Below are 94,974 nucleotides of genomic sequence, written 5' to 3' on the forward strand. Positions count from 1 at the left end.
CTCGCGAATGCGGCGTGTCAGTCAACGCAAATATTGACTGATCCACCGCATTCGCGAGCAAGCCCGCTCCCACATGGGTTGTGTGGTGTTCTTTAATCAGGCGACCTGTTTGGCCTGTTCACGCTCGGCGACCAGCTGGCGGGTCAGTGGGATCAGTTGCTTGCCGTAGTCGATCGCATCATTGAGCGGGTCGAACCCGCGTATCAGGAAGGTGGTGATGCCCAAGTCGTAGTAGTCCAGCAACGCCTCCGCGACTTGTTCGGCGGTGCCGACCAATGATGTGGAGTTGCCCTGCGCCCCGAGCAACCCGGCAATCCCGGTCCACAGGCGCTTGTCCAACCGCGAGCCCTGCGCTGCCGCTGCCAGCAAGCGGCGCGAGCCTTCGTTGGGTGGTTCGCGGCGCACAAAACCCTGCTTTTCGGCCAGTGCCGTCGCCTGTTGCAAGATGGTCTCGGCACGCGCCCAGGCCAATTCCTCGGTTTGCGCAAGGATCGGCCGCAACGACAAGCTGAAGCGAATCGTGCGCCCATGCTTGGCCGCCTCTGCACGCACCTGGGTCACCACTTCGCGCACCTGCTCGTAGGTTTCACCCCACAGCGCATACACGTCGGCATGCTTGCCGGCCACCGCAATCGCGGCCGCTGAAGAACCGCCGAAGTACAGCGGGATATGCGGCTGCTGCGGCGATTTCACCGTCGAGTGCGCGCCTACGACCTGGTAGTAGGTGCCGCTGAAGTCGAAGGGTTGCTCGCTGGTCCATTCCTGGCGCACCACGCTCAGGTATTCGTCGGTACGTGCGTAGCGCTCGTCCTTGCCGATATGGCTGCCATCGGCGCGCAGTTCACGGTCATCGCCGCCGGTGATGATATGCACGGCCGTGCGCCCGCCGTTGAACACGTCCAGGGTCGCGAACTGGCGTGCGGCCAAGGTCGGCTGGGCAAAACCTGGGCGATGGGCGATCAGGAACTGCAGTTTTTGGGTCACGCTGGCGGCATGCGCGGCGATCAGCGTGCTGTCCGGGCTGTTGGAATGAAACGCCACTAGCGCGCGGTCGAAACCTGCTTCTTCGTGGGCGCGGGCCACGGTTTCGACGTAGTCCGGTTGCAGGGTAGGGCCGCTACGCGGGTGAATCTCGGAAGCGTGATGGCCGCCGATATAACCGATAAATTCGATGCTCATGGTCTGTCCTTGTCGATTGCGCGATTAACACCTCCTCCGGGCGTGGGGTCGGTCACTCGGGTCAAAAGTAAGGGCAGTGGCGGGGTCTGTAAAATGCCTGTTGGTTCTAACCTAATTATTAAAAATTTGAATTATTGTTTGCTAAGGTTATTAGCATAATGCATTCATCTAAAACGGCTACACGCTCAACCGAATCTCGGCACACAAGCCGCCCTCGACCCGATTACTCAAGGTCAGCGAGCCGCCGATCGCCACCGCCAGTTGCTGGGCAATCGCCAACCCCAGCCCGGTACCGCCGGTGCCGCGATTGCGTGAGCTTTCCACGCGGTAGAACGGCTGCATGACCTGCGCCAGTTCGTCTTCGGCAATCCCCGGGCCTGGGTCCAACACCTTGATCGACAGTTCGCCCTTGGCTGTCGAACTGACTTCCAGCTCGGCGCTGCCGGCGAATTTAAGGGCGTTGTCCACCAGGTTCACCAACACGCGGCGCAGCGCGTGGGGGCGGGTGTCGAGGATCATCGCGCTTTTGCCGTGCAGGCTGACGTGCTTTTGCATGTCCTGATAGTCAAACACCAGGCTGTCGAGAAAGGCGTCCAGGTCAATGCGGTGGCTGGCTTCGGTGGCGCCGTGAACGCTGCGCGCATACGCCACGCCCTCACGTACCAGGTGCTCCATTTCGCTGAGGTCGTTCCACAGTTTGTCGCGGTCGGCACTGTCATCCATAAACTCGGCGCGCAGTTTCATGCGGGTGATCGGCGTTTGCAGGTCATGGGAAATCGCGGCGAGGATCTGCATGCGTTCCTTGAGGTATTCGGCAATGCGCTGTTGCATGGCATTGAACGCCGCGGCGGCATGCGCGACTTCACTCGGGCCGCTTTCGTCCAGGGGCGTGGGGTGGGCGTTCGGGTCGAGGGTTTCGACTGCACGCGCCAGGCGCGTCAGCGGGCGCACGGCCAGACGCACTGCGACCCAGGTGCAGCCAAGCAGCAGCGCCAGTTGCAGCACCAGCACCACCGGCAACCAATAGGCCACGGGCAGGGCGGCGGGGCGTACATCGAGGGTGATCGGGTTGCCATCGGCCAGGGTCAGGTGTACCTGGAAGTGTTTCTGGATGCCGGGGATTTCGCGGAAGGTCAGGGCGTAATGCTCGCCCAGCGCGTCCGCAATCGAGGTGGCCGCCATGGGCACGTCGTTGCTGCTCATCGGTTCACCGGCCTCGCCTGCGTTGAGCAAGTACCGATAATTCTGCCGGTCGAGACGCGCCAGCCAATCGGCGCGCTCGTTGGCGGGCAGGCGGTCGAGGATGGCCACCGAGGTGGACACATCGTTTTCCAGGTTGCCGAGCATCACCGTGCGCGCACTGATATAGCGCTCGTAGAATTGCGCACTGAACGACAACCCATGGGCACACACCAGGCTGATCAGAAAAATCAGCGACAGCTGGGACGCCAGTGTGCGCGGCCAACCGAACCGCCATGGCTTCATTGCTCGGCCCCGAGGATTTGCACCGCCAGTGAAAACACATAACCCTCACTGCGCACGGTCTTGATATAGGCCGGTTCGCGGGCATCATCCAGCAGGCGTTGGCGCAAGCGGCTCACCAGCAGGTCGATGGAGCGATCGTACAGGTCGGCGTCACGCCCCTGGGTCAGGTTCAGCAATTGGTCGCGGTTGAGCACGCGCTGCGGGTGGTCGAGAAACACCCGCAACAGGCGGTATTCGGCGCCGCTGAGGGCCACCAGGGTGTCGTCCTCGTCGAGCAGGTGGCGGGCGGTGGTGTCCAGGCGCCAGCGACCAAAGCGAATCAGCCGCCCGGTTTCACTCACCACAAGGTTTGGCGGCAGCATGCGGGTGCGCCGCAGTACGGCAGTGATGCGTGCAAGCAATTCACGCGCGGCGAACGGCTTGACCAGGTAATCATCGGCGCCCATTTCCAGGCCGATGATGCGGTCGGTTTCGTCGTTACGCGCCGTGAGCATCAGCACCGGCGTGGTTTTGTGCTTGCCCACCCGCAGTTCGCGGCACAGCTGCAAGCCGTCATCGCCGGGCATCATGATATCCAGCACGATCAGGTCCACGGGCGTGGTGTCGAGGAAGCTGCGCATCTGGCGGCCATCGGCAACCACGGTGGTGCGCATGCCGTTTTTCTTCAGGTAATTGCCCACCAGTTCGCGGATTTCCCGGTCGTCATCGACGATCAGGATGTGATCGACATGATCCATGCTGCCTTCCTCGTTAAATGCTCTTGGGCCGCAGTCTAGCCATCGCCGCAGGCTTTGCCTTGTGCCCTTTGTATTGCAGTGTATCTGGCGCTAACGAGATACACAGCGAAGCAAAAATCAGTGGCGCACGGCCTTGAGCAACAGCGCCTCGAACACCCGCTGGGCACGCGGTTCGTCCGTGTGGGCGACATTAAAGCGCATCGAATTAAGGTGTGCCGGGTCGTAGCCGAACAGCGCGCCCGGCGCCAACACCAGGCTGCGTTTCAGCGCGTCCTGGGCCAGCAGTTCACCGTTTACGCCCTTGGGCAGGCGCGCCCAGATAAACATCCCGCCTTCATAAGCCATCGGCAACTCGCAGCCGCAGCGCTTGAGCCATTGCTCGACGCGCCCGCCAGACTCCATCAACCGCTGCACCATACGCTTGCGGTGCTTGGCGTAGCTGCCTTCGCTGAGCATGCGGTAGACGATCTGTTCGAACAGCTCCGAGGTCACGCCGCCGCTCATCAGCTTCATATTGGTGAGGTTGGCGGCCAATTGCGGCGCGGCCACCACGTAGCTGACGCGGGTATTGGCGCTGAGGATCTTGGAAAACCCGGAAAGGTAGGTGACCTGATCCAGCCCGGCGAGGGCGGCCAGGCGCGGCGGCGGGTTGGGGTGCAGGTCGCCGTAGAGGTCGTCCTCGACGATATGGCAATGGTACTGCTGGGTCAGTTGTAGCAGGCGAAACGCCTGGCCGGGGCTGAAGGAATGGCCGGTGGGGTTATGCAGCACGCTGGTGGTCAGGTACAGGCTGGGGCGGTGCTCGGCCAGCAGTTGTTCGAGCGCGGCAAAATCAAAGCCGTCGGGGCGCCGCTCGATGGTCACCACTTTGACCCCGTGCAGGGCCAGGTTGGCGTGGAAGTTGAAGTAGCACGGCGCGTCCAGCAGCACCGTGTCGCCAGGGCGGGCGAGCAGGCGCATAAGCATGTCCAGGCCCTGCACGGTGTTGGGCGTGGTGATGATCTGTTCCACCGGCACCGACAGGCCTTCGCCGTGCAGCTTCTGTTGCAGGGCCTGGCGCAACGGCAGCAGCCCGGCCGGCGTGCCCAGGCCGGCGATGCGCAGTGACGGCGCGCGTACCACGCTGCGCATCGTTTGGCGGATGGCCTCGCCGTTCAACCAGTCCTCCGGCAAGTGCCCGCCACCGGGGCGCAGCTCGCCGCTGGCGGTGACCAGCGGTCGGCGCAGCACGCTGAGCAGGTCCTGGGGCAGCAGGTCGACCCAGGTTGCGGCGGCCGGGCGTGCGGTTTCCATCGCCACAAAATAACCGCGGCCTTGGCTGGAGGTCAGCAGATGGCGCCCGCGCAGGCGGTCCAGCGCTTCGTTGAGGGTGAATTTGCTGACCCCCAGGGTCTGGGTCAGTTCGCGCACCGACGGCAACTTGCTGCCGGGTGCCCATTCACCGCCTTCAATGGCCTGGCTGAAGGCGTCGACGATCTGCTGCACCTTAGGCGTGCCGTCCACAAACGCGATGGCGGATACAAACATAAACCTTCCTTGTCTTTGCCGGTGCTTTTACCGGTGAAGTTAGGCCGGATTAGGCATCACTTTACCTGCCTTGTGCAATGACGCTGCCCTAGACTGCGCGCCATCTCGCCGGAAGCTGGCGACGTTTCTTACACGCGAGCAATGGATTTCGCATTCTCATGAAGACTTATATGTGCGCACCCTGCGGTTTTATGTACGTAGAAGAATTGGGTATTCCGGAGGACGGAATCCCGGCAGGCACCCCTTGGGAAGAGGTGCCGGAAGACTGGACATGCCCTGACTGCGGCGTGACCAAGGCCGACTTTATGGCCATTGAACTCTAATCTCCATCAACGAAAGGAATCGCTCCATGGAAAGCAAACTGATCAACCCCACCGTGCCGTTCTGCACCGGCGTGGCGCACCAGAAATACCTCGGCGCCGAAAAAGGCCTGCAAACCGCTATCGAAGGCGACTGCACCCACTGGTACATCGACGGCAGCCTGTTCGGCGAGATGGTCGACGACTGGACCGATGCGCGCATTGAAGCCCTGCAGGCGCAAATCGCCGCCACCGGCGTAAAGCCGATCTTCCACGGCAACTTCAAGGCGCCGCTGGGCAGTGATGTCGAGGCGTTCCGCATGGCGGCGGTGGACTACGTGAAAAAAGAGATTGATATCGCCAGCCGCCTCGGCGCGCCGTTGATCATTCACGGCGGCTGCATCGTCGAGCCGAAAATGGTGCTGATGGCCAAGAAGGTTGCGCTGGAGCACTACCTCAAGTCAGTGCAGGAACTGGCGAGGTACGCCGAGGCCAAGGGCACGGATATCTACCTGGAGAACCTGTCCAACTACGTCAACTACCGGCCGTTCCACTACATCTTCACCCACGAAGCTGAATACGCCTTTGTGTTCGAGCGCCTGCAGGCCCATGGCAACGTGTACTTCTTCCTGGATGCGGGCCACGCCAACATCGAGAACGGCCTGCCGGCCGAAGTGGTGCGCAAGTATCACCACTTGATCAAAGGCATCTCCTTCAGCAACAACAATGGCGTGCAGGATCAGCACTTCGGCATTCATGACGGCAACTGTGATTACGCCGATGTGGTGCAGGCCATCGTTGAAACCAACTGGAAGGGCCTGGTGGCGTTCGAAACCCGCAACCAGACCGCCAAGGCTGCCCTGGCCGACCTGGCGCTGATGTACCGCGAATCCCTGACCACTGAAATTGCCGTCGCCTGACAGGCCCAGGGGCGCGTGCTTTAAGCGCGCCCCGTTGTCGTTTTTATCAATCCAAGGTTCCGGCCCCATGACAAGTGCGTTAACGCTGTCTTCGTTTCTCTACTTCCTGCTGTTTTGCGCCACCATGACCTTCAGCCCCGGCCCCATGACCCTGTTGCTGTTGAGCCTGGGGTTGAAGGACGGCTTGCGCAGTTCGATCCCGGCGCAGATCGGCGCCAGTGTGTCCTACCTGATTTCCATCCTGATCTTTGCCGTAGGCTTTTCGGAATTGATCAAGGGCAACCTCGCCATTACCCAGACCATCCAGTTTGTCGGCGTGGCCTATATTCTGTACCTGGCCTACAAGCAGTGGACCAGCAGCGGTGTGTCGATCAACCAGGGCGGCGCCGTGGAAGGCTCGCGCAGCCTGTTCGGCAAGGGTCTGCTCACCGGGTTTTCCAACCCCAAGACCATCATCATGTTCAGCGCCGTGTTCCCGCAGTTTGCCGGTGCAGGCGAACACAGCTCGGCGGCGGATATCGCCATTCTCGGGCTGACGTTTCTGACCCTGCAGTTTGCCAGCGGCTGCCTGTACTGTTATTTCGGCCAGCGCATCAAGCACGTGCTGGAAAACCCCAAGCGCCGTGTGCTGTTGCAACGGATCACGGCGGTGCTGCTATTGGGCGTTGCATTGATGCTGGCGCGCGGGTTTTCGCACTGAAGTATTAGCTGGTAAGCAGTAGTGGCGCTTTGACGTTGCCCTGATAGACTCCAGGCACTCATCCAGGATTGCACCCCACCATGCCAGCCGTCGGAGGAAATGGACTTCCGCTCGCTTCGCGCCTGTTCAAATCGCGGCTCTTGGGGCTGACGCTGGGTTTTGTCTGCGTGGTATTTGGCATGTACCCCTTGCACCCGTCGCTGTGGGTGTGGGCCTGGATGCTGATTAACGCCTTTGCCTGGCCGCACCTGGCCTACCAGTGGTCGCGCCGCGCGAGCAACTCACTGCGCAGCGAACGGCGTAATTTACTCTTCGATTCGTTCTGCGGCGGCTTCTGGGTCGGTGCCATGCACTTCAACCCGTTGCCCAGCGTGACCACGCTGTCGATGATGACCATGAACAACGTCGCCATCGGCGGGCCGCGCTTTATGCTCGCCGGCTGGGTGGCGCAAGGGCTGGGCATCGGCGCCGCGCTGTTGGTGTTCGCGCCGGCGTTTATCGCGGTGACCAGCGCGGCGCAGCTGTACGCGTGCCTGCCGATCCTGATGCTCTATCCCCTGGCGCTGGGCTGGATCTGCTACCGCCAGGCCGTGACCCTGGCCCGCCATAAACGCGAGTTGCTGGCTTTGAGCCGCACCGATAGCCTGTCCGGCCTGCTCAATCACGGTGCCTGGAAGGACCATCTGGAAATCGAGTTCCAGCGTTGCCGCCGTGAACAGGTGGGCGCGGCCATTGCGCTGATCGACATCGACCATTTCAAGACCATCAACGACACTTACGGGCATGTCACCGGCGACATCGTGCTGCGCCAACTCAGCAAGGTGTTGCGCCAGAACCTGCGCGCGTCCGACCTGGCCGGGCGTTATGGCGGCGACGAGTTCTGCGTGATTTTGCCGGGCATGCCGCTCAATCGAGCCACCGAAGTGATGGACGCTTTGCGTGACCGCTTCAGTGCATTGGCCTATGCGCAAGACCCGACCCTGCGTGCCAGCTTGAGCATTGGCCTGGCGCCGTACCAGCCGGCGCACGCCGATTCCACCAGTTGGCTCAACGACGCCGACCAGGCGCTGTATGAAGCCAAAAGCAGTGGCCGCAACCGCGTCAGCTCGGTGCAAGGCAGTTGGTTGCGCTCGGTTTAGTGGGGTAGGGTAGCGCTGCACCTCCCCACAACAACAAGGATCGGTCCATGCTTTTCACCTTCTCCCGTACCCTTCTGGCCGCCACCCTGGCCCTGACCTTCGCCGTGCCGGCCTACAGCGCCGAACCCCACAAGCAAATCCAGGCGGATGCCGAACAGTACAAGGCCGAGGCCCTGAAACTGCTCGAGCGCCTGGTGAATATCGACTCGGGCTCCGGCTACGAGCCGGGCCTGACCCAAGTGCGCGATATCGCCGTGGATGAACTCAAACAGCTCGGTTTCAGCATTGAACTGGTGCCGGACAAAGCGGCCAACAACAGCCATGTGATCGCCACCCTCAAGGGCACCGGCAAAGCCAAGATCCTGCTGATGGCGCACATGGACACCGTATTCAAGGAAGGCTCGGCCGCCGAGCGCCCGTTTCATATCAAGGATGGCCGCGCCTACGGCCCCGGCGTGATGGATGACAAGGGCGGCATCGTCGCCGGCATCTACGCGCTCAAAGTCCTGAAAAACCAGGGTTTCAAGGACTACGCGCAAATCACCTTCCTGCTCGACGCCAGCGAAGAAACCGGCTCTGACGCCGCCTCCGAGCTGATCCGCAAAACCGCCAAGGCCAACGACGTAACCTTGAACCTGGAACCCGGCCGCCCAGCCGACGGCCTGGTGGTATGGCGCAAAGGCAGCGCCACTGCGGTGGTCGAAGTCAAAGGCAAAGCCGCCCACGCCGGCGTTGCCCCCGAACTGGGCCGCAACGCCGCCATGGAAGCTGCGCACCAGATCCTGCAGTTGGGCAAACTCGGCGATGAAGAGAAGAAAACCACCATCAACTTCACCGTGATCAAGGCCGGCGACCGCACCAACGTCATCCCCGACCAAGCCACCGCCAAAGCCGACGTGCGCGCGGCACTGCCGGAAGAATTTGATCGGATCGAAAAAGACCTGGCGCGGGTGTCTGCCAACAAGCTGATCCCGGACACCGAAGTGAAGACCAGCCTGCTGCGCGGCCTGCCGCCGATGCCACAGACGCCGGAGTCGGACAAATTGGTCGCGATTGCCCAAAGCATCTACGGCGAACTGGGCCGCAAACTGACTATTGAAGGCAGCGGCGGGGCCGCAGATGCGAGCTTGTCGGCCGGGGTCGGGACGCCAACGTTGGATGGGTTTGGGATTGTCGGCGGGAATATCCATACGCCGGAGGAATATGCCGAGGTGGAGAGTGTGGCGCCACGGGTTTATTTGTTGAGTCGGATGATTATGGAGTTGTCGAAGCGGTGAGAGGTTCGCAGGGCTCACTCAATAGGTGGGCCTTCCTGTTCGCAAACTTATTATTTGGGTGAGCAGGCTTGTTGTTGTGAGCAGGCTTGTTGTGGCGAGCAGGCTTGCCCTGCGTTGGGCTGCGCAGCAGCCCCAAAACAGACGACACTGGTTTACGCGGGTATCTCGTTTTTTGCTCCTATTGGGGCTGCTTCGCAGCCCAACGCAGGGCAAGCCTGCTCGCCACAGTGGTGGGGGTGTTTCAGTGGTGTAGGTGGTGTTTTCACCATGTTGATGGGTCTTCAAGGCTGGCTTTTTGGAGGTCGTCTTTCCACCACGCATTCGTCATCCTGTAGATGTCCTCGAAGAAACCTCTTGGATCCTCCATATCGCTCCATCCCCAAGGTAGAGAACAGTAAAAACCAGGAGCCTGGCTCAAAGCTTGCGAAAAATCATAAGTTTCGTCTTCAAGTGCATCGCCTAAAGTGTCGACCAGGAGTTTTCGATGCCGATAATTCAAGTCTGTACTTTTGTCTATAATGTACTTTTTGATGAGTTTTTCTCTGTCGCGTTTATGATTGATGTTGTAGGTTGAAAATATTTCACCTAGCGTTTCTTCACGATCATAGATATCGAAGGGTGAAAGGAAGTGTCGAAATTTTGGCTGGTAGGGCTTGTTTAGAAAAGGGTGTTTTAGCATTGGTCGTCACTCACGGGAAATAGGGTATAGAGTTTTTTGGTTTCACGGTCGAATTTTGCAACGATGGTATTCATGTCATCATCATATACTGGGTTGGTCAGATCCTCTGGGTTAGGAATGTAGCCTTCTCCACAGCCTTGCAGTTCTATGCGGACGATGGGGTTTCCGTAGTAATCCTCTTCAGTGAAAGGCTCCAGTTTGCGGGCTGTTCTTGTGGTGACCTCATTCAGCGCTGCAAGTTGCATTTTGTGGCTTTTGAATTTAGTACTTAGTTGCATAGGTTGGTTTTGCCTTTGGGTTGGGTTTAGTGGGTGCCGTCTTGTATCGGTTTAGCTGAGAGCGCTTCGCTCATGTAGCTTTTTAGGCGTTCGAGCAGCACCATCATGAAGGCTCTTTTGTCAAATATTTCATCTTCGAAGTAGGTATCGAATAAGTAAAAAACAGATTCGAAATTTTCGTCGGTAGAGAGGAAGTGCTCAAGGGTATCGATAAACCATTGTTGCTCGTCTTCTCTGTAGGAGAAAAATTCTGATTTGGTCAATGCATCGAAAAGCTCTGCAAGCTCTTTTGGGTTGTTGATGTTTTTGGAAACTATAATTTCTTCTCTGTCTAGATCTTTAGTGTTTTCTATACAATAAGTGAACAATAGGCCTCGAAGGATTTCCAAGTCTGGTTTTTTGTTCATTTGTCAAACTCCGTATAAGCAGTGATGGGTTTTCCATCTGTGTTTAGATGTACGATTGCTTTGGTTTGTTTTCCATATTCCAGTCCCTCTCTTTTATATCCTTCTCCGATTGTTTTGCCCATGTTCATTGCTTTAGGCGCTCGGGACCGGCCGTTAAGTTTGAAGATTAAAATCGCTCGATCAATAGCGTTCAATTGATCTCTATGGCTCAGGAAGCGTGTGGCGGCGCTTGGAGGCCGAGGTTGTCCTGCGTTCCTCCCTCTATCGAACGTTTCAATTTCCCCAGTGGTAGGGTTTCTAGCTGTAATCACTCGCTCAAGTTGAGATTCGAGTAACGTTTGAGCACCGTGTTTTTCCAAGAAGTGCGCCCCTGGGATTGACCTTTCCAGCTCTGATAAGCGCCGGTGAGCGTTGGCCTCTCCAAGCTCATTAATGCGTGCTTGTCGCTGTGCGCGTGCCAGTTGCGGTAAAGCGGGTTCGCCGTGCTCAACCCCTGCTATCGGATTTTGAGCAGAATTGTTTGGCTTGCATCCATCCGTTCCGGGACAGGTATTCAAGCCTAGCGGATCCACCCATCCAGTAGGATTAGGCACATACCGGTAAGCATTAATCCCACCCGCCAGCTTCACCGGGTCCGGCGTCAGGTAACGACCAATATCTGGATTGTAGTAGCGATGGCGGTTGTAGTGCAGCCCGCTTTCGGCATCAAAATATTGGCCTTGGAAGCGCAAAGGGTTGTCGACTTTTCTGACGTCCAGGCGGGCGATTTCACCGTAGGCGCGGTAGTGTGCGGACCAGACGATTTCGCCTTCGGGGTTTGTCAGTTCCTGTGGCGTGCCTAGGTGGTCGAGTTGGTAGTGGAAGGGCTTTGTTTCTTGTGGGCCAAAACCTTCCAGCAGTGCCAACGGGCGAAAACTGTCTGGCTCGTAGATATAGCTGCGGTGCCGATCGGCATGGTGTTCAGCTACCAGCTTGTCTCCCTGCCAGAAAAACTCCGTGGTTTTTCCATCCACCGTCTTGCTGATCCGCCGACCAAACGGGTCATAGCGATAGCTGGCTGTTTGCCCGTTCGGTTGTGTGATCCCAATCAACCGATGCTGGCAGTCGTAGCGGTATTCCGTAACGAGCTGATGACCCTTGCCACGCCGTTGGCGGATCAAATTGCCGAAGGCGTCGTAGTCGTAATGATGATCGCCCTGGATCATCAACCGATTCCCCGCCACGATGTCCGGGCCGGGGCGGTCTTGCATGAGCAGGTTGCCGGCCGGGTCGTGGCCGAAGCGTTCTTTTACGTCTTGCGAATGATCGGCGCGGGTCAGGCGGGCGAGGGGGTCGTAGTGGTAGTGGTGTTCGCCTTTGCGGGTGTCGAGCAGGCGGGTGAGGGTGCCGCTTTTGTCGTAGTCGTATTGGCGTTGGTAAAGGGTGTGTTGCTGTTGGCTGACGGCGTGGGCGTGCAGGCGGTTTTGGTCGTCGTAGTGGTAGTGGCTGAGGAGCTGGCCTTGTTGGCGTTGGTGTTCGCGGCCGGTTTTGAACAGGTGCGAGGTGAGGGTTTCACCGTTCAGTTCGACGGTGGAAAGGTGGCCGCCTTTGTCGTGGTTGAACACCAGCCGGTTATTGTCGGGTAGGCGTAGATGGTGCAATTGCCCGCAGGCGTCGTAGCCGTAGCGCAGGGTGCCCCAGCCCTGGTGTTCGGCGGTGAGGCGGTTTTGTGGGTCGTACTCGTAGGCCAGCGCCCAATGGCCGTCGTCGACGCTGAGGAGATTGCCTTGGCGGTCGTAGGCATAGTCGACAATATTGCCGTCCGGCAGGGTTTTTCTTACGAGGCGCCCGGCGTGGTCTCGCGCGTAGTGGGTTACGAGCTGACTGCCGTCGTCGCCGTGTTCGGTTTTTTCCGTCAGGTTGCCGTTGAGGTCATACACGTAAGCCGTGCGCTGGCCGTCAAAGCCGATTTCCTGCTGGATCAGGCCGTTGGGATGGTAATCGAGCCGGTAGGTTTCGCCTGCCTCGTTTTCGATCGAGGTCAGCAGCAGGCGCGCATTGTCGTAGCGGTATTTAACCTGGCTGCCATTGGCGTTGATACGGCGGCTGATCAGGTGCAGGCCGTCGGCGTATTCGTAGCGAGTGACGTGGCCGAGTTCGTCGTGTTCGGCGGTGATTTTTCCGTAGGCGTTGTAGCTGTATTCGCGCGTTGCGCCGCCTGGCTGGGTTAGTTTTCGCAGGCGCCCGGCAGCGTCCCATTGGTACTGCGTGAGCTTGCCGAGTTCATCTTCACGGGTGATCTGACGACCTAGATCGTCATAGCGATAACGCTTGCTACCCCCATTGGGCAGCAGCTCTTCAAGCAACTGCCCCCGCTCATTCCATACCAGCCGATGGCAACTGTTATCGGGAAACCAAACCCCCGTCAGCTGCCCATATTTGTTGTAGCTGTAGTCCGTAATATTGCCGTCAGGATCGGTCTTGCGAATGACGTCGCCCTGATCGTTACGCTCATACTTCCAAACAGCCTCACCACGGCGTACCACGCGCACGAAACCGTTGTCATGCTCGTAGGACGTCGGCTCATCGTCCCCCGGAAACAGCGCCACCAAGCGTCCGGCTTCGTCGTACTGATACCCCGTCACCGCCCCAAGCGGGTCCTGCTCGACCGTCAGCCGGCCCTTGTCGTCATAGGATTTGAAGTGTTCAGCACCGTCAGGATCAATCCGTTGCACCAGTCGCGCACGGTCATCGTGGACATACACTTCCCGGCTGCCATCAGCGTTATGCACCGTGACACGGCCGTCATCGCCCCAGGCATACCGCGTATCCATCTGCGAAAAGCTGGCCCAATGCCGAACACACCGCGAAGCCTTACCAGCCCCATCCCACTCCCAAAAGAAGCTCGCGCCACCGGCCAGCTGCCGCTCAAGAATGACGTGCTGCTCGTCGTACCGATAAACCTCGCTTTCACCTACAGCATTGGTCGCAGAAACCAGTCGGCCAAGTTCGTCATAGGCGTAGGAAACAACTTTCTGCTCGGTGACCCATTCAAACGGCTCATGCCCCTTGGCCCGATGAACCTGATAGTCCACCGCCACAATGCGGCCCAGCTCATAACGCAAAAACAGCGAGCGCCCCACACCGTTATCCAGCCGCTCAACCCGCCCCAAACGATCGTGAAAAACCCGCAGCCGATTGTCATACGCATCGCTGATGGCGCTCAGCACACCGTCTTGAAAGTGGTAGAAACGCGACCCCTGAGCCAGCACCAGTTCATCGGGCAAGTCGCCCAAATAGATCGCCGCTTCAGCCAAGCTATTGGTAATCGCCGGTCGAGCAGCGGTAGGCACAGGAAACTCAGTACGGCGGTTCTCATGATCCGTCCACACCACCGAATCACCCGAAACCACCAACCGCTGCGCCAGCGAATGGCTCCAGCCAAACCCCAACCCGCCATCCACTTCCACCGCACTGGTGCGATACAACCGTGTCCACTCAAACGGCAAAATCCCGTCCAGCGTGCCATCAGTGAGGGTCAGCAATTCCTCGCCGGTGACCATCGAAACGGGGCAACCATTGGTAACGGTTTTGTCCGCCGCAGCTGCCGCATCGCCATTGGGGTTCTTGCCCGAAGCCGGCACATCATCCACAGGTTCCTGGCGCACCAACGCGGTCTGTTGCGTCTTGCCGCGCACCGCCGGCACCGGGTTGGCAACCAATTGATCCCCAGCCTTCAGCGGCGCTACCGGCACGGTCTTGATCGGTGTCGGGGCACTGCCCAGCAACACCGGCTTGGCGGCTTCGACATGCTCATCCAGGCGAGATTTACCAAATTGCCCGGCCAGTTGCTCCAACCACCGGCGCGCACGCTGGGACTTGATGCCGCCCAGCACTTGGGCGCTCATGCGTATCGCAATCCCCATGCCGCCCGTGGCCAGGGCCAGCAACAGGTTGATCAAGACGTCGGCGCTGATCTCGCCCAGCAACTCGTTCATGTACGCAGGCGGCAACAACCGCATCCAACTGACCATGGCCGACAGGTAGATAAACAACAGCGGCTCGTCGCTAAGCACCAGCAAACCTTTCGCAAGCATCTCGGCGCTGACGTTCAACAGCTGTTCAAACTCGGCCTGGGACAGATAACTCAACAGCTTTTCAGCGTTGTCCAGCGGGTGCGCAAGCCACTCAAACAGCTGCTTGAGGCTGTCCCACAGTGAGTACAGCGCCTCGCCAAACCCCTTGGCATAAGCCTGGTCCAGCACAAGATAGCGTTTGAGGAAATTGGCCTCGGAGTAGTCCTGCCACAACGCTGCAAACGTGCCGCTCCACTCGCTGCGCAGCCAGCCTTCCAGCGGCGCGATCACCGACTGATACGAGGCATACAGCGCTTTGAAGTGTTCGCTGGAAACGTTGGGGTAAAAATTGACACGGTATTGCTGGTCGCGATCACACTCGGTGATTTCGAGAATGCCGCTGGGGCCGATAGTCTTGTGGATCGGCTCGCCCAATGGGCCACCGTTGGGATCGACGCGTTGCAGCACCACCGGCGTATTGCCGATGGGCACAAAACGCGCGCTTTGAAACATGTGCACCAGGGTCAACGTGCCGTTGGCCTGGCAGGTGGCGACAGTAGTGCTGGGAATGATCGATCGGTCGATCGGCGCGACCAGCGCCACTTCATTGCCGACCTTGAACACCTGCTCGACATCCAGCGCCGAAAAGCTCAAGAAGCTCTGCGCCCAGGTGTCGTATGAATTCAGGCAACGTCGGAAATCGCCAAGCACGGACTCGACGTCGCGCGTTTTCGAATCCATGGCCGCCAGCACCAACAGGCCAATAGTCTGGCCGGTGGCGGCGATCAAAAGACAACCTTGTAAGTCGGAAAAACCATCTGCAATCCCTCGCACTGTGTGATCAGGCGAAGGACTTTGCAGAGATTTTCAGGACAACTCTGTAGAGCTTATCCGGTGGTTACGTGGGAAGTTTCAACGGCCTTCGTGCGCTCCCGCCCAAGCACCAGGCTGCACAGCGCCGGCAGGAACAACAGCGTCAACACGGTGCCCACCAGCACCCCGCCAATCAGCACGTAGGCCAGGGACGACCAGAACACCGACAGCGTCAACGGAATAAACGCCAGCGCCGCTGCCAATGCGGTCAGGATCACCGGTCGCGCCCGGCGCACGGTGGCTTCGATAATCGCCTCGCGCACCGCCATGCCGTGGTCCTGGTTCTGGCGGATCTGGTCGGTAAAGATCAGCGTGTTGCGCATCAGAATGCCGCCGATACCGATCAGGCCCAGAATTGCGTTAAAGCCGAACGGCTGGTTGAACAGCAGCAAGGTCGGCACCGCGCCAATCAAGCCCAGCGGCGCCGTGGCAAAGACCATGAACATCACGCCGAACGAGCGCACCTGGAACATGATCACCGTGAGGGTCAGCAAAATCATGATCGGGAACAGTGCCGCCAGCGCCACGTTGGCCTTGGCGCTTTCTTCCACCGGGCCGCCGATCTCGATCTGGTAACCGGCGGGCAGCTTGGCGATCAAGGGTTGCAGGTCTTTGTACACGGCCATTTCCACGTCGGGCGGTTGCACGCCGTCGATGATGTCGGCGCGCACTTCCACGGTGCTTGCACGGTTGCGACGTTTGAGGATCGGCTCTTCCATCACCGCCTGGAAGTGCCCGACCTGGGCCAGCGGCACCGAGGTGCCGGCGCTGTTGGTGAGGGTCATGTTGTTAAGGTTGCCGAGGTTTTCGCGCTGGTTGCCCTGGGCGCGCGCGACCACCGAGACGGTGCGGTTGCCTTCGCGCACTTCGGTGATCGGGTTGCCGCTGAGCAAGGCGTTGAGCTGGGATTTGACCTCGTTGGGCGTGAAGCCCAACAGGCGCAGGCGGTCCTGGTCCAGCACCAGCCGATAGCCGCTGGTGCGCTCGCCCCAGTCGAGGAAAGCGTCCTTGGTCAGCGTGTTGGCCGCCACGACGCGGCGCACGTCTTCGGACACGCCGCGCAGCACATCCACATTCGGCCCGGACACGCGAAACACCACTGGGAACGGCACCGGCGGGCCAAACAGCAATTGCGTGACGCGCACCCGCGCGGCCGGGAATTCACCGGCGGCAATGCGTTCACGCATACGCACTTTCAGCGCGTCACGGGCATGGGAGTCCGGGGTTTGCACAATCAGTTTGGCAAATGCCGGGTCGGGCAGTTCGGGGTTCAGCGACAGGAAAAAGCGTGGCGCACCGCCGCCCACATAGGTGTCGACCAGGCTGGTTTGCGGCTCTTGCAGCAAGGCTTTTTCCAGCTGCGCCGCCACCGCTTCGGTGCTTTTGAAGGCGCTGCCAGGCGGCATGTACACCTCAAGGATCAGCTCGGAACGGTCGGAGTTGGGGAAAAACTGCTTCTTCACCACGCCCATGCCCAGCACGCACAGCACAAAGGCACCAACCACCAGGCCGGTAACCAGCCAACGTTGGCGCACGCAGGCTTCGACCAGGCTGCGCAGTTTCTGGTAATAACGGCCGGCGTAAATCGCGTCATGCCCGCCCGGCACCGGTTTGATCTGCGGCAGCAACTTCACGCCCAGGTACGGCGTAAACACCACGGCCACCAGCCAGGATGAAATCAGCGCAAAGCCGACGATCCAAAAGATATTCCCGGCATATTCGCCGGCGCCTGAGCGCGCAAAACCCACCGGCAGAAAGCCGATGATGGTCACCAAGGTGCCGGTGAGCATCGGCGCCGCAGTGGAGCTCCAGGCAAACGTGGCGGCGTGAATCCGGTCAAACCCTTCTTCGAGTTTTACCACCATCATCTCGATGGCGATGATCGCGTCGTCCACCAGCAAACCCAGGGAAATAATCAATGCGCCCAAGGTAATGCGGTCAAATTCACGCCCGGTGAGCAACATGATCACAAACACTACGGATAAGGTCAGCGGCACTGCGGCGGCCACTACCAGCCCGACGCGAAAGCCCAGGGCCAACAGGCTGATGACCATCACCACGGCCAAGGCGACGAAGAATTTGAGCATGAATTCATTCACCGCCAGGCTGATGTTTTTCGCCTGGTCGGAGACCTTGGCGAAGTTCACCCCCAGCGGCAGGTCCGCCTGGATTCTGGCTTCCTGGGCCTTGAGGCTTTTGTCCAGTTCCAGGCCGTTCCAGTGTTTCTCCATGATCACGCCAAGCATCAGCGCCGGGTCGCCCTGATGGCGGATGCGGTAGCTGGGCGGATCTTCATAACCACGGCTCACGCTGGCCACATCGGCAATGCGCAACACGCGGCCGTTGACTTCCAGCGGTACGTTTTCGATCAGCGCCAGGCTGTCGAAGGCGCCGTCGATGCGAATATAGGCACGCGCGCCTGCGGTTTCGACAAAGCCCGACGGCGCCACGGCGTTCTGTGCGGCGAGGGCGGCGAAGATCTGGTCTGGCTTGATGCCCAGCGTGGCCAGGCGCTCATAGGAGAACTCGACGAAGATTCGCTGCGCCTGCTCGCCGAGGATATTGACTTTCTTCACGCCTGGCAGGTTAAGCAGGCCCTGGCGCAAGCCTTCGGCCATCTGCACTTGCTGGCGATGTGGCAGATGCTCGGCTTCCAGCGCATACAGGGCGAAATACACATCGGAATATTCATCATTGAAGAACGGCCCGATCACGCCTTTGGGCAGTTTCGCCGCTTCGTCGCTGAGCTTTTTGCGGGTCTGGTAGAACAGGTCCTGGATTTCGCTGGGGCGCGTGGACTCCTTGTAGGTCATGCGCATCGACACAAAACCGGGCTGGGCGATGGTCTCGACGCGGTCGTAGTAGTCCAGTTCCTGCAGGCGTTTTTCCAGGCGGTCGGCGACCTGTTCCTGCATCTCCTGGGCGGTGGCGCCGGGCCAGGCGGCGGTGATGGTCATGACTTTGACGGTAAACGACGGGTCTTCGGCGCGCCCCAGCTTGCCGAACGAGAAGATCCCGGCGGCGAGGATCGCGATGATCAGAAACAGCGTGACGGCGCGGTGCTTTACCGCCAGTTCGGAGAGGTTGATGCCGCGCATGCTCAGTGGTCCTGTTTACGGTTGAGGGCCAGTACTTGGGCCGGCAGCAGGCGCACCGCGTCGCCGTTGTGCAGCAGGTGCGCGCCGAGGGCGACGACGATTTGGCCGGGGGTTACGCCGCTGTCGAGCAGGGCGTCTTCCTGGCCAAGACTGGCGACCGTCACCGGGGCGAAGCTGATCGTGTCGTCCGCGCCAATCACCCACACGCCGGTACCTTGCCCCGCATCCTGCAACGCGCCGATGGGCACGCGGGTTTGCTGGGCCTGGCCGTTGCCTTGCAGGCGCACGGTGATGGTCGAGCCAAGGGCGAAACGGTCGACGGCGCCATGCAGCACGTAGCGTGCGCGGTAGGTGCGGGTGGTAGGGTCGGCACTCGCCGACAGCTCGCGCAGGGTGGCCGTCACGGCTTGGTCCGGCGCACCGAACGGGAAGGCCAGGGCTTTTTGCGCGGCCTGGTCGCGCTGGTTTTCCGGCAGGTTGACGATGGCTTCGCGGGCGCCGTCATGGGCCAGGCGCGCCACGATCTGGCCTTCGGCGACCACCTGGCCGCGATCCACGCGCACATCGGTGATGATGCCGTCGCCATCGGCCTTGAGCACCGAGTAGGTGCGACGGTTTTCGATCTGGCTGGCATCCGATTGCGCCGACGCCAACTCGGCTTCGGCCACGCGCAGGTTGGTCGCCGACTGGTCGAAGATCTGCCGCGACACAGCGCCGGTACTGGCCAGGCGCTGGTAGCGGTTCTCGTCATCACGGCGCTGGCGCAATTGCGCCTGGGCGGCGTTGACGCGGTTTTTGGCCGAACGCAGGGCCAGTTCGAAGTCGCCGATGTCCAGCACCAATAAGGTGTCACCACGGGCGACGTGCTGGCCGGGGTCTACCTTGCGCTCAATGACTTTGCCGCTGACCCGAAAGCCCAAATCGCTTTCGGTGCGCGCCGCGACCACGCCGGTGTAGGCGCTTTGCTGGGTGCCGGCGGCTTCTACCTTGGCGGCCAGGACGGGACGCGGCAGCGGCACTTCGGCGGCGGTGTCGGCCTTGCTGTTGCAGCCGCCGAGGACGATCAATAAAGCCAGGGGCGCGAGAAGGCGCAGGGGAAGAGGGTGCATGAGGGGCTCCAGGGGTGGCCAATGGATAAAAAATTATGGACATAATTTTTTGCTCATATTATGGTCGAAATATAAATTAATCCAGCCCCCGGATATCCCCAATGTCGAACGCCCCGGCCCCCTCGCGAAGCCTGTTGTTTTTACTGGTGGCGCTCACCGCACTCGGTGAAGTCTCGACCCAATTGCTCATCCCCGGCCTGGGCGCCATCGAGCAGGCGCTGGCCGCGCCAGTCGGTTCGGCGTTGATGGCGTTGTCGGCATTTGTCGCCGCCTTTGGCCTTGGGCAGTTGCTGTTCGGGCCGCTGTCGGACCGCATCGGTCGCCGCCCCGTGCTGCTGGGCGGGTTGGGGCTGTATGTGCTGGCAACCCTTTCGATGCTGTTGGTCAGCGATATTCAGCAATTTATCGCTGCCCGCGTGCTGCAAGGCCTGGGCGCCTGCGCCGCGTTGGTGTTGGCGCGCACGGTGGTGCGTGATGTGTGGAAGGCCGAAGCCGGGCCGGCGCTGGCGTTGACCATGATCGGCATGCTTTACGCCATTGTCGTGGCGCCGATGATCGGTGGCCTGCTGATCAAGCTGCTGGGCTGGCAGGCGCCGATCGTGCTGGCGCTGGTGATCGGCAGCGTGGTGCTGATGTTGGCGCTGCTGTTCTTTCGCGAGAGCAATCACTTTCTGGACCCCAAGGCCGGGCATTGGCGCACCCTCGGCGGGCAATACCTGGATCTGCTCAAGGGCCGCCAGTATCGAGCGTACGCGGTGGCCTTGGCTTGCACCTATGGCGCGATGTTCGCGGTGATCGCGGGTTCATCGGCGGTGTTTATCAACTTGCTGGGGTTCAGCAGCCTTGAGTACGGGCTTAATTTTGGCCTGATCGTGTCGATGTTGATCGTGGGTTCTACCTACACTCGGCGCAATATCCTGCGCATGGGGCCGCAGCGGATTGTGTCGATGGGCGTGACGCTGGTCGCCGTCGGTGGGATTTTGGCGGTGGTGATTTACGAGCTGTTCGGCCTGTCGGCGCTGGGCCTGGACATTCCGGTGGCATTGGTCACCCTGGGTGGCGGCCTGGTGTTGCCGGGCTCGGTGACGGGCGGGGTGATGCCCAACGCGCATCGTGCGGGGCTGGCGGCGGGGTTGATGGGCTTTTCGCAGATGTTTGGCGCGACGTGCAGTGGGCTGTTGTTGAGCCATCTGCGCGATGGCAGTGCCACGCCGATGATCATGATCCAGGCGAGCTTTGCGGTTTCGGCGTTTGTGGCGTTCCAGCTGCTGCGCCAGCGCCAGGCGGTGCTGGCAGCGGCGTAGGTGATCGTTCCCACGCTCCGCGTGGGAATGCCGCCCCGGACGCTCCGCGTCCCGCTCTGGCAGTCGCGACGCAGAGCGTCACTGGATGCATTCCCGCGCAGAGCGTGGGAACGATCAGCGGTCAGGCCATGTCGCTCAGCGCGAATTCCTCGCCGAGAAAATCAATCAACGTGCGCACCGACGGCAATAGCCCACGGCGCGAAGGGAAAATCGCATGCACGATCCCGGTCCTCGGTGACCACCCGGGGATCAAGTTGACCAGGCGCCCGGCGGCAATATCCTCGCGCACCACCACACTTGGCAGGTGCGCAATCCCCACCCCGGCGCACACCGCGTGGCGCAACGCCAACAGGTCATCGGTGATCATCCGCGGGAAATGCCGGATCACCGCGCTGGCACCGTTCTCGCCAAACAATTCCCACTGATATTCGCGCTGCGCCGAACCCCAATACACGCTCGGCAAACCGTTCAAATCCGCCGGCAATGGCGGGCTGGACAGGCGCGCCACCAACGCCGGGCTGCCCACCAGGCACTGCGTGCTGTTGCCGAGTACCTTCATCACCAGATCGGTGTCTTCCAAGGGCGGAAAGCGAATGCGCAGGGCGATGTCGAAGCCTTCGTGAATCACGTCCACACGCCGGTTGGTGCTCTCCAGATGCAACTCCACCAGCGGGTATTTGAGCATATAGCGGGTCAGCATCGGCCCGACCCAGGAGTTGAGCAGAGCGGTGGGGCAGCTCAAACGCACAATGCCCTGGGGCTCGGAACGGTTGCGCTCGATCACTTCGGCTGCGGCTTCGGCCTCCACCCGCATGGCCAGGCAGCGCTGGTAATAGACCTGGCCGATTTCGGTGAGCGAGCAATGCCGGCTGGTGCGGTTGATCAGGCGTACACCCAGGCGCTCTTCAAGCTGGCTGATACGCCGGCTCAGCTTCGACTTGGGCATGTCCAGCGCGCGGCCCGCGGCGGCAAAACCACGGTGCTCGACCACTTGGGTGAAGTAATAGAGGGTGTTGAGGTCTTCCACTATCGTTCTCCAAATAGAACGCTAAGGGTTATTTTTGCCGTCTAGCGCGGTAAAGGTAGCGGATTTAAGCTGTGTTCATGCACTGCTTTCACGCCTTTGGAGAAACGCCATGAAAAACATCATCGGTATCTACACCAGCCCACGCAGCCATTGGGTAGGCGACGGCTTTCCGGTTCGCACGCTGTTTTCCTACGACACCATGGGCAAACACATCAGCCCGTTCCTGTTGCTGGACCACGCCGGGCCGGCCGATTTCACCCCGACTCAAGCCCGTCGTGGCGTCGGCCAGCACCCGCATCGCGGCTTTGAAACCGTGACCATCGTCTACAAGGGCGAAGTCGAGCACCGCGATTCCACCGGCGCTGGCGGCACCATCGGCCCAGGCGATGTGCAATGGATGACGGCGGCCAAAGGCATCCTGCATGAGGAGTTCCACTCCGAAGCGTTTGCCCAAAAAGGCGGTGCGCTGGAAATGGTGCAGTTGTGGGTCAACCTGCCGGCCAAGGACAAAATGACCGACGCCGGCTACCAGACCATCCTCGACGGCGATATCCCGGCGCTGCCCCTGGCCGATAACGCCGGCACCCTGCGCCTGATTGCCGGGGAGTTTGCCGGTAAACAAGGCCCGGCCCGCACCTTCACGCCGATCGACGTGTGGGATGTGCGCCTCAACGCCGGCAAGGCCGTGACCCTCGACCTGCACGCCGGGCGCAACACCGCGCTGGTGGTGCTCAAGGGCACGGTACAGGTCAATGGCCAGGAACTGGTGCGCGAAGGGCAGCTTGCATTGTTCGAACGCGACGGTGATCAACTCGCCCTGGAGTCCAACAACGACGCGATGTTCCTGCTGCTCAGCGGTGAACCCATCGACGAACCCATCGTCGGCCACGGCCCGTTCGTGATGAACACCGAGCAAGAGATCCACCAGGCTTTTGCCGACTTCCAGTCCGGCCAGTTCGGCCAGATGCATCACTGATTCATCCCGGACTATCGCAACCTGTTGACCAGCTATAACGCGCTGACTGGCGCCAAGTAAGCGCGAGACCCAAGGGTTGCCACATACCCCCTGTGTGAGCGGGCTCTGTGCGGGAGCAGGCAAGCCAGCTCCCACACAAAACCAGCTCCCACATTAAGCCCACACACATTTTGTACTGCGCTATACCCGCTATCTTCAATTCATGCGATCTTCTCGCCACACACCCTGGAGTCGCCTGGATGCCCTCATTTATCGCTGATCACCCGATGCTGTGCGCCGTGGCGCTGATCTTTATCGACATCGCCGTGTGGCGGCTTATTTCCGTCAACCTCGCCAACTGGAAACTGGCGGCGCGCCTGGCCATCTTTGCGGTGTTCAGCGCCGTATTGTTCAACGACGGCATGAACCCCATGCAGCTTGCGCCCTATGGCGACAACACCGCGCTGCACCTGGCCGCCACGGCCTTGCAGATCGGCTGGTGGCTGTTTGCCGCGCGGACCCTCACGGTGTTGCTCGGCACGGTGATGATGAATCGCGTCGGGCACGGCGGGCGCTTGTTGCAAGACCTGCTGGGCGCGGTGATTTTTTTGATCGCGATCATCGCCGCCATGGCCTATGTGCTCGACCTGCCGGTCAAGGGCGTGCTCGCCACCTCCGGCGCGGTGGCAATCATCGTCGGCCTGGCGTTGCAAAGCACCTTGAGCGACGTGTTTTCCGGGATCGTGCTCAACACCACCAAGCCGTATCAGGTGGATGACTGGATCTCCATTGACGGCACCGAAGGCCGCGTCACCGACATCGACTGGCGCGCCACGCGCCTGCAAACCTCCCAGGGCAGCATGGCGGTAATCCCTAATTCCCTGGCAGCCAAGGCCAAGATCATCAACTTCTCACGCCCGGCGGACATGTTTGGCCTGGCGGTCAGCCTGCAAGTCAGCCCGCATGCGCGCCCGCAAACCGTGATCGAAGCGCTGGAGCGCGCGATGCAAGGCTGCCGGCCACTACTGGCCAAACCCGCGCCCAGCGTGGCATTCAAGGCTTCAGCCAGTGGCGGCGTGGAATACGAGATCAGCGGGTTCGTGCCCGCCATGGGCCAAAAGCGTGAAGTGCGTAACCAGCTTTACGACCTGGCATTCCGTCACCTGCAAGCGGCGGGCGTGGGTGTGCTGTCGGCCACCGAAAGCAGCGCGCCACCGCTGATGTCGCCTGCACGGGCATTGCTGGAACGGTCTTCGATTTTCTCCACGCTGCGCCAGGAAGAAAAAGACACCTTCAGCCAAAACATGACCCTGCACACCTACCGCGCCGGCGAGATGATCCTGCCGGCGGGGGAGGTCAGCGACCATTTGTTTATCGTCGAATCCGGCGTGGTCTCGGTGATGTTGATCAAGGATGGCCACAAGTTCGAAGCCGGGCGCATGGGGCCGGGCGAGGTGATTGGCGAGTCGGGGATTTTGTCCGATCAAGCGGCACTGGCGGACTTCACCGCCAAGACCTACTGCACGCTGTACCGCATCGAGAATGAATACCTAAAACCCTGCCTGGACGCGCGCCACGACATCAGCGAAGCGATGAAGGCGCTGCTGGATTTCCGCGTGCACGCCGCACAGGCCCTGATCCAGGACGCACCGGTAGTGCCGGTCAAGAAAGGCTTTTTGCAATGGCTGCGCAATCGCGGGTTGTGAGGCCGTAGCGCCATATCTTCTGGATGTAACGCGATCTAAATGTGGGAGCGGGCTTGCTCGCGAATACGGTGGGTCAGTCACCTATGCATCGACTGACACTACGCTTTCGCGAGCAAGCCCGCTCCCACATTAAGGCCGAGTTGTTTCAGTTGGCGAGTGCGCACCAGGCTCGGCGTGCACTGCTGGTTGCTCAATGGCTCAAATACACCGGGCTGTCGGTGGACAGCGAGGCTTTTACCGCGTGGGTCATGTCGGTAATCAACGCTTCTTCGCGGTCTTCGCTCAGTGCCTTGAGGGTAATGGCCACCACTTCCTGCGGTGTGCTTTTCGGCGCCTGCACATCCGCCACCATGTCCGTGTCGATATAGGCCGGGTGTACGCCGATCACTAACGTGTTCTGCTCGCGCAATTCACCGCGCAGACCGTTGGTAAGGCCCCACTGCGCCGACTTGGAAGTGCTGTAGCCGCCGGCGCCGGGCGGGCTCAGCCAGCTCAGTACCGAAAGGATATTGATCAACGCGCCGCCACCTTGTTTGGCCAGGATCGGCGCAAAAGCGCGGCTCAGGCGCAAGGTGCCGAAGGTGTTCACCTCAAAATGCTGCTGCAGGTTCTCGATGCTGTCTTCGGCCAGCAACGAGCCGTACTTGAGCCAGCCCGCGTTGTTGATCAACACACTCACATCGCCACACTGCTCGGCGGCGCGCTGCACGCTGGCCGGGTCGGTAATGTCCAGGGCAATCGGCGTGCTGCCGGGGATATCCACACTGGCCGGGTCGCGTGCACCGGCATACACCTTGGCCGCACCGGCTGCCAGCAGCGCGGTGACAAACGCTTTGCCCAGGCCACGATTGGCACCGGTAACCAACACCACTTTTCCACGAATATCCATGATGAACTCCAGGCGACGAATTAGGTTTAATAATGAAACCGTTTTTATCTTGGGCTTATTGGTCCTATAATGCAACCTAATATTTCAACATACCCGGAGGCCCGACGATGAAACGCAAATGCCTGGAAGGCGACTGTTGCCCGGTGGCCCGTGCGCTCGACGTGGTGGGGGATTGGTGGACGCTGTTGATCATCCGCGATGCCTACGCCGGGGTGACGCGCTTCGGTGACTTCCAAAAACACCTGGGCGTGGCAAAAAACATCCTTGCCACGCGCCTCAAGGAGATGGTCGAGCAAGGCCTGTTGCAAACCAGTGAAGTGGGCGCGCGCAGTGAATATCAACTCACCGACAAAGGCCGTGCGCTGATGCCGGTACTGGTGACCCTGGCGCAATGGGGCGAAACCTTCACGCAGCCGGCTGATGGCAGCACCCACTTGCTGGATGCGCGTTTGCTCAAGCCGCTGCGCAAGGTTGAGATCGTGTCCGAGGACGGCCGGGTGCTGGGCCTGGAAGACATCATCACGCAGATGCCAGCGGCATAACGACTGGGCCATTGTGGCGAGCAGGCTGTTGTGACAACCAGGCTTGTTGTGACAAACAGGCTTGATGTGGCGAGCAGGCTTGCCCTGCGTTGGGCTGCGAAGCAGCCCCGGCTCTTTCTGCCTGACTCACCGCGCCGCCTGGATTGGGGCGGCTTCGCCACCCAGCGCAGGGCAAGCCTGCTCGCCACAAAGGGAACATGGCGACCTGAAACGCTCTCGGGCAAAGCCTCCAAGGCGTCAGGGGCATTTTCTTCAATACCGCTCACGTTCAGCCCTTTACCGTGAAGCCATCGTCACTCGGCATCACCAAAAGGAACTGCAATGAGCTTGATCCTCTCCATGGCCGCCTTCGCTTTGGCCACGTCCATCACCCCCCGGCCCGGTCAATGTGGTGGCGCTCAGCTCCGGCGCGCGTTTCGGCTTTGCCGCCAGCCAGAAACACGTCTTCGGCGCCGCCGTCGGTTTTACCTTGCTGCTGGTGCTGATCGGCCTGGGCCTGCATGAAGTGCTGGTGCGCTGGCCGATCCTCACCCAGTTGATTCAGTGGGGCGGGGTCGCCTTTCTGCTCTACATGGCCTGGAAACTCGCGGTTGACGATGGCCGACTCGACGCCGAAGGCACCGCCTCCGCGCCGTCGATGCTCTACGGCGCGATCATGCAATGGCTCAACCCCAAGGCCTGGCTGGCCTGCGTGGCGGGCATGGGCTTGTTTGTGGCCGATGGCGATGCGCGCCAAGTGTGGTTATTTGCGGCGCTGTATTTGGTGATCTGCTACCTGTCGGTGGCGTGCTGGGCCTACGCCGGAACCTTTTTGCGGCGCTACCTGAGCAACCCCCAAGGCGTGCGCCTGTTCAACCGCTCAATGGCCGCGTTGCTGGTGGCCAGTGTGGGTTATTTGCTGATGGCTTGAGCAAGTCGCGGTACTGCCCCGGCGTGGCAGCGAAATGCAGTTTGAAGGTGCGCTGAAAATGCGCCTGGTCGGCAAAGCCTGCGGCCAGGGCCACATCGGCGATCAGTTTGCCATTGCGCAATTGCGTGCGGGCGAACTGAATGCGCCGGTTGACCAGAAACGCATGGGGCGTGAGCCCGTAATACTGCTTGAACGCACGAATCAGATACGACGGCGACAGCTCGGCCGCCAGGCAAATATCCTCCAGCTTCAACGCCTCGGTGCAATGCGCACGGATGTACTCGGCGGCGCGCTCCAGCTTGTGGTTGACCTCGCGCAGCGGCGTCAGCGACGGGTTCAGGCGCTGCTGCACCTCGGTGAAATAACTCACCAGCGCACTCTGTTTTTGCAGCAGTTCGGCCTGCTCATCCAGCAGAATTGCGTACAGCTCGATCAGGCCGTTATACAACAGCAGGTCGCGGGTATGCGGGGTATTGAACGGCCGATAACCCTGCTCGGTGCTGAAACCCAGCTGGTATTGCAGGTCCGTCAGCCACGGTGTGTCGAGGTAAATCATGTGATACGACCAATGCTGGTCTTGGATCGGGTTGCAGGCATGCACATCGCCGGGGTTCATCAACACCACCGTGCCGGCGCTGATCTCGAAGGTCTGCGCGCCATAGTGGTAATAACTGCGCCCGCGGGTGATGGCGCCGATGGAAAAATGTTCATGGGCGTGCCGGGTGTAAGTGACCTTGCGCCCGTCGGCGATGGTGCGCGCCTCGATGAACGGCAAGCGCTCATCACGCCAGAAGCGTGGCGCGTGTGCGGGGTGAGAGGGTGTGTTCAGCGACATGGCGGTGGCTCCATCCCTTGAGACGAGTTGCGATCATTGCACAGAGCGCCGGGGTCGTCAGCTTCAAAGCTGTTTGGACAAAAACACCCGGCTGCTGCCTTCGGGCTGGCAGGGTATTTCACCAAACCGCACCCACCCCTGTTTCTCGTAAAAACCCGGTGCCTGGAAGCTGATGGTGTACAGCACCGCATTCCGGCAACCCCGGCGCCGTGCTTCTTCTTCGAAGGCCTGCAGCAATTGGCTGCCCAGGCCCGAGCCGCGCAGCGATTCGGGCAAGTGAAACAGGTCGAGGAAGGCCATGCCCAGGGTGGTTTTGCCCGTGATGCCACCCAGGATCTGCTGGGTGTCCGGGTCTTTGAGCAACACCATCAACGGCCGACGGTCATTGCCGCCGGTAACGGCCTCATTGAACGCGGCAAGGCCATCGCCCAGCAGGTGCTCGGCGTCGGGGTTGGGTTGGTCGCTGATTTCAATCATGCTCATGCGTTCTCGCTCCTCAAAGCCGCTGGCGCACCATGTGCAGCAACCGTTCACCCACCTGATCAAAGCCCTTGTTTTGCGCCACCACCTGCGCGCCCTCCATCAGCAGTGACAGCTCCTGCGCCAACGCCTGCGGCGCTTGAGCGCCCAACTGTGAACACAACGCGGCCACCCGCGCAAACTGGCGCTGCTTGTGCGCCTCGATCAACTGGCGTGCCGGGTGATCCGGCTCGGGTATTTCGGCCAGGCTGTTGGTAAACGGGCAGCCGCGATAACCCGCGCGTTGCAGGTCATCCACGATAAACCCGGTAAAGCCCAGCAACTGCTCGCGGGGCGCGTCGGGGTATTGCTGCGCCAGGCTGTCGAGCGCTTCGCTGTAGCTTTCGGTCAGGCGTTGCAGCCATTCCAGCACCAGCGCGTCTTTGTTTTCGAAGTGCCGGTATACGGTCATCTTGGTCGAGGCGGCCAGCGCGGCAATCGCATCCACGCTCACACGGGTGATGCCCTGTTGCGCAAACAGGCTTTGCGCGGCCTCGACAATCCGCTCCCGGGGCGGCAGTTGAGGGGCTTGTTGCACACGCATGCAGAATCTCCGCTTGACAGCGATACCCATGAGTATCGCATGATACTAATCGGTATCGTGCGATACCGAAGAGTATCCATCATACCCGTTTGGAGCCACCCATGTACCTGTCCGAATACGCTGCCCAGGACGCCACCGGTCTGGCGCGCCTGATCCACGCCAAAGCTGTCAGCGCCGATGAGGTCCGCCGCGCCGCACTGCACGCCATGGCCGCCCTCAACCCGCAGATTAATGCCCTGGTGGACACCTGGGACGACGAACCGCCCGCAGCACCCGGTGCCTTTCACGGCGTGCCGATGTTGCTAAAGGACGTGGGCATCAGCGCCGCCGGGCGCCGCAATGAACTGGGCAGCGCCCTGGCCCTGGGCTGCACCGCCGAGGCGGACTCCGAACTGATGACACGCTTTCGCCGCGCCGGCCTGCTGCCGCTGGGCCGCACCACCACGCCGGAATTCGCCACCAGCACCACCACCGAAAGCCGCCTGTGCGGCCCCACGCGCAACCCCTGGCACCTGCAACGCAGCGCCGGCGGCTCCAGCGGTGGCTCGGCCGCCGCCGTGGCGGCAGGGTTGGTGCCGGTGGCCCATGCCACCGACGGCGGCGGCTCGATCCGCGTACCGGCGTCACTCTGCGGCCTGTTCGGCCTCAAACCCAGCCGCGGCCGCGTGCCCATGGGGCCGGACGTCGATGAAGTATGGAGCGGCCTCGCCGTACACGGCGTGCTCACCCGCTCGGTACGCGACAGCGCGGCCCTGCTGGACGCCATCCACGGCGCCGCGCCGGGCGACCCGTTCCAGATTGCGCCACCGCAGCACAGCTTCGCGGCGCTGTCCCAACATGAACCCAAAGCCCTGCGCATCGCCCTGCAAACCCGCCCACTCAATGGCCAGGCGCTGCACCCGGCGGTGCAACAGACGCTGCTGAACACGGCGCGACAGTTGCAAGCACTCGGCCATCACGTCGAAGAAATTCAGCCGGATATCGGTTTGAGCTGGGAAGCCTTCGTCGAACTCAACGCGCGCTTCTGGTCCACCAATACCGCCGCCTGGATCGATGCCATCGCCGCCGCCACCGGGCGCGAAGCCAGCGCCCAGTACCTGGAGCCCGCGACCTTAAGCCTGTATGCATTGGGTAAATCGCTGCACGCCACCGACCTGCTCGGCGCCCTGTGGGAACGTAACCTCGTTGCTCGACGCATGGGGCAGCTGTTCCAACGCTACGACGTACTGCTGTCACCCACACTGCCTGGGCTGGCGCCCGAAATCGGCGACTACAACCAAGGCCAGGAACAGCTCGACGGCCGAAGCTGGATGCAACGGGTGTTCGCCCATTCGCCCTTCACCGCGCTGGCCAACGTGACCGGCAGCCCGGCGATGTCCGTGCCCTTGGCCATGTACGATGGGATGCCGATCGGTATGCAGTTTATGGGTGCGTTTGGTTGTGAAGGGTTGTTGCTGGCGTTGGGGGCGCAATTGGAGCAGGCGGCCCCGTGGGCGGCCCGACGACCGCAGGTGTGGGCCGGGTTCGTCTAGCGCTTGGAGCACCCTCCACGGGACCTCACACCATCAATGACTCACACTCGCTGCCAGCCGCCCATGTTGTCGGCCTTGATTTCGAAATCGATGGCTTCGCGGTAAGCGTCGCCAAGATCAGCGTACAAACCCTTGCCGCGTGCTTGGGTAGGCTGCCAGGTTTGTGTCTGTGGATCGAACACTTCGGCATCGTCACCGGCGGTGTCATCCCGCTTGTTGCGCAAGGGGGTGTCGTTATCAATTCGGTGTTCGAGGCTGGCCCAGAGTTTGGTATTCGAATTGACCAGCGGGAAAACCGCCTGGTTTGCCGTCTTGCCCCTTGGGGACATGATTGTAGGGGAGGCCTGGGGCTCGCGATCCAGGGGAGCACTGTGAGCTGCCTCATGCATGTGTTGGATGTGCGAAGGGGGAGTGTAGGGCGTACGGGTGATTGGAAACATGGACGTACCTCGGCGATCTTTAAGAGAAAGTATCGCCAGAACCTGATCCGGCGATTCCCTTCGAAAACTACAGAGCCCTGCCGAGGCATTCAATAAGGTGATTTTTTGCAGATGTAACTGCTCAACACTGCTGGTGACTGCGCTCATGTAACGATGGGTGCGGTCTATCGGCCGTGGCTCAAAACCGCGTATGACGTTTCAACTTGGCCGTCAGAAAAGGCAATAGAGGCCCGCTTCTTACCTGTTGAAACACAGTTGCCCGTTCAACGATGGCTGGCGGGCCTAAATCCCGTTACATAAACGCGAAGGCCTAAAGGCCCATCACCATCTCATGCCACGCCATCCCGCCGTGCTCCGACGGCGACGGCTGCACATAGCCGTAACCCATGCGCGTGTACAACGGCACATGCTGCTCCTTGCACATCAAATGAAGCGTCTGCTTGCCCATCACGCGCATGCGCTGCACAAACTCAGTCATCAGCAATGTGGAATATCCTTGGCCCTGATGCGCCGGGTCTACCACCACCGACATGATCACCACATTCGGCGCCTCGGCCGCATGGCCCACCAACTCCTTGAACGCCTCATCCGACATCACCACCTGATGGGCGCAGCCACAATTGATAAACCCCACCACCGCGCCATCCGCCTCCAAAATCAAAAAGCCCTCGGGGTACTGCGCAATACGCGTAGCGATCTTCTCCAGCGTCGCGGCTTCGTCGCCTTCGTAGGCGCTGGTTTCGATTTCAAAGCAACGCGCGGCGTCGGCGGGCAGGGCGTTGCGGAAGGAGAGGGCGGGCATGGGCGTTTCCTGGGGCATTGAGCGAAAGGCCACATCATAAAGAAACATCCAGTGCCTGACACAGATTGTGATGATGGCAAGCACGCTCACTGTGGCGAGCGGGCTTGCGCTAATGCCAGTCAGTTAAGACATAGCCGGTAATTGTGGCGAGGGAGCTTGCTCCCGTTGGACTGCGTAGCAGTCCCATGCTTTTAAAGCAAAAAGCAGGGGCCGCTTCGCGCCCCAGCGGGAGCAAGCTCCCTCGCCACAGATGCCGGGTTTTCCAACAGCCATTTCCGCCAATAAAAGAGGGGAGTGTGAATCGAACATCACGCCTATCACCGCGTACCTTAGTCGAGAATACAAGCGCCTGTTTGGCGAGCCGCCTAGAAAAAACGTTGTGACCATCAAGACCGCCAGGCAGTAGCCGCCCCAAAAACCAGAAAGCCCGCCAAAGCGGGTTTCCTCACGGCTCACATCACGTCAACTCACAGCAGGCACATCAAAACCGCGCCGCTCCATCACCGTAAACACATCCGACACATCCTGGATCATGATCCGCGCGGTATTGGCGACGGTATTCACATCATGCTCGGCGTAATCGGACACATTGGAACAGGCCATCAGGTGCAGTTAGGCGAGGGCTGCGTTGAGACGCTCGCTGGCGCAGGCGTGGAGCTCGCTGAGCGGGGCGTCGGCAGGGCCTCCGCGTTTACACTAAGCCATGCAGATTGTTAGAACGAAGTTTTACATTAATCGACTGGAGGCGCTCCATAGGCTGTCCGCCCAACTGTTGATTACCCGCCAGATGCTGGGCCTGACGAAGAATTTCCGTTTGGAATCGAGTGACCTTCGATGCGTCCAGGTACTGCGCCTTGACATCTTTACGAGCCTTCAAACGTACGACCAACCCTGGGGGTAGGGCTGTGCCCTTGGCTGCGCATCCCAGGCAGAGTGTAGCGAGATCATCCAGGCTGCGGACTTCCAGCTCTTTGAGCTTTCCGCCATTGGGGCCACCTTGAAGTGGGTGCGCTTGGCTTTGGTAAGAGAAGTGGCTCGTTTTTCTGGTGAACGTGTTGTTAATCGAATGAGACGACAGGTGATTGATTTTTTCAAAACCAAAAACCATCGGGACCACATTACCTTGGTTCAAAAGGCTTAAAAAAGGTGCTTTGCCGTTTTCCAGATCCCGTTGCAAGGTATTGACTGTGTCCTGATAAAAACGACGCAGCGAATCGCCTTTCAGTACTTTTTGCTGTTCTCCCTGCTGTAGAACTACGGACGTCGGGAGGAATTTTCCGAGTGCGTACAAATCTCCGGGTGTTTTGTGATTGCCTTTCATGATGTGGCTATCGTGTAGCATTTGTTGAAGCCAGGTAACTGCTTCTTGCGCCGTTATATGGTCCAGATTGGCAACATTGATTTTACCGGGCTGCATCTCTGGTTTAAGCACCTGACCGCTGTCCAGGTTTTTAAGTATTACTTGGGTTAGACCGTGTTGCAGTGCTCGCGAAAATGCGTTGCTGGGCTTCATTCCCGCGCCTTTTGCGTAAATACGCGGTTTGGAGCGAAGCCCCTTGCGCGTAGTTCTGTCACCATCGCTTTCCTGAGTTCGGTCTGAAAAAAACACCTGTCCTTCCAGCGATTGACTGCCACCCTTTTTGTCATTGGCCCCGCCCATTAGGCCGCCCGACACTAATACCTCCAACCCCCAGGGTGTGCCGTGAAACGCTTCAGGTTTCATATGGCCTCGCGGCGCGGTGTTGTTCAGCGACTCAAGCAGGGCCATACGAATACTTGAACGGCTGCGCGAATCGATATTTCGCATACTGTCCAGGATGTCGAGAGGCGAGCGGTCCTGGGTGTCCAATTGGTTGGCCAGCAGCCCCTGTTGGCGCAGCTGTTTGATCTGGGAAGTATCACCCCGTTTAACGGCATCATGAAAAGGTTCGGCAGCAGGTTGACTGCTAACGTGGGCAGGTTGTGTATACCGACTAGAGATCATAAATAGAGCCCCTACGTGAATGACAGAAACATTCTGTAATGAGTGGCAATATCAAGTTTTCGGTTCCTTTTTTTGATCTGAGTGGGATGACCTCAAGCGGTTTATATCGTCGTGCTATTGGCGTGTCGATTCTCAAAAGGCTGGCACGCAAGCCTTTGTCAATGCAGGCAACCAAGGTCAGTCATGTCTGCTGCCTGGAGATTAGTAACGGACCCACTCTATGGATAGCGGTAGCAGACCCGACGCGAACATCTGCTTGCGTTGCAAACAGCATTGGCCTTCCAGATCTTCGCGACTATTACCCACTATCGTGCAGCGATGTATCGCGTGGACGAGCTGGCAGTTGATTCCGCCAGCACCTTTGCTCAGGGGCCTCAGGTTTTCCAGTGGTTCAATTTGTTCAGGTTATACAGGGCCCGTATTTTGGGCTGCGGCGCAAAACTTGCGACAAGGTGCAACGCAGTCGGCAGTGGGTTTTGTGCCGCAGTCAGTTGCGGGTTTACGGCGTGGAGGTTTTTCATCGCCATGATGTGAAAGTCGAATGCGTCTTGACGGTGCAGTTCAGGAACATGGTCGATCCCGTGCCGGTTCAGGCTCACCAACGTACTCGCCATGTGCTGCGCGCCCTCGCGGGAGAGGCGGGTGGTGTCTGCTCTGCCGACGGTGTCGCGCAGTTGGTAGGGCACCGACTGAGTAATCGAGGAACCCGGGAAGTCCGCGAGCACAGGCAGTTTCTGGCTGATGGCCTGCGCTAGGCGCATTTTATCGTTTGGATTTTCCACGGCCTTTAACAGCACGATGGCTTTTTTGAACACTTCTTTGATGACCAGCGGTTGATTGTTCCGCAGCTTTAGCTGGCTTAACTGAAGGTTCATGTTCCACAGCAAATTGTGCATCATTTTTGCGCTGTCGTCGGGATGAAGCCCGCCCTCGAGCAGCGCCATGGCGCGCAGTGTGTACTTGAAATCAGAGTTGTGGAGCTCGTTCCCCAGGTTTTTGATCAAGGTGTCGAACTGTCGATGATCCTGGCGTGCAACCGGCAGCAGGTCTTGCGTGTTACGCGAGACTTTAGAGAAGGTCGCCTGGGCACTGAGAGGCAAGTGCTTGACCACCTCAAGCTGCATCTCAGTGGGCATTTCATTCCAACGACTCGTCTGTGAGGCTCCCGCTTGCAGGCTGCGTTCAAGCTGGCTTTGCGTCAAGGCCGAGGCGCGGGGAGTGGAGCGGGGGGCATCGGGGCGGGGTGGCCGCAATGACTCGGCTGAGTGAACGGGTGGGTCCTGGCGTTTGGATTTGGATTTGGATTTGGCTTTTGGTTGGCTCGGATCGGCGTTTGTACTGTTGACACTTTTACCCATGATGCGCTGCAACATCTCATCTATCCCCACCAGGTCAGTACGAATGTACGGGCAGTGAGTGGGTGTACAGAGGTTCTGGTTCCCATGCCGACGAGCGCTAGCGACTTGCCTGATATGGGAAAAGGGGACGTGGGAAAAGGGGATGCATTTATTTAGACACATCAAGTCTGGTAGGCAGTAGCCGCCCCAAAAGTCAGAAAACCCGCAAAGGCGGGTTTCCTCACAGCTCACATCACATCAACTCACAGCAGGCAAATCAAACCCGCGCCGCTCCATCACCGTAAACACATCCGAAACATCCTGGATCATGATCCGCGCGGTATTGGCGACGGTATTAACGTCATGCTCGGCGTAGTCGGACACATTGGAACAGGCCATCAGGTGCAGGTAGGCGAGGGCAGCGTTGAGACGCTCGCTGGCGCAGGCGTGCAGCTCGCTGAGCGGGGCGTCGCTGTCGATGAGCAGAACAGGGTATTCGGTTGCGGTTTGGGACATGGGGGTGAAGCGGCGGGGCGGGTGTTGAGTAGTCATGGTGTAAATCCTCAAGAAAAAAGATTTACCACCGGCTCTGCTGCGAAACAGATTGGGTGGCAGCTGTGCGCGGGTTCGCAGACCGGACGATTTACACCAAAACCCGGCAGACCCGAAGGTCTCCCACGCACAACCGCCATAAAACATTCGGCAGCCGGGAGCCGGCTGGGGTATGTCTGACGGTGCTGGTGTGAATCGTTTTAGGGCTGCGAAACCCTGTCGCTGGCCAAGGCCGGCGACGGGGCGAACTATAAGGGGGGTTTAGCCAGGGCGCAACTGAGAGGATGTATCAACCTCAGTCATTAATTTCCCCCCCCTAGGTCCGGAAGATTTGGTTAGTTTCACAGGCCTGCTCAGTTATTTGCAGCGGGAGCTTCTGTAGGTCTGCGTGCATAGCTGGCAGAAATCTGCCGGCAGGCGACTGGCGTAACTGGGTGAAAATAGCTGAGAGCCGTCCAGCGTGAACGGCAGCAAACGGCCAGAAGCAGGCACTCAAAAAGCGCTCTGAACGATCAGGCTCTAATGTCATGAAATCATTCAGCTGTCGTACCATAGACACATCGACAGAGCGGAGGTTGATATGGGAAATGGTCAGGGCAAACGAGTCGTTGTCATTGGTGCAGGCATCGTGGGCGCGTCATTGGCGTATCACTTGGCGGGTAAAGGCGCGAATGTCACCGTGGTCGAGGCTGAAGGCATAGCTTCGGGAGTGACGGGCAGTTCATTTGCTTGGATTAATACCTCGCACCCCGACCCTGACCCGATTGCGCAACTGCGCGGTTCTGCAATCAAGGAGTACCGCCGACTCGAAACGCAACTGCCTGGCCTGAAGATAAGATGGACAGGTGCCTTGTCATACAGCGTGACGCCGAGTGGAGCGCTGCCGATCCCAGGTAACGATGCTTCGGCAAAATTGGTGTCTCGATCCCAGATTCTCGACCTTGAACCAAATCTCAAGACCCCTCCTCAGTCGGCTTTATATGCGACTGAAGAGGGGGCGCTGGATGCAGTGACAGTTACACATGCATTAATCGCAGGTGCCGAGGCATATGGGGCGCAAATGCTCACTCAGACGCGAGTGCTCGGTTTTGTAACCCAGAATCGAAAGGTGATCGGAGTCGAAACAACAAAAGGCATCATCGACGCCGACATCGTCGTATTGGCAGCCGGGACAGGCATCACGAAGCTGACAGAGATGCTTGAAGTGTCCCTGCCAATAGAGGCCTCGCCTGCCATTTTCATCCGTTACAAGTCACAACCCAACCTCGTGCACACCCTAATCTCCAGCCCTGAAATGGAAGTGAGGCAAAGTTCAGATGGTGCGTTGCTGGCGGCAGAAGATTACCTGGACGACACCATGGACAATCAGCCAGCAGCGATAGCGCTTCGAACTGCCAAGACAATCCAGAACGAACTCCATGGTGTTGTTTCCATAGAACCGGAATGGGCTTGTGTCGGACTAAGGCCCATGCCTGTCGATGGCATCCCCGTGATCGGTTATCTACCAAAAGTGGGCGGCGTCTATGTGTGTGCAATGCACCCTGGAATTACTTTGGCGGCGGTAGTGGGACGCCTTGTCAGCGAGGAAATCAACGATGACAAGGCGTCCAGTGCCCTTTACCCGTGCCGCCCCGATCGATTCTTCCAAGCGTAGGAGATCCTTTTGTGAGACAGCAGACCTGCCGCGATCTGACGCATACCGACCTCTCCCACTCCGCCAGCGCTTAGACCTCCTGCTCAGCAAGGGCATCACGCTCAGCGAAGATCCTCGCCATTTCAGCGGCGTTCCGGGTTCCCCAACTGCATAGCGGAAGAATCGCCTCTGACAAACTGCTACCCAGCAGGGTCAGCGTATAGTCCACGCGCGGCGGTACTTCTCGGTAGTCATTGCGGGCCAACACGCGGTCACATTCAAGATCCTTCAGCTGCTGAATCAGCACTTTGTCGCTGACGCCTGGGATCAAGCGTTTCAACTCGCCATAGCGTTTCGAACCATCGCGCAGAAAAAAAAGTATCAGTGGTTTCCACTTGCCCGAAATGACGCGCAGTGTGGCGTTGAGCCCGCAACCGGTACCGCAAACTTCATCAGATGTGGTCATAACCTGCCTACTTACCAAAAGGTGCATACTTGTCCTTAGGTTATCAGGGATGCATCCTTGTTCTCAAGCAAGCAGTTTTGCTTGCATCTACCCGCAATCGAGGATGCACAACATGACCAGACTCAATGGCAAGACCGCCGTTATCACCGGCGGCGCTACCGGCATCGGCCGCGCGGCGGCGAAGCGTTTTATCGAGGAAGGCGCTTTCGTCTTCATCTTCGGCCGCCGGCAGCAGGCCCTGGACGCTGCAGTGGCAGAGTTGGGGCCCAATGCCCGAGCGGTAAAAGGATCGGTTTCCAATGAGGCGGATCTCGGCCGGCTCTACGCAGCGGTTAAAGCCGAACGCGGAACCCTCGACATCGTCTTCGCCAATGCCGGCGCTGGCAGCCCACTGCCGCTTGGCAAGATCACCACCGAGCACATTGACGAAGCCTTTGATACCAACGTCAAGGGGACCATCTTCACGGTTCAGCAGGCACTGCCGCTGATGGGCCCAGGTAGTTCGATCATTCTCACCGGTTCGAGCGCCGGCACCACCGGTGCCCCGGGATTCACCGCCTACAGCGCAAGCAAGGCAGCCGTGCGCAATCTTGCCCGGACCTGGGCTGAGGATCTGAAGGGCACGGGCATCCGCGTCAATGTGCTCTCCCCTGGCGCAACGGCGACCGAACTGGCCAAGCAAGCGTTGGGCGAAGAAGGTCAGAAAGCCTACGGTGCAATGACTCCGCTCCAGCGCATGGCCGAGCCGGCGGAAATTGGAGCCGTGGCTGCGTTTCTCGCGTCGTCGGACAGCAGCTTCATGACCGCCAGCGAAGTCGCCGTCGACGGCGGCCTGGCGCAACTTTAAACCGCTGCGCGCGACCTCCTTTCCATCATTCGTCGGGTGCGGTAAATCCGAAAGGGAATAGTATGAGCTACGCAATTATCGGCTTCGGCAAAATCGGCCATGCCCTGGCAAAGGCGTTTGCCCGCAAAGGCATCGACGTAGCCGTGGCAGCCACTCGCAGTCCTGAAAACCTTGCAGCCGATGCGGCTGCTATCGGGCCAACGATCATTCCAAAAACGCTGGCCGACGCCGTCAGCGCGGACATCATCTTTCTTGCTGTGCGTTTTGAGTCCCACCTGGATGTCGCGAAGGCGCTGCCAACCTGGAAGGGAAAGACCGTCATCGATGTTACCAATGCGTATGGCGTATCGCCTGAAGAGCTGGGTGGTGAGCCATCGTCCAAGGCCGTCACTCAGGCGTATACGGGCGCAAGATTGGTCAAGGGGTTCAACCATTTGGGCTCAAATGTCCTTGAACAGGATCCGACCGTGCAGGGTGGCCGAAGAGTCGTCTTTTTAGCCAGCGACGATGACGCTGCCGCAGAGGAAATCGGTTCGCTTGCAGAAACCCTCGGCTTCGCACCGATCAAACTGGGAGGGCTTTCGGAAGGTGGATTGCTTGTGCAAGCGCGGGGCAATAGCTGGGGCCCATTGATCTTCAAGGATCTGGTCAAGCCAAACTGAGCAATGGATTAGATCCTGCCAGCGACGAATACAATCACCAGCGGTTGACAAGTGATATGAGCGTCGCCATTGACTGCTGCCGTCCAGTTACCTTTCCTTCGCTAACAAGCGTTTCGTCGATTTTGTCCGAACGAGGGCCATTTTTGAGCGGATGACAGCCAGAGGCCAGCGAGCGGAGTGACGCTTTGGGTTGAAAGACGTCACTCCCGAGCGGCTGTTTTTGGCCGATTGCCAGCTGTAACGAAGGGAAGCAAACGGCTATCAGCGACATTACCGTTTTTTGCCCTACGCCCACTACACGCTGCCAACCCCGTCGGCGTTGAGCCCATTTTTAGCTTGCTGAAACGTTTCATCAAGTTTATAAAAATGGCACAACTCCAAGAAAGGCTTCCGCCATGACCCCGCTCAAACTCTTTGTTGCCCTCAGCGCTCTGTCCGCTGCCTCCCACGCCATGGCCTGGGATTACGTTCTGCTCGACACCGACAAAGCCGCCCAGAGCTGGCAGATCACCAGCCAGCAACTCGGAATAAAAACCGACAAGCCCTTCAGCGTTACCCTGCGCACCTTGCACGGCGGTCGGCAGGAGGGCGTCAGCATCGTCGACATCGATAACGGCACGATGAAACTCTCGGTAGTGCCGACTCGCGGCATGAACGTCTTGCAGGCCTCGGTCGGCAGTGCGCGCATGGGCTGGGATTCTCCGGTCAAGGAAGTGGTCAATCCGTCCTTCATCGAACTCAATGGCCGCGGCGGTCTGGGCTGGTTGGAAGGTTTTAATGAACTGGTCGCCCGCTGCGGCTACGAATGGGTCGGCCACCCCGGCGTCGACAACGGCGAACTGCTGACCCTGCACGGTCGGGCCGCCAACATCCCTGCGAACAAAGTCACCCTGCATATCGATGAAAAACCACCGTACGCCATCACCCTGCGCGGCGAATTGAAAGAGCAGGCGTTCAAGAAAGTCGACTTCTCGGTCGCGACCGAACTGGTCACCGAACCCGGCAGCGTGGTGTTCGCCCTCAACGACACCCTGACCAACAACGGCGACTATCCGAAGGAATACCAGGCGCTGTATCACAGCAACTTCAGCACCCCGTTCCTGGAGCAGGGCGCTCGTTTCGCCGCGCCGGTGAAACAGGTGTCGCCGTTCAACGACAAGGCCAAGGGCGATCTGCCCGACTGGCAAACCTACCGCGCACCGACCAAGGACTACGACGAAACGGTTTACAACGTGGTGCCGTATGCCGATGCCAAGGGCGATACGTTGACCGTGTTGCATAACAAGGCCGGCAGCCTGGGCGTAGCGGTCGGCTTCAATACCCAGACACTGCCGGTGTTTTCCCTGTGGAAAAACACCGACACCCAAGGCCAGGGCTATGTCACGGGGTTGGAGCCAGGGACAAGTTTTTCCTACAACCGCCGTTACCAGCGGCCACTGAACCTGGTACCGACAATTGGGCCCAAGGAACACAAGCAGTTCCGCATCAGCTACAGCTTGTTAGCGGATAAGGCCGCGGTGGATAAGGCCTTGAAGCAGGTGAGCGAGATTCAGGATGGGCGGCAGACTGAAGTGCGGCAGACGCCGTTGGTTGATCTGACCAAGGAGTGATGCCGGCTGGGGCATTGTCGGTCGAAGTGTTCGCGCCCGATTCCGTCGGCTTGTTCAAGGTCCGCCAGCGAGCGCGTGACCTTGGGCAGTCGATGGGCTGCTTGCCATGATTCGCGCACTTCCCGCTCTAGGCCGATTCTGCTCAATTACGCTTCCCATCCACATCACTGGAACTAAACCCCTACGCACTTTAGATTATTGCGTAACCGTAAAACGAAACACCTGTTCCTGCAGGCCCTCTTTGATCAAAACAGCCAATTGTTGCGCCGCCGCAGTAGGCTCGCCGCCACCGCTGTGTAGCACATAACCAAGGCTTGGTAAGACGGGTAAACCAGAAACAACACTGAGATGGCTCGGCAACCCAATACGGGTACGCAGCGTCACGCCCAACCCCGCAGCGACGGCCGCCCAGATACCCGCGACGCTGGGGCTGGTGAGGGCGATGCGCCAGGGTATTTGCGCGGCGTCCAGCGCCTGGGTGGCGGCGCTGCGGAGTACGCAAGGTGCGTCGAACATTATCAAGGGCAGCGGTGAGTCATCAGCGGCGGTCAGCAATGGCGTATCGCGCGGCCCGATCCAGTGCATCGGTGTTTCGCCCAGGCGCGTGGCGTAGGGCGACATAGGCCCGGTGTCCCAGGTCAGGGCCAGGTCCAGGGCTTCACTTTCGACCAGGGTCAGCAGTTCGGCATTACGGGCGATCCTGACTTCGAGGCTCACCCTCGGGTAAGTCTGTACGAAGCGTCGCAGGATATCGCTCAGGAAATGTTCGCCAAAGTCCTCTTGAAGCCCCAGGCGCAGGGTCCCGGCGGTCTGGCTTTGATGCACGCTGTGGAAAATGCTGTCGTTCAACTCCAGTAACCGGCGGGCATGGCTCAGCAGTGATTCGCCTGTGGGGGTCAAGACCAGCCCGCGACCGGATTTAGCCAGTACCGGCGTGCCTATCTGCTCCTCAAGTTTCTTTAACTGAGCACTCACGGCAGACGTCGACCGACCGAGACGATCCGCGGCTTTGGCAAAACTGTTGAACTCCACACCCGTGACGAAGGTGCGCAATACATCAAGATCGAAGGTTGGGCGGCGCATTCAATAGTCCACTAATTCTGGATGGTCGATGCCATTAAATCTGATATTCGGAAGGGTTGCGACTTGATAATTTTCATCCTTCAAATCGGGACGTCAGAGGGAAAACCATCATGAATACGGCCATGGCCACTGGGCGCGAACTCCAAGGCAACTATCCGCAGAAGTTTGCCGAGTTGACCGACAAGGTATTGTTTGGCGACATGTGGACGCGTACGCAACTCAAGCCTCGTGAACGCAGTTTGGTGACGGTGGCTGCGCTGGTGGCGATGTACCGTCTTGAGCAACTGCCGTTTCATTTGCAACGTGCGCTGGATAACGGCGTGAGTGCCGACGAACTGGCCGAAGTCATCACCCATCTGGCGTTTTATTCAGGTTGGCCGACGGCCGCTTCGGCGCTGAATGTGCTGAGCGAACTACAGTTTTGCCTTTCAAAACGCCCGGAGTAAGCGCTGATGCCGTTTGCACGAATTTCACTGCACCGAGGCAAGTCGGCCGAGTATTTACAGGCGTTGTCTCAGGGGTTGCACGACGCCCTGGTCGAGAGCTTCGAAGTACCGAAGACAGATCGCTTCCAGGTCATTCACCAGCATGAGGTCGGCGAGTTGATATTCGATCCCCACTACCTGGGTGGGCCGCGTAGCCATGACTTTGTGCTGATCGCGATTACTGCCGGCCGTGCTCGAAGTGTTACGACGAAACAGCATTTTTACCGTGATCTGGTCGAGAAACTGGGGCGGGCGACGGGGCTGAACGCGGAGGACGTGATGGTGGTGATCACCACCACGGCCGGTGATGAATGGTCGTTTGGAGGAGGGCGGGGCAACTAGGTTTTAAGTAAAACGGGGTCATACCCTGAGGGTGCCCCTTGCTCTGTTTTCTATGCGCTGCAGTTGATGCCTGACGGTTTGACATCTACGACTCACGCAGTCTGTCCTTGTTCGAGTGGTGTGTGTTCGCAACTATCACCGTAGACCATAGACGGCCATGCTTCATTTTTTGTAGCCATATCACCTAGCTAGCTGTTAAGTAATAGCCATTCGGCTCTACTTTTATTTCGCCATATTACTTCCTGTGTGCGGGAACTTTCATCCCTGACGCGCCACAAAAAACGTTGCAAGACAGGGGTGGATAATTTTACTCGCAACAATACTCTTCATCTCTGTCAATACCATTACTCATATTTTCTATTAGAAAGAAGAGCCCTGTTCATGAACGTTTCGACAACCAACCGATACACCCCTGAAAAATCTTCGTACTACAAAAAATCTCCAGCGCTTGTTGTAACGAATGTAAAAGAAAAACTATTTGACCCTATCAACGCATTCAACGCACCTCAAAGACGGTTTGGTGAGATTTACGACAGCAGTTCCCATGCGGCCGTTATAAAAATGATAATGATAAAGTTCGGCCAGAACCCCACTGACATGTTCAAGACCGTCACCCGTACAGGAGAGTTTCATGACGTCACATTGAGAGACGGCACTCAGATACAGATCTCCGATAATGAATTGAAACAAACAGCTGCAGCCTCACGCTTTATTGGCAATGATGACTCAGTTATACGCAACGCTAATTTTGCGTTGTGTGTTTTTGTCAAGCACAAACAAATGTCCAGCTCTAAAAACGGTAACCACCAAGGGTTTGAACGTGTGCTATCAAATTCCTTACAAGGGGAGACGTCGTTTAATGTACTAAAAGGTCTGGGCATGGCTGGGTTAATCCGCCAGATTCCCTCCGAGGCGCTTCAGCAAAACGGCGGCATAGGGGTGATGACAACCGATAATTTTGGCGCCTGCCTGGTAAAGGATGACGCAGGACACGATTATGGTCGCAGACGACCGATTGATCGTCCTTACATTTACGTGTTAGACGAGAATAAGGCGTCGGCCGTTAGCAAGCCCACAAAAATATCCAGCGTGCCTGTTAGCACAACTAGCCCAGTAGCAGTCCCCGTGCTCGATCAGACTTCAGAGTTGTCGAACAAAAGAAATGGCGAAAAACCTTCTGATATCGTGAGGGGATTTGACGCCGAAGAACGGCCGTATGAAACCCGAATTGGATTTAATCGAATAGCTAACGTCATAAAAGTGTTAATGCTAAATTTCGGCCAAAGCCCGACTGACGTATTTGAAAAGGTCACACCAGCCGGGGACGGGTATGACGTGACGATGAGAGACGGCTATCAGTTGCATGTGTCGAAAGACGAATTGAAACGCACGGCTAAGGTCTCAACATTTTCCGGAACAGATGACGGAGCGGTCAAAGACGCTAACTTCATGTTGGCAGCATACGTAAAACGCAAACAACATGCCGGCATACGCGGTTATACCTTTAAGGATTTTAATAGCGCTTTAAACGATACCCAGGTTGGCGATGCGTCCGACGTTATATTTGATCGACTGGGTATGTCCGCATATATGATATCTGCCTATCCTGATAAGGTAGGAAAGAAGGGCGCTATCGCGCTCGGCGGCAAGTCTGACGGTTACGAACTTGTAATTGACTCCGTTATGTACAAGCATGGCAAACAAAAGCCTTACGTCGGAGAGGGTGGCTATATGATTGTCATGCCCACGCCGGATACATCTCCCATTGAGCCTAACAAAAAAATCTCGAACCTTTCGAGTATGCCCGTGGGCAAAAAACCTCGCGATATCTGGAGTGGGTTGTCTCAAGGCAGTGAAAACAATTGTGTGACTGTCTCATCGATCAAGGCGGCCATGCTGAAGTTCGGCCAACATCCGCAGGGCATTTTTAAACGCATTACCGAGACATCTGAAGGTTACACCGTGACCATGCGTGATTCATTCACGCTGCGCTTGACTCACGATGAGTTGAAAAAAGCGCGTTCAAGTGCTGATTTCTACGGCGATGATCAAGGCATGTTAAATGACGCCATTTTTTTGTATGCCGCGAGCGCTAAGCGAGAGCAAATGCTCGGGCAAACGGACAAGAGCTTTGAGTCAGCCATGGACCACCTCAATAGTGGTGCTATGCCCGACGAAGCGTTTATGCGCCTTGGTTTGGGTGGCCGCATTCGCGGAAGCAGTGCTGAGGAATTGGCCAATGGTGCGCTGGGCATTCTTGGAAATTTCCAACATAGTGTAGTTGTAACTGATGGATTCCTTGATAATCGTGGGCAAAAGATCAAGTTGTCAGGGTCGGAATGGATGCACGGCAGCTCGGCAGTAAAGCTAGTCTAGCGCTGGTTTGACTCTGCAACAAAATACCGGGGTATCTAGTCCTTAAATAGGTGCAAACCTATTTCAGTACTGGACATGGCTATCATCATTCTTATTCCGGAGTATTTCAGTGGTGGCATTGGGTAAAGGTTGAGGACGTTGAAAAAATCCCACGTGTTCTCAAGTTCTGGATGGTCATGCCGCCACTCGTCGCGGTTGTATCAAGCATAGGTATGGCTATCAGCGGGTTCTTTATAGAAAACTAAACTGCCCCGCCTTCCTAAAACTGGGAACCTCATCTCAGGCTCTCTATACTGGCCCCCCAGGATGGTAGTTCGAGCGCAGACTATGCCCGTCACACCCAATCAAAACTCCACTATCATCTTGGTCCAGGCTCAAGAAAGTGACTTGGATGATCTGGTAGCCATTCGGATTGAGGCCATGCGCGAAAGCCTGGAGCGTGTTGGGCGATTTGATCCAGTGCGCGCGCGCGAGCGGTTTGTTAGCGGTTTTGAAGCTCGCACCACTCGCTACATCGAGGCATCTGGCGAGCGGGTTGGTTTTTTAGTGGTCAAGCATCATCACAATGAACTCTTGCTCGACCATTTGTATGTGAGGCCGCGCGCGCAAGGATCAGGTGTAGGGGCTGCGGTGCTCACTCAAATTTTCAAAGAGGCGGATGCCGCGGCGCTCCCCATTAAAGTGGGGGCTCTCAAAGGCAGTGCTTCGAACCGCTTTTACATCCGCCATGGTTTCCGATTCATCGAAAGCAGTGAATTCGACAATTATTATGTTCGTCGGAGTGTTCCGGCGATTGGCCCAGCTGGCTAGCTGGACGCCTGATTGACGGTTAACACTCCTCTCGCCCTCGACCGCCAAGCAAACCCCACCACCATCAACAACCCCAACCCCGCCATCCCAGCCCCCGCCAACGAAATCGCCGTAATTCTAAGGGTCAGGTCACCAATAATTGAATGTGGTCTGATCCTGAGGAGTACACCGTCCCTTTTCCTGATTTCATCCGACCACTCTCTGCCATTAGTTCCTCAATGACTATGCCGGTGAAGCCCCTGGAGCGTCCAGTGCGTAGGCATGTACTTAGAGTGAAGTAGTCCGTTTCTGAAACGTTAAAACCACCCCTCTACACGTCTTACCTCCGCTGTGGCGCCTTCTTATAGTCGTGCGCCTCAGTCACTTGGAGGTGCACGCATGCAGGGACCCTACGCATTTATCAATGAATATCCCCAACCTTATCCATTGCTTAAACTAAGCCTGGCGCTTGATCCGTATACATACACCAAGTTCGACACCCTCAACCAGCACATCCGCAACACGGTGGTGTTGCCGGGGCAATTGGTGATCATCGGCGATAGCCGAACCGCCGCTTGCACCGCTGAAGAGGCACAGCTGATGCGCTCGGCACAAAATATAAAGCTCGCCCTGTTGGCGCACTCCTCAACCGACCAGTTCCTGATCAAAAATTATGATCAGGTGCAGGCTATCTTGAGCTATTCGTCCCTTGGCATCGGCAGTGCCAGCAGTGCATGGAGCAAGCATTTGGCGCAAGTCGAGAAGACCCTTATGGAAATCGAGAGTTTGCATAAGCAGTACTTGAGCAAAGGCACCACTGGGGCGAGGGAGGAGTTTTTGGTTAAGCGAAGGGCGCTGTTTTCCAGGTTGGACAGCCAAATCTCGGGCATGGCGCGCTTTGGTACGGGGTTGAGAAACGAAGGTTCGATTAAAAAGATGTTGGGCATTTCCAGTAAAAGCTATTGGCACCATGGAGACATTCGTGGGTATGAGGAAAGGGTCAAGCGTTTAGCCAAGGCCTCGCAAATATTGAAGAAGGGGACTTACATTGGCATAGCGCTGGATGTTGGGGCGACGGCGCTGGAGATAACGGAGGCGTGTTCCACAGGGCGTGAGCAAGAGTGTACGCAGGCAAAGTATGTTGAAGGGGGTAAATTGGTAGCCGGCGTTACGGGCGCAGCAGTTGGCGGGAGCATTGGGGCTGGTATTGGTATCAGCGCCTGTGTAGTTGTTTTTGGCATACCTACAGCGGGTGCTGGAGCCTTGGCATGTGCAATCGTAGGCGGTGCAGCAGGTGGGTTGGCTACAGGGGCGCTCGGAAGCGGGCTGGCGGAAAGTGCAGGCAAGTTTATCTACAAGACTGTGAGTAATTAAATGGCTTGGCTATATCTGGGCACGTGCTCCCTCATCCTCATGGTACTCAGCATTCCGCTCACTTTTTACGTGATGTTCAAAAAACTCGATGCCGCAGAGCACTACGTGCAACACAGCGACTATGTAGTCGGGTACAGGCATATTTTCCGTAATGCTCATTTTGAGGGGCGGCACGTGCGTGTAGTCGCCATGGCTATCATCATTCTTATCCCTAAAGTGTTTCAGTGGCGGCATTTGGTACAGGTTGGGGACGTTGAAAAAATCCCACGACGTCTCAAGTTCTGGATGGTCATGCCGCCACTCGTAGCGGTTGTTTCCATCATAGGAATGGCTATCAGTTGGTTCCTTATAGAACACTGAACAGGAAAATCGGGGTCAGACCCTGAGGAATCCCTGAGGGTCTGCTCCCGTTTTATGCGCAACCAGTCCAATGATCGCTACGGTTCCAGCCAGTCAGGATGAAGCTGCGGAAAACGCTCTTGCAGCCACTCAATAAACACTTGAACCTGTGGCGCCAGATGCGTCCGGCTGGGGTACAGCAACGACACGGGGCGAGGGGCTGGCCGATAGGACTTTAGAATTTCGACTAAACCGCGATTGTCCAAATGCTCTGCCACGGTGATCCCCGGCGCCTGGATTATTCCGAAACCCGACACGCCGCACTGAACGTACGCATTCGACTCGGTGACGGTGATGCCGGCGTTACTGACAAAGGCTCGATCCTGACCCTTTACTGAGAAATGCCACGGTAATGGCCTGTTGCTCTGACCGGACAAGAAGCTGACGCTTCGATGAGAGGCCAGATCCTCGAGTGTCTTTGGTTCACCGTGCTCGCGCAGATACTCAGGTGCAGCACAGGTAACCATGGTCGCCATCGCGATAGGGCGAGCGATCAACGTTGAATCCGGTAGATCGCCGATACGCAACGCACAGTCAATGCCTTCACCGACCAAGTCGACAGCCCGGTCCGTCACGCCAAGAATCATGTTGATACCAGGGTAGGCGCCAGTGAATTCTTTAAGGCTTTTGATGAATTCCAATTGCGCGAAAGCGGTCGGGATATCGACACGAAGTCGGCCTGCAAGCGTTGCACCGGATCGGTCGAACATCGACGTCGCAGCAGAAATACCCGCCAGAATTTCCTGTACCCGCTCATAAAACCGCTCACCCTCGGCGGTGAGTGCCACCTTTCTGGTGGTGCGCTGGAACAGACGCACACCTAATGAAGCCTCCAACTCCTGGATATACCGAGTGACCTGAGGTCGCCCGATGTCCAGCGATTCGGCGGCTTTGGTAAAGCTGCCAAGTTCGGCAAGCCTGGCGAACAGTCGCATCGATTGAAGTAATTCCATGACGCTTTCCTATGAAGCCCGGCTGAATAACCAAGTTGAGCAGGATTGTTGCCCAAGGATAGAACAATCATGTCTTTTTCTACGCATTTATTGCTTACGCTCAAAGGCAAAAAATGCACGCAAGGCCGAGCCGATCCTGGTGTGTGGCCATTGACGTGTATTGGGAGATTCGCAATGAAAGCTTGGTTATTGAAAGATTTCGGACTCGACAACCTGCAATTGGGAGAGGTAGCGACCCCGCACCCCAAGGCTGGCGAGTTACTGGTCAAGGTCGGTGCCGTCTCGCTCAACTTTCGCGACAAGGCTATCGTCGACGGCATCTATGAGCCCCATAGCGTACCCAAACCACTGATACCGGTGAGCGATGCCTCCGGCACCGTGGTAGCGGTCGGTGATGACGTCACACGTTTTAAGGTCGGTGATCGCGTCAACTCGCACCTTTATTCGCGCTGGCTGGATGGCGAGCCAGGGCCGAACGAACCCGATTACTGCGTCGGCTCGCCGTTGCCCGGCGGTTTAGCCGAATACATGATCATCCATGAAGACAGCGCCGTCGGCGCACCTGACAACATGAGCGACGAAGAGGCGGCAACGCTTCCGATTGCTGCGCTCACGGCCTGGTATTCGCTGGTGGACTTTGGACACATCCAGCCGGGCCAGACTGTGTTGGTTCAGGGTACTGGAGGTGTGTCCATATTTGCCGTGCAGATCGCGACTGCGCTCGGCGCGAAGGTCATTGCGACGTCGAGCAGCGACCAGAATTTACACGCCGTGAAGGCGCTGGGGGCCGTGGCGGGTATCAACTACAAAACGACCCCGAACTGGGCGGACGAAGTGCTGAAACTGACCGAAGGCAAGGGCGTGGATCTGCTGCTCGATGTAGCCGGCGGCAACGGCATCAATCAATCGGTTGCAGCGACCAAGGCATCGGGGCGTATTGCGCAGATCGGCTTTCTGACAGGGCAAACCGTTGAACTCAATCTGATGCCGCTCATTTTCCGTCAGACGACTATACGCGGCATCGCCGTGGCGCCACGCTCATCATTCGACCGGATGAACGCTTTCCTCGACGAACACAAGATCCATCCCGTAATCGATCAGGTATACCCGTTCGAGAAAGCGCGGGAAGCTTATGAGCATCTCGCGAGGGGAGCATTTGGAAAGGTTGTGATCAAAATCGCTTAATGACGTTAAGGCGCCGATATGGCGCCTTTTTCGCCTATCGCAGCAGAAGCATTCCCAAATTGGCTGACTACTTCCAATGATGGCCAATAGAATTCATCGCCGCCTGTCGGCGTGTTTTGCGTTGGCGCGTGTTTTCTCGTTGCGAAGGCTGTGTTTATAAACAGTTTTTCTGTGTGTTGGCTTGTGTCCTCTAACGCGTCGTAGATACAGGAGGGCGATCATTGACTAGTCAGAAGACTTTCATTCAAATAAGCTTGTTCTGGCTCTTGTTTTTGTTCTCAGTTTGAAAAAGGAAATCGATATGCCAGAAGAAAATATTTCCGTAAATCGAGGCGCATCCATGAATCTGTCTATTTCGGAACATGGTGCAGGTCGTTACAAATAATAATCGAGTGCTCTAGCCGGAATAAAAAAGGACTTTGCAAATGATCGATAGTAGAACTGAACCCAACCTGATGAAAGTGAACGATCCCAATAGCAATCCAAGGCTGCCTTTCAAGACCTTTAACCATATCGGGAGTTTTCTTTTAATTCTATTGAGTGTTTTTGCAACTGCTGCAGCTGCTGGTAGCCAGGGTGCACCGACTGAAAAAGAATATTCCGATGCAATAGCATCCTATGCAGCCTTGATTGGATTTGAACCTATGCATGGGAATGTTAAAGATAGCCTTCAATTTATTAAATATGTTGAGGATGGAAAAGTCACGAAAGAATACTTTGTTTCTTTTGGTGCCAATGGATGCATTGAGTCCATGAAATTGCAAAATACATATGCTGGAGAGGCTTCTGTAAACTTAAAAAAAATAAAAAACAAAATGACCTCGTTTCACGGGAAGGCTGAAGATGAATATTATGATCTTGATGCTGATTGCAAGATAGTGAAAAATATAAAAACCAATGAAGAGTATATCTATGAAAGTAATTTGATATCCGAGGTGAGGAAAAATGGAGAGATTGTAAAAAGCTTTAAATTTAACTCTAAAAATGAGCTCATTGAGGTCACTCAATATGCACCCTATGAATATGTGCAGAAATTAGAGTATCTAAAAAATAAAAATACCACAACGGGGATTGTAACCTCTGTTCACATGGGTGGCAGTTCAGCAAATGAAGATGCGTCATGCTTTGACTTTGACGCAAATAGAAATCCATCGTATTGTGACGTTACTCGTAATATAAGTTCTGAAAATAAAATTATAAAATACATGTACGAAAACAACTATTATTAATCTTTCAGCTTTTATCTCGCTGGGAAATCGGGGTCAGAAATCGGGGTCAAACCCTGAGGACTCCCAAGGGTCTGACCCCGATGCTGCTCTAGCTGGACAGGATGCTCCTCGGCGTCCGTTTTGGCACACTCTGGAGCGCTGGCTGTCGCGCCTAATTGATGGCTAACAGTCCCTTAACCCTCGACCGCCAAGCAAACCCCACCACCATTAACAACCCCAACCCCGCCATCCCAGCCCCCGCCAGCGAAATCGCCGGATAACCCCACCCGGCATTAATCACCACACCGCCCAACGCCGCCCCAATCGCATTGCCAAAATTAAACGCCCCGATATTCACCGCCGACGCCAGGTTAGGCGCGTCCTTGGCCGCCTCCATCACGCGCATCTGCAATGGCGGCACCAGGGCAAAACTGGCCACGCCCCATATCAAAATGGCCACCGCCGCCGGCAACGGCCAGCGCATCAGCACGGTGAACGCCAGCAACACCACAATCAGCACGCTCAGTGACACGATCAAGGTGCGGTCTATCGAGCGATCCGCAGCCTTGCCGCCCCACAGGTTGCCGAGTGTCAGGCCCACGCCGAACAGCACGAGCATGGCGGTGATGTAGGCGGTGGAGGCGTGGGTTTCGCTGCTGAGAATCGGCGCGATGTAGGTGAAGACGGTGAACATGGCGCCCGAGCCGATGACGGTGAGGGCCAGTGCGCCGAGCACCGGGCCGCGGCCCAGTACGCGGATTTCGGCCATGACGCTGACGTGTGGCGACGCCTTGAGATTGGGCAGGGCGAACCACAGCGCGGCCATGGCGACAACGCCGAGGCCGGTGATGCCCCAGAACGCGGTGCGCCAGCCGAACAGTTCGCCGAACCAGGCGGCCAGCGGCACGCCGCCGATGGTCGCGAGGGTGAGGCCCATAAACATGGCGGCCACCGCGCCAGCGCGTTTCTCCGGGGCTACCACGCTGGCGGCGACCACGGAGCCCACGCCAAAGAATGCGCCGTGGTTCAGCGAGGTGACGACTCTGGCGATCATCAGGCTGTAATAGTCGGTCGCGAGGGCGGACATCAGGTTGCCCAGGGTGAAAATCGCCATCAGCCCGATCAGCAGGTAGCGCCTGAGGATCTTGCCGGTGGTAAGGGTCATCAGTGGCGCGCCGAGCAGCACGCCCATGGCGTAAGCACTGACCAACAGGCCGGCGGCAGGAATCGAGACGCCGAGGTCGGCGGCGATGCCCGGCAACATGCCCATGGGGGCGAATTCGGTGACGCCGATGCCAAAGGCACCCATGGCGAGTGCAACAAGGGGTGGATTGATACGCATGGAAGGCTCCTTATCTATGCCGTCAATGCTACGATCCAGCCTTTGAAGGCGGTAGATGGCGTTTTTGGCAATCACCTTTGCGTAAGAGGCACAAATGGACTTCAACGGCAGGTCAGGTGAGATGTTGGTATTCGCCAGCGTGGCGCAGGAGGGCAGCCTGTCGGCGGCCGCGCGTGTGTTGGGGCTTACGCCGTCGGCGGTCAGCCGGATCATCGCGCGCGCCGAACAACGCCTTGGCACTCGGCTGCTGTTGCGCACCACCCGCGCGATCACCTTTACCGCCGAGGGCGAGGCGTTCCTGCGCGGCGCGCGACGTATCCTGGCCGATATGGACGAGGTGGAAGAGGCGATTGCCGACCAGGGCGTGCCGAAGGGCCGGTTGCGGGTCAGCGCCGCCCTGGGCCATGGGCGCATGACGATCGTGCCCTTGGTGGCCGCCTTCAGTGCGCGCTACCCGAACATCGTGGTCGACCTTACCCTAGGCGACGAGGTGGTCGACATTCTCGGCGGCCAGGCCGACGTGGCGATACGCTTTGGCCATCTGCCCGACAGCCCGCTGACCGCGCGCAGGCTCGGCGACACCGGCCAGGTGGTGGTGGCCTCGCCCGAGTACCTGCAGCGCCACGGCACCCCGCAGCAACCCGAAGACCTGCTGCGGCACAATTGCCTGCGCTTCAACTTTCGGCGTGCCGAACCCAATTGGCCGTTCAGGCGCGATGGCCAGGCGTTTTCCCTCAAGGTTGGCGGCAACATCGAATGCAGCAGTGGTGAAGCGCTGGCGCAGCTTGCACGTGTGGGGGCCGGTATTGCGCGTATCGGCGAGTTCACCGTCAGCGAAGATCTGCGGCGCGGCGAGCTGATACCGCTGCTGCAAGCCTGGAACCCCGGCGACGTTGAGCCGATTCACGCGGTGTTCGTCGGCGGCGCGGCGATGCCGGCGCGGGTGCGCTTGTTTGTGGACTTTTTGCTCGAGCATCATCAGCTGTAAGCGTCGGTTTGCGGGCACCGTGAGGCGCGCCAATGTGAACCTTTTTCGTGCGCATAATCTATTGCTGCGGCGGCTTATAACTGCTTGTATCCTTGCCCGCGAAACAGGGCGAATGGCTGCCGCCGGTGCCCAGGTCCACTGTCCGCTGTTATGGAAAACCGTGCTTGCCAAAGGTAGCAATGTGAAGCGTGATACCCACCTGGTTGTGCTTTTGCTGGTCGTTATCGGTTGCTCCCTGGGGTCATTGACGGTCTGGAAGGTGTTTGCCTCTCGAGATCGCGCCCTGCAGGAGGTGGACGTCCATGGCCTGAACCTTACCCAGGCGCTGTCGACTTATTCCGAAGGCATCGTGCGCCAAAGTGCGTTGCTGTTGCTCGGGCTTGTCGAGCGTCTGGAAACCGAAGGCAGCGGGCCTGCGCACATTCAGCGGCTGAGTACATTGATCAACCGCCAGCAGCCGCTGATGCCACAGCTCAGTGGTGTCACGATCTACGATCAACAGGGGCACTGGTTGATGTCCTCCAACCGGCCGATTCCTGCGGGCGCCAACAGCTCTGATCGCGCCTATTTCATTCATCACCGTGACGATCCTTCCCGCGAGATCTTTATCGGCCCGCCGATTGTCAGCCGGTCGAATCAGGAATGGGTAATGACCATCAGCCGGCGTTTCAATGATTCGCAGGGTACTTTTGCCGGTGTTGTGGCGGTGACCTTAGGCATCGAAAACTTCCTGCGCTTGTTTGGCAAGATCGATGTCGGGCAGGACGGCGCAATCGGCTTGTCGCATACCGACGGTACGTTGCTGGCGCGTTATCCGTTTCGCGAGCAGGACATGGGGCGCAACTTTTCCGCGTCGCCCATCTATGCCAAATACCTGGTTGATCAGTCGGTCGGCACCGCGTCGTTTACCTCTAGCCTGGACGGCGTGGAGCGGCTGTACGCGTTCCGCCAGAGTGACCGGCTGCCGCTGATCACCACGGTGGCACTCGGCAAACGCGAAGCCCTGGCCGCATGGCGCACCGAGGCGCTGCTGTCGGCGGTGGTGGTGGCGGGGCTGCTGGGGCTTACCGGTCTTATCGGCGGGTTTTTGATCCTGGATATCCGTCGGCGCACCGAGGCGGAAGATCAGTTGCGTGAAACCCAGCAGCAGTTGCTCACCTCCAACGGGCAGCTTGAGTTGCTGGCGATGAAGGATGCCCTCACGGGTTTGGCCAACCGCCGCTGCTTTGATGAGAGCCTCGCCAGGGAGGCGCTGCGCGCCGACCGTGAGGGCACGACGTTGGCTTTACTGATGATCGATATCGACTACTTCAAGCGCTTTAACGACGCCTACGGGCATGTGGCGGGGGACGCCTGCCTGCAGACGGTTAGCAGGATTTTCGAGGCGTGCGTAAGGCGGCCGTCAGACCTGGTGGCGCGCTATGGCGGTGAGGAAATGGGCATCATCATGCCGGGCACCGACAGTGACGGCGCCGCTGTGGTGGCCCTGCTGATTCTCGACCTTTTGAAGCAAGAAAACATCCTGCACAGCACCAGCCCGTTCGGGCGGCTGACGGCGAGCATCGGCATTGCGACGGCCACCGGGGTTCAGTTGCAAGACTTGCAAGGGTTGGTTGAGGTGGCGGATCAGGCGTTGTATCGCGCCAAGGCGGCGGGGCGGAACCAGTGTGCGATGGGACGCGGGTGATGGAGGGGGCACACCCCACCCCCTGCGCGACTTTACGTTACCAGTTATGTAGGCGTTAAAAGGCGATCAACGATCACCTGTCTGTTAACGGAAAAATACCTCGGGTTTTCCTGTGATTATGGCCGTCACAATCGCTTTCCCACACGCTGTTCAGGATTACACCTACAGTCATGCGATGCACGTCGTGAGCTCAGCTCGCCCGGGTTTCAAGCGGTTACATCTACCCAAAAGTTCCTGATTGAATGGCTTTATCCGCGCGCTGTAATCTGGAAAACGACCTGTCTGGATCCTATTCAGTGACGGGTTTTCTCTAGCTACCAAAGAGGTGTGTTGATGTCTTCAATCAATGGTTTCAGCTCATTCATAAACTTGCCTCAGTTTGATGCAAGCAGAGCCGACAATGACAAGCTAAAGAAGGGCGCAGGCGAGCTGGACCCTGGCTTTAGCGCAGGTTTCGGAAGGGGCGGCGTAGGCAACGAGATCGGCTTTACCGGCGAATACAAAAAAACCGGGCATGGCGCCGAGCGGGACCCTGGCTTCAAGGCAGGTTTCGGCAAGGGCGGCGTTGGCGATGAGATCGGCTTAACCGGCGAGCACAAAAAAACCGGGCATGGCGCAGACGAGCTGGACCCTGGCTTTAACGCAGGTTTTTCACGCCAACGCAGCTGGGCGTAAGCGTAACATTGCCCTCATCCGAGGGGAGGGCTGATTCGCCCTTTTGGGGTGCCAATACCGCCGTACTAGCGACGGTATTGGCACACCGTCAGAATGTGGCCTTTGGCTTAAGCAGAGGAGCAATCGAGGGGAGGTTTCAAACTCCACTCACCAGCTTCCCCCCATCCATCCGGCGCTTATACGCACTGTCCCGACTCGCCAGCCAGTAATACAACGGCGACGTCACCAGCAGCCCCACCACCCAGGACAAATCCGCCCCGTTGATGTGCTCGGAAATCGGCCCCACATACAGCGGCGTGTTCATGAACGGAATCTGCACTGCAATCCCGACCGCATAGGCCAGCAGCGCCTGTGGGTTGTACTTGCCGTAGATGCCGCCATCCACGCGGAAGATCGAGGCAATGTCGTACTTGCCTTTGTGAATCGCGTAGAAGTCGATCAGGTTGATCGCCGTCCACGGCACCAGCACCACCAGCAGCACCAGCACCATGTCGACGAAGTGGCCGATAAAGTCTTTGGAGGCGAACACGGCGGCGATGGCGCAGGCGGCCAGCACCAGCGTGGAGATCACCGCACGGCTTTTGGCGGTGGGGATCCAGCGGTAGGCGAAGGTCTGGATCAGGGTGATGATCGACAGCACGGCGCCGTAGAGGTTGAGGGCGTTGTGGCTGATCACGCTGAGCAGGAACAGCACCAGCATCAGCGGGCCGATGGCGCCGGTGGCGAGTTTTACTGCGTCCATGGTGTCCATGCCCACCGGGGTGGCAAGCACGGCGACGGCGCCGAAGATAAAGGCCAGGCTGGAGCCGAGGGCGGAGCCCAGGTAGGTGGTCCAGAAGGTCGACGCCACGGGTACGTCAGCCGGCAGGTAGCGCGAGTAGTCCGACACGTAAGGCGCAAAGGCGATCTGCCAGAGGGCGGCGAGTGAAACTGTTGCCAGCCAGCCAGAGATATTGAAGCTGCCACGGGTCAGAAAATCAGTGGTCTGCACGTGGGTGAAGATGTAGCCGAAGCCCAGCACGATACCGGCGCCGAGCACCCAGGTGCCGATGCGGTTGAGCACGTGGATAAAGCGGTAACCGATGATGCCGATGATGCCGGAACCAATCGCGCCGATCACGATGCCCACGGGCACCGGCACGCTGTCGACCACGCCGTGCAGGGATTTACCCGCCAGCACGATGTTGGAGGCGAAAAAGCCGATGTACATGACGCCGGCGATCACCACCACCAGCAAGGCGCCGAGGGAGCCGAACTGCGCGCGGCTCTGGATCATTTGCGGGATGCCCATTTGCGGGCCTTGGGCCGAGTGCAGCGCCATCAGCACGCCGCCGACCAAATGGCCAACCAGGATGGCGACGATGCCCCATACCAGGTTCAAGTGGAACAATTGCACACCCAGCGCGCCGGTGACGATCGGCAACGGCGCGATGTTGCCGCCGAACCACAGGGTGAACAGGTCTCTTACCTTTCCATGGCGGTCTTCGGGGGGCACGTATCCGATCGTGTGTTTTTCGATAAGCGGGGCGGAGGATGTTGCAGTGGTGACCATGACGAGCTCCAAGGCAAGGTGAGTACGTTGACGTACTTCGCTGTGCGCAGCCAAGGCGGCGCTTTGTTGTTGGAGTGATCATCTGCAATGGGCGCAGGGAGGTAAATTAGTAAGTTTGTTGCTATAGACCTTAAAAAATATAGCTTATCGGATTTTTTGCTCCGGTATGTTGCATGGTCTTGAATCAGTGTGAAAAAGCCGATTTTTACGCACTTGTTTGGGGCGAAGTCCCACGTTTCCGGAGGTCCCGATGGCTGCCTATAACCTGCGCCAGCTCAGATATTTTGTCACCACGGCCGAGTGCGGCAGTGTCGCCGAGGCGTCACGCAAGCTGTATATCGCCCAGCCGTCGGTTTCCACGGCGATCAAACAGCTCGAAGACAGCTTTGGCGTGCAGCTGTTCATCCGCCATCACGCCCAGGGCGTTTCGCTGACGCCCAGCGGCGCAAGGTTTTATCGCAAGGCGCTGGAGTTGCTGCGGGTGGCGCATGAGTTCGAACAAAACGCCCTGGCCGACAACGACGTGGTGGCGGGGCAGATCGATATCGGTTGCTTTGAGACGGTGGCACCGTTGTACTTGCCGCGCTTGATCGCGGGGTTCAAGGCGCTGTGGCCGGGCGTGGAGATCCGCATTCGCGACGGTGAGCAGCAAGAACTGGTGCAGGCGCTGACGGCCGGCAGTATCGATGTGGCGATGCTGTTTGAGCACGACCTGGGCGGCACCATCGAAACCACCCCATTGATGCCGCCGCAGCAGCCGTATGCGCTGTTGCCGGCCGATCACCGCTTTGCGCAACAAGCCAAGGTGTCGCTGGCGGACCTGGTGCTGGAACCGATGATTTTGCTGGATGTGCTGCCGAGCCGAACGTACTTCGTGAGTATCTTTGAAGAGCGCGGGTTAACGCCGAATATCGTGTTCAGCTCGCCGTCCATCGAAATGGTGCGCGGCATGGTAGGGCGCGGGTTTGGCTTTTCGATTCTGGTGACCAAGCCGTTTACCGAGTACACCTACGATGGGCAGAAGGTGGTGTGTGTGCCGCTGGCAGAAACGGTCACCGGCTCGGGACTATCCGCCGTCTGGCTGCGACGGGCGCCGTTGACCAAGCCGGTGCAGTTGTTTGTGGATTACTGCCGCGAAGAGCTCGCAAGACTCCTTGGCTGAATACCTTCTGATAAACACTGAAAATCACCTGTGGGAGCTGGCTTGCCTGCGATAGCGGTGGGTCCGCTGCAAATGTGCCACCTGATACACCGCCATCGCGGACAAGCCCGCTCCCACAGGTTGTGCGGTGGTTGGATTGGAACACAGGTCAAAAAATGTGGGAGCGGGCTTGCTCGCGAATGCGGTGGTCCAGCCAGCATCCATGTGTCTGACAGACCGCTTTCGCGAGCAAGCCCGCTCCCACAGTTGATCTGTGGTGTTGGGTAGGGAGATGGTTCAGGCGCGGATTGAGTCGAGCATGCGCTCCAGCATGGCATCACACCCGGCCAACTGTTCGAGGCTCACAAACTCATCCGGCTTATGCCCCTGGTCCATACTCCCAGGCCCACACACCACCGTGGGTATGCCCACCGCATCAAACAACCCACCTTCAGTGCCAAACGCCACGGTACCGAAATCCCGCGAGCCACTGAATGCGGCAATCAACTCCGCCGCCTGGCTGCGTTCATCGGTCACCAACCCCGGATACGCCGACAACTCGGTAAACCGAATCGCGCTCTGTTTACTCACCGCCTGCATGCGCGGCAGCAGCTGTTGCATGGCATAGGCTTGCAGCTCCTCAGCCACTTCACCGGGGTCCATCGACGGCAATGCGCGCACCTCAAAATCAAAGCGGCAGTCGGCCGGCACAATATTCAACGCCTTGCCGCCTGTAATCACGCCGGTTTGTATCGTGCTGAACGGCGGATCAAACCGCGGGTCCTGCTGCTCGCGCAGGCGCTGGCCAATCCGCCCCAGCTCGCCAATCAATTCGGCGGCATGCTCAATCGCATTCACCCCATAGGGCGCATACGCCGAATGGCAGGCCTCGCCGTGCACATCACAGCGCATCGCCAGTTTGCCCTTGTGGCCAAGCACCGGTTTCAGCTCGGTCGGCTCACCGATAATGCACAGCATCGGTTTGACCGGCCGTTGCTCCAGCACTGCGAGCAGCGAGCGCACACCCAGGCAGCCGACTTCTTCGTCGTAAGACAGGGCGATATGCACCGGGATACGCAAGTTGGCTTTTACCAGCGCAGGCACCAACGCCAGCACACAGGCGATATAACCTTTCATGTCCGCCGTGCCGCGGCCAAACAGCTTACCGTCGCGTTCGGTCAATTCAAACGGCGGCACCGTCCACGGCTGGCCGTCCACCGGCACCACGTCGGTGTGCCCCGACAGCACAATGCCCGGCAGTTGCACCGGGCCGATGCTGGCGAACAGGTTGGCCTTGCTGCGTTCCTCGTTGTAGACCAGCTCGCAAGCCACGCCGAAGCCTGCAAGGTAATCGCGCACGAATTCGATCAGCAGCAAGTTGGACTCGCGGCTGGTGGTATCAAACCCCACCAGCGTTTGCAGCAGTTCGCGGCTGCGGCTCATCGCTCGGCTGCAGCTCATCGCTCGTCTCCGGCCACGCCGTAGCCCGGTGAGCGGTCGGGGGCGAGGGCGCGGTCAATGTAGTCCTGCACTTGCGGGCGGTAGGCGTCCCAAAGCTTTTGCAGCTCGGCAATGGGCTGGTCATCGGCCCAGTCCACGCGCAGGTTGATGATCGGCCAGGTCAGCTCGCCCACCACCACCAGCGCGGCGGAATGCACCGGTCCGGCTTCGCCACCGGCTTCGATGGCGGCGTGCATCGCCGCCAGCAAGCGATCGGCGAGCTGGCCTTCGCCGTGTTCGAAGGCGTGCACCATCGCCTCGATCACCGCGCGGTCGGCGAGCATATTGCCCGCCGCCACACACTGTTCGCCCGACACAGCATGGTGGGTGCCAAGGGTTTCGCTGCCGCTGAAATGCACACTGCGGCCCAGGTGATCAATCGCCGTCAGTTGCCGGTATTGGCTGTAGCCGTTGCTGGTCAGGGCTTTGTCGACGGCGGCGGCAGGGTCGAGGCCTTGTTCCAGCAGGTCGAGCACGTCGGGGCCGAGGGCCGGCAACGTGATGTTCTGGGTCGACACCGCGCCCACACCGGGCCGCAGCCATGGGCAGCGGGCGCCTACGGCGATGCTTGAGGAGCTGATGGCGATGCCGAGCTGGCCGGTGTCCGCGCAACGGGCGACGATTGAAAAGGTCATGGGCAGCTCCTTATTCGGGGATCACGGCGATCACGTCAATTTCCATCAGCCACTGTGGCTGGCCCAGGGCCGAGACCACCAGCCCGGTGGAGATCGGGAACACGCCTTTGAGCCACTTGCCGACTTCCTGGTACACCGGCTCACGGTAGCGCGGGTCGATCAGGTAAGTGGTGGTTTTTACAATATGGCTCAGGTCGGAGCCGGCCTCTTCGAGCAGCTGCTTGACGTTTTTCATCGCTTGCTCAGCCTGGGCGCGCGGGTCGCCAAGGCCAATCAGGTTGCCGTCGAAGTCGGTGCCCACCTGGCCGCGCACATACACGGTATTGCCGGCACGCACGGCCTGGCACAGGTCGTTGTCCAGGCTCTGGTTAGGGTAGGTTTCCTTGGTGTTGAACATGCGGATGCGAGTGTGAGTAGGCATCAAAAAAACTCCGAAAAAAGTGCTCAGGCAATGACAGGCGATTTTTGCGCAACCGGTGCAGGTTCGCGGTATTCAAGGTATTGACGCTGGATGGCAATGTGATCGGCCACGTATTTGGCGTCATGCCAAACGCCCCAGATAAACGACGAACCCCGGCGCGACTGCCACGGCAAACCGAGGAAGTAGATGCCCGACTCGCTGGCCACACCGCGCTGATGCTGCGGCTTGCCGGCGGCATCAAACGCATCGACTTTCAGCCAGCTGTAATCCACGGCAAAACCGGTGGCCCAGATGATCGAAGTGATACCGGCCTTGGCCAGGTCCAGTTCCAGGATCGGATTTTTGATGCACTCGGCATCCGCGAACACGCGGCGCGCTTCGGGCTCCAGCGGCAGGTCGAGGCCATTGCGCTCGATGTAGGCGTCTGCGGCATCCAGCAGGGCCAGGTAGTTCTCGTCGCCGCGTGCCAGGTTTTCAACCAGGTTGGCTTGGAAGCGCGCGACGCTGCCGTCGAAGGCTTGGGTGAGGCCGACCAGGGTCATGCCTTGCTGGGCCAGCTCACGAAAATCGATGGTCTTGCCGCCGTGGGCGCCACTCACGGCAATGGTCACGTGCTCGCGACCGGGTTTCATTGCGGCCTGGTCCCACTCGCCCAACACGCCCAGCCACCAGCAGAAATCGCGGTTGCGATAGGCACGCGGCGGGCGGTCGTGGGCACCGACCGACAGGTACACCTGGCGCCCGGAACGCTGCAGCTCATCGGCAATTTGCACGCCGGATGAGCCGGCGCCGACCACCAGCACGGCGCCGGTGGGCAGTTGTGCGGGGTTGCGGTAGTCGGCGGAGTGGATCTGATGCAGCGCACTGTCTTCAGGCGCGATGGCCGGGATCACCGGCTTCTGGAACGGCCCGGTGGCGGCGACCACGCGGTTGGCTTCGATCACGCCTTCGCTGGTGTGCACGGTAAAGCCTGGGCGGCCGACGTTACGCACCACAGAGGTCACCTCCACGCCGGTGCGGATTGGCGCGTTGAACTTGCGCGCATAGGCTTCGAAGTAATCGGCCACGCGCTCTTTTGGCGCAAAACCATCGGCGGCTACATCATTAAATTCCAGGCCAGGAAAGCGGTCATGCCAGGCCGGGCCGTTGGCGACCAGCGAATCCCAGCGCCCGGTGCGCCAGCGCTCGGCGATACGGCTGCGCTCCAGCACCAGGTGCGGCACGCCTTGCTTGCTCAGGTGCTCGCTCATGGCCACACCGGCCTGACCGGCTCCCACTACCAGCGTGTCTGTTTTTGTTATGGCTTGAGTCATGTGTCTGTCCTTGCGTAATGCAGTTGGATTCAGCTTGGGCATGGCTTCAAGGCTAGGGGGAGGGCGATTTTTAATAAAATATTATTAAGCTTTGGAGTGAGCATAAATATCGGATGCAAGCTCACCCTATCGGGTGATTTCGAGGACGCAGCGGGTGTGTGACCATCCTCGCAGTTCTTTGAGCGAGGCTTCGACGTGGAAAACGACCGGCTTTCTTCTGCGCAATGGTTTGAACAGATGGCCCAGGTGACCGATAACATCGGGCAATCGGGGTTCGCTGCCGCCTTGTTCGATGCCCTCGGGTATGTGCAGCCGATACAGGCCACGACGCTGTATTTTTACCCACGTGGCGGCATGCCCAGTGCACTGTTCGAGTTGGACGGGCCGTGGTTGCCGCAAGGCAATGTGCGCCAGTACCTGTCGGGCTTTTACCTGCTGGACCCGTTTTACGACGCCTGCGTGGAAGGCGTCAGCTCAGGTTGCTATGCCTTGGCCGACGTTGCGCCTGACCACTTTGAGCTGAGCGAATACTTTCAGTCGTTCTACCGGCACTCTCAGCTCGAAGACGAGCTCAATTACATCCTGCAATCGAGCAAAGGCTCCAGCCTGGCGGTGTCCCTGGCGTTTACGCAAAAGCTCGACGCCGTCACCACCGCACAATTCAAGCGCATAGCCCCTTGGGTATTGGCCGTGCTGGGCAAACATTTTGTCAGCCTGGATGCCCACGGTGCACGCTTCGAAAACCTGCTGGAGCAACGCATTCACGCGGCATTGAACAACTTCGGCTCGTCGATTCTGACCGAGCGCGAATGCCGCATCGCCCAGCTTATTTTGCGCGGGCATTCCACCCGCTCGCTGGCCGAGCGGCTTGAGGTGTCGGAAGACACCATCAAGTCCCACCGCAAACACATCTACACCAAGCTCGATATCGGCGCGCAGTCGGAACTGTTTGCGTTGTTTATCGACTCGCTCGCCGAAGCCCAGGGCGTGCTGAGCAAAGACCCGCTTGAAAGTTACATGAGCAAGCACCGCTGAGCGGCCTTGCTAGCCCTTGCGTCACGACCAATAAGAGAGAGAAAAACATGAACTTACCCGCCCAATTGCAACGTCGCACCGAGGATTACCAGCAGTCCGATGCGGCCCACCATATCCATGGGTTTGTCGACCAGAAGGCGCTGAATGCCGAAGGCCCGCGTGTGATGGTGCGCGGCGAGGGCTTGTACCTGTGGGACAGCGAAGGCAAGCGTTACCTGGACGGCATGTCCGGCCTGTGGTGTACCCAGTTGGGTTATGGGCGTCGGGATTTGACCGCCGCCGCCGCCGCGCAGATGGACCAGCTGGCGTACTACAACATGTTCTTTCACACCACCCACCCGGCGGTGATCGAGCTGTCGGAGCTGCTCTTCAGCCTGTTGCCGGGGCATTACAGCCACGTGATCTACACCAACTCCGGCTCCGAGGCCAATGAGGTGTTGATCCGTACGGTGCGCCGTTATTGGCAAGTGGTCGGGCAACCGCAGAAGAAAATCATGATCGGCCGCTGGAACGGCTATCACGGCTCAACCCTGGCGGCCTCGGCGCTGGGCGGCATGAAGTTCATGCACGAGATGGGCGGCATGATTCCCGACGTCGCACACATTGACGAGCCGTATTGGTTTGCCCATGGCGGCGAGCTGACACCGGCCGAATTCGGCCGTCGTTGCGCGCTGCAATTGGAAGAGAAGATTCTGGAGCTGGGCGCCGAAAACGTCGCCGGGTTTATCGCCGAGCCGTTCCAGGGCGCGGGCGGCATGATCTTCCCACCGGAGAGCTACTGGCCCGAAATCCAGCGCATTTGCCGTCAATACGATGTGCTGCTGTGCGCCGATGAGGTGATTGGTGGTTTTGGCCGTACCGGCGAATGGTTCGCCCACCAACACTTCGGCTTTGAGCCGGACACCTTGTCGATTGCCAAGGGCCTGACCTCCGGCTACCTGCCCATGGGTGGCCTGGTGCTGAGCAAACGCATCGCCGAGGCGCTGGTGGAGCAGGGCGGTGTGTTCGCCCATGGGCTGACCTATTCCGGCCACCCGGTGGCGGCGGCGGTGGCGCTGGCCAACCTCAAGGCGCTGCGCGATGAAGGCATCGTGCGCCAGGTCAAGGACGACACCGGGCCGTACTTGCAGCAACTGCTGCACGAGGTGTTTGGCAACCACCCAATGGTCGGCGAGATCCAGGGCACGGGCCTGCTCGGGGCGTTGCAGTTCGTCGAAGACAAGGCCACGCGCAAACGCTTCGCCAACGAAAACGACCTGGCCTGGCAGTGCCGCACCTTTGGCTTCGAAGAGGGTGTGATCATCCGCTCGACCCTGGGCCGCATGATCATGGCGCCGGCCCTGGTGGCCACGCGTGCAGAGCTGGATGAGCTGGTCGACAAAACCCGGATTGCGGTAGACCGCACCGCACGGATCGCGGGAAAGCTGTGAAGTGATCTGCCCACCACCCTGGGTGCGGGGTGGTGAGCAACCTCCATCAGACAAGGCTTGAACGGCAGCGAGCTCATCGACTGCCGCGATGGCCTGCATCCTTCTTTCCAGGAGTCACCCATGAATACAATAACAAGCGTGGCCGAAACTCCCTCCCATCACACTTCAGCCAAAGCCGCTTCAACGCGGCGCTTTCGCCAGCCGCTGGGGCTGGTCGGGCTGGTGCTGTTCGGCCTGGCCTACATGGTGCCGCTGGCGGTGTTTACCACCTATGGGCTGGTCACGCAGATGACCAAGGGGCACTTGCCGACCGCCTATATGCTGACCCTGGCGGCCATGTTGCTGACCGCCTACAGCTATGGCCGCATGGTCCAGGCGCATCCGTTTTCCGGCTCGGTCTACTCCTATACACGCAAGGCGTTCGGCGCGTATTTCGGCTTTATCGCTGGCTGGACTCTGCTACTCGACTACATCTTTTTGCCGCTGCTCAGTTATTTGTTGATCGGCATCTACATGTCCGAGTATTTCCCGGCGGTGCCGACATTTGTGTGGGTGCTGGGCTCGATTGCGCTGGTCACGGCGCTCAACCTGGTGGGTATCGAGTCCATCACGCGGGTCAACTGGGTCCTGATCGTGGCCCAGTTGGTGTTCATCGTGGTGTTCGTGGCGCTGTCGGTGCACAACCTCAGCGGGCAGTCGGCGCCGGTTTCGCTGCTGGCGCCATTCCATCATGAAGGTTTCAGCGCGCCGTTGATCATGGCCGGGGCGGCGGTGCTGTGCTTGTCGTTTCTGGGCTTCGATGCAGTGTCGACCATGGCCGAGGAAACCCCCAACCCGCGCCGCACCATTCCGCTGGCGATCATGGTGGTGTCGCTGTTTGGCGGCTTGCTGTTTTTGCTGGTGTCGTATTTCGCGCAAATGGTCTTCCCGGAATGGAACACCTTCGTCGACCCGGATTCGGCCTCGGTGGATGTGATGCGCCGGGTCGGTGGCGAGGTGCTGGTGACGGCGTTTACCGCCACTTATGTGGCCGGCTGTTTCGCCTCGGCGATGGTCTCCCAGGCCAGCGTATCGCGGGTGTTGTTCGCCATGGGCCGTGACGGCGCGCTGCCTCGCGTGCTCGGCAAGCTGGTGACGAAAAAACGCGTGCCGGCCACCGCGATTGTGCTGGTCAGCCTGTTCTCGTTGATTGCGCTGTTCATCACCCTGGACACGGTGGCCAACATGATCAGCTTTGGTGCGCTGTTCGCGTTCTCGGCGGTGAACCTGGCGGTGATCAAGCATTACGTGGTCGACCAGCAATTACGCGGCACCAGGAACTACCTGCTGTATGCCGCACTGCCGGCGCTGGGGTTCCTTAGCACCGTTTGGCTGTGGACCAGCCTGTCGAGCCTGTCCTTCACCATCGGCCTGTGCTGGATGGGTGTTGGCCTGATTTGTCTGCTGGGGATCACGCGCGGCTTGCGCGTGAAGATGCCCGAATTGCAGATCGCAGAATAAAACCTTCACCTGTCCATCCACCTTGATTGGGAGTACACCGTGTTCGACCTTAATTACTGGCAACAACGCGTTGCCCGCCAGACGTTCATCGACACCGCCTTGATCGGTGGCCGGCCGGTGAGCGCCGCCTCCGGAGCAACTTTTGATGCAATCAACCCAGCCACCCACCAGTTGCTGGCGCGTGTGGCCGCCTGTGGTGACGCAGAAGTAGACCTGGCCGTGCGCAGCGCCCGCCAGGCCTTCGATACCGGCCCTTGGCGGCGTATGCCGCCGGTGGAACGCAAAAGAATCCTGATCAGGCTCTCCGAGTTGCTGATGACTCACCGCGAAGAACTGGCGCTCCTGGATTCGCTGAACATGGGCAAGCCGGTGATGGACGCCTACAACATTGATGTGCCCGGCGCCGCGAATGTATTCGCCTGGTACGGCGAGGCGCTGGACAAACTCTACGATCAAGTCGCGCCCACCGCGCCCGACGTACTGGCGACCATCACCCGTGAAGCATTGGGCGTCGTTGCGGCGGTGGTGCCGTGGAACTTTCCACTGGATATGGCGGCCTGGAAACTCGCACCGGCATTGGCAGCCGGTAACAGCGTGGTGCTCAAACCGGCCGAGCAATCACCCTTTTCGGCCTTGCGCCTGGCGCAACTGGCCCTGGAAGCGGGTATCCCGCAAGGGGTTTTGAACGTGGTGCCGGGCCTTGGCGAAACTGCCGGCAAGGCCCTGGGGCTGCACCCTGACGTGGATTGCCTGGTGTTCACCGGCTCCACGCAGGTCGGCAAGTATTTTATGCAGTACTCGGCGCAGTCCAACTTGAAGCAGGTGTGGCTGGAGTGTGGCGGCAAGAGCGCGAACCTGGTGTTTGACGACTGTCAGGACCTGGACCTGGCGGCCGAGAAAGCCGCTTTCGGGATCTTCTTCAACCAGGGCGAAGTGTGCTCGGCCAACTCGCGGCTGTATGTGCAGCGCTCTATCCATGACGAGTTCGTTGAGCGTGTGATTGCCAAGGCGCGTGCCTGGATGCCGGGTGATCCGCTCGACCCTGGCAGCGCTGCCGGTGCCATTGTCGACAGTGAGCAAACCGCTCGTATCATGCGGGCGATCAATCAGGCCCAGGGCGAGGGCGCCAGGCTGCTGGCGGGTGGCGAGCAGGTGAGCATTAATGGCTCTTCCAATTTCATCCAGCCAACGATTTTTGCTGAGGTGACCTGCGACATGCAGCTCTCGCGCGATGAAGTGTTTGGCCCGGTGTTGGCGATCAGCGCCTTTGACACCGAAGAGCAAGCGATACAGCAGGCCAATGACAGCGTCTACGGGCTGGCGGCCTCGGTCTGGAGTGATAACCTCAATCGCGCGCATCGGGTGGCGCGTGCTTTGAATGTCGGCACCGTCTCGGTCAACACCGTCGATGCCCTGGATGTGGCGGTGCCGTTCGGCGGTGGCAAGCAATCCGGGTTCGGGCGCGACCTGTCGCTGCACGCCTTCGACAAGTACACGCAGCTTAAAACCACCTGGTTCGCGCTGCGATAGCCAAAGCGGTCAGCCGGTCGTGTATTCATGGGTGCACGGCCGGTTCGGATGCAGGCAAACTGGCGCATCACTCAGAGGGTTGTTATCACCATGGTCAACATCCGCTTCATGCAGGTCGGCGACTACGACGCCGTACTCGAACTGATGCAAAACACGCCCGGCATTTCCCTGCGCGACGCCGACTCCCGCGAGGCCACCGAGCGCTACCTGGCGCGCAACCCGCAGATGAGTTTTGTCGCCGAGGCGCAAGGCCGCGTGATCGCCTGCGTGATGTGCGGCCATGATGGCCGGCGCGGCTACCTGCAACACCTGCTGGTGCTGCCGGACTACCGCCGCCAGGGCATCGCCCAAGCGTTGGTCGAGCGCTGCCTCACTGCGCTTGAGCAACTGTGCATCCACAAATGCCATCTCGACGTGTTCAAGACCAACACCCATGCTGCCGAGTACTGGCAAGGCCAGGGCTGGACGCTACGAACGGATATCGACCGTTATTCATTCACCCAAAAGGGCAATGAAAACGCATGAAGGAAGGACTCAATGCTGCAAATCACACGGGCCACCCGCGACGACGCCACCACCGCTTTTGACATCCGCCGCGAAGCGATTCGCAGCCAATGCATCGGCGCCTACACCGCCGAGCAAATGGCGCTGTGGACCCATGGCCGCGCTGAAGACGGTTACGACACACTGATGGACAAGCCGTTTTACCTGGGCTGGGTCAACGACGAACCGGTCGCCACCGGCATGCTCGATCTGGACAACAACGAAGTGGGCGCGCTGTTTGTGCTGCCTACGTTTACTGGCCGTGGTTACGGCAAGAGCATGCTGGATCACCTGGAAAAGCTCGCGCGGGAACTGGCGATTGAAGAGGTCGTGCTGGACGCGACGTTGAATGCGGCGAGTTTCTACCGGGCCTGCGGGTATGTGGGCGATGAGCAGGCGGTGTATCACTCGCCTTCGGGATTGGAGCTGGCGTGTATTCCAATGGTAAAACGGCTTTGACCGCTCCCACCGTTGATTTCAACCAGCGCTGAAGGCCGTGCGCAGTCGCTGAATAACGTGCTCCACGGTGGGGCCCTGGATGGCCGGCGGCGTGAGGCTCTCGCCAAATTCACGCCATACAAACAGCGTCAGCTCGGCCCCATCGGTGAGCGCCTGTTCCTGCGTGCCCAAACCTTGCAGCACCCGATACCGCGCATCCCGCCAAAACGCCTGCTCCACCCAGTCGTACACCGGGATAAAGTGAAAGTGCAGCGGGAAGCCTGGCATGTGCCCATAGCGGCTGATGTACAGCCATTTCGGTTGCAGCTGCGCCTCCATCACTCGTTGGGTTTTGGCGAGTAGGCCACCCAGTTCAGCCAGCGCGGCCTCGGGCATAGCAGCCAGGGAGTCGATCGGCGCTTTGGCACCCAGCATCAGGTAGCCCGGCAGCTTTGACGCCAGGTGATGGTTGAGCCGCCAGTGCGCGGTTTCATGAATGATGAAAGCGGGGTCGATCTGCATAAGCACGCGTCCATGAGGGCAGGGTGGGCAGGATAACAAGTGTGGGCGCCTGTATATTCCAAGGACCTGCGATCGGTGTCTATGGTCCTGAACGATCTTTACTCCAGGCTGAACGCCTGTTCTGGATAGTGCGGCGTCACCAAGCAAAGAAAACGAAAATGCCCCTTTGTATATGACAGTTACTTCCTACCGAGTTGTAGGAAGCATCTTTTCTTCGAAGTGAGGCTGGTTATTCGAGAATATTGGACTCAATATAAGTTCGAATTAAATCGTTGGTTAAGTGCCTGTCAGGTAATCGCGGTCGATGGGGATCTACCAGGTGATTATATAGTCGAACTGCACCAGCAAGCAGGGTCTGCCTTACGAGCAGGGCGAAAAGTAAGAAGGGATCTGCCCATCGGGCCAAAAGGGATTTTCAATGAAACTGACACCTGGTTTTATACGAGATCAAATTCGCCGGGAGCACGTCATTACGCGGGATATAAGTTATGTGGCGGAGCAAGTGGAACACTGGTGGGCGAATTATCAATCGTGCCCGTCCAATCATGCATTAAAGCTACAGTTAATCTCATTGTTGAGCACTGCATTGCGAAAAAGCGACAAATGCTACTTTGAGAATGTCGGAAAGAACGGGGTGTCCGCCGTCTGTTTGATTGGCGTTTTCCAGACGGACAGCTATCGCCTTGCACTGATTGTTCATGAGGCGCTTTGTGAACTATTTCATCTTCGAGATATTAAGTACCCCTATGAGCACCACAAGGCTCTATTTCTAAAGGCCGACGGTGAAAAATATCGCGACTGGGGGAACGGTGCTGGCGAAATTACGCCTCACTCCGATGATCTGTATGAGGCTGAATCAACCGACCTTCTTGCACTCACCGTCTGTCGAGACAAAACATCCACCCCGACACAATGTTTTCCAGCAAAAACGATTATAGAATGTCTGAGTGACGCAGAGTTGTCGAGACTGGCAAACATAACCGCCATTTTTCGATCAGGCAAGAACGTCAGCTTATCAAAAAGTTGTAGGCGTAAACTTGTCCAGTATGACCCGATTTATGGAGTTCAACTTTACCTTGATTTTCGTATTGATACTGACGTCGGCGAACGTATGATTGCAACTTATCCTGAAGATGCCGAGTTTCTACGAAAGCTACGCCTTAAAATTCCCTCATGGACGCCCGTGTATTCAGCCTCCGCGACGGGCACGTTTTTTATCATGGCCAATTATAAGGTGTTGCATGCCCGTCCAGTTATACAGTCGAGTGTTGCGTCTCCCGCTAACCTCCATAAAATAAATTTCCATGACACACCACGTCTTCTCTTTCGAAGCAAAGGCCCCCGGCACAATTTGTCTTTGGCACAAGAGTATAGCGAGTATTTGTTACCCTGAGGCCTGCCCGGCCAGCGCTTGTCTTCGGTGAGCTCAAGGAGAGCTAATGAAAGGTATTTTCATTGTCAGGCTGATCGTCGCGACCGCATTGTATACGATTTTGGGGCGCGCTACGTTATGGTTTGACCCTATATCCAACGCGCTACTTATCTTCGGTAGTCGTTTTTGTTTAATATTTTCCCCTTTGTTTTTTTACCATTTCAAAGGCAACTCAATTCCTGTAGCTATACTGGTCGCGGCACTGGGTACTCTGTTTATCTTACTGCCAGGGCAGATTTTTCTTGTGATGGGGGCCGTGCTTATAGGCACGGGCGTCAGTGTCGCTGGGTACCTGATAAGAGCCTATGCTTCCGAGAGTATCAGTGCCGCTTCACGGAATAAAATTGCGATCAATTCGGGTGTAATAGTTGCCGGTATCGCCCTTTCCTTACCGATGCAGAGTAACGCTGTCGTTGCGTCAGTCAGTTTTATATTTCTGTTGATTGCTGCGTATATTGCCCGACACGCCGCTCTGTCCCGGGCGTGCATCGATCTTCCCGCAGGAAGTACTGCATCAATGGCCGTCCGACTGGCCTGGGTACTGTTGGGGTTGACCATGGGTATCAAGTTATACAGCCCATTTACCCTGCTGCCGCAATACATCGTTGCAACTACCGGAAGCCTTGCGCAGTGGTACGGTTTGATTGTTCTTGCGAGCAGCTTTTTTATAGTGGTTTTTCAACAGGCGATCGTCAAGATTACAAGCCGGATCACCGGCGACAGGGGGGCGATGTTTACAACATTTCTAGCGATGTTCATCGGCCTTTGTGTAATTGCAAATCCAGGATTATTTCATGCTGCCACCTTCTACGGGGCACTTATGTGGGTGCTGGCGCTTTCCCTAGTCGAATGTTTTGCCAGTTACCTGGACGTCTTCGGTGCGCGGAATAACTGCCTGTTTATCAAGGAGGTCTCAGTCGGTGTTGGCGGTGGTTTGTGTGCTTTGGTCTCACGTTTCTATGCTTCGGACATCGCTGCTTCAATACTGGCAGTCATAGGGGTAGTTTTTTTAGTTGCAGCGGTGGCGATTATCGTTTGCTCGAATTTAACCGGCAGATCAAAGGTTGTTTAATATGATCAGAATTAAAAGAATTAAACTGGGTGTGCTGCGAATACCGCTGCGCAAGCCGTTTGTTTCAGCACTTCGGTATGTTGACAGTATTGAGGACGTCGTTGTCCAGATTGAAACGGATTGTGGTTTACGCGGTTATGGTGTTGCTACACCCGCTTTGCGAGTGAATGGTGAAAGCGTCGACTCAATAATATCGGTTGTGAGAGACCTGTTCGCGCCAAGATTGATCGGCAATGATATCTCTGGCTTCGAAACAATCCTGAACGCGATAGACCATTGTGTTGTAGGACACTCGGCGGCAAAAGCTTCAATCGACGTAGCCCTACACGACCTGATTTCTCAGGCTGCTGGTTTTCCTCTCTATCGTTTTCTCGGTGGTAATAGCAAGCAGATAACGACAGGTATTTCCATATCCAATAATGCGCTTGATGAGATGGTCAACGATGCCTGTGCTGCAGTCAGCGATGGTTTTACGACGCTGAAGCTTAAACTGGGATCCGATCAGGGGATAGACACTGATATCAGACTGGTTCAGCAGATTCGGGGTTTGGTAGGTGGGCAAGTAGAGATCGGCGTCGACGCTAATCAGGCATGGAGTGAAAAGGACGCTTTGAAATTTGTGCTGCGCATGGAAACCATCGGAGCAAATCTCTCTTTTATAGAACAGCCAGTGTTATCAAGTGAGCTTTCCTCTCTTGCTCGAGTAGCCGCCGCCTGGCGTATTCCTGTGCTGGCGGACGAAAGTTGCTCATCACCGCACGCAGCAGTTGATCTAATCAACGACGGGTTGATAGATGGGGTCGCCATAAAGCTTATGAAACTGGGTGGTATCCGCGCGGCGAGGGTGGTTTACGACGTCGCTCGGTTACGCTCAAAAATTTGCGCAGTAACTTGCCTTATGGAGTCTCCGATAGGGGTCGCTGCTAGCGCGAGTTTTTGTTCCGGCAGGAACGTTAGGTTTATTGATCTCGACCCCATGGCATTGATCGCTCATAACCCTGTTATAGGTGGGGTGACTATGTTAGCGAATAAGTTGGTCCTGAGTGACGTTCCCGGATTAGGAATAGAGGGCATTGAGGAGGTAGAGCCAGTCGTTACTATTAAATAGCGGGCAGCAATCGTTTGCGCGTGAGCGTGCGCTCGAATTTGACTGATCGAGGCGCGGGTGACTGTTTGTGTGGGGAATATTTAACCGAAGGGCGGGTAGAGAAATGGAAAAATGCTTGATCGTCGTTGGCTATAATAATGTTCGAATATATGACATACCCAAAATACGCAGCGCCTGCCAACAACTCTTCGGCGCGAAACTGCTACTGGTAACTCCGAAAATTGAAGAGACTGATCGCCACGCCGCAGATGAAGTGCTTGCGTGCACGCTCACCTATGCTTCGGTGGATGAGGCGACTCAATGGGTGTGTCGGGAACTCGAGTATCTCAAGCTTGAGCCAATCGGTATCTTGCCATTTTCAGATTCCGGAGTACCGCTTGGGGCGAACCTCGCCAAACATTTTGGCCTGCCAGGGATTGATCCCGACGATGCGCTCGCGGGCCTCGACAAGCGCGTCTTTCGTGACCTGGACGCGAACAGTGGGGCTTACATTCCAGGTTATAAACCCGTTCGTTGCGTTCATGTCCGATCGAAAGAGCATTTCCAGAGCGTTGTAGCTGAGCTTGGCGGTCGGGCATTCGTGAAACCGGCGAGTGAAGGCAATAGCCGCGGCTGCCACGTCGTTCCGTCCCTCGACCAATGTGATGCGATCTGGTCGGGCTTGAGCTGCTATCACACTGCCGGTGTTATCGTTGAAGAGTTGATCGAGAACGCTCAAGAGTACAGCTGGGATTATGTGGCGGGATGCACATGGATCACCGAAAAGCAGACAACAACAGGGGCGTTCCGCGCAGAAATACAGCAAATTGTGCCCGCTCCATTAACCGAAGATATCCGTCTCCAGATTGACGCAGCAGGGCATCACATGCGCCGACTTGTGCCAGGTGGAGGGGCCTACCATAACGAAATATTTTCTCGGTCAGGATTTACCGCAGCAGTAGAAACAAATATGCGCCCGGCAGGCCTGCATATTTGGGACTTGGCCCGCTTGTCATTTAAAGATCTGAATCCTTGGGAAATGTGGGTGCGGTGGGCTGTTACCGGTGTCGTTCATCCCGTGTCGCCAGTTGCTCAGTGCTACTCCGGCATCCGGCTGATTAAAGCGCCAAAGTCGGGGATATTAACGGCGCTTGCGGATATTGAGCACATCGGCGCTGAGCTTGGAATTGAGGTGAGAGATTGTCGATACTCAAAGCAACTGGGAAATTATGTTACCGACAGCCCACAAGACAACTCGGGCTTTCTTGGCGAGATCATAATCTGCGCTGCTGAGTACGAGGATCTGCGTGCTAGGTTGCTTGAGCTCACGGCTGAAATTGAGTCGAGGATATGTATTTCATAATGGGCAGTGAAGTACGTGTGCCTGCATTTACCTGGGTTCTACGGCAGTGGAACGGTTCACCAGCAGCTTTCGCGCGATGACTCAGCGCCTGCGATACACCGCCCCCAGCTCACGTGCCAGCCCGATAAAATTCTGCAACGGCGCCGACGGATTAAACGTGCGCCGCACCAGCGTAATCGGCGCCAGCAGCTTCGGGCGGGCATCCTTGATTCGGCAATACACCACGCTGTCACGGTGCACATCGCGCATCGACGCGGGCACCACGGAGATGCCTTCACCGGCCGCCACCAGGCTGACGTTGGTCAGCATGCGTTCTACCTCAAAGGCGATTTTGGCTTCGAAACCGGCGTTCTGGCAGGCGGTGATCAGGTTGGCGTACATGCCCGGCGCGCCGGGGCGGCGTACCAGGATAAAGCGTTCGTCCTTGAGTGCGGCAATGGGGATGGCGCTGCCGGCGGCGGCCAGCAATGGGTGGCCGGTGGGTAGCACCAGCAGCATTTCTTCGTTGAGCAGGCGGTGGAAGGTCAGGCTTTGATGGGTGCTGACCGGGGCGCGCAGGATGCCGACGTCGATGCGTTTTTCGATGGCGTCTTCGGTCAATTCCCGGGCGCTGCCTTCATTGATCGAAAGCTCTACCGCCGGGTAGCGCTCGCGGTAGGCGCGGATGATGCGTGGGATCAGCGCGTGGGCGGCGGCCGAGCTGGTGAAACCGATGGCCAGGGTGCCCTCGATGCCCTGGGCGACGCGGGAGGCCTTGAGCGCGCCATGCTCGACACGCGCCAGAATGGCTTGGGCTTCTTCAAGGAACACCAGGCCGCCGGCCGTCAGGTCCACGCCCTTGGGGTGGCGCTTGAACAGATCGAATCCCAGCTCCTGCTCCAGCGCACGAATCTGCTGGCTCAGGGGCGGTTGTTGCATGTTCAGGCGTGCGGCGGCACGGGTGAAATGTCGTTCTTCGGCCACCATGATGAAATAGCGTAAATGGCGAAGTTCCATGGTGGCCTATCCCGTGACAAGACGCAGTGGTGGGTGGCCGCGAGCGGCCCGGCCGTCAATATGCCCAAAGCCTGCGACCACCACAATCGGTTCAGCGCTTGCTGTCGGCCAGCTTATCGAAGGCCTGGTCGAGATGGGTTTCGGCGCCTTTGAGCTTTTCACGCCGCTCCTTGAGCCACTGCTGATCAGCCTGCAGCGTCTTGCGTGCCTCCACCAGCATGCGCTTGACCTCTTGCGGCTGCGGGCCGCCGGTGCCTTTGCGGGTCTGGACCATGTTGGTAGGGGACAGCGCCGCTCTAAAACCTGCTTCATCGAGCGGCAGGGTATTGGGCGTCCATTTGTACTTGTCCGCCGCCTGGCTATACAGCTTCTGCGCGTCGGCATAGGCGAAGGTTTTCGGCGTGGTGCCGTTGCTGCGCGCTTCGGTGACGATCAGCGAGGCAAAGCTGTGGCCAATGCGGAACGGCACTTTGTACTGACGCTCCAGCGTGTCGGCCAGTTCCATCGAGGTGGTCCATTCCGACTCCAGTTCTTCGAGCGCGCGCTGCGGGTTGATCTGCAGCGCGTCGAGCACCGCGTCGAGGCTGTGGAACATTTCCTGGGTCGAGCGGAACACACCCAGCGAGTCGAAGGCGAACTTGTAGTCGGTCATGCCGGTGGTGACGTTGTGAGCGCGCAAGGTCACTGCCTGGGCCAGGCCGACCACGTCCGAGGCACTCTCACGCGCACGCATCAGCAAGCCCGGGTTGCGTTTTTGCGGCATGGCGCTGCTGGTGTAGGTGGCTTCTTCATCGAGCAACAACCAGGGGCGGATCTGATGGTACTGGGTGTGGATATCGCCAATCATTGCGCCCACACGGATGGCTGACGAAGACGCCATATTGGCCGCTTCGATGGGAATGTCATAGGTCGAGACCTGGCTTGAATCCAGCGAGTTCTCGCGCACGCCATCAAAACCCAGCAGCTCGGCCAGGCGCTCACGGTTCAGCGGATACGCCGAGTTCGCCAGCACGGCGGTGCCCATCGGGCTCTGGTTCAGGCGTGTGTACAGTTCACGGATGCGCTGGCCGTCGCGGTCGAACGCGGCTTCAAAGGCCAGCAGGTAATGCGCATAGCTGATGGGCATGGCCTGCACGCCGTTGGTGTAGGCGGGCACCAGGGTGTCGACGTTTTTGTCGGCGATGTTCAGCAGGCGCTGGCGTGTGGCGTTGAGCGCTTCGCTGTAGGCCAGCACCTGGCTGCGCAGGGCGGCCTGGCGGTAGGTGGCGAGCATGTCCTGGCGGCTGCGGCCGGAGTGGATCAAGGAGGCTTCGGGACCGATTTTGTCGGTCATGATTTTTTCCAGTTGCAGCACATCACTGGGGCGCGTGCCGCCGGGCTGGTCGGCCTGGGCGATGGCGTAGCGCACACCCCCGGCGATCTTCTGGCCCATCTCGGGTTTGACGATGCCTTCTTCGGTGAGCATCACGATCGAGGCTTTGTTGATGCGGTTTAGCCAGGCGAATTGGGTCTGGGTGGGGTCGCCCTTGGCCTTGTGTTCGGTTTGCGAGCTGTCGGGCGTGGCGCCGACCTTGGCCGCCTGGGCCGCACATTGTTCGGTGGTGGTGCAGGGCAGCTCGCCAGTGTTGGCGGCATAGGCGCTGAGGCTGTTGAACAGGGCGAGGGTCACGGCGAGGGAAAGCAGGCTTTTCACCGCACGTTGGGGGAATGTGTTGTTCACAGAGACACCTGATTTATTGTTGGAGTTATGGGCCGTCGTTGCGGCGCAATCAGGCTAGCGGGTGTGCGGGTAGATTGGAAATATATAGAAAGTGTTGATGGCAGAGGTTTTGGATATGGCTGATGGTACTTGCCAGATCAAGGTCAAAAGCAGATTTGTGCGCGCCGCGAACTGCTTTCTGTGGGAGCTGGCTTGCCTGCGATGGCATCAACTCGGTCTACCTGACACACCGAGGTGTTTGCATCGCAGCGGTGCGACGATTCGACAAGCCAGCTCCCACATTCATCAGCGGTTCTCAGTGCATCTTGCTGTGGTCCATGTCACCCATGTCGGTCAGCGCTCGGGCAGGGGCCTTAACTTCAATCGTCTGCTTCTCGCCCTTGGCGTTTTCCACGGTCAAGGTCAGCGGCACCTGGTCGCCTTGCTTGATCTGGCCGGTGAGGCCCATGAGCATCACGTGGTAGCCCTCCGGGTCGAGCTTGATCGCTTTGCCGGCAGGCAGGGCTACCGAATCCACCGGGCCCATGCGCATCACGTCGTCCTCCATGCTCATCTCATGAATCTCTACGTTCTTGGCCACAGGCGAGGCCACGCTGAGCAGTTTGCTGTCGCTGTCGGCGGTGACGGTCATGAACGCGCCGCTGGAGGTCTGGCCCACCACGGTTGCGCGTACCCACGTGTCGCTGACCTGTACCTGGGCGCTGGCGTGCGCCGCGAGGCCCAGCAAGGTGAGGCCGAATGTCAGGCGCTTGAGGGTTTGAACGGCAGTCATTAGCAGACCTCCATGACGGTGAGCAGGTCTTCTGCGCACTCTTTAGCGGTTAGGGATGCCGACAGGCCCAGGCGCAGGTTGCCACGGGTGTCGAACACGAAACTGGTGGAGGTGTGGGACAGGGTGTAGGTGTCCCCGGCCGGGATCTTTTCATAAAAGATCCCGAATTCCTTGGCGGCCACGGCGATTTCTTCCGGGGTGCCGTACAGCGCTTCGAAGCTGGGGTCGAAGGCCTTGACGTAGCGGTCGAGCAATTCGGGGGTGTCGCGCTCGGGGTCGAGGGTGATAAACACCACTTGCATGATCTTGCCATCGCGGCCCATCAGCTTCTTGGCCTGGGCGGCACGGGCCAGGGTGGTGGGGCACACGGCCGGGCACTGGGTGAAGCCGAAGAACACCACCGGCATCAGGCCACGGTACGAGCTCAGGGTGACGGTTTCGCCGTCGGTGTTCTTGAGCTTGAAGGTGCGGCCCATAATCTTGTCACTGAGGTCCTTGCCGTACTTGAAGTTCAGCTTGGGGCTGTAGTCACAGCCGCCCAGCAGGCTGCCCAGGCCCAGCAGGCCCATACCGGTCAGCACTTTGCGGCGGGTGAATAACGTACTCATCAACTGTGCATCCTGTGAAACGCCTGCATTGCTCTGGATCGACAGTTCAGGCTTTGAAAAGGAGTAATGATGCGGGCGCACAGTCTACCAACCCCGGCCAGCCCACGTAATCTGCGACGTTCTGCCACAGGGGCGCGTGGCGCTTCATCCTTTTGCGGCTTCGGTGGTAGAGTCGCCGCCATGAAATTGAGCCACCCCGACCGTTCACTGATCGCCTGGGCCCTGTACTTCTGCGTGCTGATGAACCTGTTCGTCTGCGGTTTGGGGCACGGGCAGATGATGGGCTTGCAGCTCAATGGTATCGGCGGGGCGTTCTGTTCGGTGGACGGTAGCCAGGCGCCACTTTCCGACAAAGGGTTGGGAAACACGGCCTCCAGCAACATCTCGAACTACTTTGCCTGCCCGGTGTGCGCGGCCGTGACCGTGGCCATCGTGTTCATGATCGGCCTGGCCTGGCTGCTCGGCCTGGGGCAAACCCCGCGCCCGGCCCATGAACGGCGCAATAAAGCCCCTCCACGCTATTCCTGGCCGTCGGCCAACCCTCGCGCTTCCCCCGCTTTCTGACGTGTGCCTTGGGCTTCCTGTGATCAGGAGGCGTTCTATCGTCACGACTGTGAGTGCGTTTCATGAACCCACCATTGCCAGCAGGCGCCAGCCGCCTGGTCAGCAAGGCATCCCGGCGTTTGCGCGCCGAACCCTTGCGCCCCGAATACCCGAGCAATTCGCGTTGCTTCGTGCACCTGGATGCACGCTTGTTGCCGTATTGGCACACCTTGTTCGATATCTGCCCGGCGCTGCTCAAGCTCGACCCGCCGGAGGGCTTGAACCTGTTTCGCAGCTTCATGACCTGGGCCTATCGCCACCAGGTTGCCCAGGATTGGACCTATCACCTGAACGTGTGCCGCTGGCTGTTGGCGTCTTCGTATCGACCGCAGATAGACGACGAGCCGATCGAGGCCTTTATGGCGGCCGCGGCGGCACGTTGGATCAATGCGGATCAAAGCCAGGCCCAGGGCGTGGTTCTGGCCTGGCGAGACTCAAGGGTGTTTGATTGGAAGGGCGGCGCGTTGGCGGGCGTTGAGTATCGGGTATTGCCCGACCCGACAGGCGACTTTGCCTGGTGCCCGCTGGCCAAAAACGGTTTCAGCGGCTGGTTGCCGGTGCCGTAGGCCCCTAAGAGCCTCCCAAAATCTCGTAGGAAACGGCCTGATGTTTCGCGAGGGCATCCTCATCAATTCTATTTTCTTGCCGGAAATGCCATCTTCACGGTCCATGTGATGCACAGACTAATAAGAGGCCGCGATGACGAAAACTTCTGATGAGATGCCCCATTCCTTCTGCGCGAGCGAGCGCTACGACCCGGTCAGTCGGGCGTTGCATTGGCTGATGGCAATCGTGTTTAGCTGGAGTTATTGCTCGGCGGTTGTCCACTATTTGTCTTCCGATTCTGCGCTGGACAAGCTGCTATGGCCGTATCACAAATCGGCGGGCGTGCTTCTGCTGGTGCTGCTGATACTGCGTGTCGGCTGGATCCTGCTGAACCGGCACAACCGCCCGCCGAGCGTGAACCGTGCGGCTTCTGTCGGGCATGCTGCATTGTATGCGCTGATGTTCCTGATCCCCTTTATCGGGCTGGTACGCCAGTACGGCTCCGGTCGTGAATTTTCGGCGTTTGGCGTGCCGATCATGGCGGGTTTTGAGAGCGAGAAAATCCAGTGGATGATTGACCTGGGGCGTAACTTTCATAGCTTGCTGGGCTGGACAATGCTGGCGTTGATCGTGGGTCATATCGGCATGGTGATCGTGCATTACGTGTGCGGTAACCCACAGGTGCTGCGGCGCATGACGGGCAACACCCGCAAGATATGGCGCTAAATCAACGGCCTTTTTTGGGGGCTTTTTTCTGGGGGTTTTTCTCGCCTTGCTGCTGTGTTGACGAGCCGCTGGAGGAAGCCCTTTCCTTCGGCGGTGTCTCAGCTTTTTTGTTGCTGTCCGCCGGGCTGCTGGGGTAGGAACCCGGAGGCAGCGCCGAGCCTGGGATAGCGTCGCCGAAGGCTGCGTAGGCGGAGGTTGCCAACCATCCGGTCAGGCAAATCACTAACACGATCTTGCAGGAAATACCGGTCTTCATGACGAGAATCCTTCTCCATGCTTCACCTGTCAAAAGCCGCCCCTCGTCTAAATCCGAAGGGAGGCATTAATTGGGAGTGCAGGGCACTCACCAAAGTTTGGATTTTTTTCGCAGCCACGACGAAAGGCCATGCACCGATATTTTTAATGAACCCTCGCGCCGATCTCTTGACCTAATGCATACGACCTCAGGAGGTGATGCATGCAAATAGACTATATCTGGATCGTGCTGGCGGTAATTTTGCTGGTGTTGGAGCTGTGGGCGATCAACATCGTGTTGCGCAGCACCGGCGGCTGGGAGACCAAGGGGTTGTGGTTGATCATTCTGATTTTTGTGCCGCTGTTCGGGCTCATTGCCTGGGCCATGGTCGGACCAAAACGTGAGATGGCCCAGCACCATAAATAAACTGAACATAGCCACACAGCAAACAGGCGCCCACGGGCGCCTGTTTGCGTTCAAGCGTGGCGGTTAACCTGCGACCGCCTTGGCAATTGCCTCGTTGAATGCTGGCAAGTCATCCGGTGTGCGCGAGGTGATCAAGGTCCAGCCATTGGCCTTGCACTCTTTGACTTGGGCATCGACCACGCCTGCGGCGCCGGCGTTTTCAAGGTCGATGCGCACGCTTTTATACGCGGTGAGGGTCTTGCCCTTGATCACGCCGGCATCGATCAGTGCCCATGGCCCGTGGCAGATGGCGGCGACGGTTTTGCCGGCTTTGGCGAAGTCGCTGATCAACTTCAGCGCAGCCGCGTCCTGGCGCAGGGTATCGGCATTCACGGTGCCGCCGGGAATCACCAGCGCGTCGAAGTCGCTGCTCTCCACGTCCGATAGCTTGACCTCGGATTCCACGGTCTGGTCTTTCTCCGTGTCGCCGACAAAGGTCTGTACGGTGCCGCCGTTGCTGGAACCATGCTTCACCGTCGCGCCATAGCCGCGCAGTGCTTGCAGCGGCTTGAGCAACTCGTCGCGCTCGATGCCGGTGTTGGAGGTGATGATAAGGATGTTCTTGCCGTTGAGTTGTGAGCTCATGGTCGAGTCTCTCCTGCTGGATGAATTAATCATGCTGTGTGGGAGAGTGGATCGAGCGTGGGCGGCAAAGGTTTAAATTAATTTGGACTTATTTCGTGGATGGTTTTTGTGGATGGTTTTCGGGGAAGGCTGGCCTGCAAAAACCTTGAACTATCGAAAAGCGCCGGCCTCTGCTGCATAAGTGCCTGCTGCTTTTTGCGGGCCTTCAATTGCCTGGAGATTCACCATGACCGACCCCAAGACTGTCGACAAAACCCCGGAACCCATCAACTCCGAAGACGCCCAGAAAGGTCGTCAACAGCCTGCCAAGGGGCAGACGCTGGAACAGCCAAACCCGAAGACCGAAACCGTGGACAAAGTGTTGACGCCCACGTCGATCAAGGACACCGAGCGCCAGACTGACGCCATTAACGAGCAGGCCGCCAAGGCCGAGCGCAAGCTGGGCCACTGAACATGGCCCGGTCAATCACGGCGTCTGAACTGGGCATTGAACTGGCGCCCGACGATGACGCCAGCCTGTTCAAATGGTTTGTCGCCAGCTTTCTGATGGGCAAGCGTATTCAGGCGCCCATTGCGGCGCAGGCGTACAAGGTGATCGTGGAGCAAGAGGGCCGCGACACTGCACGCAAGTTGCAACATTGCACGTCGCGTGAACTGGTTTCGATGCTCGGACGTGCCCATTACGTGCGTTACGACGAAAGCACGGCGCAGCGTTTGCTGGACCTCAGCGCCAAGTTGAATGCCGAGTACGCGGGCAAGATCAGCCACATGCGCAGCGCCAGCGATGACCGCCAGGCATTCGAAAAACGCCTGGCCGAATTCGACGGCGTGGGCCCCAAGACCATCGAGATTTTCATGCGTGACGCGGCCAAGGTTCTGTTTTGATGGCACCGCTCTACGTGGGCTGTGCGGGCTGGAGCTTGCCGCGCGAACACTGGCCGGCCTTTACGGGCGAGGGCACGCATTTGCAGCGCTATGCATCGCGATTCAATGCGGTGGAAATCAACAGCTCCTTTTACCGGCCGCACCAGCCCAACACCTACAAACGCTGGGCGCAGTCGGTGCCGCCAGGGTTTCGGTTTTCGGTCAAGGCACCCAAGTTCATCACCCATGAACTGCGCTTGCAGCACTGCGAGACAGCACTGGATGAGTTCCTGGAACAGTGCTTGCACTTGGGTGAAACACTCGGCTGCCTGCTGATTCAATTGCCGCCTTCGCTGCGTTATGAACCCAGCGTGGCGTTGGCTTTTTTCAGCGCATTGCGCCAGCGTTTTGCCGGTGCCGTGGTGCTTGAACCACGCCACGCCAGTTGGCTTGAGGCGCAGGCGTTGCTGGTGGACCTGCAGATAGGCCGCGTGACCGCCGACCCAGTGGTGCTCGATGCCAGCGCAGGTTGGCAGGGCGTGCAGTACTGGCGCCTGCATGGCTCGCCGCGCATCTACCACAGTGCCTATGGCCCGCAACGGGTGCAGGCGCTGGCTGAACAGCTGCGTCAATGTGCCGAATCAGGCATGCCTGCCTGGTGCATCTTCGACAACACCGCCAGCGGCCACGCCGTGACCGATGGCTTGTTGCTACTCGATCTCTACCCGCAGCACTTCCAGGCCTAATTGCTCATACGCCTCGACACTCGGCACATGCCATTCGGTAATCAGCGTATGAATGCGGTTACACGGCGCCACCACAAAAGGCTCCACCGCGCCGAGCTTGTCCGCCAGGGTCACGGCCACTACGTGAGAGGCGCTGTCGAGCAGGGCTTGCTTGACCGCCACTTCATCGAAATGCAGCGAGCTGATGCCCACTTGCGGGTGTAGCGCGCAGACGCCGGTAAACAGCAAATCGGCCTTGATGCTCTGGATCATGCGCACGGCGTCCTGGCCGCTGGTGGACAGGGTGGCGGGGTTGAGTTGGCCACCGGCGAGGATCACTTTGACTTCAGGATGATCGGCCAAGGCGATGGCGATCATTGGCGATGGGGTGACCACGGTCAGGCGGATCGAGCGCGGCAAGGACTGGGCAATTTGCAGCGTGGTTGAGCCGGAATCGAACAGTACGATCTGGCCGTCCTGCACCAGGTCGGCGGCGAGTCGGGCAAGGTGACGCTTGATCTCGTTGGTTTCGCCGACGCGGGTGAAAAAATCCTTGCCGGTATCTTTGGGCCGGGGCAGGGCGCCGCCGTGCACGCGTTGCAGCAGGCCGGCGGCGGCGAGTTCGCCGAGGTCGCGGCGGATGGTGTCCTGGGACACGGCAAAGTGTTCGACCAATTCGGATGCGGTAACTTTGCCATCGCGCTCCAGCAGCAGCAAAATCTTCTGTTTGCGCAACGAAGGCAGGTCAATGGCTTGATGAGTGTTGTGCATGATTTTGCGTCTTTATGCGGGTTTGTGCGAGATTAGTCGCCCGCCAATCTAAACGCAATGGCTGGTTGCCAAGCCGATGGGCGGTTACTCTCCAGGCTCAGTTCAGGGAGAGGTGACCTAGATGCCGTTGATCACAACCATCGAAGATTTACGCAAGCTTGCGCAAAAACGTGTCCCACGGATGTTCTACGATTACGCCGACTCAGGCTCCTGGACTGAAAGCACTTACCGGGCGAATCAAAGCGATTTTGCCCGCATCCAGTTTCGCCAACGGGTGGCGCGCAATATCGATGAGCGTTCAATCCGCACCACTATGATCGGCCAGGACATGGCCATGCCCGTGGCCCTGGCACCCACCGGGCTGGCGGGCATGCAGCATGCCGACGGCGAGATCCTTACCGCCCGCGCCGCCGCCGCGTTCGGCCTGCGTTATACCTTGTCGACCATGAGCATTTGTTCGCTGGAAGACATTGCCGCCCACGTCGGCAAACCGTTCTGGTTCCAGTTGTATGTGATGCGTGATCGCGCGTTTATGGAGCAGTTGATCGAGCGCGCCAGGGCCGCCGGTGTGGATGCGCTGGTGCTGACCCTGGATTTGCAGATCCTGGGCCAGCGCCACAAAGACTTGATTAACGGTTTGTCGGCCCCGCCCAAACTGACCGTGCCAAATATCCTCAACATGCTGACCAAGCCGCGTTGGGTGGCGGGCATGCTCGGCACCAAGCGCCATGGCTTCGGCAATATCGTCGGGCATGTCAAAGGCGTGGCCGATATCACTTCGCTGTCATCCTGGATCGGCCAGCAATTCGACCCGCGCCTGAGCTGGGACGATGTGGAATGGATCAAAAAATGCTGGGGCGGCAAGCTGATTATCAAGGGCATTTTGGATGTGGAAGATGCGCGGCTGGCCGCCAATTGCGGTGCGGATGCATTAGTGGTGAGCAACCACGGTGGCCGCCAGCTCGATGGCGCACCGTCGAGCATCAGCCAGTTGGCGACGATTGCAGAGGCTGTGGGCGAGCAGATTGAAGTGTGGCTCGATGGCGGCATTCGCTCTGGCCAGGACGTGCTCAAGGCCATGGCGCTCGGCGCCAAAGGCACCATGATCGGCCGCGCGCATTTGTATGGGTTGGGCGCGTTGGGTGAAGTCGGTGTAACCAAGGCGCTTGACATCATCGCCCGCGAGTTGGATGTGTCGATGGCACTGTGTGGCTATAACGATATACGCAATGTGAATCGCGAGATTTTGCTACCGGATAGCTTTCCCACAGGGGGTTGCTGAGCAAAAAAATCGTAAAAAAGAAAAAAGAGTTGTCCACGAAAACCGTGGGTATCTCTGTGGATAACTTTGCGAAGGCCCGGCAGGGTTGGCGATTTAACCTTCGGTTAATATTTGATCAGAATTGGTTTTGGGCCAGTATGGGCAGGGTTGGCGCTTGACAGCCAAGCGCGAACCCAGTGCCGAAAAGTGGCGTTACGAGTCGCCGTCGCCACCTGTGGAGTGCTTGACTATTGTTGCTGGTGTCTTGGCGCGCATCAGCTTATCGAGTGCCTGGCCGTAACTGCGGCCGGCCAGGCTCATGCTGTTGTTGTGGGTAGCACCGGGCACGAGCAGCAACCGCTTGGGTTCCTGGGCGGCTTCAAACAATTGCTGGCTGAAACGCGGTGGCACGTACTGGTCGGCCAGGCCGTGTACCACCAGCAACGGCATGTGCACGTCGGCAATCTTGTCGATGGAATCGAATTTCTGCGACAGCAACCAACGTACCGGCAACGAGGTATTGGCCACGGCGGTGGCGGCATCCCCCAGCGAGGTGAAGGTGGACTCGATCACTAATCCGCGCACCGGAACAGGCGTTTGTTTGCTCAACTCAGCGGCGAGGTCGATGGCCACGGCGCCGCCCAGCGAATGTCCATAAAGCAGGCGTTTGGCGGGGTCGGGCTGCAATACCTGGAAACGTTCCCAGGCAATGCGCGCGTCTTCATACACGCTGGTTTCCGACGGCAAATCACCGTGGCTTTGGCCGAAACCGCGATAGTCGATGGCCAGCACCGAAAAACCCAGCGCGTGCAGTTGCTCAATGCGAAACAACTGCCCGGTGAGGTTCCAGCGCACGCCGTGCAGGTAGAGGATCGCCGGCGCATCCTTGTTGTCGGCCGGGTACCACCAACCATGCAGGTTCTGCCCCGATTTGAAACTGGCCGGCATGATATCGAATTCCTGCACCGCTTTGGGCAGGCCGGTGTACCAACTGGCGGTGCCCGGCTCGATGCGAAACACCAGCTCGCGCTCCTTGTGTTGCAGCACGGCGCACCCCACCGGCAGGCCGACAATCAGGATGGCCATGCACAGCAGGGGAAACCAGCGCAGGCCCAGGCGGGACAGAAAACGAGAGGACATGAAGGTTCCAGGGCAAAGGTGAAGCAGGCGTTTTACCAGATGGCGTGGGCAGGCAGGCATTAATTCGACGGCCGTAGAGGGGGATTGCTTGCAAAGTGTTGCAGCCTTGAACAACGGCTGCTCGGGTTGTTAGGGTGGGCGGCCGAACAGGAGAGCACAGACATGGATTTTACCGGCAAAACGGCAATTATCACCGGCGGTGCGCGCGGGCTGGGTCTCAGTTATGCACGGGCGCTGGCCCAAGGCGGCGCGCGCGTGGTGATCAGTGATATCGGCGCCGACAAGCTGGGCGCCGGCACCGATGCGACAGTGGTGCACGCAGCGGCCGCAGCCTTGCAGGCCGAAGGGCTGGCGGTGCTCGGGCATGGCGGCGACTTATCTACGGACGAGGGCTGCCAGCAACTCATCCGCTTCACGATCGAGGCTTACGGCCAGCTCGATATCCTGATCCATAATGCCGGCTGGGTGGGTTACCAGAACATCGCCGACCTCGACGCGGCCTTCCTCCAGCGCGCCATGGACATCAACCTCTACGCGCCGCTCTGGCTGTGCAAGCACGCCTGGCCGCACCTGCTGCGCTCAGCGGCGCCGCGTATCATCCTGACCACCTCCGACCGCGCCATGTACGTGCACTATGAGCAAACCGGGCTGGTAGCCTACAGCGCCGGCAAGATGGCGCAATTGGGCATCATGAACGCCCTGAGCCATGAAGGTGCCGAGGCCGGCATCAAGGTCAACGCGATTTCGCCGGTGGCCAAAACGCGCATGTGGGGCGTGACCGACGAACCGGATGAACTCAAACCAGAATGGGTGACGCCGGGCGTGGTGTTTCTGGCCTCTGGGCAGTGCCAGGATACGGGCTACATCCTGCGCGCCAGCAATGGTCAATTCACCGCCACGCGCTTTACGGAAAATCCTGGGGTGGAGTACCCGCGTAATCTTGCGCGCATCAAGGCGGCCAATGCGCAAGAAGTTGCCGCCGCGTGGTCGCGCATCAAGCAGGCCGCTTGACGCTGACATTGCTGGCGCGACATGCTCCCGGCTTCTATGAGCAAAGGCCCGACCATGGACAACAGCCCCATTCGCATCACTGCTGAAGAAACCCTCTCAGACAGCTGGTACAACCTGAAAAAGTACAGCTTCGACCTGCGCCGCCAGGACGGCAGCTGGCAGGCCCAGACTCGTGAGGTGTATGACCGGGGTAATGGTGCGACCATTTTGTTGTACAACCGTGGGCAGCGCACGGTGCTGTTGATCCGGCAGTTTCGCATGCCTACGTTTGTCAACGATTACCCCGGTTACTTGATCGAAGCGGCCGCCGGGTTGCTGGACAATGCCAGCCCTGAAGAACGTATTCGCCTGGAAGCCGAGGAAGAAACCGGGTATCGCGTGGGGCATGTGGAAAAAATCTATGCGGCGTTTATGAGTCCAGGCTCGGTGACTGAGCGTATTCACTTTTTTATCGGTGAGTATACGCAGGCGGATCAGATTGGTACGGGGGGCGGGCTGAAGGAGGAGGGTGAGGATATCGAAGTGCTGGAGCTGGGGTTTGAGCAGGCGCTGGCGATGGTGCAGAGTGGGGAGATTGTTGATGGCAAGACCATCATGCTGTTGCAGCATCTGGAATTGCGGATGCTTAAAGATGGCTGGTGAGTGGGTGGGGTGATTGAGTGCATATCCGTTGCTGCGGTTATGGCTACTTAGGGTTCCGCCCTTACAGCGGGTCACTTTTGTAAGATCAAAATCAAGATCAAAATCTACAGCACGGCGGCCTGAAAGCCGACCTGAGTGGTTGAAGCAAAAGCCTGTCTACCTGGTGCAACGCGGTCTAAATGTGGGAGCGGGCTTGCTCGCGAATGCGGTGTACCAGTGACAGATGAATTGACTGACCCACTGCATTCGCGAGCAAGCCCGCTCCCACAGGTAGTCCGCATCAGGCCTTCACGGGCCCATTCCCGATCTGCCACACAAACGGCGGCTCGGTCCCATTGATCACCCAATCCCCCACAATCCGCGCCTTGTAGATCACCGGGTTATGCGACGACACAGTCCGCGCATTGCGCCAATGGCGATCCAGCGCTTTACCCTGGCGCACATCCGACGCCCCCAGCGCATTGAACAGCTCACTGGTAGCCCGCTGGATCAACTCCGACACCACCACCTGCGCCGTCGCCGATTCAATCTCGGCGGCCACGTTCGCTTCACGCTCCGCCACCTCATCCCCGGCAAATCGCGCCAAGTAGGCCCGCTGCGCCGGCACCGCAGCTTTCAACGCACTGGCCTCGGCGGCATACACCAGCGCGGCCACTTCACCCACCACCTGCTGAACCTGCGCATCCTGGCTGACATGCGCGGCATTGCCATGGCTGTAGATGCGTTTGCGGTTGCGCACCTGCTGCGCCACGTCGTTGAGCGCAGCACGGCCAATACCGGCCAGGCTCGCCAGCAGCACCAGCTGGTAAAACGCGGTCTGGTATTTGAAGCGTGTGGCGAAGTCGATCACGTTGTCGGCCTCAACCACCGCATCGGTAAACCGCGTGGTCCCGCTGCCTGTGGTGCGCTGGCCAAAGCCGTCCCAGTCATCACGTTGCACCACGCCGGGCTGGCGTGTGCGAGTGGCGGCGATCACGTCGGCGCCGGTGTCGCTGCGCTGGGCGTACACGTCGATCCAGTCAGAGAAAATGCTCCCGGTGCTGTAGAACTTTTCGCCGTTGAGCTTCCAGTTGTCGCCATCCGGGCTGACTTGAGTGACCACATCACCGATAGCCACAGTGCCGATTTCAGTCCAGGCGCAACCGACGATATCGCCGTCGACAAACCGCTTGAACCACAGGTCGCGACCCGCGCTGGGTGGCGCGTTCAGGCGATCCTCGGCAAAGGCGAAGTGGCCGCGCAACGCCTGGGGCACATTGGAGTCGGCCGCCGCCAGTTCGATCAGCAGCTCAAACAGCTGCGGCAGGGACGCGCCGCCGCCGCCGTACTCCACCGGCACACGCACCGCGCCAAACCCCGCGTGTTTGAGCCACTCGATGGGCTCATAGGGCAGGGCGCGCGCCTGCTCACGTGCCACGGCGCCTTCGGTGATGCGCTGGAAAATCGGCCGAAAGCGTGCGGCCAAGGTGGCGTAATCGACGCCGATGGACAGCGGGTTGATGACGTGTTGTTCGGTCATGGGGTACGGCTCCTGGGCAGTGATCAATGCTGAGTCGATTGCACAGTCCGTGCCGGGCGGCGCAGCCCGTATTTGCTGGGGGTGGATCCAAACTGCTGTTGGCCCAGCAACAGTAAATCGACAAATCAAGGCCCTGCGCGACATTCGCATGCCTGGCAAAAACCACTGCGATATGCGCCACAAAGCCCGTGGGATGGCGCTTTGATGATGTATGGCACGCTTGCTGCTCAAGCCTGGTTACATCCTTTCGTGCGAGGTACTGCCAGATGAGTCAGCAAGCCGTGAAATTTGCCTATTGGGTGCCCAACGTCAGCGGTGGGCTGGTGGTCAGCAAGATCGAACAGCGCACTCACTGGGGCATCGACTACAACCGCAAGCTTGCACAGTTGGCCGAGGCGGCCGGCTTTGAATATGGCCTGACGCAAATTCGTTTCACCGCCGGCTACGGCGCCGACAACCAGCATGAGTCGGTGGCTTTCAGCCACGCGTTGTTGGCGGCGACCACCACGCTCAAGGTGATCGCAGCGATCCTGCCCGGCCCGTGGCAACCGGCGTTGGCAGCCAAGCAACTGGCAACCATCGACCAACTCACCAATGGGCGTATCGCGGTGAACATTGTCAGCGGCTGGTTCAAGGGCGAATTCCAGGCCATCGGCGAGCCCTGGCTGGAACACGACGAACGTTATCGCCGCTCCGAGGAGTTTATCCGTGCCCTCAAAGGCATCTGGAGCCAGGACGATTTCACCTTCAAGGGCGACTTCTACCGCTTCAACAACTACAGCCTGAAACCCAAGCCGCTCGGCCAGCCGGAAGTGTTCCAGGGCGGCAGCTCACGTGCCGCGCGGGACATGGCGGCACGCGTGTCGGACTGGTACTTCACCAACGGCAACACCCCGGAAGGCATCAAGGCCCAGGTTGATGACATCCGCACCAAGGCCGCGGCCAATAATCATTCGGTGAAAGTCGGTGTAAACGCCTTTGTGATCGCGCGCGATACCGAAGAAGAAGCGCGCGCCGTGCTCGCCGAAATCATCGACAAGGCCGACCCCGAAGCGGTGAATGCGTTTGGCGATGCGGCCAAACAGGCCGGCAAGGCCTCACCGGAAGGCGAGGGCAACTGGGCCAAGTCCAGCTTTGAAGACCTGGTGCAATACAACGACGGCTTCAAGACCAACCTGATTGGCACGCCGCAGCAGATCGCCGAGCGCATCGTTGCGCTCAAGGCCGTGGGCGTGGACCTGATACTGGCCGGCTTCCTGCATTTTCAGGAAGAGGTCGAATACTTCGGCCAGCGCGTCCTGCCGCTGGTGCGCGAGCTGGAAGCCAAGGCCGGAATCAAACAGGTGGCCTGAACAACACCACGGCCGCACGCAGTTTGTTATTGCCAAAACGGCACATGCGCTCGAACTCCCCATGGCTGACCGGCAGGTGCTGGCAGTCCAGGGGCTGGCGATGCTGGCTGTGGTCCACATCGGGGTCATGCAGGTAGACGAACTCCTCGTCGCAGTCGGTGACCATCACCCAGTGCGGCGACTTGGAACGGGTGAGGCGGTAGCTGCTGATCAGCACCAGCGGCCGCCCGCCGGCCTGCAATACCTGGGGTAAATCCAGCGGGCCGCCCTGCAACTGCTCGACGTCGCTGCCGGCCAATTCCTCTTCAAACGCCTCGTGTACCAAGCGCATCACATCCTTTTTGTGCTGGTCGCGCACGCCATCCAGAAACAACGGCCCGCGCACGTTCACCTGCATTCGCACTCGAAAACCTCGGCGCCAGGCGGCCAGCGCCAACCCTTGCGGGCTGCAGCCGCCGTGGCCTGCGGTCATGAACACGGTGGTGGCCTCGCGCCAGATCTGCAGTTCTTCGCGCCGCCCGGCCACGCGCCCCGGCAGCAACGCGCCCATTGCCATCAGCAGGCACGCGGCGCCGCAAGTGAAGTCGGTGGTCTGCTGGTAATACGGCACGCTCTGCGGGCGTGCGACCTGGTGCTGGAGGATGCGTTTTTCCAGACGCAGGGCCGGGCTGTGGTCCTCGTAATAGTCATTGATGAGGGCAAAGCGGCGGTAGCCATTGCGCTCGTACAGCGCCAGGGCGCCGGGGTTGTCGGTGCGCACCTCCAGGCGCAGGTAGGCGCAGTCATGTTCCAGGGCGCAGGCCTCGATGCGCGTCAGCAATTGCTTGCCCAAGCCCATGCCGCGCGCGTGTTCGGCGATGGCGATGGAGTACAGGCGCGCCAGCGAAGTGCCGCGATGGAACAGCACCAGTGCATAACCGAGCAACAGCCGATCATTTTCCGCCACCAGCAACTGGCCATGGGCACGGCTGATCAACCACTGGAAACTGCGTGGCGAGAGCCGGTCGGTGGTGAAACAGTGCTGTTCCAGCGCGACCAATTCGGGCACATCAGCGGGGGTTGCAACGCGAAAGAAAAGAGCCATATGACCGCCGTAAAAGTTGCGTAACGAAACGGGACTTCTCTAAAAGATCGTGCTTAATAGAAAAGGTCGAGTTCTCTAAAGCGGATCAAATATTATGTCAGCGGTACAAGGTCATTGGCGTGAAGTATCCGAGCAAAACGTCGCGGCGACAATAACTTCCAACGGTTATTTTTCGGTTGCAAGCAAAGGTTCCAGCCAAGTGGTGATCATTGTTGAACGCAAGGAAGATTGGGCCTCTTACTTCCCCAGCGAAGATATCGTGACCGCCCAGGAATACCTTGAGCAAACCCGTGAAAGCGAGACGGGCAAGCGTGTGCAGGTGATCAACCTGTGCCGCAGCTACAAGTACCTGGGGCACGGCTACTACTGCTCATTGCTGGCGGAAGCGCGCGGGCACAAGGTGATTCCGTCGGTACGCACCATCAGTGAACTGACTAAAAAGTCGTTGTATGGCTTGTCGTTGGATGACCTGGATAAAACCCTCGATAAAGCCTTGAGTCATCACCTTTACAGCAATACCGAAGGCTTTACCCTGACACTTTATTTTGGTCGAACCAATATAGAGCCACTGCAAGAGTTGGCCCGCCAGTTATTTGAAACCTTCCCGTGCCCGATCTTGTTAGTTGAGTTTCGCAAACACAATGGCTGGCACATTGAAGGGGTCAAGTCCGGGGTATTGCACAAGTTGCGCGATGACCAGGAAGACCAGTTCGCCCACGCCCTCGACAACTTCAGCCGCAAGATCTGGCGCCAACCGCGCTCACGCCGCTTGGCGCGTTATGACCTGGCGATTCTTCACGACCCACAGGAGCAACTGCCACCGTCCAATGCCCGCGCCCTGGAAAACTTCGTGCGGGTCGGCAAAGGGCTGGGCATCGATGTGGAGCTGATCGAGCGCAAGGATTATTCGCGCCTGGCCGAGTACGACGCCTTGCTGATCCGTGAGACCACCAGCGTCGATAACCACACCTACCGTTTTGCCAAAAAAGCCGAAAGCGAAGGCCTGGTGGTGATGGATGACCCGGCATCAATCCTGCGCTGTACCAACAAGGTCTATCTCACGGACTTGCTCAACAGCCATCAACTGGGCATGCCCGCCACCGAGATTCTCTACAAGGAGCGACCGGAAGATTTCGAACGGGTCGGTGAGCGCCTGGGTTTCCCGCTGGTGTTGAAGATCCCCGACGGTTGCTTCTCGCGCGGCGTGATCAAGGTGGAAAGCCAGGAAGCCCTGCTCAAAGCCACCGCCGAGCTGTTCGAACATTCGGTGCTGTTACTGGCCCAGGAGTTTTTCTACACCGAGTACGACTGGCGCATTGGCGTACTCAACCGCAAGCCGATCTTTGCCTGCCAGTACTTCATGTCCAAGGGGCATTGGCAGATTTATAACCACAAGGCCATCGGCCAGGACATCAACGGCGAATGCCGCACCCTGGCGGTCCACGAAGCACCCAAGGCGGTGGTGGAGCTGGCGGTGAAAACCGCCAACCTGATCGGCGACGGCCTTTATGGCGTCGACCTCAAGCAGTCCGGTGACAAAGTGGTGGTGATCGAGGTCAACGACAACCCCAACATGGACGCCGGTATCGAAGATGCCTATTTGCAAGACGACCTGTATGCACTGGTGCTGGAGGAGTTCGTACGGCGGCTGGAGTTGAAACGCCAGGGCCAGGGCTGGTGACGCGCGATGATCCAGCGCTTTGAACTGATCGAGGGAAAACTGTGCAAAGCGGACAAGGACGACGCTGCAATCATGCTGTTCAACAACCCGGACGCGGCCGAACGCGAGTGGCTGCGTGAGCATCACAAACTCGACGAGCACGCCCTGGCCTCGGCCCTCGACCCGGACGAAGTCTCCCGCATAGAGTTTCACCCCGACAACCTGTTCCTGATCTGGAAACGCCCGGAGAACTACTCGGGCGGCGGCAGCCTGATGTTCGAAGTGGCCTCCTGCGGGCTGTTGTTTTCGCCCGGCCGCCTGCTGGTGATCGCCACGGATGACACCTCACTGGCGGGGCTCGGCGCACGCCGGCCGTTGCATGCGCCGCTGGACGTGCTGCTGGATCTGCTGCTTAACAATATTCACCACTACCTGGGCCATCTCAAGGTGATCAAGCTGGTGGCGCGGGAGTTGCAGCAACAGTTCAACGCGTCGATGAGCAACCAGCACCTGATGCAGATGTTCAACCTCAGCGAGAGTTTGATCTATTACATCAACGCGCTGCACAGCAACGGCGCGGTGTTGTCACGGTTGCGCAACCACGCGGAAAAGGAGCATTTCGGTGCCGAGGTGCTGGGCTTGATCGATGACCTGATCATTGAGAATCACCAGTGCTACAAGCAGGCGGAAATCTACTCCAACGTGTTTTCCGGGCTGATCGATGCACGCGGCAACCTGATGAACAACAGCATGAACAACCTGTTGCGCAAGCTGACGTTGATCAACGTGGTGTTCCTGCCGCTTAACCTGATCGCCAGCGTGGGCGGGATGTCGGAGTTCAGCATGATGACGGCGGGCACGCCGTGGTGGGTGTCTTACCCGCTGTTGATGGTGGCGATGGGGGTTGGGGCGGGGTTGATGGTGTTCGGGCTCAAGCGCATCGCAGGCGGCGCCAGCCGCGCGTGAGTACATTGCACTTTGTGGGAGCGGGCTTTTGGTGGTGTACATATCCGTTGCTGCGGTAACGGCTGAGTAGGGTTCCGCTCTTACAGCGGGGCACTTTTGGAAAGACCGGAATGCCGGCCCAGCCAAAAGTAAGCAAAAAGTCTTCGCCCCAACACTCGGTGCCTCGCTATGGCTCGGCATGCCCGCAATCCGCCAGTGATTTGGGGGGGCGATTTCAGATCAAGATCACGATCAAAAGCGCAGATCAAAAGACCGCTGACTTCGTCATCGAAAAGGATGTAAGGGCCGGAGCAACAGCAAAGCAACAGCAACAGCAGAGCCAGCTCCCACAGAAAAGCAGCTCTTCAGTGTATGCAAATCCGCAGCCGACTTCATTTTCAAAACTGCATGCGGTCAAGTGTGGGAGCGGGCTTGCTCGCGAATGCGGTGGGTCAGTGACAGATAAATTGGCTGACCCACCGCTTT

General features: G+C 58.6%; 88 protein-coding genes and 3 pseudogenes. 50 read left to right on the forward strand and 41 right to left on the reverse strand.

Translation table 11 applies throughout. The annotated features are described in order from the left end of the window. Positions 1-96: 96 nt before the first annotated feature. From ACTD9P_RS06510 to ACTD9P_RS06525, 4 genes are all read right to left on the reverse strand, one after another. Positions 97-1,179 (reverse strand): LLM class flavin-dependent oxidoreductase, encoded by a 1,083-nt coding sequence (locus ACTD9P_RS06510; RefSeq protein WP_438867074.1) that lies wholly within the window; start codon positions 1,177-1,179, stop codon positions 97-99. A 177-nt stretch (positions 1,180-1,356) separates the two neighbouring features. Then, entirely contained in the window at positions 1,357-2,664 is a 1,308-nt protein-coding gene (locus tag ACTD9P_RS06515) for an ATP-binding protein (protein ID WP_438867075.1), read from the reverse strand. Continuing rightward, positions 2,661-3,401, reverse strand: coding sequence for a response regulator (locus tag ACTD9P_RS06520; RefSeq protein WP_438867076.1), 741 nt, complete (start codon positions 3,399-3,401; stop codon positions 2,661-2,663). The genes ACTD9P_RS06515 and ACTD9P_RS06520 overlap by 4 nt, the downstream gene beginning before the upstream one ends. 117 nt (positions 3,402-3,518) lie before the next feature. Beyond that, positions 3,519-4,928, reverse strand: coding sequence for an aminotransferase-like domain-containing protein (locus tag ACTD9P_RS06525; RefSeq protein ID WP_438867077.1), 1,410 nt, complete (start codon positions 4,926-4,928; stop codon positions 3,519-3,521). Positions 4,929-5,086: 158 nt separating this feature from the next. Between ACTD9P_RS06525 and ACTD9P_RS06530 the strand changes: the two genes are divergently transcribed. The 5 genes from ACTD9P_RS06530 (at position 5,087) to ACTD9P_RS06550 (ending at position 9,263) form a co-directional block, all read left to right on the forward strand. Next, the gene (locus tag ACTD9P_RS06530; protein WP_016968943.1) at positions 5,087-5,251 is read left to right on the forward strand and encodes a rubredoxin; all 165 of its coding nucleotides are present in this window, start codon (positions 5,087-5,089) and stop codon (positions 5,249-5,251) included. A gap of 26 nt (positions 5,252-5,277) precedes the next feature. Further along, positions 5,278-6,147: a sugar phosphate isomerase/epimerase family protein gene (locus ACTD9P_RS06535; protein ID WP_438867078.1), complete on the forward strand. Its 870-nt coding sequence runs from the start codon at positions 5,278-5,280 to the stop codon at positions 6,145-6,147. Between the two features lie 67 nt (positions 6,148-6,214). After that, positions 6,215-6,847, forward strand: a complete 633-nt coding sequence (locus ACTD9P_RS06540; RefSeq protein WP_017137772.1) for a LysE family translocator — start codon at positions 6,215-6,217, stop codon at positions 6,845-6,847. 80 nt (positions 6,848-6,927) lie between these two features. Then, positions 6,928-7,986 (forward strand): diguanylate cyclase, encoded by a 1,059-nt coding sequence (locus ACTD9P_RS06545; RefSeq protein ID WP_438867079.1) that lies wholly within the window; start codon positions 6,928-6,930, stop codon positions 7,984-7,986. A 47-nt stretch (positions 7,987-8,033) separates the two neighbouring features. Further along, positions 8,034-9,263 carry a M20/M25/M40 family metallo-hydrolase gene (locus tag ACTD9P_RS06550; RefSeq protein ID WP_438867080.1) on the forward strand — a complete coding sequence of 410 codons (1,230 nt, stop codon included), beginning with the start codon at positions 8,034-8,036 and terminating at the stop codon, positions 9,261-9,263. A gap of 262 nt (positions 9,264-9,525) precedes the next feature. Here ACTD9P_RS06550 and ACTD9P_RS06555 read toward each other — a convergent pair whose 3' ends face one another. The 6 genes from ACTD9P_RS06555 to ACTD9P_RS06580 form a co-directional block, all read right to left on the reverse strand. After that, positions 9,526-9,942, reverse strand: a complete 417-nt coding sequence (locus ACTD9P_RS06555; protein ID WP_438867081.1) for a hypothetical protein — start codon at positions 9,940-9,942, stop codon at positions 9,526-9,528. After that, complete coding sequence (locus tag ACTD9P_RS06560; protein ID WP_438867082.1) at positions 9,936-10,220, reverse strand: hypothetical protein; 285 nt, start codon at positions 10,218-10,220, stop codon at positions 9,936-9,938. The genes ACTD9P_RS06555 and ACTD9P_RS06560 overlap by 7 nt, the downstream gene beginning before the upstream one ends. 26 nt (positions 10,221-10,246) lie before the next feature. After that, the gene (locus ACTD9P_RS06565) at positions 10,247-10,627 is read right to left on the reverse strand and encodes a hypothetical protein (RefSeq protein WP_069785845.1); all 381 of its coding nucleotides are present in this window, start codon (positions 10,625-10,627) and stop codon (positions 10,247-10,249) included. Then, positions 10,624-15,423: an RHS repeat-associated core domain-containing protein gene (locus tag ACTD9P_RS06570; protein WP_438867148.1), complete on the reverse strand. Its 4,800-nt coding sequence runs from the start codon at positions 15,421-15,423 to the stop codon at positions 10,624-10,626. Before ACTD9P_RS06570 ends, ACTD9P_RS06565 begins: the two co-directional genes overlap by 4 nt. A gap of 146 nt (positions 15,424-15,569) precedes the next feature. Beyond that, positions 15,570-18,653 (reverse strand): efflux RND transporter permease subunit, encoded by a 3,084-nt coding sequence (locus tag ACTD9P_RS06575; protein ID WP_438867083.1) that lies wholly within the window; start codon positions 18,651-18,653, stop codon positions 15,570-15,572. Between the two features lie 2 nt (positions 18,654-18,655). Next, positions 18,656-19,762, reverse strand: coding sequence for an efflux RND transporter periplasmic adaptor subunit (locus tag ACTD9P_RS06580; protein WP_438867084.1), 1,107 nt, complete (start codon positions 19,760-19,762; stop codon positions 18,656-18,658). A 101-nt stretch (positions 19,763-19,863) separates the two neighbouring features. Between ACTD9P_RS06580 and ACTD9P_RS06585 the strand changes: the two genes are divergently transcribed. Further along, positions 19,864-21,066: a Bcr/CflA family efflux MFS transporter gene (locus tag ACTD9P_RS06585; protein ID WP_438867085.1), complete on the forward strand. Its 1,203-nt coding sequence runs from the start codon at positions 19,864-19,866 to the stop codon at positions 21,064-21,066. A gap of 121 nt (positions 21,067-21,187) precedes the next feature. Here ACTD9P_RS06585 and ACTD9P_RS06590 read toward each other — a convergent pair whose 3' ends face one another. Further along, positions 21,188-22,093, reverse strand: coding sequence for a LysR family transcriptional regulator (locus tag ACTD9P_RS06590; protein ID WP_438867086.1), 906 nt, complete (start codon positions 22,091-22,093; stop codon positions 21,188-21,190). 109 nt (positions 22,094-22,202) lie between these two features. Here ACTD9P_RS06590 and ACTD9P_RS06595 point away from each other — a divergent pair, with 109 nt between their 5' ends. Further along, on the forward strand, positions 22,203-23,069 hold the full coding sequence (locus ACTD9P_RS06595; RefSeq protein ID WP_438867087.1) for a pirin family protein: 867 nt from the start codon (positions 22,203-22,205) through the stop codon (positions 23,067-23,069). A 239-nt stretch (positions 23,070-23,308) separates the two neighbouring features. Further along, complete coding sequence (locus tag ACTD9P_RS06600; RefSeq protein WP_438867088.1) at positions 23,309-24,754, forward strand: mechanosensitive ion channel domain-containing protein; 1,446 nt, start codon at positions 23,309-23,311, stop codon at positions 24,752-24,754. Between the two features lie 190 nt (positions 24,755-24,944). Here ACTD9P_RS06600 and ACTD9P_RS06605 read toward each other — a convergent pair whose 3' ends face one another. Continuing rightward, positions 24,945-25,643, reverse strand: a complete 699-nt coding sequence (locus ACTD9P_RS06605) for an SDR family oxidoreductase (protein WP_438867089.1) — start codon at positions 25,641-25,643, stop codon at positions 24,945-24,947. A gap of 107 nt (positions 25,644-25,750) precedes the next feature. Here ACTD9P_RS06605 and ACTD9P_RS06610 point away from each other — a divergent pair, with 107 nt between their 5' ends. Both ACTD9P_RS06610 and ACTD9P_RS06615 read left to right on the forward strand, forming a co-directional pair. Continuing rightward, on the forward strand, positions 25,751-26,185 hold the full coding sequence (locus ACTD9P_RS06610) for a winged helix-turn-helix transcriptional regulator (protein ID WP_438867090.1): 435 nt from the start codon (positions 25,751-25,753) through the stop codon (positions 26,183-26,185). A gap of 321 nt (positions 26,186-26,506) precedes the next feature. After that, positions 26,507-27,095: pseudogene (locus ACTD9P_RS06615) on the forward strand (LysE family translocator). Here ACTD9P_RS06615 and ACTD9P_RS06620 read toward each other — a convergent pair. From ACTD9P_RS06620 to ACTD9P_RS06630, 3 genes are all read right to left on the reverse strand, one after another. Further along, positions 27,037-27,930, reverse strand: a complete 894-nt coding sequence (locus ACTD9P_RS06620) for an AraC family ligand binding domain-containing protein (RefSeq protein ID WP_438867091.1) — start codon at positions 27,928-27,930, stop codon at positions 27,037-27,039. The pseudogene ACTD9P_RS06615 and the gene ACTD9P_RS06620 overlap by 59 nt on opposite strands. A 63-nt stretch (positions 27,931-27,993) precedes the next feature. Further along, positions 27,994-28,413, reverse strand: a complete 420-nt coding sequence (locus tag ACTD9P_RS06625; RefSeq protein WP_438867092.1) for a GNAT family N-acetyltransferase — start codon at positions 28,411-28,413, stop codon at positions 27,994-27,996. 13 nt (positions 28,414-28,426) lie between these two features. Continuing rightward, positions 28,427-28,993 (reverse strand): TetR/AcrR family transcriptional regulator, encoded by a 567-nt coding sequence (locus tag ACTD9P_RS06630; protein ID WP_438867093.1) that lies wholly within the window; start codon positions 28,991-28,993, stop codon positions 28,427-28,429. Between the two features lie 101 nt (positions 28,994-29,094). Between ACTD9P_RS06630 and ACTD9P_RS06635 the strand changes: the two genes are divergently transcribed. Next, positions 29,095-30,525, forward strand: a complete 1,431-nt coding sequence (locus ACTD9P_RS06635; protein WP_438867094.1) for an amidase — start codon at positions 29,095-29,097, stop codon at positions 30,523-30,525. 41 nt (positions 30,526-30,566) lie between these two features. Here ACTD9P_RS06635 and ACTD9P_RS06640 read toward each other — a convergent pair whose 3' ends face one another. The 6 genes and pseudogenes from ACTD9P_RS06640 to ACTD9P_RS06665 form a co-directional block, all read right to left on the reverse strand. Beyond that, positions 30,567-31,112, reverse strand: a complete 546-nt coding sequence (locus tag ACTD9P_RS06640) for a hypothetical protein (protein ID WP_438867095.1) — start codon at positions 31,110-31,112, stop codon at positions 30,567-30,569. A gap of 163 nt (positions 31,113-31,275) precedes the next feature. Then, positions 31,276-31,767, reverse strand: a complete 492-nt coding sequence (locus ACTD9P_RS06645; RefSeq protein WP_438867096.1) for a GNAT family N-acetyltransferase — start codon at positions 31,765-31,767, stop codon at positions 31,276-31,278. Between the two features lie 462 nt (positions 31,768-32,229). After that, positions 32,230-32,445, reverse strand: a pseudogene (locus tag ACTD9P_RS06650) (fructose-bisphosphate aldolase); the annotation flags it as partial. Positions 32,446-32,458: 13 nt separating this feature from the next. Continuing rightward, complete coding sequence (locus ACTD9P_RS06655; RefSeq protein ID WP_438867097.1) at positions 32,459-33,751, reverse strand: ankyrin repeat domain-containing protein; 1,293 nt, start codon at positions 33,749-33,751, stop codon at positions 32,459-32,461. Between the two features lie 374 nt (positions 33,752-34,125). After that, positions 34,126-35,124, reverse strand: a complete 999-nt coding sequence (locus tag ACTD9P_RS06660) for an F-box protein (RefSeq protein WP_438867098.1) — start codon at positions 35,122-35,124, stop codon at positions 34,126-34,128. 222 nt (positions 35,125-35,346) lie between these two features. After that, complete coding sequence (locus tag ACTD9P_RS06665; protein ID WP_058422774.1) at positions 35,347-35,640, reverse strand: hypothetical protein; 294 nt, start codon at positions 35,638-35,640, stop codon at positions 35,347-35,349. Between the two features lie 580 nt (positions 35,641-36,220). Here ACTD9P_RS06665 and ACTD9P_RS06670 point away from each other — a divergent pair. Then, the gene (locus ACTD9P_RS06670; protein ID WP_438867099.1) at positions 36,221-37,294 is read left to right on the forward strand and encodes an NAD(P)/FAD-dependent oxidoreductase; all 1,074 of its coding nucleotides are present in this window, start codon (positions 36,221-36,223) and stop codon (positions 37,292-37,294) included. A 70-nt stretch (positions 37,295-37,364) separates the two neighbouring features. On the opposite strand, the gene ACTD9P_RS06675 is transcribed toward ACTD9P_RS06670, so the two are convergent. Continuing rightward, on the reverse strand, positions 37,365-37,739 hold the full coding sequence (locus ACTD9P_RS06675; RefSeq protein WP_438867100.1) for a winged helix-turn-helix transcriptional regulator: 375 nt from the start codon (positions 37,737-37,739) through the stop codon (positions 37,365-37,367). Between the two features lie 112 nt (positions 37,740-37,851). On the opposite strand from ACTD9P_RS06675, the gene ACTD9P_RS06680 reads away from it, so the two are divergent. The 3 genes from ACTD9P_RS06680 to ACTD9P_RS06690 all read left to right on the forward strand — a co-directional run bounded on the left by ACTD9P_RS06680 (position 37,852) and on the right by ACTD9P_RS06690 (position 40,858). Further along, positions 37,852-38,586, forward strand: a complete 735-nt coding sequence (locus tag ACTD9P_RS06680) for an SDR family NAD(P)-dependent oxidoreductase (protein WP_438867101.1) — start codon at positions 37,852-37,854, stop codon at positions 38,584-38,586. 62 nt (positions 38,587-38,648) lie between these two features. Then, entirely contained in the window at positions 38,649-39,248 is a 600-nt protein-coding gene (locus ACTD9P_RS06685) for an NADPH-dependent F420 reductase (protein WP_438867102.1), read from the forward strand. Positions 39,249-39,643: 395 nt separating this feature from the next. Continuing rightward, positions 39,644-40,858: an aldose 1-epimerase family protein gene (locus tag ACTD9P_RS06690; protein ID WP_438867103.1), complete on the forward strand. Its 1,215-nt coding sequence runs from the start codon at positions 39,644-39,646 to the stop codon at positions 40,856-40,858. Positions 40,859-41,053: 195 nt separating this feature from the next. Here ACTD9P_RS06690 and ACTD9P_RS06695 read toward each other — a convergent pair whose 3' ends face one another. Continuing rightward, positions 41,054-41,941: a LysR substrate-binding domain-containing protein gene (locus ACTD9P_RS06695; RefSeq protein WP_438867104.1), complete on the reverse strand. Its 888-nt coding sequence runs from the start codon at positions 41,939-41,941 to the stop codon at positions 41,054-41,056. A 110-nt stretch (positions 41,942-42,051) separates the two neighbouring features. Between ACTD9P_RS06695 and ACTD9P_RS06700 the strand changes: the two genes are divergently transcribed. From ACTD9P_RS06700 to ACTD9P_RS06720, 5 genes are all read left to right on the forward strand, one after another. Next, on the forward strand, positions 42,052-42,387 hold the full coding sequence (locus tag ACTD9P_RS06700; protein ID WP_438867105.1) for a carboxymuconolactone decarboxylase family protein: 336 nt from the start codon (positions 42,052-42,054) through the stop codon (positions 42,385-42,387). 6 nt (positions 42,388-42,393) lie between these two features. After that, the gene (locus ACTD9P_RS06705) at positions 42,394-42,768 is read left to right on the forward strand and encodes a tautomerase family protein (protein WP_058421966.1); all 375 of its coding nucleotides are present in this window, start codon (positions 42,394-42,396) and stop codon (positions 42,766-42,768) included. Between the two features lie 381 nt (positions 42,769-43,149). Beyond that, complete coding sequence (locus ACTD9P_RS06710; RefSeq protein WP_438867106.1) at positions 43,150-45,144, forward strand: hypothetical protein; 1,995 nt, start codon at positions 43,150-43,152, stop codon at positions 45,142-45,144. 327 nt (positions 45,145-45,471) lie between these two features. After that, positions 45,472-45,954 (forward strand): GNAT family N-acetyltransferase, encoded by a 483-nt coding sequence (locus tag ACTD9P_RS06715; RefSeq protein ID WP_438867107.1) that lies wholly within the window; start codon positions 45,472-45,474, stop codon positions 45,952-45,954. A gap of 378 nt (positions 45,955-46,332) precedes the next feature. Beyond that, positions 46,333-47,307 carry a hypothetical protein gene (locus ACTD9P_RS06720; RefSeq protein WP_438867108.1) on the forward strand — a complete coding sequence of 325 codons (975 nt, stop codon included), beginning with the start codon at positions 46,333-46,335 and terminating at the stop codon, positions 47,305-47,307. Between the two features lie 437 nt (positions 47,308-47,744). Here the strand turns inward: ACTD9P_RS06720 and ACTD9P_RS06725 are convergent, their stop codons facing one another. Then, positions 47,745-48,659 (reverse strand): LysR family transcriptional regulator, encoded by a 915-nt coding sequence (locus ACTD9P_RS06725; RefSeq protein WP_438867109.1) that lies wholly within the window; start codon positions 48,657-48,659, stop codon positions 47,745-47,747. A gap of 174 nt (positions 48,660-48,833) precedes the next feature. On the opposite strand from ACTD9P_RS06725, the gene ACTD9P_RS06730 reads away from it, so the two are divergent. Together ACTD9P_RS06730 and ACTD9P_RS06735 are read left to right on the forward strand one after the other, a co-directional pair. Continuing rightward, a complete protein-coding gene (locus tag ACTD9P_RS06730) occupies positions 48,834-49,844 on the forward strand; it encodes a zinc-dependent alcohol dehydrogenase family protein (RefSeq protein WP_438867110.1) in 1,011 nt (336 codons plus the stop codon). A 425-nt stretch (positions 49,845-50,269) separates the two neighbouring features. After that, positions 50,270-51,073 carry a YnfC family lipoprotein gene (locus tag ACTD9P_RS06735; RefSeq protein WP_438867111.1) on the forward strand — a complete coding sequence of 268 codons (804 nt, stop codon included), beginning with the start codon at positions 50,270-50,272 and terminating at the stop codon, positions 51,071-51,073. Between the two features lie 151 nt (positions 51,074-51,224). Here ACTD9P_RS06735 and ACTD9P_RS06740 read toward each other — a convergent pair whose 3' ends face one another. After that, the gene (locus tag ACTD9P_RS06740) at positions 51,225-52,394 is read right to left on the reverse strand and encodes an MFS transporter (RefSeq protein ID WP_438867112.1); all 1,170 of its coding nucleotides are present in this window, start codon (positions 52,392-52,394) and stop codon (positions 51,225-51,227) included. Positions 52,395-52,488: 94 nt separating this feature from the next. On the opposite strand from ACTD9P_RS06740, the gene ACTD9P_RS06745 reads away from it, so the two are divergent. The 3 genes from ACTD9P_RS06745 to ACTD9P_RS06755 all read left to right on the forward strand — a co-directional run bounded on the left by ACTD9P_RS06745 (position 52,489) and on the right by ACTD9P_RS06755 (position 55,744). Beyond that, entirely contained in the window at positions 52,489-53,382 is an 894-nt protein-coding gene (locus tag ACTD9P_RS06745) for a LysR family transcriptional regulator (RefSeq protein ID WP_438867113.1), read from the forward strand. Positions 53,383-53,563: 181 nt separating this feature from the next. Next, positions 53,564-55,069, forward strand: a complete 1,506-nt coding sequence (locus ACTD9P_RS06750; protein WP_438867114.1) for a sensor domain-containing diguanylate cyclase — start codon at positions 53,564-53,566, stop codon at positions 55,067-55,069. A gap of 333 nt (positions 55,070-55,402) precedes the next feature. Next, positions 55,403-55,744, forward strand: a complete 342-nt coding sequence (locus ACTD9P_RS06755) for a hypothetical protein (RefSeq protein WP_438867115.1) — start codon at positions 55,403-55,405, stop codon at positions 55,742-55,744. A 136-nt stretch (positions 55,745-55,880) separates the two neighbouring features. Here ACTD9P_RS06755 and ACTD9P_RS06760 read toward each other — a convergent pair whose 3' ends face one another. Then, the gene (locus tag ACTD9P_RS06760) at positions 55,881-57,296 is read right to left on the reverse strand and encodes a purine-cytosine permease family protein (protein ID WP_438867116.1); all 1,416 of its coding nucleotides are present in this window, start codon (positions 57,294-57,296) and stop codon (positions 55,881-55,883) included. Positions 57,297-57,546: 250 nt separating this feature from the next. On the opposite strand from ACTD9P_RS06760, the gene ACTD9P_RS06765 reads away from it, so the two are divergent. Next, the gene (locus ACTD9P_RS06765) at positions 57,547-58,458 is read left to right on the forward strand and encodes a LysR substrate-binding domain-containing protein (protein WP_010171799.1); all 912 of its coding nucleotides are present in this window, start codon (positions 57,547-57,549) and stop codon (positions 58,456-58,458) included. A 276-nt stretch (positions 58,459-58,734) separates the two neighbouring features. On the opposite strand, the gene argE is transcribed toward ACTD9P_RS06765, so the two are convergent. Genes argE through ACTD9P_RS06785 form a run of 4 tightly spaced genes read right to left on the reverse strand, consistent with a single transcriptional unit; the run spans position 58,735 to position 62,348 of the window. After that, entirely contained in the window at positions 58,735-59,880 is a 1,146-nt protein-coding gene (argE, locus tag ACTD9P_RS06770; protein ID WP_438867149.1) for an acetylornithine deacetylase, read from the reverse strand. Positions 59,881-59,894: 14 nt separating this feature from the next. Beyond that, positions 59,895-60,572 carry a DUF1028 domain-containing protein gene (locus tag ACTD9P_RS06775; protein ID WP_438867117.1) on the reverse strand — a complete coding sequence of 226 codons (678 nt, stop codon included), beginning with the start codon at positions 60,570-60,572 and terminating at the stop codon, positions 59,895-59,897. A gap of 10 nt (positions 60,573-60,582) precedes the next feature. Beyond that, positions 60,583-60,993 (reverse strand): RidA family protein, encoded by a 411-nt coding sequence (locus ACTD9P_RS06780; protein ID WP_003207327.1) that lies wholly within the window; start codon positions 60,991-60,993, stop codon positions 60,583-60,585. Between the two features lie 23 nt (positions 60,994-61,016). After that, positions 61,017-62,348, reverse strand: coding sequence for a flavin-containing monooxygenase (locus ACTD9P_RS06785; RefSeq protein ID WP_438867118.1), 1,332 nt, complete (start codon positions 62,346-62,348; stop codon positions 61,017-61,019). Positions 62,349-62,501: 153 nt separating this feature from the next. Here ACTD9P_RS06785 and ACTD9P_RS06790 point away from each other — a divergent pair, with 153 nt between their 5' ends. From ACTD9P_RS06790 to ACTD9P_RS06815, 6 genes are all read left to right on the forward strand, one after another. Then, positions 62,502-63,341, forward strand: a complete 840-nt coding sequence (locus ACTD9P_RS06790; RefSeq protein WP_438867119.1) for a response regulator transcription factor — start codon at positions 62,502-62,504, stop codon at positions 63,339-63,341. 47 nt (positions 63,342-63,388) lie between these two features. Continuing rightward, the gene (locus tag ACTD9P_RS06795; RefSeq protein ID WP_438867120.1) at positions 63,389-64,771 is read left to right on the forward strand and encodes an aspartate aminotransferase family protein; all 1,383 of its coding nucleotides are present in this window, start codon (positions 63,389-63,391) and stop codon (positions 64,769-64,771) included. 120 nt (positions 64,772-64,891) lie between these two features. Continuing rightward, the gene (locus ACTD9P_RS06800) at positions 64,892-66,271 is read left to right on the forward strand and encodes an APC family permease (protein WP_438867121.1); all 1,380 of its coding nucleotides are present in this window, start codon (positions 64,892-64,894) and stop codon (positions 66,269-66,271) included. A gap of 39 nt (positions 66,272-66,310) precedes the next feature. Further along, positions 66,311-67,801: an aldehyde dehydrogenase gene (locus ACTD9P_RS06805; protein WP_438867122.1), complete on the forward strand. Its 1,491-nt coding sequence runs from the start codon at positions 66,311-66,313 to the stop codon at positions 67,799-67,801. Positions 67,802-67,891: 90 nt separating this feature from the next. Further along, positions 67,892-68,326 carry a GNAT family N-acetyltransferase gene (locus tag ACTD9P_RS06810; protein ID WP_438867123.1) on the forward strand — a complete coding sequence of 145 codons (435 nt, stop codon included), beginning with the start codon at positions 67,892-67,894 and terminating at the stop codon, positions 68,324-68,326. Between the two features lie 12 nt (positions 68,327-68,338). Then, positions 68,339-68,803, forward strand: a complete 465-nt coding sequence (locus ACTD9P_RS06815) for a GNAT family N-acetyltransferase (protein ID WP_438867124.1) — start codon at positions 68,339-68,341, stop codon at positions 68,801-68,803. 18 nt (positions 68,804-68,821) lie between these two features. On the opposite strand, the gene ACTD9P_RS06820 is transcribed toward ACTD9P_RS06815, so the two are convergent. After that, entirely contained in the window at positions 68,822-69,304 is a 483-nt protein-coding gene (locus ACTD9P_RS06820) for an HIT family protein (RefSeq protein ID WP_438867125.1), read from the reverse strand. Between the two features lie 418 nt (positions 69,305-69,722). On the opposite strand from ACTD9P_RS06820, the gene ACTD9P_RS06825 reads away from it, so the two are divergent. The 4 genes from ACTD9P_RS06825 (at position 69,723) to ACTD9P_RS06840 (ending at position 74,258) form a co-directional block, all read left to right on the forward strand. Then, positions 69,723-70,697 (forward strand): hypothetical protein, encoded by a 975-nt coding sequence (locus ACTD9P_RS06825; protein WP_438867126.1) that lies wholly within the window; start codon positions 69,723-69,725, stop codon positions 70,695-70,697. Positions 70,698-70,743: 46 nt separating this feature from the next. After that, positions 70,744-71,808, forward strand: coding sequence for a hypothetical protein (locus ACTD9P_RS06830; protein ID WP_438867127.1), 1,065 nt, complete (start codon positions 70,744-70,746; stop codon positions 71,806-71,808). Between the two features lies 1 nt (position 71,809). Beyond that, a complete protein-coding gene (locus tag ACTD9P_RS06835) occupies positions 71,810-72,916 on the forward strand; it encodes a mandelate racemase/muconate lactonizing enzyme family protein (protein ID WP_438867128.1) in 1,107 nt (368 codons plus the stop codon). Positions 72,917-73,031: 115 nt separating this feature from the next. After that, positions 73,032-74,258, forward strand: coding sequence for an ATP-grasp domain-containing protein (locus ACTD9P_RS06840; RefSeq protein WP_438867129.1), 1,227 nt, complete (start codon positions 73,032-73,034; stop codon positions 74,256-74,258). An 81-nt stretch (positions 74,259-74,339) separates the two neighbouring features. On the opposite strand, the gene ACTD9P_RS06845 is transcribed toward ACTD9P_RS06840, so the two are convergent. The 4 genes from ACTD9P_RS06845 to ACTD9P_RS06860 all read right to left on the reverse strand — a co-directional run bounded on the left by ACTD9P_RS06845 (position 74,340) and on the right by ACTD9P_RS06860 (position 78,354). Continuing rightward, positions 74,340-75,254, reverse strand: a complete 915-nt coding sequence (locus tag ACTD9P_RS06845) for a LysR family transcriptional regulator (RefSeq protein ID WP_438867130.1) — start codon at positions 75,252-75,254, stop codon at positions 74,340-74,342. Between the two features lie 91 nt (positions 75,255-75,345). Further along, on the reverse strand, positions 75,346-76,974 hold the full coding sequence (locus ACTD9P_RS06850; protein ID WP_438867131.1) for an argininosuccinate lyase: 1,629 nt from the start codon (positions 76,972-76,974) through the stop codon (positions 75,346-75,348). A 295-nt stretch (positions 76,975-77,269) separates the two neighbouring features. Further along, positions 77,270-77,746 carry a copper chaperone PCu(A)C gene (locus ACTD9P_RS06855; RefSeq protein ID WP_438867132.1) on the reverse strand — a complete coding sequence of 159 codons (477 nt, stop codon included), beginning with the start codon at positions 77,744-77,746 and terminating at the stop codon, positions 77,270-77,272. Further along, entirely contained in the window at positions 77,746-78,354 is a 609-nt protein-coding gene (locus ACTD9P_RS06860; RefSeq protein WP_017134494.1) for an SCO family protein, read from the reverse strand. Before ACTD9P_RS06860 ends, ACTD9P_RS06855 begins: the two co-directional genes overlap by 1 nt. Before the next feature lie 180 nt (positions 78,355-78,534). Here ACTD9P_RS06860 and ACTD9P_RS06865 point away from each other — a divergent pair, with 180 nt between their 5' ends. The 3 genes from ACTD9P_RS06865 (at position 78,535) to ACTD9P_RS06875 (ending at position 80,229) form a co-directional block, all read left to right on the forward strand. Continuing rightward, positions 78,535-78,918 carry a DUF2946 domain-containing protein gene (locus ACTD9P_RS06865; protein WP_138815705.1) on the forward strand — a complete coding sequence of 128 codons (384 nt, stop codon included), beginning with the start codon at positions 78,535-78,537 and terminating at the stop codon, positions 78,916-78,918. Positions 78,919-78,980: 62 nt separating this feature from the next. Continuing rightward, positions 78,981-79,523: a putative natural product biosynthesis protein gene (locus ACTD9P_RS06870; protein ID WP_438867133.1), complete on the forward strand. Its 543-nt coding sequence runs from the start codon at positions 78,981-78,983 to the stop codon at positions 79,521-79,523. A gap of 133 nt (positions 79,524-79,656) precedes the next feature. Further along, the gene (locus ACTD9P_RS06875; protein WP_438867134.1) at positions 79,657-80,229 is read left to right on the forward strand and encodes a cytochrome b; all 573 of its coding nucleotides are present in this window, start codon (positions 79,657-79,659) and stop codon (positions 80,227-80,229) included. Between the two features lies 1 nt (position 80,230). Here the strand turns inward: ACTD9P_RS06875 and ACTD9P_RS06880 are convergent, their stop codons facing one another. Beyond that, entirely contained in the window at positions 80,231-80,485 is a 255-nt protein-coding gene (locus ACTD9P_RS06880) for a hypothetical protein (protein WP_438867135.1), read from the reverse strand. Positions 80,486-80,686: 201 nt separating this feature from the next. Between ACTD9P_RS06880 and ACTD9P_RS06885 the strand changes: the two genes are divergently transcribed. After that, positions 80,687-80,890: a hypothetical protein gene (locus tag ACTD9P_RS06885; RefSeq protein ID WP_438867136.1), complete on the forward strand. Its 204-nt coding sequence runs from the start codon at positions 80,687-80,689 to the stop codon at positions 80,888-80,890. 63 nt (positions 80,891-80,953) lie between these two features. On the opposite strand, the gene ACTD9P_RS06890 is transcribed toward ACTD9P_RS06885, so the two are convergent. Beyond that, positions 80,954-81,514 carry a type 1 glutamine amidotransferase domain-containing protein gene (locus ACTD9P_RS06890; RefSeq protein WP_438867137.1) on the reverse strand — a complete coding sequence of 187 codons (561 nt, stop codon included), beginning with the start codon at positions 81,512-81,514 and terminating at the stop codon, positions 80,954-80,956. A gap of 226 nt (positions 81,515-81,740) precedes the next feature. On the opposite strand from ACTD9P_RS06890, the gene ACTD9P_RS06895 reads away from it, so the two are divergent. From ACTD9P_RS06895 to ACTD9P_RS06905, 3 genes are read left to right on the forward strand one after another with little or no spacing between them, the layout of a single operon-like run. Then, entirely contained in the window at positions 81,741-81,965 is a 225-nt protein-coding gene (locus tag ACTD9P_RS06895) for a hypothetical protein (protein ID WP_438867138.1), read from the forward strand. A 2-nt stretch (positions 81,966-81,967) separates the two neighbouring features. After that, the gene (locus tag ACTD9P_RS06900; RefSeq protein ID WP_138815712.1) at positions 81,968-82,399 is read left to right on the forward strand and encodes a DNA methylase; all 432 of its coding nucleotides are present in this window, start codon (positions 81,968-81,970) and stop codon (positions 82,397-82,399) included. Continuing rightward, positions 82,399-83,124 carry a DUF72 domain-containing protein gene (locus ACTD9P_RS06905; protein WP_438867139.1) on the forward strand — a complete coding sequence of 242 codons (726 nt, stop codon included), beginning with the start codon at positions 82,399-82,401 and terminating at the stop codon, positions 83,122-83,124. The genes ACTD9P_RS06900 and ACTD9P_RS06905 overlap by 1 nt, the downstream gene beginning before the upstream one ends. Here ACTD9P_RS06905 and ACTD9P_RS06910 read toward each other — a convergent pair. Next, a complete protein-coding gene (locus tag ACTD9P_RS06910) occupies positions 83,089-83,874 on the reverse strand; it encodes a DeoR/GlpR family DNA-binding transcription regulator (protein ID WP_438867140.1) in 786 nt (261 codons plus the stop codon). The two genes, ACTD9P_RS06905 and ACTD9P_RS06910, sit on opposite strands and share 36 nt — an antisense overlap. A gap of 121 nt (positions 83,875-83,995) precedes the next feature. On the opposite strand from ACTD9P_RS06910, the gene ACTD9P_RS06915 reads away from it, so the two are divergent. Continuing rightward, positions 83,996-85,156 carry an alpha-hydroxy acid oxidase gene (locus ACTD9P_RS06915; protein WP_438867141.1) on the forward strand — a complete coding sequence of 387 codons (1,161 nt, stop codon included), beginning with the start codon at positions 83,996-83,998 and terminating at the stop codon, positions 85,154-85,156. 192 nt (positions 85,157-85,348) lie between these two features. On the opposite strand, the gene ACTD9P_RS06920 is transcribed toward ACTD9P_RS06915, so the two are convergent. After that, positions 85,349-86,275, reverse strand: a complete 927-nt coding sequence (locus tag ACTD9P_RS06920) for an alpha/beta hydrolase (RefSeq protein ID WP_438867142.1) — start codon at positions 86,273-86,275, stop codon at positions 85,349-85,351. Positions 86,276-86,437: 162 nt separating this feature from the next. Here ACTD9P_RS06920 and ACTD9P_RS06925 point away from each other — a divergent pair, with 162 nt between their 5' ends. Then, positions 86,438-87,286 (forward strand): SDR family NAD(P)-dependent oxidoreductase, encoded by an 849-nt coding sequence (locus ACTD9P_RS06925; protein WP_438867143.1) that lies wholly within the window; start codon positions 86,438-86,440, stop codon positions 87,284-87,286. Between the two features lie 54 nt (positions 87,287-87,340). Next, positions 87,341-87,928 (forward strand): NUDIX domain-containing protein, encoded by a 588-nt coding sequence (locus ACTD9P_RS06930; protein WP_438867150.1) that lies wholly within the window; start codon positions 87,341-87,343, stop codon positions 87,926-87,928. Between the two features lie 280 nt (positions 87,929-88,208). Here ACTD9P_RS06930 and ACTD9P_RS06935 read toward each other — a convergent pair whose 3' ends face one another. Further along, positions 88,209-89,447, reverse strand: coding sequence for an acyl-CoA dehydrogenase family protein (locus ACTD9P_RS06935; RefSeq protein WP_438867144.1), 1,239 nt, complete (start codon positions 89,445-89,447; stop codon positions 88,209-88,211). A 266-nt stretch (positions 89,448-89,713) separates the two neighbouring features. Here ACTD9P_RS06935 and sfnG point away from each other — a divergent pair, with 266 nt between their 5' ends. Next, the gene (sfnG, locus tag ACTD9P_RS06940) at positions 89,714-90,799 is read left to right on the forward strand and encodes a dimethylsulfone monooxygenase SfnG (RefSeq protein WP_438867145.1); all 1,086 of its coding nucleotides are present in this window, start codon (positions 89,714-89,716) and stop codon (positions 90,797-90,799) included. Here the strand turns inward: sfnG and ACTD9P_RS06945 are convergent. Continuing rightward, positions 90,783-91,883: a GNAT family N-acetyltransferase/peptidase C39 family protein gene (locus ACTD9P_RS06945; protein WP_438867146.1), complete on the reverse strand. Its 1,101-nt coding sequence runs from the start codon at positions 91,881-91,883 to the stop codon at positions 90,783-90,785. The genes sfnG and ACTD9P_RS06945 overlap by 17 nt on opposite strands. Before the next feature lie 94 nt (positions 91,884-91,977). Between ACTD9P_RS06945 and ACTD9P_RS06950 the strand changes: the two genes are divergently transcribed. From ACTD9P_RS06950 to ACTD9P_RS06960, 3 genes and pseudogenes are all read left to right on the forward strand, one after another. Next, the gene (locus ACTD9P_RS06950) at positions 91,978-93,564 is read left to right on the forward strand and encodes a RimK family ATP-grasp domain-containing protein (protein WP_207161316.1); all 1,587 of its coding nucleotides are present in this window, start codon (positions 91,978-91,980) and stop codon (positions 93,562-93,564) included. Between the two features lie 6 nt (positions 93,565-93,570). Then, the gene (locus ACTD9P_RS06955; RefSeq protein WP_438867147.1) at positions 93,571-94,509 is read left to right on the forward strand and encodes a magnesium transporter CorA family protein; all 939 of its coding nucleotides are present in this window, start codon (positions 93,571-93,573) and stop codon (positions 94,507-94,509) included. A gap of 110 nt (positions 94,510-94,619) precedes the next feature. Then, positions 94,620-94,974 (forward strand): annotated as a pseudogene (locus ACTD9P_RS06960) (hypothetical protein); the annotation flags it as partial.

It is taken from the genome of Pseudomonas onubensis, from assembly GCF_965653655.1.
GTDB lineage: Bacteria > Pseudomonadota > Gammaproteobacteria > Pseudomonadales > Pseudomonadaceae > Aquipseudomonas.

What these genes read in the sequence shown, in the direction of transcription:
- ACTD9P_RS06510 (WP_438867074.1), bottom strand. Translation starts at nt 1,179, where the DNA reads ATGAGCATCGAATTTATCGGTTATATCGGCGGCCATCACGCTTCCGAG.
- ACTD9P_RS06515 (WP_438867075.1), bottom strand. Translation starts at nt 2,664, where the DNA reads ATGAAGCCATGGCGGTTCGGTTGGCCGCGCACACTGGCGTCCCAGCTG.
- ACTD9P_RS06520 (WP_438867076.1), bottom strand. Translation starts at nt 3,401, where the DNA reads ATGGATCATGTCGATCACATCCTGATCGTCGATGACGACCGGGAAATC.
- ACTD9P_RS06525 (WP_438867077.1), bottom strand. Translation starts at nt 4,928, where the DNA reads ATGTTTGTATCCGCCATCGCGTTTGTGGACGGCACGCCTAAGGTGCAG.
- ACTD9P_RS06530 (WP_016968943.1), top strand. Translation starts at nt 5,087, where the DNA reads ATGAAGACTTATATGTGCGCACCCTGCGGTTTTATGTACGTAGAAGAA.
- ACTD9P_RS06535 (WP_438867078.1), top strand. Translation starts at nt 5,278, where the DNA reads ATGGAAAGCAAACTGATCAACCCCACCGTGCCGTTCTGCACCGGCGTG.
- ACTD9P_RS06540 (WP_017137772.1), top strand. Translation starts at nt 6,215, where the DNA reads ATGACAAGTGCGTTAACGCTGTCTTCGTTTCTCTACTTCCTGCTGTTT.
- ACTD9P_RS06545 (WP_438867079.1), top strand. Translation starts at nt 6,928, where the DNA reads ATGCCAGCCGTCGGAGGAAATGGACTTCCGCTCGCTTCGCGCCTGTTC.
- ACTD9P_RS06550 (WP_438867080.1), top strand. Translation starts at nt 8,034, where the DNA reads ATGCTTTTCACCTTCTCCCGTACCCTTCTGGCCGCCACCCTGGCCCTG.
- ACTD9P_RS06555 (WP_438867081.1), bottom strand. Translation starts at nt 9,942, where the DNA reads ATGCTAAAACACCCTTTTCTAAACAAGCCCTACCAGCCAAAATTTCGA.
- ACTD9P_RS06560 (WP_438867082.1), bottom strand. Translation starts at nt 10,220, where the DNA reads ATGCAACTAAGTACTAAATTCAAAAGCCACAAAATGCAACTTGCAGCG.
- ACTD9P_RS06565 (WP_069785845.1), bottom strand. Translation starts at nt 10,627, where the DNA reads ATGAACAAAAAACCAGACTTGGAAATCCTTCGAGGCCTATTGTTCACT.
- ACTD9P_RS06570 (WP_438867148.1), bottom strand. Translation starts at nt 15,423, where the DNA reads ATGGATTCGAAAACGCGCGACGTCGAGTCCGTGCTTGGCGATTTCCGA.
- ACTD9P_RS06575 (WP_438867083.1), bottom strand. Translation starts at nt 18,653, where the DNA reads ATGCGCGGCATCAACCTCTCCGAACTGGCGGTAAAGCACCGCGCCGTC.
- ACTD9P_RS06580 (WP_438867084.1), bottom strand. Translation starts at nt 19,762, where the DNA reads ATGCACCCTCTTCCCCTGCGCCTTCTCGCGCCCCTGGCTTTATTGATC.
- ACTD9P_RS06585 (WP_438867085.1), top strand. Translation starts at nt 19,864, where the DNA reads ATGTCGAACGCCCCGGCCCCCTCGCGAAGCCTGTTGTTTTTACTGGTG.
- ACTD9P_RS06595 (WP_438867087.1), top strand. Translation starts at nt 22,203, where the DNA reads ATGAAAAACATCATCGGTATCTACACCAGCCCACGCAGCCATTGGGTA.
- ACTD9P_RS06600 (WP_438867088.1), top strand. Translation starts at nt 23,309, where the DNA reads ATGCCCTCATTTATCGCTGATCACCCGATGCTGTGCGCCGTGGCGCTG.
- ACTD9P_RS06605 (WP_438867089.1), bottom strand. Translation starts at nt 25,643, where the DNA reads ATGGATATTCGTGGAAAAGTGGTGTTGGTTACCGGTGCCAATCGTGGC.
- ACTD9P_RS06610 (WP_438867090.1), top strand. Translation starts at nt 25,751, where the DNA reads ATGAAACGCAAATGCCTGGAAGGCGACTGTTGCCCGGTGGCCCGTGCG.
- ACTD9P_RS06620 (WP_438867091.1), bottom strand. Translation starts at nt 27,930, where the DNA reads ATGTCGCTGAACACACCCTCTCACCCCGCACACGCGCCACGCTTCTGG.
- ACTD9P_RS06625 (WP_438867092.1), bottom strand. Translation starts at nt 28,413, where the DNA reads ATGAGCATGATTGAAATCAGCGACCAACCCAACCCCGACGCCGAGCAC.
- ACTD9P_RS06630 (WP_438867093.1), bottom strand. Translation starts at nt 28,993, where the DNA reads ATGCGTGTGCAACAAGCCCCTCAACTGCCGCCCCGGGAGCGGATTGTC.
- ACTD9P_RS06635 (WP_438867094.1), top strand. Translation starts at nt 29,095, where the DNA reads ATGTACCTGTCCGAATACGCTGCCCAGGACGCCACCGGTCTGGCGCGC.
- ACTD9P_RS06640 (WP_438867095.1), bottom strand. Translation starts at nt 31,112, where the DNA reads ATGAGCGCAGTCACCAGCAGTGTTGAGCAGTTACATCTGCAAAAAATC.
- ACTD9P_RS06645 (WP_438867096.1), bottom strand. Translation starts at nt 31,767, where the DNA reads ATGCCCGCCCTCTCCTTCCGCAACGCCCTGCCCGCCGACGCCGCGCGT.
- ACTD9P_RS06655 (WP_438867097.1), bottom strand. Translation starts at nt 33,751, where the DNA reads ATGATCTCTAGTCGGTATACACAACCTGCCCACGTTAGCAGTCAACCT.
- ACTD9P_RS06660 (WP_438867098.1), bottom strand. Translation starts at nt 35,124, where the DNA reads ATGTTGCAGCGCATCATGGGTAAAAGTGTCAACAGTACAAACGCCGAT.
- ACTD9P_RS06665 (WP_058422774.1), bottom strand. Translation starts at nt 35,640, where the DNA reads ATGACTACTCAACACCCGCCCCGCCGCTTCACCCCCATGTCCCAAACC.
- ACTD9P_RS06670 (WP_438867099.1), top strand. Translation starts at nt 36,221, where the DNA reads ATGGGAAATGGTCAGGGCAAACGAGTCGTTGTCATTGGTGCAGGCATC.
- ACTD9P_RS06675 (WP_438867100.1), bottom strand. Translation starts at nt 37,739, where the DNA reads ATGACCACATCTGATGAAGTTTGCGGTACCGGTTGCGGGCTCAACGCC.
- ACTD9P_RS06680 (WP_438867101.1), top strand. Translation starts at nt 37,852, where the DNA reads ATGACCAGACTCAATGGCAAGACCGCCGTTATCACCGGCGGCGCTACC.
- ACTD9P_RS06685 (WP_438867102.1), top strand. Translation starts at nt 38,649, where the DNA reads ATGAGCTACGCAATTATCGGCTTCGGCAAAATCGGCCATGCCCTGGCA.
- ACTD9P_RS06690 (WP_438867103.1), top strand. Translation starts at nt 39,644, where the DNA reads ATGACCCCGCTCAAACTCTTTGTTGCCCTCAGCGCTCTGTCCGCTGCC.
- ACTD9P_RS06695 (WP_438867104.1), bottom strand. Translation starts at nt 41,941, where the DNA reads ATGCGCCGCCCAACCTTCGATCTTGATGTATTGCGCACCTTCGTCACG.
- ACTD9P_RS06700 (WP_438867105.1), top strand. Translation starts at nt 42,052, where the DNA reads ATGAATACGGCCATGGCCACTGGGCGCGAACTCCAAGGCAACTATCCG.
- ACTD9P_RS06705 (WP_058421966.1), top strand. Translation starts at nt 42,394, where the DNA reads ATGCCGTTTGCACGAATTTCACTGCACCGAGGCAAGTCGGCCGAGTAT.
- ACTD9P_RS06710 (WP_438867106.1), top strand. Translation starts at nt 43,150, where the DNA reads ATGAACGTTTCGACAACCAACCGATACACCCCTGAAAAATCTTCGTAC.
- ACTD9P_RS06715 (WP_438867107.1), top strand. Translation starts at nt 45,472, where the DNA reads ATGCCCGTCACACCCAATCAAAACTCCACTATCATCTTGGTCCAGGCT.
- ACTD9P_RS06720 (WP_438867108.1), top strand. Translation starts at nt 46,333, where the DNA reads ATGCAGGGACCCTACGCATTTATCAATGAATATCCCCAACCTTATCCA.
- ACTD9P_RS06725 (WP_438867109.1), bottom strand. Translation starts at nt 48,659, where the DNA reads ATGGAATTACTTCAATCGATGCGACTGTTCGCCAGGCTTGCCGAACTT.
- ACTD9P_RS06730 (WP_438867110.1), top strand. Translation starts at nt 48,834, where the DNA reads ATGAAAGCTTGGTTATTGAAAGATTTCGGACTCGACAACCTGCAATTG.
- ACTD9P_RS06735 (WP_438867111.1), top strand. Translation starts at nt 50,270, where the DNA reads ATGATCGATAGTAGAACTGAACCCAACCTGATGAAAGTGAACGATCCC.
- ACTD9P_RS06740 (WP_438867112.1), bottom strand. Translation starts at nt 52,394, where the DNA reads ATGCGTATCAATCCACCCCTTGTTGCACTCGCCATGGGTGCCTTTGGC.
- ACTD9P_RS06745 (WP_438867113.1), top strand. Translation starts at nt 52,489, where the DNA reads ATGGACTTCAACGGCAGGTCAGGTGAGATGTTGGTATTCGCCAGCGTG.
- ACTD9P_RS06755 (WP_438867115.1), top strand. Translation starts at nt 55,403, where the DNA reads ATGTCTTCAATCAATGGTTTCAGCTCATTCATAAACTTGCCTCAGTTT.
- ACTD9P_RS06760 (WP_438867116.1), bottom strand. Translation starts at nt 57,296, where the DNA reads ATGGTCACCACTGCAACATCCTCCGCCCCGCTTATCGAAAAACACACG.
- ACTD9P_RS06765 (WP_010171799.1), top strand. Translation starts at nt 57,547, where the DNA reads ATGGCTGCCTATAACCTGCGCCAGCTCAGATATTTTGTCACCACGGCC.
- argE (WP_438867149.1), bottom strand. Translation starts at nt 59,880, where the DNA reads ATGAGCCGCAGCCGCGAACTGCTGCAAACGCTGGTGGGGTTTGATACC.
- ACTD9P_RS06775 (WP_438867117.1), bottom strand. Translation starts at nt 60,572, where the DNA reads ATGACCTTTTCAATCGTCGCCCGTTGCGCGGACACCGGCCAGCTCGGC.
- ACTD9P_RS06780 (WP_003207327.1), bottom strand. Translation starts at nt 60,993, where the DNA reads ATGCCTACTCACACTCGCATCCGCATGTTCAACACCAAGGAAACCTAC.
- ACTD9P_RS06785 (WP_438867118.1), bottom strand. Translation starts at nt 62,348, where the DNA reads ATGCCCAAGCTGAATCCAACTGCATTACGCAAGGACAGACACATGACT.
- ACTD9P_RS06795 (WP_438867120.1), top strand. Translation starts at nt 63,389, where the DNA reads ATGAACTTACCCGCCCAATTGCAACGTCGCACCGAGGATTACCAGCAG.
- ACTD9P_RS06800 (WP_438867121.1), top strand. Translation starts at nt 64,892, where the DNA reads ATGAATACAATAACAAGCGTGGCCGAAACTCCCTCCCATCACACTTCA.
- ACTD9P_RS06810 (WP_438867123.1), top strand. Translation starts at nt 67,892, where the DNA reads ATGGTCAACATCCGCTTCATGCAGGTCGGCGACTACGACGCCGTACTC.
- ACTD9P_RS06815 (WP_438867124.1), top strand. Translation starts at nt 68,339, where the DNA reads ATGCTGCAAATCACACGGGCCACCCGCGACGACGCCACCACCGCTTTT.
- ACTD9P_RS06820 (WP_438867125.1), bottom strand. Translation starts at nt 69,304, where the DNA reads ATGCAGATCGACCCCGCTTTCATCATTCATGAAACCGCGCACTGGCGG.
- ACTD9P_RS06825 (WP_438867126.1), top strand. Translation starts at nt 69,723, where the DNA reads ATGAAACTGACACCTGGTTTTATACGAGATCAAATTCGCCGGGAGCAC.
- ACTD9P_RS06830 (WP_438867127.1), top strand. Translation starts at nt 70,744, where the DNA reads ATGAAAGGTATTTTCATTGTCAGGCTGATCGTCGCGACCGCATTGTAT.
- ACTD9P_RS06835 (WP_438867128.1), top strand. Translation starts at nt 71,810, where the DNA reads ATGATCAGAATTAAAAGAATTAAACTGGGTGTGCTGCGAATACCGCTG.
- ACTD9P_RS06845 (WP_438867130.1), bottom strand. Translation starts at nt 75,254, where the DNA reads ATGGAACTTCGCCATTTACGCTATTTCATCATGGTGGCCGAAGAACGA.
- ACTD9P_RS06855 (WP_438867132.1), bottom strand. Translation starts at nt 77,746, where the DNA reads ATGACTGCCGTTCAAACCCTCAAGCGCCTGACATTCGGCCTCACCTTG.
- ACTD9P_RS06860 (WP_017134494.1), bottom strand. Translation starts at nt 78,354, where the DNA reads ATGAGTACGTTATTCACCCGCCGCAAAGTGCTGACCGGTATGGGCCTG.
- ACTD9P_RS06865 (WP_138815705.1), top strand. Translation starts at nt 78,535, where the DNA reads ATGAAATTGAGCCACCCCGACCGTTCACTGATCGCCTGGGCCCTGTAC.
- ACTD9P_RS06870 (WP_438867133.1), top strand. Translation starts at nt 78,981, where the DNA reads ATGAACCCACCATTGCCAGCAGGCGCCAGCCGCCTGGTCAGCAAGGCA.
- ACTD9P_RS06875 (WP_438867134.1), top strand. Translation starts at nt 79,657, where the DNA reads ATGACGAAAACTTCTGATGAGATGCCCCATTCCTTCTGCGCGAGCGAG.
- ACTD9P_RS06880 (WP_438867135.1), bottom strand. Translation starts at nt 80,485, where the DNA reads ATGAAGACCGGTATTTCCTGCAAGATCGTGTTAGTGATTTGCCTGACC.
- ACTD9P_RS06885 (WP_438867136.1), top strand. Translation starts at nt 80,687, where the DNA reads ATGCAAATAGACTATATCTGGATCGTGCTGGCGGTAATTTTGCTGGTG.
- ACTD9P_RS06890 (WP_438867137.1), bottom strand. Translation starts at nt 81,514, where the DNA reads ATGAGCTCACAACTCAACGGCAAGAACATCCTTATCATCACCTCCAAC.
- ACTD9P_RS06895 (WP_438867138.1), top strand. Translation starts at nt 81,741, where the DNA reads ATGACCGACCCCAAGACTGTCGACAAAACCCCGGAACCCATCAACTCC.
- ACTD9P_RS06900 (WP_138815712.1), top strand. Translation starts at nt 81,968, where the DNA reads ATGGCCCGGTCAATCACGGCGTCTGAACTGGGCATTGAACTGGCGCCC.
- ACTD9P_RS06905 (WP_438867139.1), top strand. Translation starts at nt 82,399, where the DNA reads ATGGCACCGCTCTACGTGGGCTGTGCGGGCTGGAGCTTGCCGCGCGAA.
- ACTD9P_RS06910 (WP_438867140.1), bottom strand. Translation starts at nt 83,874, where the DNA reads ATGCACAACACTCATCAAGCCATTGACCTGCCTTCGTTGCGCAAACAG.
- ACTD9P_RS06915 (WP_438867141.1), top strand. Translation starts at nt 83,996, where the DNA reads ATGCCGTTGATCACAACCATCGAAGATTTACGCAAGCTTGCGCAAAAA.
- ACTD9P_RS06920 (WP_438867142.1), bottom strand. Translation starts at nt 86,275, where the DNA reads ATGTCCTCTCGTTTTCTGTCCCGCCTGGGCCTGCGCTGGTTTCCCCTG.
- ACTD9P_RS06925 (WP_438867143.1), top strand. Translation starts at nt 86,438, where the DNA reads ATGGATTTTACCGGCAAAACGGCAATTATCACCGGCGGTGCGCGCGGG.
- ACTD9P_RS06930 (WP_438867150.1), top strand. Translation starts at nt 87,341, where the DNA reads ATGGACAACAGCCCCATTCGCATCACTGCTGAAGAAACCCTCTCAGAC.
- ACTD9P_RS06935 (WP_438867144.1), bottom strand. Translation starts at nt 89,447, where the DNA reads ATGACCGAACAACACGTCATCAACCCGCTGTCCATCGGCGTCGATTAC.
- sfnG (WP_438867145.1), top strand. Translation starts at nt 89,714, where the DNA reads ATGAGTCAGCAAGCCGTGAAATTTGCCTATTGGGTGCCCAACGTCAGC.
- ACTD9P_RS06945 (WP_438867146.1), bottom strand. Translation starts at nt 91,883, where the DNA reads ATGGCTCTTTTCTTTCGCGTTGCAACCCCCGCTGATGTGCCCGAATTG.
- ACTD9P_RS06950 (WP_207161316.1), top strand. Translation starts at nt 91,978, where the DNA reads ATGTCAGCGGTACAAGGTCATTGGCGTGAAGTATCCGAGCAAAACGTC.
- ACTD9P_RS06955 (WP_438867147.1), top strand. Translation starts at nt 93,571, where the DNA reads ATGATCCAGCGCTTTGAACTGATCGAGGGAAAACTGTGCAAAGCGGAC.